Source organism: Streptococcus sanguinis (assembly GCF_003943655.1).
GTDB lineage: Bacteria > Bacillota > Bacilli > Lactobacillales > Streptococcaceae > Streptococcus > Streptococcus sanguinis_F.
Genome location: NZ_RJMM01000003.1, coordinates 1 through 115,343, shown reverse-complemented (window position 1 = coordinate 115,343; position 115,343 = coordinate 1). Strand labels below are relative to the sequence as shown.

General features: G+C 43.4%; 110 protein-coding genes and 5 pseudogenes (1 of these 115 running past the window's edge). 93 read left to right on the top strand and 22 right to left on the bottom strand.

From position 1 onward, the window contains the following. The 3 genes from typA to D8886_RS02770 all read left to right on the top strand — a co-directional run. A protein-coding gene (typA, locus tag D8886_RS02780) for a translational GTPase TypA (protein WP_125434168.1) crosses the window boundary here: on the top strand, positions 1–456 show its 3' end. It extends 1,392 nt beyond the left edge of the window; 456 of the gene's 1,848 nt are visible here — the last part of the coding sequence; the start codon falls outside the window, past its left edge; it ends in the stop codon at positions 454–456. A 23-nt stretch (positions 457–479) separates the two neighbouring features. Next, positions 480–749, top strand: a complete 270-nt coding sequence (locus D8886_RS02775; protein WP_221762834.1) for a DUF3165 family protein — start codon at positions 480–482, stop codon at positions 747–749. A gap of 75 nt (positions 750–824) precedes the next feature. Continuing rightward, positions 825–1,085 (top strand): DUF3165 family protein, encoded by a 261-nt coding sequence (locus D8886_RS02770; RefSeq protein ID WP_002929676.1) that lies wholly within the window; start codon positions 825–827, stop codon positions 1,083–1,085. 27 nt (positions 1,086–1,112) lie between these two features. Here D8886_RS02770 and D8886_RS02765 read toward each other — a convergent pair whose 3' ends face one another. The 6 genes and pseudogenes from D8886_RS02765 to D8886_RS11770 form a co-directional block, all read right to left on the bottom strand. Further along, complete coding sequence (locus D8886_RS02765) at positions 1,113–1,994, bottom strand: alpha/beta fold hydrolase (RefSeq protein WP_185761233.1); 882 nt, start codon at positions 1,992–1,994, stop codon at positions 1,113–1,115. Then, on the bottom strand, positions 1,979–3,775 hold the full coding sequence (locus D8886_RS02760; RefSeq protein WP_125434166.1) for a serine hydrolase domain-containing protein: 1,797 nt from the start codon (positions 3,773–3,775) through the stop codon (positions 1,979–1,981). Before D8886_RS02760 ends, D8886_RS02765 begins: the two co-directional genes overlap by 16 nt. A 201-nt stretch (positions 3,776–3,976) precedes the next feature. After that, positions 3,977–4,278 (bottom strand): annotated as a pseudogene (locus D8886_RS02755) (serine hydrolase); the annotation flags it as partial. A gap of 252 nt (positions 4,279–4,530) precedes the next feature. Further along, entirely contained in the window at positions 4,531–5,430 is a 900-nt protein-coding gene (locus D8886_RS02750; protein WP_002929682.1) for a CPBP family intramembrane glutamic endopeptidase, read from the bottom strand. Between the two features lie 76 nt (positions 5,431–5,506). Next, a pseudogene (locus D8886_RS02745) lies at positions 5,507–5,740 on the bottom strand (transposase); the annotation flags it as partial. Further along, entirely contained in the window at positions 5,733–6,278 is a 546-nt protein-coding gene (locus tag D8886_RS11770; protein WP_419153040.1) for a TetR/AcrR family transcriptional regulator, read from the bottom strand. The gene D8886_RS11770 and the pseudogene D8886_RS02745, both read right to left, overlap by 8 nt. 283 nt (positions 6,279–6,561) lie before the next feature. Between D8886_RS11770 and murD the strand changes: the two genes are divergently transcribed. The 11 genes from murD to ileS all read left to right on the top strand — a co-directional run bounded on the left by murD (position 6,562) and on the right by ileS (position 19,188). After that, a complete protein-coding gene (murD, locus tag D8886_RS02735; RefSeq protein ID WP_125434164.1) occupies positions 6,562–7,914 on the top strand; it encodes a UDP-N-acetylmuramoyl-L-alanine--D-glutamate ligase in 1,353 nt (450 codons plus the stop codon). 1 nt (position 7,915) lies between these two features. Next, on the top strand, positions 7,916–8,986 hold the full coding sequence (locus D8886_RS02730) for a UDP-N-acetylglucosamine--N-acetylmuramyl-(pentapeptide) pyrophosphoryl-undecaprenol N-acetylglucosamine transferase (protein WP_125434163.1): 1,071 nt from the start codon (positions 7,916–7,918) through the stop codon (positions 8,984–8,986). Beyond that, positions 8,983–10,194 carry a cell division protein FtsQ/DivIB gene (locus D8886_RS02725; RefSeq protein ID WP_125434162.1) on the top strand — a complete coding sequence of 404 codons (1,212 nt, stop codon included), beginning with the start codon at positions 8,983–8,985 and terminating at the stop codon, positions 10,192–10,194. The genes D8886_RS02730 and D8886_RS02725 overlap by 4 nt, the downstream gene beginning before the upstream one ends. Before the next feature lie 121 nt (positions 10,195–10,315). Continuing rightward, entirely contained in the window at positions 10,316–11,674 is a 1,359-nt protein-coding gene (ftsA, locus tag D8886_RS02720) for a cell division protein FtsA (RefSeq protein ID WP_125434161.1), read from the top strand. Positions 11,675–11,690: 16 nt separating this feature from the next. Further along, a complete protein-coding gene (gene ftsZ, locus D8886_RS02715; RefSeq protein WP_125434160.1) occupies positions 11,691–12,968 on the top strand; it encodes a cell division protein FtsZ in 1,278 nt (425 codons plus the stop codon). Between the two features lie 8 nt (positions 12,969–12,976). Continuing rightward, positions 12,977–13,648: a YggS family pyridoxal phosphate-dependent enzyme gene (locus D8886_RS02710; RefSeq protein ID WP_125434159.1), complete on the top strand. Its 672-nt coding sequence runs from the start codon at positions 12,977–12,979 to the stop codon at positions 13,646–13,648. 9 nt (positions 13,649–13,657) lie between these two features. Continuing rightward, positions 13,658–14,245 carry a cell division protein SepF gene (locus D8886_RS02705; protein WP_002904047.1) on the top strand — a complete coding sequence of 196 codons (588 nt, stop codon included), beginning with the start codon at positions 13,658–13,660 and terminating at the stop codon, positions 14,243–14,245. Between the two features lie 5 nt (positions 14,246–14,250). After that, the gene (locus D8886_RS02700; RefSeq protein ID WP_125434158.1) at positions 14,251–14,526 is read left to right on the top strand and encodes a YggT family protein; all 276 of its coding nucleotides are present in this window, start codon (positions 14,251–14,253) and stop codon (positions 14,524–14,526) included. Continuing rightward, positions 14,523–15,308: a YlmH family RNA-binding protein gene (locus tag D8886_RS02695; RefSeq protein ID WP_125434157.1), complete on the top strand. Its 786-nt coding sequence runs from the start codon at positions 14,523–14,525 to the stop codon at positions 15,306–15,308. Before D8886_RS02700 ends, D8886_RS02695 begins: the two co-directional genes overlap by 4 nt. Positions 15,309–15,317: 9 nt before the next feature. After that, on the top strand, positions 15,318–16,112 hold the full coding sequence (locus tag D8886_RS02690) for a DivIVA domain-containing protein (RefSeq protein ID WP_002907042.1): 795 nt from the start codon (positions 15,318–15,320) through the stop codon (positions 16,110–16,112). 283 nt (positions 16,113–16,395) lie between these two features. After that, entirely contained in the window at positions 16,396–19,188 is a 2,793-nt protein-coding gene (gene ileS, locus D8886_RS02685; RefSeq protein WP_125434156.1) for an isoleucine--tRNA ligase, read from the top strand. A 132-nt stretch (positions 19,189–19,320) separates the two neighbouring features. On the opposite strand, the pseudogene D8886_RS02680 reads toward ileS, so the two are convergent. Next, positions 19,321–19,776: pseudogene (locus tag D8886_RS02680) on the bottom strand (MarR family winged helix-turn-helix transcriptional regulator). 22 nt (positions 19,777–19,798) lie between these two features. On the opposite strand from D8886_RS02680, the gene D8886_RS02675 reads away from it, so the two are divergent. Then, positions 19,799–20,233 carry a GNAT family N-acetyltransferase gene (locus D8886_RS02675; RefSeq protein WP_125434155.1) on the top strand — a complete coding sequence of 145 codons (435 nt, stop codon included), beginning with the start codon at positions 19,799–19,801 and terminating at the stop codon, positions 20,231–20,233. A 24-nt stretch (positions 20,234–20,257) separates the two neighbouring features. Here the strand turns inward: D8886_RS02675 and D8886_RS02670 are convergent, their stop codons facing one another. Continuing rightward, the gene (locus D8886_RS02670; RefSeq protein ID WP_002919443.1) at positions 20,258–20,560 is read right to left on the bottom strand and encodes a DUF1827 family protein; all 303 of its coding nucleotides are present in this window, start codon (positions 20,558–20,560) and stop codon (positions 20,258–20,260) included. A 67-nt stretch (positions 20,561–20,627) separates the two neighbouring features. Further along, the gene (locus tag D8886_RS02665; RefSeq protein ID WP_125434154.1) at positions 20,628–21,077 is read right to left on the bottom strand and encodes an NUDIX hydrolase; all 450 of its coding nucleotides are present in this window, start codon (positions 21,075–21,077) and stop codon (positions 20,628–20,630) included. A gap of 225 nt (positions 21,078–21,302) precedes the next feature. Between D8886_RS02665 and D8886_RS02655 the strand changes: the two genes are divergently transcribed. Both D8886_RS02655 and D8886_RS02650 read left to right on the top strand, forming a co-directional pair. After that, the gene (locus D8886_RS02655) at positions 21,303–22,202 is read left to right on the top strand and encodes a helix-turn-helix transcriptional regulator (RefSeq protein WP_125434153.1); all 900 of its coding nucleotides are present in this window, start codon (positions 21,303–21,305) and stop codon (positions 22,200–22,202) included. A gap of 59 nt (positions 22,203–22,261) precedes the next feature. After that, positions 22,262–22,876 (top strand): GyrI-like domain-containing protein, encoded by a 615-nt coding sequence (locus D8886_RS02650; RefSeq protein WP_125434152.1) that lies wholly within the window; start codon positions 22,262–22,264, stop codon positions 22,874–22,876. A gap of 48 nt (positions 22,877–22,924) precedes the next feature. On the opposite strand, the gene D8886_RS02645 is transcribed toward D8886_RS02650, so the two are convergent. Then, on the bottom strand, positions 22,925–25,195 hold the full coding sequence (locus D8886_RS02645) for an ATP-dependent Clp protease ATP-binding subunit (RefSeq protein ID WP_125434151.1): 2,271 nt from the start codon (positions 25,193–25,195) through the stop codon (positions 22,925–22,927). 249 nt (positions 25,196–25,444) lie between these two features. Here D8886_RS02645 and D8886_RS02640 point away from each other — a divergent pair, with 249 nt between their 5' ends. From D8886_RS02640 to icd, 30 genes are all read left to right on the top strand, one after another. Continuing rightward, on the top strand, positions 25,445–25,675 hold the full coding sequence (locus D8886_RS02640; protein WP_002896146.1) for a DUF1797 family protein: 231 nt from the start codon (positions 25,445–25,447) through the stop codon (positions 25,673–25,675). Positions 25,676–25,872: 197 nt separating this feature from the next. Next, positions 25,873–26,727: a bifunctional methylenetetrahydrofolate dehydrogenase/methenyltetrahydrofolate cyclohydrolase gene (locus D8886_RS02635; protein ID WP_125434150.1), complete on the top strand. Its 855-nt coding sequence runs from the start codon at positions 25,873–25,875 to the stop codon at positions 26,725–26,727. After that, complete coding sequence (locus D8886_RS02630) at positions 26,724–27,494, top strand: HAD hydrolase family protein (protein ID WP_125434149.1); 771 nt, start codon at positions 26,724–26,726, stop codon at positions 27,492–27,494. Before D8886_RS02635 ends, D8886_RS02630 begins: the two co-directional genes overlap by 4 nt. 110 nt (positions 27,495–27,604) lie before the next feature. After that, complete coding sequence (locus D8886_RS02625) at positions 27,605–28,447, top strand: NAD(P)H-hydrate dehydratase (protein WP_125434148.1); 843 nt, start codon at positions 27,605–27,607, stop codon at positions 28,445–28,447. Further along, on the top strand, positions 28,423–28,659 hold the full coding sequence (locus D8886_RS11890; RefSeq protein ID WP_125434147.1) for an initiator RepB protein: 237 nt from the start codon (positions 28,423–28,425) through the stop codon (positions 28,657–28,659). Before D8886_RS02625 ends, D8886_RS11890 begins: the two co-directional genes overlap by 25 nt. Then, complete coding sequence (gene xseA / locus D8886_RS02615; protein ID WP_125434146.1) at positions 28,604–29,944, top strand: exodeoxyribonuclease VII large subunit; 1,341 nt, start codon at positions 28,604–28,606, stop codon at positions 29,942–29,944. The genes D8886_RS11890 and xseA overlap by 56 nt, the downstream gene beginning before the upstream one ends. After that, positions 29,922–30,134 (top strand): exodeoxyribonuclease VII small subunit, encoded by a 213-nt coding sequence (locus tag D8886_RS02610; RefSeq protein ID WP_002896137.1) that lies wholly within the window; start codon positions 29,922–29,924, stop codon positions 30,132–30,134. The genes xseA and D8886_RS02610 overlap by 23 nt, the downstream gene beginning before the upstream one ends. Then, a complete protein-coding gene (locus tag D8886_RS02605) occupies positions 30,131–31,006 on the top strand; it encodes a polyprenyl synthetase family protein (RefSeq protein WP_125434145.1) in 876 nt (291 codons plus the stop codon). The genes D8886_RS02610 and D8886_RS02605 overlap by 4 nt, the downstream gene beginning before the upstream one ends. After that, positions 30,999–31,814, top strand: coding sequence for a TlyA family RNA methyltransferase (locus D8886_RS02600; RefSeq protein ID WP_125434144.1), 816 nt, complete (start codon positions 30,999–31,001; stop codon positions 31,812–31,814). The genes D8886_RS02605 and D8886_RS02600 overlap by 8 nt, the downstream gene beginning before the upstream one ends. Beyond that, positions 31,807–32,238, top strand: a complete 432-nt coding sequence (locus tag D8886_RS02595) for an arginine repressor (RefSeq protein ID WP_002911979.1) — start codon at positions 31,807–31,809, stop codon at positions 32,236–32,238. The genes D8886_RS02600 and D8886_RS02595 overlap by 8 nt, the downstream gene beginning before the upstream one ends. Before the next feature lie 8 nt (positions 32,239–32,246). Further along, positions 32,247–33,905: a DNA repair protein RecN gene (gene recN, locus D8886_RS02590; protein ID WP_125434143.1), complete on the top strand. Its 1,659-nt coding sequence runs from the start codon at positions 32,247–32,249 to the stop codon at positions 33,903–33,905. 52 nt (positions 33,906–33,957) lie between these two features. Then, positions 33,958–34,686: a metallophosphoesterase gene (locus tag D8886_RS02585; RefSeq protein WP_125434142.1), complete on the top strand. Its 729-nt coding sequence runs from the start codon at positions 33,958–33,960 to the stop codon at positions 34,684–34,686. A 440-nt stretch (positions 34,687–35,126) separates the two neighbouring features. Beyond that, on the top strand, positions 35,127–35,960 hold the full coding sequence (fakB, locus tag D8886_RS02570; protein ID WP_125434141.1) for a fatty acid kinase binding subunit FakB: 834 nt from the start codon (positions 35,127–35,129) through the stop codon (positions 35,958–35,960). 112 nt (positions 35,961–36,072) lie between these two features. Beyond that, positions 36,073–36,348: a non-specific DNA-binding protein Hbs gene (gene hbs / locus D8886_RS02565; RefSeq protein WP_002896125.1), complete on the top strand. Its 276-nt coding sequence runs from the start codon at positions 36,073–36,075 to the stop codon at positions 36,346–36,348. Between the two features lie 233 nt (positions 36,349–36,581). Continuing rightward, entirely contained in the window at positions 36,582–36,731 is a 150-nt protein-coding gene (locus tag D8886_RS11665; RefSeq protein ID WP_185761232.1) for a hypothetical protein, read from the top strand. A 238-nt stretch (positions 36,732–36,969) separates the two neighbouring features. Beyond that, the gene (locus D8886_RS02560; RefSeq protein WP_002896121.1) at positions 36,970–37,290 is read left to right on the top strand and encodes a hypothetical protein; all 321 of its coding nucleotides are present in this window, start codon (positions 36,970–36,972) and stop codon (positions 37,288–37,290) included. Positions 37,291–37,494: 204 nt separating this feature from the next. Next, complete coding sequence (locus tag D8886_RS02555; RefSeq protein ID WP_002896119.1) at positions 37,495–37,938, top strand: Fur family transcriptional regulator; 444 nt, start codon at positions 37,495–37,497, stop codon at positions 37,936–37,938. A 467-nt stretch (positions 37,939–38,405) separates the two neighbouring features. After that, positions 38,406–39,149 carry a hypothetical protein gene (locus D8886_RS02550; protein ID WP_125434140.1) on the top strand — a complete coding sequence of 248 codons (744 nt, stop codon included), beginning with the start codon at positions 38,406–38,408 and terminating at the stop codon, positions 39,147–39,149. A 149-nt stretch (positions 39,150–39,298) separates the two neighbouring features. Beyond that, positions 39,299–39,991 (top strand): phosphoglycerate mutase, encoded by a 693-nt coding sequence (locus D8886_RS02545; protein ID WP_002896114.1) that lies wholly within the window; start codon positions 39,299–39,301, stop codon positions 39,989–39,991. A gap of 209 nt (positions 39,992–40,200) precedes the next feature. Beyond that, complete coding sequence (pbp2b, locus tag D8886_RS02540) at positions 40,201–42,267, top strand: penicillin-binding protein PBP2B (RefSeq protein ID WP_002910291.1); 2,067 nt, start codon at positions 40,201–40,203, stop codon at positions 42,265–42,267. A 103-nt stretch (positions 42,268–42,370) separates the two neighbouring features. Next, positions 42,371–42,967, top strand: coding sequence for a recombination mediator RecR (gene recR / locus D8886_RS02535; protein ID WP_002910290.1), 597 nt, complete (start codon positions 42,371–42,373; stop codon positions 42,965–42,967). Between the two features lie 218 nt (positions 42,968–43,185). Beyond that, complete coding sequence (locus tag D8886_RS02530; protein ID WP_185761231.1) at positions 43,186–44,232, top strand: D-alanine--D-alanine ligase; 1,047 nt, start codon at positions 43,186–43,188, stop codon at positions 44,230–44,232. A gap of 75 nt (positions 44,233–44,307) precedes the next feature. Continuing rightward, a complete protein-coding gene (locus D8886_RS02525; protein WP_125434138.1) occupies positions 44,308–45,678 on the top strand; it encodes a UDP-N-acetylmuramoyl-tripeptide--D-alanyl-D-alanine ligase in 1,371 nt (456 codons plus the stop codon). 60 nt (positions 45,679–45,738) lie between these two features. Continuing rightward, positions 45,739–46,425: a YwaF family protein gene (locus D8886_RS02520; protein ID WP_125434137.1), complete on the top strand. Its 687-nt coding sequence runs from the start codon at positions 45,739–45,741 to the stop codon at positions 46,423–46,425. Between the two features lie 18 nt (positions 46,426–46,443). Continuing rightward, a complete protein-coding gene (locus D8886_RS02515) occupies positions 46,444–47,130 on the top strand; it encodes a YwaF family protein (protein WP_125434136.1) in 687 nt (228 codons plus the stop codon). Positions 47,131–47,657: 527 nt separating this feature from the next. Then, positions 47,658–49,202, top strand: a complete 1,545-nt coding sequence (locus D8886_RS02510; protein ID WP_125434135.1) for a peptide chain release factor 3 — start codon at positions 47,658–47,660, stop codon at positions 49,200–49,202. A 338-nt stretch (positions 49,203–49,540) separates the two neighbouring features. Beyond that, a complete protein-coding gene (locus D8886_RS02505) occupies positions 49,541–50,449 on the top strand; it encodes a magnesium transporter CorA family protein (protein WP_125434134.1) in 909 nt (302 codons plus the stop codon). A 211-nt stretch (positions 50,450–50,660) separates the two neighbouring features. Further along, entirely contained in the window at positions 50,661–53,324 is a 2,664-nt protein-coding gene (acnA, locus tag D8886_RS02500) for an aconitate hydratase AcnA (protein WP_125434133.1), read from the top strand. Between the two features lie 2 nt (positions 53,325–53,326). After that, positions 53,327–54,445: a citrate synthase gene (locus tag D8886_RS02495; protein ID WP_125434132.1), complete on the top strand. Its 1,119-nt coding sequence runs from the start codon at positions 53,327–53,329 to the stop codon at positions 54,443–54,445. Next, on the top strand, positions 54,432–55,643 hold the full coding sequence (icd, locus tag D8886_RS02490) for an NADP-dependent isocitrate dehydrogenase (protein WP_185761230.1): 1,212 nt from the start codon (positions 54,432–54,434) through the stop codon (positions 55,641–55,643). The genes D8886_RS02495 and icd overlap by 14 nt, the downstream gene beginning before the upstream one ends. A 31-nt stretch (positions 55,644–55,674) precedes the next feature. Here icd and D8886_RS02485 read toward each other — a convergent pair whose 3' ends face one another. Continuing rightward, complete coding sequence (locus D8886_RS02485; protein ID WP_125434130.1) at positions 55,675–56,073, bottom strand: hypothetical protein; 399 nt, start codon at positions 56,071–56,073, stop codon at positions 55,675–55,677. 358 nt (positions 56,074–56,431) lie between these two features. Between D8886_RS02485 and cshA the strand changes: the two genes are divergently transcribed. The 3 genes from cshA (at position 56,432) to D8886_RS02465 (ending at position 59,854) form a co-directional block, all read left to right on the top strand. Then, a complete protein-coding gene (gene cshA / locus D8886_RS02475; protein WP_125434129.1) occupies positions 56,432–58,003 on the top strand; it encodes a degradosome RNA helicase CshA in 1,572 nt (523 codons plus the stop codon). A 387-nt stretch (positions 58,004–58,390) separates the two neighbouring features. Continuing rightward, positions 58,391–59,137 carry a DeoR/GlpR family DNA-binding transcription regulator gene (locus D8886_RS02470; RefSeq protein WP_125434128.1) on the top strand — a complete coding sequence of 249 codons (747 nt, stop codon included), beginning with the start codon at positions 58,391–58,393 and terminating at the stop codon, positions 59,135–59,137. Positions 59,138–59,320: 183 nt separating this feature from the next. Further along, a complete protein-coding gene (locus D8886_RS02465; RefSeq protein WP_002897982.1) occupies positions 59,321–59,854 on the top strand; it encodes an isoprenylcysteine carboxyl methyltransferase family protein in 534 nt (177 codons plus the stop codon). A 45-nt stretch (positions 59,855–59,899) separates the two neighbouring features. Here D8886_RS02465 and D8886_RS02460 read toward each other — a convergent pair whose 3' ends face one another. The 4 genes from D8886_RS02460 to D8886_RS02445 all read right to left on the bottom strand — a co-directional run bounded on the left by D8886_RS02460 (position 59,900) and on the right by D8886_RS02445 (position 64,227). Further along, on the bottom strand, positions 59,900–60,766 hold the full coding sequence (locus D8886_RS02460; RefSeq protein WP_125434127.1) for a DapH/DapD/GlmU-related protein: 867 nt from the start codon (positions 60,764–60,766) through the stop codon (positions 59,900–59,902). Further along, complete coding sequence (locus D8886_RS02455) at positions 60,759–61,022, bottom strand: GIY-YIG nuclease family protein (RefSeq protein WP_002910268.1); 264 nt, start codon at positions 61,020–61,022, stop codon at positions 60,759–60,761. Before D8886_RS02455 ends, D8886_RS02460 begins: the two co-directional genes overlap by 8 nt. Continuing rightward, positions 61,012–61,758 (bottom strand): tRNA1(Val) (adenine(37)-N6)-methyltransferase, encoded by a 747-nt coding sequence (locus D8886_RS02450; protein WP_061602929.1) that lies wholly within the window; start codon positions 61,756–61,758, stop codon positions 61,012–61,014. The genes D8886_RS02455 and D8886_RS02450 overlap by 11 nt, the downstream gene beginning before the upstream one ends. A gap of 129 nt (positions 61,759–61,887) precedes the next feature. Then, positions 61,888–64,227 carry a cation-translocating P-type ATPase gene (locus tag D8886_RS02445; protein ID WP_125434126.1) on the bottom strand — a complete coding sequence of 780 codons (2,340 nt, stop codon included), beginning with the start codon at positions 64,225–64,227 and terminating at the stop codon, positions 61,888–61,890. Between the two features lie 157 nt (positions 64,228–64,384). Between D8886_RS02445 and D8886_RS02440 the strand changes: the two genes are divergently transcribed. The 17 genes and pseudogenes from D8886_RS02440 to D8886_RS02360 all read left to right on the top strand — a co-directional run bounded on the left by D8886_RS02440 (position 64,385) and on the right by D8886_RS02360 (position 82,248). Beyond that, positions 64,385–65,125, top strand: coding sequence for a lysophospholipid acyltransferase family protein (locus D8886_RS02440; RefSeq protein ID WP_125434125.1), 741 nt, complete (start codon positions 64,385–64,387; stop codon positions 65,123–65,125). Between the two features lie 72 nt (positions 65,126–65,197). Beyond that, on the top strand, positions 65,198–65,746 hold the full coding sequence (locus D8886_RS02435) for an HXXEE domain-containing protein (RefSeq protein WP_185761238.1): 549 nt from the start codon (positions 65,198–65,200) through the stop codon (positions 65,744–65,746). 147 nt (positions 65,747–65,893) lie between these two features. After that, entirely contained in the window at positions 65,894–66,574 is a 681-nt protein-coding gene (locus tag D8886_RS02430; protein ID WP_049542657.1) for a helix-hairpin-helix domain-containing protein, read from the top strand. Beyond that, positions 66,558–68,798 (top strand): DNA internalization-related competence protein ComEC/Rec2, encoded by a 2,241-nt coding sequence (locus tag D8886_RS02425; RefSeq protein WP_125434123.1) that lies wholly within the window; start codon positions 66,558–66,560, stop codon positions 68,796–68,798. Before D8886_RS02430 ends, D8886_RS02425 begins: the two co-directional genes overlap by 17 nt. 124 nt (positions 68,799–68,922) lie before the next feature. Then, positions 68,923–70,014, top strand: coding sequence for a DUF805 domain-containing protein (locus D8886_RS02420; protein ID WP_125434122.1), 1,092 nt, complete (start codon positions 68,923–68,925; stop codon positions 70,012–70,014). A gap of 249 nt (positions 70,015–70,263) precedes the next feature. Next, positions 70,264–71,310, top strand: coding sequence for a DNA polymerase III subunit delta (holA, locus tag D8886_RS02415; protein WP_125434121.1), 1,047 nt, complete (start codon positions 70,264–70,266; stop codon positions 71,308–71,310). 62 nt (positions 71,311–71,372) lie between these two features. Beyond that, positions 71,373–71,978 (top strand): superoxide dismutase SodA, encoded by a 606-nt coding sequence (sodA, locus tag D8886_RS02410; protein ID WP_002906995.1) that lies wholly within the window; start codon positions 71,373–71,375, stop codon positions 71,976–71,978. 135 nt (positions 71,979–72,113) lie between these two features. Beyond that, on the top strand, positions 72,114–73,193 hold the full coding sequence (locus D8886_RS02405; RefSeq protein WP_312023303.1) for a serine hydrolase: 1,080 nt from the start codon (positions 72,114–72,116) through the stop codon (positions 73,191–73,193). Between the two features lie 192 nt (positions 73,194–73,385). Further along, positions 73,386–74,174, top strand: coding sequence for a YhfC family intramembrane metalloprotease (locus tag D8886_RS02400; protein ID WP_125434119.1), 789 nt, complete (start codon positions 73,386–73,388; stop codon positions 74,172–74,174). Next, entirely contained in the window at positions 74,152–74,433 is a 282-nt protein-coding gene (locus D8886_RS02395) for an autorepressor SdpR family transcription factor (protein WP_002896078.1), read from the top strand. The genes D8886_RS02400 and D8886_RS02395 overlap by 23 nt, the downstream gene beginning before the upstream one ends. Further along, the gene (locus tag D8886_RS02390; protein WP_125434118.1) at positions 74,420–74,917 is read left to right on the top strand and encodes a DUF1648 domain-containing protein; all 498 of its coding nucleotides are present in this window, start codon (positions 74,420–74,422) and stop codon (positions 74,915–74,917) included. The genes D8886_RS02395 and D8886_RS02390 overlap by 14 nt, the downstream gene beginning before the upstream one ends. 47 nt (positions 74,918–74,964) lie before the next feature. Further along, positions 74,965–75,516: pseudogene (locus D8886_RS02385) on the top strand (Crp/Fnr family transcriptional regulator); the annotation flags it as partial. Between the two features lie 252 nt (positions 75,517–75,768). Further along, positions 75,769–76,998, top strand: coding sequence for an arginine deiminase (gene arcA, locus D8886_RS02380; protein ID WP_049544037.1), 1,230 nt, complete (start codon positions 75,769–75,771; stop codon positions 76,996–76,998). Between the two features lie 50 nt (positions 76,999–77,048). Then, positions 77,049–78,065 (top strand): ornithine carbamoyltransferase, encoded by a 1,017-nt coding sequence (gene argF, locus D8886_RS02375; protein WP_049544034.1) that lies wholly within the window; start codon positions 77,049–77,051, stop codon positions 78,063–78,065. Positions 78,066–78,231: 166 nt separating this feature from the next. Further along, a complete protein-coding gene (gene arcC / locus D8886_RS02370; RefSeq protein ID WP_049544032.1) occupies positions 78,232–79,179 on the top strand; it encodes a carbamate kinase in 948 nt (315 codons plus the stop codon). Between the two features lie 198 nt (positions 79,180–79,377). Next, positions 79,378–80,889 carry a YfcC family protein gene (locus D8886_RS02365; protein WP_049544031.1) on the top strand — a complete coding sequence of 504 codons (1,512 nt, stop codon included), beginning with the start codon at positions 79,378–79,380 and terminating at the stop codon, positions 80,887–80,889. A 21-nt stretch (positions 80,890–80,910) separates the two neighbouring features. Then, positions 80,911–82,248: a dipeptidase gene (locus tag D8886_RS02360; protein ID WP_125434117.1), complete on the top strand. Its 1,338-nt coding sequence runs from the start codon at positions 80,911–80,913 to the stop codon at positions 82,246–82,248. Positions 82,249–82,374: 126 nt separating this feature from the next. On the opposite strand, the gene D8886_RS02355 is transcribed toward D8886_RS02360, so the two are convergent. From D8886_RS02355 to D8886_RS11765, 3 genes are read right to left on the bottom strand one after another with little or no spacing between them, the layout of a single operon-like run. Then, positions 82,375–82,845, bottom strand: coding sequence for an arginine repressor (locus tag D8886_RS02355; protein ID WP_049544027.1), 471 nt, complete (start codon positions 82,843–82,845; stop codon positions 82,375–82,377). A 16-nt stretch (positions 82,846–82,861) separates the two neighbouring features. Then, entirely contained in the window at positions 82,862–83,890 is a 1,029-nt protein-coding gene (queA, locus tag D8886_RS02350) for a tRNA preQ1(34) S-adenosylmethionine ribosyltransferase-isomerase QueA (protein WP_002929805.1), read from the bottom strand. Between the two features lie 9 nt (positions 83,891–83,899). Continuing rightward, the gene (locus tag D8886_RS11765; protein WP_002929807.1) at positions 83,900–84,079 is read right to left on the bottom strand and encodes a hypothetical protein; all 180 of its coding nucleotides are present in this window, start codon (positions 84,077–84,079) and stop codon (positions 83,900–83,902) included. A gap of 134 nt (positions 84,080–84,213) precedes the next feature. Here D8886_RS11765 and D8886_RS02340 point away from each other — a divergent pair, with 134 nt between their 5' ends. From D8886_RS02340 to D8886_RS02210, 26 genes are all read left to right on the top strand, one after another. Beyond that, positions 84,214–84,921, top strand: coding sequence for a glucosamine-6-phosphate deaminase (locus D8886_RS02340; RefSeq protein WP_032906445.1), 708 nt, complete (start codon positions 84,214–84,216; stop codon positions 84,919–84,921). A gap of 151 nt (positions 84,922–85,072) precedes the next feature. After that, a complete protein-coding gene (locus tag D8886_RS02335) occupies positions 85,073–86,428 on the top strand; it encodes a DUF1958 domain-containing protein (RefSeq protein WP_125434116.1) in 1,356 nt (451 codons plus the stop codon). A 94-nt stretch (positions 86,429–86,522) separates the two neighbouring features. Beyond that, on the top strand, positions 86,523–87,692 hold the full coding sequence (locus tag D8886_RS02330; RefSeq protein WP_125434115.1) for an MFS transporter: 1,170 nt from the start codon (positions 86,523–86,525) through the stop codon (positions 87,690–87,692). Positions 87,693–87,809: 117 nt separating this feature from the next. Continuing rightward, the gene (locus tag D8886_RS02325) at positions 87,810–88,760 is read left to right on the top strand and encodes a competence protein CoiA (protein WP_049544019.1); all 951 of its coding nucleotides are present in this window, start codon (positions 87,810–87,812) and stop codon (positions 88,758–88,760) included. Between the two features lie 170 nt (positions 88,761–88,930). Further along, the gene (locus D8886_RS02320) at positions 88,931–89,338 is read left to right on the top strand and encodes a DUF1310 family protein (protein ID WP_125434114.1); all 408 of its coding nucleotides are present in this window, start codon (positions 88,931–88,933) and stop codon (positions 89,336–89,338) included. 152 nt (positions 89,339–89,490) lie between these two features. Beyond that, the gene (locus D8886_RS02315; RefSeq protein WP_125434113.1) at positions 89,491–89,874 is read left to right on the top strand and encodes a DUF1310 family protein; all 384 of its coding nucleotides are present in this window, start codon (positions 89,491–89,493) and stop codon (positions 89,872–89,874) included. Positions 89,875–90,183: 309 nt separating this feature from the next. Continuing rightward, positions 90,184–90,570, top strand: coding sequence for a DUF1310 family protein (locus D8886_RS02310; RefSeq protein ID WP_125434112.1), 387 nt, complete (start codon positions 90,184–90,186; stop codon positions 90,568–90,570). Between the two features lie 191 nt (positions 90,571–90,761). Then, positions 90,762–92,564, top strand: coding sequence for an oligoendopeptidase F (gene pepF, locus D8886_RS02305; protein ID WP_125434111.1), 1,803 nt, complete (start codon positions 90,762–90,764; stop codon positions 92,562–92,564). 1 nt (position 92,565) lies between these two features. Further along, the gene (locus D8886_RS02300; RefSeq protein ID WP_125434110.1) at positions 92,566–93,249 is read left to right on the top strand and encodes an O-methyltransferase; all 684 of its coding nucleotides are present in this window, start codon (positions 92,566–92,568) and stop codon (positions 93,247–93,249) included. 113 nt (positions 93,250–93,362) lie between these two features. Next, positions 93,363–94,370, top strand: a complete 1,008-nt coding sequence (gene prsA, locus D8886_RS02295) for a peptidylprolyl isomerase PrsA (RefSeq protein ID WP_125434109.1) — start codon at positions 93,363–93,365, stop codon at positions 94,368–94,370. A 140-nt stretch (positions 94,371–94,510) separates the two neighbouring features. After that, complete coding sequence (locus tag D8886_RS02290) at positions 94,511–95,092, top strand: LURP-one-related/scramblase family protein (RefSeq protein WP_185761229.1); 582 nt, start codon at positions 94,511–94,513, stop codon at positions 95,090–95,092. 39 nt (positions 95,093–95,131) lie between these two features. After that, positions 95,132–97,750 (top strand): alanine--tRNA ligase, encoded by a 2,619-nt coding sequence (alaS, locus tag D8886_RS02285; protein WP_125434107.1) that lies wholly within the window; start codon positions 95,132–95,134, stop codon positions 97,748–97,750. A 242-nt stretch (positions 97,751–97,992) separates the two neighbouring features. Beyond that, positions 97,993–99,015 carry an N-acetyl-gamma-glutamyl-phosphate reductase gene (argC, locus tag D8886_RS02280; RefSeq protein WP_125434106.1) on the top strand — a complete coding sequence of 341 codons (1,023 nt, stop codon included), beginning with the start codon at positions 97,993–97,995 and terminating at the stop codon, positions 99,013–99,015. A 17-nt stretch (positions 99,016–99,032) separates the two neighbouring features. Further along, positions 99,033–100,226, top strand: a complete 1,194-nt coding sequence (argJ, locus tag D8886_RS02275) for a bifunctional glutamate N-acetyltransferase/amino-acid acetyltransferase ArgJ (RefSeq protein WP_125434105.1) — start codon at positions 99,033–99,035, stop codon at positions 100,224–100,226. Between the two features lie 11 nt (positions 100,227–100,237). Next, complete coding sequence (argB, locus tag D8886_RS02270; protein ID WP_125434104.1) at positions 100,238–100,975, top strand: acetylglutamate kinase; 738 nt, start codon at positions 100,238–100,240, stop codon at positions 100,973–100,975. Positions 100,976–100,977: 2 nt separating this feature from the next. Further along, positions 100,978–102,120: an acetylornithine transaminase gene (locus D8886_RS02265; protein ID WP_125434103.1), complete on the top strand. Its 1,143-nt coding sequence runs from the start codon at positions 100,978–100,980 to the stop codon at positions 102,118–102,120. Positions 102,121–102,266: 146 nt separating this feature from the next. Further along, positions 102,267–102,599 (top strand): hypothetical protein, encoded by a 333-nt coding sequence (locus tag D8886_RS11885; RefSeq protein WP_002921810.1) that lies wholly within the window; start codon positions 102,267–102,269, stop codon positions 102,597–102,599. A gap of 18 nt (positions 102,600–102,617) precedes the next feature. Then, on the top strand, positions 102,618–102,827 hold the full coding sequence (locus D8886_RS02255) for a helix-turn-helix transcriptional regulator (RefSeq protein WP_125434102.1): 210 nt from the start codon (positions 102,618–102,620) through the stop codon (positions 102,825–102,827). A gap of 97 nt (positions 102,828–102,924) precedes the next feature. After that, complete coding sequence (locus D8886_RS02250; protein ID WP_125434101.1) at positions 102,925–103,689, top strand: DUF3169 family protein; 765 nt, start codon at positions 102,925–102,927, stop codon at positions 103,687–103,689. A gap of 28 nt (positions 103,690–103,717) precedes the next feature. Further along, a complete protein-coding gene (locus tag D8886_RS02245; protein ID WP_125434100.1) occupies positions 103,718–104,260 on the top strand; it encodes a DUF3267 domain-containing protein in 543 nt (180 codons plus the stop codon). Then, on the top strand, positions 104,257–104,958 hold the full coding sequence (locus D8886_RS02240; RefSeq protein ID WP_125434099.1) for a CPBP family intramembrane glutamic endopeptidase: 702 nt from the start codon (positions 104,257–104,259) through the stop codon (positions 104,956–104,958). Before D8886_RS02245 ends, D8886_RS02240 begins: the two co-directional genes overlap by 4 nt. Before the next feature lie 21 nt (positions 104,959–104,979). Then, positions 104,980–105,633, top strand: a complete 654-nt coding sequence (locus D8886_RS02235; RefSeq protein WP_004191838.1) for a CPBP family intramembrane glutamic endopeptidase — start codon at positions 104,980–104,982, stop codon at positions 105,631–105,633. A 161-nt stretch (positions 105,634–105,794) separates the two neighbouring features. Continuing rightward, positions 105,795–106,712, top strand: coding sequence for a diacylglycerol/lipid kinase family protein (locus tag D8886_RS02225; RefSeq protein ID WP_004191834.1), 918 nt, complete (start codon positions 105,795–105,797; stop codon positions 106,710–106,712). Between the two features lie 353 nt (positions 106,713–107,065). Next, entirely contained in the window at positions 107,066–108,001 is a 936-nt protein-coding gene (locus D8886_RS02220) for a helix-turn-helix domain-containing protein (protein WP_125434098.1), read from the top strand. A gap of 71 nt (positions 108,002–108,072) precedes the next feature. Continuing rightward, positions 108,073–108,687, top strand: a complete 615-nt coding sequence (locus D8886_RS02215; protein ID WP_004191829.1) for a DUF6287 domain-containing protein — start codon at positions 108,073–108,075, stop codon at positions 108,685–108,687. A 76-nt stretch (positions 108,688–108,763) separates the two neighbouring features. Next, positions 108,764–109,069 (top strand): hypothetical protein, encoded by a 306-nt coding sequence (locus D8886_RS02210; RefSeq protein WP_002912062.1) that lies wholly within the window; start codon positions 108,764–108,766, stop codon positions 109,067–109,069. A 56-nt stretch (positions 109,070–109,125) separates the two neighbouring features. On the opposite strand, the gene nrdF is transcribed toward D8886_RS02210, so the two are convergent. The 4 genes and pseudogenes from nrdF to D8886_RS02185 form a co-directional block, all read right to left on the bottom strand. Further along, positions 109,126–110,085 carry a class 1b ribonucleoside-diphosphate reductase subunit beta gene (nrdF, locus tag D8886_RS02205; RefSeq protein ID WP_002910202.1) on the bottom strand — a complete coding sequence of 320 codons (960 nt, stop codon included), beginning with the start codon at positions 110,083–110,085 and terminating at the stop codon, positions 109,126–109,128. A 156-nt stretch (positions 110,086–110,241) separates the two neighbouring features. After that, a complete protein-coding gene (gene nrdE, locus D8886_RS02195; protein ID WP_002929875.1) occupies positions 110,242–112,401 on the bottom strand; it encodes a class 1b ribonucleoside-diphosphate reductase subunit alpha in 2,160 nt (719 codons plus the stop codon). Positions 112,402–112,561: 160 nt separating this feature from the next. After that, positions 112,562–112,780: a glutaredoxin-like protein NrdH gene (gene nrdH, locus D8886_RS02190; protein WP_002897920.1), complete on the bottom strand. Its 219-nt coding sequence runs from the start codon at positions 112,778–112,780 to the stop codon at positions 112,562–112,564. A 418-nt stretch (positions 112,781–113,198) separates the two neighbouring features. Then, positions 113,199–114,976, bottom strand: a pseudogene (locus D8886_RS02185) (serine hydrolase domain-containing protein). Between the last annotated feature and the right edge of the window lie 367 nt (positions 114,977–115,343).

Here is a 115,343-nt window from a genome sequence, read left to right as displayed (position 1 = left end):
CGTGGTTACGGTATCATGAACCATACCTTTGACCAATACTTGCCATTGATTCCAGGTGAAATCGGTGGACGTCATCGCGGTGCCTTGGTATCTATCGATGCTGGTAAGGCAACGACCTACTCAATCATGTCTATCGAAGAGCGTGGGACTATCTTTGTCAACCCAGGTACTGAGGTTTACGAAGGAATGATCATCGGTGAAAACTCTCGTGAAAACGACTTGACAGTTAACATCACTAAGGCGAAACAAATGACCAACGTTCGTTCAGCGACCAAGGACCAGACAGCTGTTATCAAGACACCGCGCATTTTGACTTTGGAAGAATCTTTGGAATTCTTGAATGACGATGAGTACATGGAAGTAACGCCAGAATCTATTCGTCTGCGTAAGCAAATTTTGAACAAACAAGAACGCGAAAAAGCCAATAAAAAGAAAAAATCAGCTGCAGCTGAATAAGCAAAAAGGAAAGGAGCAGCAAGNTGGTTTACCTTATCATTGGAATTTTAATCCTCTTTTTCTACATTTTTGCTGTTCNAACCAGTATTAAAGGCACTGTTAATGCTGTGACCATGGTTTTACTGATTGTGGCCTTGATTATCTTATTTGGCCTAGGCATTTTTCAGATTTTCCAATTGCCAGCTGAATATTTTGTAGGATTTGGCCTATCCGTAGTGACCGTCTTGGCTTTGCGGGATATTAATCGTCTCAATCCGCCTAAGAAATCAAAAAAGAATTTTGATGAAGAATAATAAATGAGCAAGAACTTAGGAAGTCGGATAGACGTTTTGAGTTTTTGCTCTTTTTTTTACAAAAACAATAGGTTTATGTTTTATTTGATTGTGGGAATTCTCATTCTCTTATTTTACATTTTTGCTGCTCCGCCTAGCATTCGCGGAACACTCAATGTAGTGACGCTGGTGCTTATCTTAGTTGTCTTGCTCATCCTCTTAACTCTAGCAGCTTTCCGAATTTTCCAGCTGCCTAGCGAAATCTTCGTCAGCATTGGCGTGACCTTTCTTGCTTATTTTGCCTTGCGGGATTTAGCGAGAATGCCCGTCAAGAAAAAAGAAAAGAAAAACCTATAAAAGCGGTCTTGCTTTTATAGGTTCTTTTTATGCTCCAAAATGCTGGTGCAAGATAGCAAAGTAGTCTTCTGGATTGTGGAGAAATGGGAAGTGGCCGCTGTTTTTAATGGTGAACACCTGAGCGCTGGGATAGCGGCTGATGACAAAGTGCATGCTAGCACCAAAAATATCATTGTCACCGAAAGTCACGGTAATAGGAAAAGCAGGATCTTCTAGTCGGGGCAAGAGAGGATAGGCCATAATTTCCTTTCTTGTCTGATTGCCTGCTTGGACTGAAACATTGCTCATGTCTAGTTTCACATCATGAAAGGCTGGATAGTCGGCATTGTAATTACGGATAACTTGGCGAAAGAGAGCTTGCGAAGCCTTGGAACTACCAAGATTGCCGAGCAGAGAATAGATTCCCATTTTTAGCCATTCGATAGTCGTGCAGTGATTTTTATTGTAATTCATCATCTCTTTTTCCATTTGCTGCCACTGCTTGCTCGTGCCTGTTCCCGGAGAGGAAAGAAAGAGACTAAGAACCCGCTCAGGGATTTTGCTGGCGTAGATTTGCGCGTACAATCCGCCCCAGGAATGTCCCAAAAGGTGAAATTTATCTACATTGAAGTGATCGGCAATCGTGTTGATGTCCGCAATGTAGGCTTCCATGCTGTAGTCGCCACTCAGGCAGGGCGATTTTCTCGTTCCCCGCTGGTGAAAGACAATCAGTTGATAATCTTTTTCGAGCTTAGGGATAAAGAGCTTGAAGTCATCAGGCGTTCCCGGTCCACCGTGCAGCAGGATAATCGTTTCCTTGTCAGGATTGGGATAGCAAACGGTGTAGAGTTGGTCGGATCCGTTTTGAATCATTGTTTCGATTTTTTGAGAATGGGTCATAGCTTTCCTTTCTATTAAAGTGCCCACCATTGGTAGAGGCTCCAGTAGAGGATATTGAGAACGACGATAAGTGAAGCGCTGCTGGTCAAGTAGGTCAAGATTTTTCGACCCTTGCTCACTTGGAAGGTTGAGCGCAGGAAGATGGGCAGCGCAGCATTGACCAGAAAAATCAGTGCTAAGAAGGCAAAGAGAATGGCTTGCCAGCGATAATCGGGCATGTACTTGCCCGAAACGGCAACGATGACGAGACCTGCTAGATTGACTAGGCTAACCAAAATCAGTCCGCAAGTGCCATAATGCCAAATTTTCCAACTTCTTGGAGTCGCTCTTTTACTTTCTTTCCCAAAAAGCAAGCGATACACCTTACCCAAAGCAGCTAACAAAAGAACAAGCACAGCATAAACAACTGCGAGACCCAGCAGAGCGACAGAACCATAATCCTTTACCACCTCCCAAAGCGAGAGCTTTTCTAAATGATTATAGGTTGTTTCAACTTCTGTTCGTCCTTGGCGATGTTGCCAAAGCCAGTAGTTGCTGAGTAGCAGATGACCGTCTTTGATCACATCTTTCACATAAAAAGTATAAACAGGAGTAAGGCGCGAAATAGAGGTCGGGCCTTGCTGAATGGAGCGGGAAGTCCGATACATGCCCTCCTGAAAGTCTTTTTGAGACTGGTTAGGGGCTTGCTTTTTCTTGCCAAAGACTAAATCGGGCAGACCGAAAGAAAAGGTGGCTTCTTCTCTCTGATTTACCATGGTAACCATGCCGATACCCGACTTGAAATCCAGCGAAATCATGGTTGAAAAACCGGCAAAAGAATGACCGCCGTGCCCTAAAATAGAGCCTATCTCATACTCTGTCACCCAAAAGCCGTGGGCATTCTTAGCGACTGCTTTATCTGAGAATGTAGAAGTTGTCTGATACAGTTCATTCCAGGTTTCTGGGCGCTTAAAGAGCTTTTCCTTTCTCAAAAGAGCTTGCGCGAACCGCTTGAAATCGGCAAAAGTCCCTGTCGCCTGCCCCGCTGGATAAATATCCGCGGGAAGCAATTTATCTAGATATAAACTTCCGTTTGTATCATAGGTTTTCTCACCCTGCCGCTTGTCTCGGACATAGGTATTGTCCGACAAATCAGGTAAGAGAGCGGTATGGTTCATGCCCAAAGGCTGGAAAATATGCTCGTGGACATAATCCGCAAAGTCCTGTCCGCTGATGCGCTCCACGATATAGCCTGCTAGAGCTGTACTGTAATTGGAATAGGATGTCACCGTCCCTGGCTCATAAGTTTGAGCGGGCTGGCTTTTTAGTAATTCTTCCAAGCTCTTGCCTGTTCCTGTGTTCAGCGGCGTTTCATCAAAACCCGCTTGGTGGTTCATCAGATCCATCATGGTAATGGACTTGTCGTATTTGAGGTGTTTCAGGAAATCCTTGGGCAAATACTCTTTTATATCTGTTTTTAGGTCAATTTTTCCTTCTTCCCAGAGCTGCATGACGCTGAGCCAGACGGTCAATTTGGTGGCAGAGCCCCACTCAAAAACCGAGTTGTCGTCCACAGCCAGCTTTTTTTCCTTGTCCATATAGCCAAAGTTCTTTTGGTAAATGGTTTGGCCGTCCTTATCAAAGACTGCTGCCGCCAGTCCCGCGCTGGTTTTTTCGTGTTCCTTGTGGAAATTTTCAATTTTCTGACCGATTTGGTCATAAGGCGTGCCCGACGGCAATTTTTGCTGGTCAGCTCGAACTTGCGCTGCTCCAAAAGCCACCAAGCCACATGTTACCAGCGCCACAGCGCTTTTCAAAAATGATGTTTTCATGATTGCCTCCTTAGAATTTAAACTGCCTTCCCCTTTGCCCCCTTATCCTAACAAAAGGGCAGCGCCAAATCTACCCTTTTTCGGTAAGTGGTAAGTTTCTGCAGGTAAGTGGTAGAAAAAGTGGGGGGGAAGTGCTAAACAAAACCAGCATTGCTATCATAGCAATGCTGGTTTATATCTGTTTGATGACTATTTAAACCAAATCCGCCATCTTGCCCAGAGCTGCATGACACTGACCCAGACGGTGATTTTGGTCGTTGACCCTCCCACTCGAAGACCGGGTTGTCATCCACCGCTTGCTTATTTTCCTTGTCCATATAGCCAAAGTTGTTTTGGTAAATGGTCTGTCCGTCCTTGTCAATGACGGTCGTCGCCATACCAGCACTGTTTTTTTCGTGCTCCTTGTAGTAGTCCTCAATCTTCTGACCGATTTGGTCGTAGGATGTGCCCGACGGCAATTTCTGCTGGTCAGCTTGAACATGACCCGCTCCTAGAGCGAGCAAGCCACAAGTTACTAGCGCTACAGCGCTTTTCAAAAATGATTTTTTTCATCATTGTCCTCCTTTTAATTTGGTTACACTTCCAGTTTAAAGGACAAACTTCAAATATTTATAAAGTATTTCTAAAATATTTCTAAAGTTTTTTGAAAATGAAGATGAAAACGAGTAGGTAGAACGGTCATTTTTCAGTTAAGGGTTACTCCCTTCTTTTATTTATTCGTCAAATTTATCGGATTTACAGTCATTCTAACGTTTTTACAAGGCCTTGGCGTCTGCTTTTTTCTTGACCAGATAAGCGATGAAAAGGCAAATCAAGGTCATCGTGATTGGCTCCAGGATCCCTCCTACGACAGGAATGGCAGCCGTTCCAACTAAAAGTGGATTGCTGTCGCTACTTAAGGTCGTCCGCAGGAAAGTCGGACCGCTCTCAACAAGGCCAAAGATATTTGTAAGGGTCAGATTGTAAAGAGCATGGGTCGCCGCCACCAGCCAGAGATTATCGGTCAGGGCAAAAAGGAGGGAAAAGAGAACGCCCGACAAGGTCACGCTCAGGATGTAAGAGAAAGGAGCGCCACCCTTGAATGTGTGCATGAGACCAAAGAAGAGATTGCCTAGGGCAATAGCTGGGACAAGCCCCATTTTGGTGCGGAGCTTGTTCAGGACAAAGCCGCGGTAAATGACTTCTTCGGCTAAGGCCTCCAAGAAAATCATAAGGAGCAAATAGGGCCAGAGTGCGAGATTAAATTGATTTCCTAGTCGAAAATGGAGCTGACCAGCTAGCGCATTAACGCCAATAATTGCCGTTGTCGTCAAGAATCCTATAACTGCTCCAAACAGGAGATTTTTGCCCAGCTTTTCCCACCAGAGACCAAAGCTCGCAAGACTGCGGTGCTCCCAAAACTTAGCCACAAGGAGAAGGGGAAGAGCACTGATACCATGAAATAGAAGGGTGCTCACTTCTTCTAATACGAGTTGATTAGAAACATTGATAAAGGGTTGTATCAGCCATTGAGACAAGAGCCCGCTGAGCAACATGCCCAGACCGAGCGCCAGAAAAGCTAGAGGCATGCTCAGCCACCAGTTTTTCGCCCCTGCTTCTTCTTGCAAAGTTTCTAGACTAGAGGAATGATGTGTCGCTTGATAAATATGTGCCATATGTTTTCCTTTCTAAATAAGAATTTTCGATACTGTCAATAATTTTGTGTAAACACTCTAGTAGAGTTATGTAGTTTTAATCAAATAAGCTTTCAAGTGTGTCAGAACATTGGCCAAACCCTTTATGGATTCGTTGACTTTGCTTGAAATTATAATCTTCAAACAAAGTAACTAAGTAACGTTTCAGAGCCTCCTCGTTAGGAAAAAGAACCTTCTTTTTCGTTTGACGTTTGATTTCTTTGTTAAGAGACTCAATGAGGTTTGTCGAATAAATGCTGTGCCAAATCTGGTAGGGAAACCTCCTATTGATAAAAAGCGAGTGTCGTTTGGATGAGTGATGTCAGCTCTTTCTTGTCTGCTGGATAAATTTTCTGCCGGACTAAAAGACTGATGCCGAAGACAAAACTCCCCAAGTGCATGAAAACCTGATTGAAGTCGTAGTCGCCGTCAAGTGACTGGATAAATTCCTCTATTTTCTCCTTATTATAGTCAAAAGAGGCGACTCTTTTTTCCAGCTCCATTTGCCCTGTATCATCATTTTGCGTAGCTAGGCTGTATTTGCTGAGAAATAGAAAATCGAAAAAATTTGCATGGACTTGAGAGTAGTTGATAAACTGTAGAGCCAGCTGTAGAATTTTCTCTCGGGGCGCTTGGTCTTCTTTTTCCGACTCTTTTAGAAAATCAGCAAAATGTTTGGAAATGATTGGAACCAAAGCGAACATCAAATCGTCCTTGTTTTTGAAATGGCGGTAGCTAGCCACATGGCTGACCTTGCAGCTACTTGCTAACTTCCGAAGCGACAGGTCTTGCCAGCCATGAGCAGCAATGCTATCAAAGCCAGCCTGCAATAATAGTTCTTTTAAAGGCGGCTTTTTTTCTGCCAATTTTCCTCCTCCTTTCGAGATGTTTTTGCTAGTTACCGCTGGTAACTTCTTTCTATGATTAGTATAACACTTTCAAAAACAAAAATGCAAAAAAAAAAGACAAAATTTTTCTTCTATTACCATATATTTCAAAAGATTGCAGGAAGATGAAAACTTATCATTTTTCTCAAATCTTCTGCCCTTGCCCCTTTTTTATTTCCACAAAAAAAGGTAAAATAGAATGAAGTATGAATGGAAGAGGTTGCTTATGAAAAATATAGCAAATTTTGCCAATAAGAAGGTCTTGGTCCTAGGATTGGCCAAGTCGGGTGAGTCAGCTGCTCGCCTTTTAGATAAATTAGGAGCTATCGTGACAGTTAACGATGGGAAGACTTTCGAGGAAAATCCTGCTGCCCAATCCTTGCTAGAAGAGGGCATTAAAGTGGTGACAGGAGGCCATCCCTTGGAGTTGCTGGACGAAGACTTTGAACTGATGGTGAAAAATCCAGGTATTCCATATGACAATGCCATGGTCGTCCGAGCTCTGGAGAAGAAGATTCCAGTCATTACTGAAGTCGAGTTGGCTTATCTAATTTCTGAAGCGCCGATTATTGGTATTACGGGTTCAAATGGTAAGACGACGACCACAACCATGATTGCGCAAGTCTTGACAGCTGGCGGTCAAAATGGTCTCTTGTCTGGTAATATCGGCTTTCCTGCCAGTCAAGTAGCTCAAACAGCCAGCAGCAAGGATACACTGGTCATGGAACTGTCTTCCTTCCAGTTGATGGGAATTGAAGCTTTTCATCTGCAAATCGCTGTTATTACTAATCTCATGCCGACTCATTTGGATTATCACGGCTCTGTTGAGGAATATGCAGCTGCCAAGTGGAATATCCAGAAAAACATGACAGCTGATGATTATCTGGTTTTGAATTTCAATCAAGACTGGGCCAAGGAAATGGCTAGCCAGGCTCAGGCTACTGTTGTGCCTTTTTCAACGACTGAAAAGGTGGATGGTGCCTATCTAGAGGGTGATGTCTTGACCTTCCGCGGAGAGGCGATTATGCAGGCGGCTGAAATCGGCGTTCCTGGCAGTCACAATATTGAAAACGCTCTGGCTACGATTGCAGTAGCCAAGCTGCGTGGCATTGACAATCAGACGATTAAAGAAGTCTTGTCAGCTTTTGGGGGTGTTAAGCACCGCCTCCAGTATGTGGGGCAGGTAAATGAGGTTGCCTTTTACAATGACAGTAAGTCTACCAATATCTTGGCAACCCAGAAAGCCTTATCTGGTTTTGACAATAGCAAGGTGATTCTGATTGCGGGCGGCTTGGACCGTGGCAATGAATTTGACGAGTTAGTGCCTGACCTCAAAGGACTCAAGAAAATGGTTATCTTAGGACAATCAGCTGCGCGTGTAAAGAGAGCGGCTGATCAGGCTGGCGTTTCTTATCTAGATGCGACTGATGTCCGAGATGCAGCTCATAAGGCCTTTGATCAAGCGAAGCCAGGAGACGTTGTCTTGCTTAGTCCTGCTAATGCCAGCTGGGATATGTATAGTAATTTTGAAGTCCGTGGCGATGAGTTTCTCGCTGCATTTGAAGAATTAAAAGGTTAAGATGAAAAAGATTGTATTTACAGGCGGAGGAACAGTCGGGCATGTGACCCTCAACCTTCTCCTGATTCCGAAATTTATCAAAGAAGGCTGGCAGGTCCACTATATTGGCGATAAGCATGGTATTGAGTATCAGGAAATCCAAAAGTCAAGATTGGACGTGACCTTCCATTCGGTAGCTACGGGCAAGCTTCGTCGCTACTTTTCATGGCAGAATCTGCTGGATAGTTTTAAGGTCGTCTGGGGCATTTTTCAGTCGCTGGGCATTATGCTCAAGGTACGGCCGCAGGCTCTCTTTTCTAAGGGAGGCTTTGTATCCGTTCCGCCCGTGATTGCAGCCCGACTGTCCGGAGTGCCCGTCTACGTTCATGAATCAGATCTATCCATTGGCTTGGCCAATAAAATCGCTTATAAGTGTGCGACCAAGATGTATGCGACCTTTGAGCAAAGTTCCAGTCTGACCAAGATTGAGCATATCGGAGCTGTGACCAAGGTCGGCAACCAAGAGTCAGTCGCACCGCAGGAACTGGAAGAAATTCGTCAGTATTTTGATAAAGGGCTGCCCACTCTGCTTTTTGTCGGAGGTTCTGCTGGTGCTAAGGTCTTTAATGACTTTGTCAGCAAAAATCAAGCTGCGCTGACCGAGCGTTATAACATCATCAATCTGACAGGCGATGCAAGTTTAGATGTTTTGTCTGAACGTCTCTTTCGCAGAGCCTATGTAACTGACCTCTACCAGCCTTTGATGGATTTGGCAGATGTAGTGGTGACCCGAGGCGGTTCCAATACAATCTTTGAGCTTTTGGCCATGGCCAAGCTGCATATTATCGTTCCTCTGGGACGCGAAGCCAGCCGCGGCGATCAGATTGAAAATGCCGATTATTTTGTGAAAAAGGGATATGCCAAGCAATTGGCAGAGGAACAGCTGGATATGAGCAATTTACAGACAGCCCTTGATGACCTTTTGGCTAATCAAGCTTCTTATCATCAAGCTATGCAAAACTCTCAGGAAATCAAGTCTGTAGATGAATTTTATGCTTTATTGAAAGCGGATATTGACAAAGGAAAGAAATGAGCAAGAAAAACCACGACGAGCCAAAGGAAGAGGTAAGTGAGCCCCTCTCTGAATGGCAGAAACGAAACAAAGAATATCTTGAAAAGAAGGCTCAGGAAGAGGCCAGCAAACAAAAGGAGCTGGAAGAAGAGGAAGCAAAAGAAGCTGAAGCTGAGGACTCAATCGAAGGCGGAGAAATAGCTGAAGAGACGGAAGAAGATGACTCATCTTATGAAGAGGAAGAAACAGAATATTTGGAAGATGACTCATCTGAAGCTGAGCTAGAGAGCGAATTGAGCGATAAAGAGCGCAAAAAACTGGAGAAACTTCAGAAAAAGGCAGAAAAAGAAGCTGCTAAGATTCGTATCTCGAGGATTCATATTTATCGAGCACTGCCGGTTTTGCTGGGCAGTGGCTTGATTTTTCTCCTGTCAGTTTATTTTTTGACGCCACTGGCGACCATGAAGACAATCAAATTTTCAGGGAACCAAATGGTCAGTCAGGAAGACCTGCTCAAAAGCAGTAAGATTGATGAGAAGGACTATACTTTAACAACCTTTATCAATGGCGGCAATCATATCCGCAATATGAAAGCGTCTAGTCCTTGGATTAACAATTTGGAGATGGCTTATCAGTTTCCGATTACTTTTCAGGTAAAGGTCAAGGAGTACGGAGTTCTGGCCTATCTGCATGAGGGTGGTCAATACTATCCTATTCTGACAAATGGGCAGGTTATTTCGGACCCGACTGCTGCAGATTCTTTGCCAGAAACCCATATTTCGATAGAGTTTTCAGATAAAAAATTGATTAAGGAATTTGCCCTTCAAATTGAAAAGGTACCGGCTTCGGTCAAGAAAAATATTAAGACAGTTCAGTTGACTCCAAGCAAGGTGACACCGGACTTGGTTACGCTGACCATGCATGATGGCAACAAAGTCTTGGTACCAATTTCGCATATTGCCAAAAAACTGCCATATTACAAGGGAATACAATCGCAATTGGAAGAGGGTGTACCTAGTGTTGTAGATATGGAAGCAGGGATTTTTAGTTATGTTGAAGGAGCTCAAAACGAGTCGTCTTCTTCTGACGAAGAAAAGCAGAAAGCAGAAGAGGAATCGACGGGACAGCCAACAGAACAAGCGGCTGAGCAGGTGACAGAAAGTCAAGAACAAGAATCTGCAGAGCNACAAAATTCAACAGAAAACCCGGGAAATACCGAAAATCGCTAAATTATATGTAGAAAAACTGCGCATTTTCATTTTCTTTATGTTATAATAAAGCTTGGGTAACTCTAATTTTTAGCGTTATTAGTATAGACCGGAAACATGGAAGATAGAGAGGACTGGTGTAATGGCTAGAGACGGCTTTTTTACTGGATTAGATATAGGAACTAGCTCAATTAAAGTGTTGGTGGCAGAGCACATCAACGATGAAATGAATGTTATTGGTGTCAGCAACGCAAAAAGTGCTGGCGTTAAAGATGGAATTATTGTTGATATTGAGGCTGCTGCTGCTGCCATTAAGACAGCTATTTCTCAAGCAGAAGAAAAAGCAGGCATTTCAATTGGTTTAGTTAATGTCGGACTTCCGGCTAATCTCTTACAGATTGAGCCTACTCAGGGTATGATTCCTGTGACTAGTGATTCTAAGGAAATCACAGATACAGATGTAGAGAATGTTGTTAGATCTGCTCTGACGAAGAGTATGACTCCTGACCGCGAAGTGATTACTTTCATCCCAGAAGAGTTTGTAGTGGATGGTTTCCAAGGTATTCGTGACCCACGCGGTATGATGGGGATTCGCTTAGAGATGCGTGGTCTCCTCTACACTGGACCACGTACTATTCTCCACAACCTCCGCAAAACAGTGGAGCGTGCGGGAGTTCAGCTTGAGAACGTTATTATCTCCCCATTAGCTATGACTAAGTCAATCTTGAACGAAGGGGAACGTGAGTTTGGGGCAACTGTCATTGATATGGGCGGCGGCCAAACCACAGTGGCTTCTGTTAGAGGTCAAGAACTTCAATATACGAATATATACCAAGAAGGCGGCGACTACGTAACCAAGGATATCTCCAAGGTTTTGAAGACTTCGCAAAAGTTAGCTGAAAGTCTCAAGTTTAACTATGGGTCTGCTTATGTTCCAGAAGCTGGTACAGAGTCCTTCCAAGTGGAAGTGATTGGTGAGATTGAGCCGGTTGAAGTAACTGAAAAGTATCTGGCTGAAATTATTTCTGCTCGTATCCAACACATTTTTGAGCAAATCAAACGTGATTTGGATAGAAGGCATCTTCTCGAGTTGCCAGGTGGTATTGTGATTATTGGTGGAGCAGCAATTCTTCCAGGAGTGGTTGAACTGGCTCAGGAAGTATTTGGCGTGAATGTCAAGCTTTATGTGCCAAATCAAATCGGCATTCGCAATCCAGCCTTTGCACATGTTATCAGCCTGTCAGAGTATGCCGGAAACTTAACAGATGTGGATATGCTGGCTCAGGTTGCTGTTCATGGTGATGAGCAACTGCGCCATCGACCTGTATCCTTTGACCGTCCTGCTCAGTCAGTACCACGCTTTGAACCTCAACCAGCTGATGAGATTCCTGAGGAGCCGGTCCAAGAAGTTCCAGTTGCCAGTGCTGATATGCCAAACCAAGAACCAAAAACCGGTATTACAGATCGGATGCGTAACCTAATTGGCAAAATGTTTGATTAAGGAGAATACAGAAAATATGACATTTTCATTTGACGCTGCTGCCGCACAAGGTGCAGTAATTAAAGTTATTGGTGTCGGTGGAGGTGGCGGCAATGCCATCAACCGAATGATTGATGAAGGTGTTGCTGGTGTTGAATTCATCGCAGCAAATACAGATGTTCAAGCTCTTAGCAGTGCCAAAGCTGAAACAGTGATTCAGCTCGGTCCTAAACTGACTCGCGGACTTGGTGCCGGAGGTCAGCCTGAAGTAGGCCGTAAGGCAGCTGAAGAAAGTGAAGAAGTCCTGACCGAAGCTCTGCAAGGAGCAGATATGGTCTTCATCACTGCTGGTATGGGTGGTGGATCTGGGACAGGTGCTGCTCCAGTGATTGCTCGTATCGCAAAAAATGTTGGTGCTCTGACTGTCGCTGTAGTTACACGTCCTTTCGGTTTTGAAGGAAGCAAGCGTGGAACATTTGCAGTAGAAGGAATCAACGAACTTCGCGAGCATGTAGACACACTCTTGATTATCTCAAATAACAACTTGCTTGAAATTGTAGATAAGAAGACTCCACTCCTTGAAGCACTCAGTGAAGCAGATAATGTTCTTCGCCAAGGTGTCCAAGGGATTACCGACTTGATTACCAGCCCAGGACTGATTAACCTTGACTTTGCTGACGTGAAAACAGTTATGGCAGACAAGGGTAATGCTTTGATGGGAATTGGTGTTGGTAGCGGTGAAGAACGCGTCATCGAAGCTGCTCGCAAAGCTATTTACTCACCTCTTTTGGAAACAACCATTGATGGTGCAGAGGACGTAATTGTCAACGTTACTGGTGGCCTAGATATGACCTTGATTGAAGCTGAAGAAGCTTCAGAAATTGTCAACCAAGCAGCAGGTCATGGGGTGAACATCTGGCTCGGTACTGCTATTGATGAGTCTATGAAGGATGAAATCCGCGTGACTGTTGTGGCTACTGGTGTCCGTCAGGACAAGGTTGAAAAGGTCAGCGGTATTCGTCAGACACAGCAGCCTACTGGCCCAAGCCGTCCGCAGCAAGTTGAGCCAAATCGCGAAGTTCGCTCAGGACAGTTTGAACGAAACTTTGATATGACCGAAACAGTTGATATTCCTGCTCCAAGCCGTCAAAGAACGGATACACCTAAAGGTTCAGCCTTTGGTGATTGGGATCTTCGCCGTGAAGCAATTGTTCGTCAGGCAGAGCCAAGTTCCTCAGTCCGCGTAGAGCGCTATGCAGAAACTAATGAAGATGATGATGAGTTGGAAACACCTCCATTCTTCAGAAATCGTTAATCTAAATCATGAATTTGCAGAATAATAAAGAGTTGGTCTTTCAGTCCGTCGCTCAGGCGGCGGAGCAAGCCCAGCGTTTGAATGATTCGGTAAATATCATTGCAGTTACCAAATATGTTGACTGCGAAACAACTCAGGAGCTTGTTCGTACAGGTATTCAGCATATCGGAGAGAATCGAGTAGATAAATTTCTAGAAAAATACCATGCTCTGAAAGATGAGAATCTGACCTGGCACCTGATCGGCAGTTTGCAGAGGAGAAAAGTCAAGGATGTGATTAACTATGTTGATTACTTTCATGCTTTAGATTCTGTAAAATTGGCCAAGGAGATTGACAAACGGGCTGAACATGTGATTAAATGTTTCCTGCAGGTGAATATTTCTAAAGAAGAGAGCAAGCATGGCTTTTTGATTGAAGAACTTGAAGTTGTCCTGCCTGAACTTGAAAAATTAGAGAATGTTCAAATTGTGGGATTGATGACAATGGCTCCGTTTGAAGCTAGTCATGAGGAGCTGAACCAAATTTTTGAAAAGGCTCATCAACTACAAAAAGAATTAAAAAAGAAACAGTTAAATAATATGCCCTTTTCTGAATTAAGCATGGGAATGAGCCGTGATTATCCAGAAGCAATTGCCCATGGCTCGACCTATGTCAGAATTGGTACAGCATTTTTTAAATAGGAAAGAAATATGTCATTAAAAGATAGATTTGATAAATTTATAGATTATTTTACAGAAGATGGAGATGAGACTGAGGTTCAGGAACAGACTGTCAGCAGACCTGCGGCGCCTGTTAAGCAGAAGCCTGAATTGGTTCAGCCTAAGCCAGTCAGAGAGAGCAAGCCAGCTCCTCGTCCGGCTGCTGCGGCCAAGCCACAGCCTAAACCTCAGCCACAACAGAAATCTTCTACAGAGAATATTACCAGACTGCATGCACGTCAGCAGGAATTGGCTCAGCACCGTGCAAATGCGGATGAGAAGATTACGATTGATGTTCGTTATCCGAGGAGATATGAGGAAGCGACTGAAATTGTTGACCTACTTTTGGCCAATGAAAGCATCCTGATTGACTTCCAGTATATGACTGAGGTACAGGCTCGACGTTGTTTAGACTACCTAGACGGTGCTCGTTATGTCTTGGCTGGGAACTTGAAAAAAGTTGCAAGCACTATGTATTTGCTGACTCCGATTAATGTAGTGGTAAATGTGGAAGATATCCGCCTGCCAAACGATGTTGAAATCAGCGAATTCGACTTTGATATGAAGCGCAGTAGATAAGAGATATGTTATATTTTGTAATTCGTGCCATCTATAATCTTTTCGATCTTTATAGCATTGCCTTGATTGTCTATGCACTTCTGTCTTGGTTTCCAGGGGCCTATCAAACCAAATTCGGAGAGTTTCTAACACGAATTGTAGAACCGTATTTAAAACTTTTCCGCCGTCTTCCCTTGCAGTTTGCAGGGCTGGATTTTACCGTTTGGGTTGCAATTCTGGCTTTAAACCTTTTAAATCGTGTAGTCTTTTATTTAATAAGTATCTTACTAATGTTATTATGATGAAAGATTTATATCAGCACTTTTCGCACGAGGATCGAGAGTTTATTGATAGGAGTTTGGAGCTGCTTCAGCGGGTTCAAGATACCTATGCCTTTGAAACAACGTCTTTTCTGAATCCCCATCAGGTTTCGATTCTGAAGAATATTGGCAAGCAATATGATGTGCAAGTCTTTGCTAGTTCGGATTATTTTCCCAGTGAACTGGCAAGAGTTCTTGTGGCGCCTTCTTATTACCAACTGAATATGGATGATTTTGAATTGAGCTTGCTGGAAATTTCCTATGCAAGCAAATTTTATAAAATCAGTCATTCGCAGATTATGGGGACTCTTCTCAATCAATTAGGGATTAAAAGACGGACCTTTGGCGATATTCTTGTGGTTGGAGACCGTGCTCAGCTCTTTGTAGATAAAAGACTGGCCCAGTATTTTATAGATCATGTCACTAAAATAGCAAAGATGCCTGTTAGACTAAAGGAAGTTTCCTTTGCAGAGCAGTTGAAAGAGCAGAGGCAAGCTGTTACCAGAGATATTTTGGCCTCTAGTCTTCGCTTGGATAAGTTGGTAGCCAGCACCTTTAAGTTATCAAGGAGCCAGGCTGTTCAGCTGATTTCTGGCAAGCATGTGAAAATGAACTACGCTGTTAATGACAATCCCAGCCAGCAAGTTGGGCTTGAAGACTTGATAAGCGTTAGACGATTTGGAAGATTTAAGGTTTTAAGAGAAAATGGCCTTTCCAAGAATGGAAAACATAAGTTAACCGTTGAATTATTAGCTAGTAAATGAGGAGGAACTATGACACTTACAGCATTAGAAATTAAAGATAAATCCTTTGGAACCAAGTTTAGAGGCTATGATGTTGAAGAGGTAGATGAATTCCTTGACATCGTAGTCCGCGATTATGAGGACTTGGTTCGTGAAAACCACGAAAAAGAAGCAAAAATTCGCAATCTGGAAGAACGTCTGACATATTTTGATGAGATGAAAGACTCTCTCAGCCAGTCTGTTTTGATTGCTCAGGATACGGCTGAGCGTGTTAAGGTTGCTGCCAACGAACGTTCTACGAATATTGTCCGTCAGGCAGAGCAGGATGCGCAGCACTTGTTGGATGGAGCTAAGTACAAGGCTGATGAGATTTTACGTCAGGCAGCTGATAATGCTAAGAAAGTAGCCATTGAAACAGAAGAACTGAAAAACAAAACACGTGTCTTCCATCAACGTTTGAAATCAACCATTGAGAGCCAGCTCAGCATTGTGGATTCTTCTGAGTGGGAAGAAATCCTGCGTCCGACAGCTACTTATCTGCAGACCAGCGATGAAGCTTTCAAGGAAGTTGTATCTGAGGTTCTTGGCGAAGAAGCAGTTGTTCGTGAGGAAGAAGTGGATGTGACTCGTCAATTTTCTCCAGAAGAAATGGCTGAGTTGCAAGAGCGCATTGAAGCTGCTAACCGTGAATTAGCTGCGACCCAAGCTTTTTCTCCGCTTAGCGATGAAGATATAGAAGCTCATGCAGCTGAGGAAAACTCAGAAGCTGACCATCACGATGATGATACAAATGGGGAACAAAAAGTTCCAGTAAATATTTTATAATTTTTAAAGAAACTAAGATTGTAAAAACACAGACCAAGCAAAATACTTTCAGCGAGCAGATGATGGTGAGAGATCTGCAGTCCATCTTGCTTGGGCTATCATTTTACAGAACTTTCGTCTGAAATCAGTAGGATGAGACGGCAGTCCACGTTACGGACAAAGAGGGGCAAGAGGAGCATTATGCTATTGTCTTGCCTAAACAAAGGTGGTACCGCGAATTTTCGTCCTTTTTGGAGAAGTTTGCGGTTTTTAATTTGTAATTTTAAAAATAAAGAGGAATAGAATGAAACTGAAAGAAACACTTAACCTTGGAAAAACTGCTTTTCCTATGCGGGCCGGTCTTCCAAATAAGGAGCCAATCTGGCAGAAGGAATGGGATGAAGCTAAGCTTTATCAACGCCGTCAGGAATTGAATGAAGGCAAGCCACATTTTGTCCTACATGATGGCCCGCCATACGCTAACGGGAATATTCACGTTGGCCATGCTATGAATAAGATTTCCAAAGATATCATTGTTCGCTCAAAGTCTATGGCTGGCTACTATGCGCCTTACATTCCAGGATGGGATACGCATGGTCTTCCGATTGAGCAGGTATTGGCAAAACAAGGCGTTAAGCGCAAAGAGTTGGACTTGGTAGAATACCTCAACATGTGTCGGGACTATGCGCTTAGCCAAGTCGAAAAGCAAAAAGAGGACTTCAAGCGTTTGGGTGTTTCTGGTGACTGGGATAATCCTTATGTTACTTTGACTTCTGATTATGAAGCGGCTCAGATTCGTGTCTTTGGCGAAATGGCTAAGAAAGGCTACATCTACCGTGGCGCTAAGCCAGTTTACTGGTCTTGGTCTTCTGAGTCAGCTCTTGCTGAAGCAGAAATTGAATACCATGATTTGGTTTCCACCTCTCTCTACTATGCTAACCGCGTCAAAGATGGTAAAGGAGTATTGGACACAGATACTTACATCGTCGTATGGACAACAACTCCGTTTACTATTACAGCTTCTCGTGGTTTGACTGTTGGAGCAGATATTGATTACGTAGTCGTTCAACCAGCTGGTGAATCTCGTAAGTTTATTGTAGCGTCTGAATTATTGAACAGCTTGTCTGAGAAATTTGGCTGGGCCGATGTTCAAGTTTTAGCTACCTACCGTGGTCAAGAATTGAACCAGATCGTGACGACCCACCCATGGGATACTGCTGTAGATGAGTTGGTCATTTTGGGTGACCATGTTACGACAGACTCTGGTACTGGTATTGTCCATACTGCGCCTGGTTTTGGTGAGGATGACTACCATGTCGGTGTAGCCAATGGACTGGAAGTTGCTGTGACAGTCAATGAGCGCGGTATCATGATGGAAAATGCTGGTCCTGACTTTGAAGGCCAGTTCTATGATAAGGTTGTGCCGACGGTTATTGAAAAGCTTGGTGACTTGCTCCTTGCTCAAGAAGAAATTTCTCACTCATACCCATTTGACTGGCGTACTAAGAAGCCAATCATCTGGCGGGCAGTACCACAGTGGTTTGCATCTGTTTCTAAATTCCGTCAAGAAATTTTAGATGAAATTGACAAGGTTAAATTCCATTCTGAATGGGGGAAAGTACGCCTCTACAATATGATTCGTGACCGTGGCGACTGGGTTATCTCTCGTCAGCGGGCTTGGGGAGTTCCACTTCCAATCTTCTATGCCGAAGACGGAACACCAATCATGACAGCAGAAACCATCGAACACGTGGCTCAGCTCTTTGAGGAGCACGGCTCTATCGTCTGGTGGAAGCGTGAAGCAAAAGACCTCTTACCAGAAGGATTTACTCATCCAGGTTCTCCAAATGGTGAATTTACCAAGGAAACGGACATCATGGACGTTTGGTTTGACTCAGGTTCATCATGGAATGGTGTAGTGGTCAACCGTCCTGAGTTAACTTACCCGGCTGATCTTTATCTAGAAGGTTCAGACCAATACCGTGGTTGGTTCAATTCATCCCTTATCACATCAGTTGCTAACCATGGCGTGGCTCCTTACAAACAAATCTTGTCACAAGGATTTGCTCTAGATGGCAAGGGTGAAAAGATGTCTAAATCCCTTGGAAATACCATTGCTCCAAGTGACGTGGAAAAACAATTTGGTGCGGAAATCTTGCGTCTCTGGGTAACCAGTGTCGACTCCAGCAATGACGTACGCATTTCTATGGATATCTTGGGTCAAGTTTCTGAAACCTACCGTAAGATTCGGAATACCTTGCGTTTCTTGATTGCCAATACCTCTGACTTTAATCCAGCTGAGGATGCCGTAGCTTACGAAGAACTTCGTTCCGTTGATAAATACATGACTATCCGCTTCAATCAATTAGTAGAGACTATTCGTAAGGCTTATGCGGACTTTGAGTTTCTAACTATTTATAAAGCGATTGTCAACTTTTTGACCGTTGACTTGTCCGCTTTCTATCTGGACTTTGCCAAAGATGTCGTCTATATCGAAGCAGCTAAATCATTGGAACGTCGTCAGATGCAGACTGTTTTCTATGACATTTTAGTCAAGATTACCAAGCTGTTGACACCGATTCTGCCACACACAGCAGAAGAAATTTGGTCTTACCTGGAGCATGAAAGTGAAGAATTTGTTCAGTTATCTGAATTGCCTGAAGCTCAGACTTTCCCAAGTCAAGAAGAAATTTTGGACACTTGGTCTGCCTTTATGGATTTCCGCAGTCAGGCTCAGAAAGCCTTGGAAGAAGCCCGCAATGAGAAGGTTATCGGGAAATCATTGGAAGCACACCTGACTGTCTATCCGAATGAAGTCATCAAGACCTTGCTGAAGGCAGTCAATAGCGATGTGGCTCAGCTTCTTATCGTTTCACAATTAACGATTGCTGAAGGATCTGCTCCAGAAGGCGCTCTAGTTTTTGAAGATGTAGCTTTTGTCGTAGAGCATGCGCAGGGGCAAGTCTGTGATCGCTGCCGCCGCATTGACACAACAGTTAAAGAGCGCAGTTATCAAGCTCTTGTCTGTGACCACTGTGCAGAAATTTTAGAAGAAAATTTTGCTCAAGCTGTCTCAGAAGGCTTTGAGAGCAAGTAAGTTTCCAAAATAAAAAATGGCTTTGCCCTTTAGTGGTAAGCCATTTTTTAGATAGATTGATTTGAAAATTTGTTAAATTAAAACTAAGAAAACACAAACAGTTGCGTTTGCAACTGTTTTCTGTTATACTACTTATATCTTAGGGATGTCTATTTTAGCTAGAATGTTTTGGAGCTGAAAGAGCTCAGAGGAAGTCAGTTGCTGCAGAGCCTGACTGGCGTAGGTATTTTCAAAGCCAATTAGCTGGTCGTAGAGTTTGAGAGCCTGACTGCTAGGATAGAGCTCTTTGAACTTCTTATTTTGAGCTTTGGTCTTTTTGATAATCAAGCCCCTATCTTACAGCTTTCCTAGGGATCGGCTGAGGGTAGTCTTGTCAATCTGCACCAGCTCTGCCAGTTGTGATTGGCTGAGACCTTCATTTTCAACGATGCGAATGAGCAGTAGAAACAAATTATTGTCTAGGCTATAGTTACTGGCTTTCTGATTCATTTTCATCATGGCTTGTCTAGAAATAAAGCCCATTTGTCGGAAAAGTTGACGGTAATCCATAGGAACTCCTTTATAGTTGCATTTGCATTTATTATACATTAAAAAGTTAGAGGAAACAAGTATGTGGTCTAGGAAAAAATTAACAGAGTTGAACCCGATAGAATTTTATCAAATCTTAAAATTGCGCATTGACACCTTTGTGGTGGAGCAGGAGCGCATTTATCATGAACTGGATGAGAAGGACTTAGAAGCAGTGCACGTTTACCATGCTAATGAAAAAGGGGAAATTGATGCTTATGCTCGGGTCTTTGAAGAGGGAGAGCATTTAGTCTTTGGTCGAGTAGTCACAGCTCGGTCTGTACGAGGACAGGGCTTAGGAGGACAGCTTATCAGAGAGATCTTACAATTATGTGCTGAAAAATGGCCAGGAAAGGAAATTGAAATAGAGGCTCAGGAGCAGGTGGCTGCTCTCTATGAAAAGTATGGCTTCAAATCGGTTGGCCAACCCTTTATTTTTGAATCGACACCTCACATTACCATGATCTATAAACAATAAAAAACTAAGGCCAGGCCTTAGTTTTTACTGTTTGACAGGAATGGAAATTTCGATTAGATTATTAGCGTAAATTGTTCGGATAGCAGCTTTATCAATAGCATTTGCATCAATTTTTCTCTTCAAGAAAAATTCTCTAATTTTTTCGATTTCCTGTTCGCGTACAGCACGGTGCATGTTTGAAATCAAAATTTCATAGTGAAGAGGAGCTTGTGTAAAAACAACATCGCTGTTCCCAGCAGAATAAACTTCGACTAATATCGCATCGGTGCTTTCCAATTGGCTTTTGACAAGGTCAGCATGACTGTTTGTTGTATTAATAAGCTTCATACGATTTCCTCCTGCTTTATACCTGCTATTATTATAACATATTTGCTATAAATTGTGAATGATTTCTTTAAGCTTTAAGCGCATTTTTCCAAGCTTGGATACCCCATTTATGGCTGCCGCGTTTGAGTGTTTCGATAGCTTCATCGACTGGGAACCAGGCAAGCTGATTGAAATCTTCCAACGGTTTTTGGACTTCTTGGAAAGAGGTGACCTCATACAGGTAGGCTGGGTTGTAAAAATAGGTGTCGCGATGGCGGGAGTAAAAATATTCATCAGCTTGTCCAAGATAGGGTCCAAGCTGGGCTGTGAACCCAAGTTCTTCCATCAGCTCGCGTTCAAGGGCAGTTTGATGGTTTTCCCCCTCTTCAATCTCTCCACCGGGCAGAAACCAAGCCCCGTTAGGCGCCTGAACCAAAATAATCTTTTCTTTCTTTTCGTCTGGGATAACGGCATAGACTCCGTAGCGGGTCACATATTCTACATTTGCTTCCTTTTCACCAAAGGTTGGATTTGTCATTCTAATATCCTCAATCTCTAGTCAGTTTACTATCTATCATAATGGACTAAGGCCCACCTGTCAAGAATTTACTCGGTTTATTGGACAGAAAAAGAATGATAGTCTTTGAAAGAAATCTCTTTCAAATAATAAATTCCTTCCTCCGACCGTTTAAAAAAACTCTTCTTTATAGGAATGGTAAAACATTTATAGGAGAAATTGTTATAATAGTAGCGAGGTGGTTTTATGACAGAAAGCAGACTTTTTAAAATCTTATATCTTCTTTTAGAGCAAGGCCGCACAACAGCTCCCGAATTGGCCTCACTATTTGAAGTATCTATTCGGACCATCTATCGAGATGTGGACAAGCTGAGTTTAGCAGGAATCCCCATCTATTGCAGCCCAGGCAAGGGCGGGGGTATTTTTCTGATGAAGGATTTTGTCTTAGACAAGGCCTTGTTTTCAGAGTCTGAGAGGGATGAGCTATTAGCTGCTCTTCAAGGCTTCCAGATTTTAACAGATAGCGAGCAAGTAGAGACCCTGTCTAAGCTACAGTCCTTGTTTCAAGTTCAGGCAACTTCATGGCTGGAGGTGGATTTCACTGACTGGCGCAAAAAAGCAGATCAGAAAGAACTGTTTGATACTATTAAGCAGGCAATCTTGCAAAGAAGAGTCTTGTCTTTTTCTTATTTGAATGGGCGTGGAGAAAGAGAGCAGCGCAAGATAGAGGCGCTGAAGTTAGTATTTAAAAGCCAAAACTGGTATGTTACTGGTTTTTGTCGTTTAAGACAAGCTCCGCGCTTTTTTAAACTCAACAGAATGAGAGACTGTCAGATGTTAGAGGAAAGATTTAAGCAGAGAGTCTTGGATGAGAAATTTAGTCCTGAAGAGCGGCTAGGAGATACTGTAAAAGTCTTCTTGAAATTTGACGGGAAGCATGCCTTTCGGGTGTACGAGGAGTTTTCAGAAGCAGAGATAGAGGAGAGTGATGGGAGCCTTTATGTAGAAACGCATTTGCCGAGTCACGATAGTCTTTATGCCTATTTGCTATCCTTTTTGGATGGAGTTGAAATCATGGAGCCGCCTCGGTTACGGGAAGAATTCAAAGAAAAGTTAAAAGCTATTACCGATATTTATAAAAGCTGACAGAGGTTGTCAGCTTTTCTTTGCTATACTGTTTGTAGTAAAGAAAGGAGGGCTCTCTCATGAAATATGAATGGAGAAAAGCCAATCGAGAAATATATCAAATCAAGTCTGACCCCTGTCTCATAGATGTTCCTGCCCAGTCTTTTATCATGATTGACGGCAAGGGCGATCCTAATGCTGCTGACTTTTCGGAACGAGTTGGTGCTCTGTACAGCTTAGCATATGCTATCAAGATGAATTACAAAAAGACAGCGGCCGAGCAAGAATTTACTGATTTTACAGTCTATCCCTTAGAAGGGCTTTGGCAGCAAGAGCGAGCAGGAGAACTCATTAAAGAAGAATTGATCTATACTATTATGATTGGGCAGCCGGACTTTATCACTGGAGAGATGGTGAAAAAGGCTCTGGAACAAGTCCGTGTCAAAAAGCCTAATCCTCTCTATGATGAGATTCGCTTTGAAGAAATGACGGAAGGATCGTGTGTTGCTATGCTACATCTTGGTCCTTTTGACCAAGAACCTCAATCCTTTGCTAAAATGGATGCCTTTTGCCAGAATCACCAGCTGACACGGATTTCAAACACTCATAGGGAAATCTATCTCAATAATCTGAATCGTACAGACCCTAGCAAGCTGAAAACAATTCTGCGCTACAAGGTTCAGAAAGCTCAATAAAGAAATAGAGCAGAAAACAGTTAGTTTTCTGCTCTATTTTGTCGACATTTATTTTTCTTCTTGTGATGAATTAACCGACTCTGTGCTTTCGATTTTCTTGGCTGACTTGATGAGAATCTTACCATTGCTGGTCATGATAGCTTTGAGTTCTTTTTCGTTTGGATTTTCCAGATAAAAGTCAGTAATAGCATCTTCGATATGGTCCTGAATGGTACGGCGCAGTGGGCGAGCCCCCATTTTCGGATCGTAGCCCAGATCAACCAATTTTTCCTTGACCTTCTCCGTAACATCCAGATGAATATCGTTGGTTGCCAAGCGTTGATTGACATCGTCCAGCATAAGGTTGACGATTTGAAGCAGGTTGTCCTTGCTGAGCGCCTGGAATTCGATAATGCCGTCAAAGCGGTTCATAAACTCAGGACTGAAGAAGTTGCCCAATTCACCCAAGACGGAGTTGGTGCGGCCTTCACGCGCTGCTCCAAAGCCAACGCTGGCTTCAGCTTTGCCAGTTCCAGCATTAGATGTCATGATGATAATGGTGTCCTTGAAGCTGACAGTTCGTCCTTGGCCATCGGTCAGGCGGCCATCATCTAGAACCTGCAGGAACATGTGCATAACATCGGGATGGGCTTTTTCCACCTCATCCAGCAGAATGAGTGAGTATGGATTGCGGCGGACGCGCTCAGTCAATTGACCAGCTTCATCATAACCAACATAGCCCGGAGGGGCACCGACCAGCTTGGCCACGCTGTGTTTCTCCATGTATTCACTCATATCAAAGCGAATCATGCTGTCAGCTGAGCCAAACAGCTCAATGGCTAGTTGCTTAGACAACTCAGTCTTACCAACACCAGTAGGTCCGACAAAGAGGAAGCTGCCGATTGGGCGATTAGGACTTCCTAATCCGACCCTGTTGCGGCGGATGGCCTTGGCAATCTTATCTACAGCATCGTCTTGACCGATGACATGAGCCTTTAAGTCGCTGGCAAGATTGACTAGTTGAGACTGTTCCTTTTCTTTGAGGTCACCAACTGGGATATTGGTCTTTTGCTCTACAATGTGCTCAATCGTTTTCTCGCTGATAATTGGAGTATCCTTGTCTAGCACACTTGTCTGCTGGAGTTCCTTGTACTTGGCTATCTGGTCACGGAAGTAAGCCGCCTTCTCGAAATCTTCGTCACGGGTTGCCTGAGCCTTGAGGTTTTCGGCCTCAATCAGACGTTGGTCAATGACCTTGGGATCAACAAAGTTGAGGGTTAGATTCATCTTGGAACCAGCCTCATCCAAGAGGTCAATAGCCTTGTCTGGCAGGAAGCGGTCTTGGATATAGCGGTTAGAGAGAAGGGCAGCAGCTTCAATAGCCGCATCTGTGTACTTGACGTGATGGTAGTCTTCGTATTTTTTCTGAATCCCTTTGAGGATGGTAATCGTTTCCTCTACCGTCGGTTCGTCCACCTTTACGGGCTGCATACGGCGCTCCAGTGCTGCATCCTTCTCAATGATACGGTATTCATTGAGGGTGGTTGCTCCAACCATTTGGAGTTCTCCTCGAGCCAGAGCTGGTTTGAGGATGTTCCCAGCGTCCATATTGCCATCGCCAGCAGAGCCTGCTCCGACAATTTCATGAATTTCATCAATAAAGAGAATGACATCCTGACGAGAACGAATCTCATCTATAAGCTTCTGCATTCTCTCCTCGAATTGGCCACGGATACCAGTTCCCTGTACTAAACTGACAACGTCTAGGCGGATAACTTCCTTGCCTTGGAGTTTATGAGGCACATCACCATCAACAATTTTCTGGGCCAGACCTTCCACCACGGCTGTTTTTCCGACTCCTGGCTCTCCTATGAGAACAGGATTGTTTTTGGTGCGGCGGTTGAGGATTTCAATGACACGGACGATTTCTTCATCACGGCCAATAACAGGATCAATCTCGCCTCGGCGAGCCAGTTCAGTCACATTGATACCAAACTCTTCCAGCAGGCCTTTTGGCTTTTGCGAACTTGGCTGAGGCTGACCACCCTTGCTAGGATTGGAACCGTAGCCGCCACCGCCTCCATAGGATCCGCCANATTGGGTAGGAGGAGTAGTTGGTTCCTGAGGCTGTTGGAAATTGCTGAGGCTGTTGAAGAAGTCATCGATAGGATCTGTTCCGTGATTGTTGGCATTAGCAATTCCGCCGAACAAGGAATGTTCAGGGTCTGTTTTCATGATTTGGTAGCAGTTTTGGCACAAATCCACCTGCTGTTTATGGCCATTTACGTTGGTATAAATGTGAATTGTGGATTCATTGATTTTACAATTTTGACAAAGCATGCAGATACCTCTTTTCTTTTAGTGTGCAAGCTATTTATAGAAATAATTAAAGGTCAAAAATAGTCAAAGTTTTATAGTTTCATTATATCAGTATTCTCGAACTTTGCAAGAATTTACTACAAAATCCTCCCTTAGACCGAGCAGAATGAAAACAAATTCTTGAAAAATTACAAAAAATGGGCTTTTAGTGGTATTTCAGTCGCTATTTATGGTAAAATAAGAGGGAACTAAGTAAATAGGAGAAACAAAATGGAATCACATTTAGTTAGAATTATTAACCGCTTAGAAGCTATGGCTAAGGATGGCGGAAATTTAAAACGTAATTTTGAGCGTGAAGGAGTGGTTGTAGCAGAAGTAGCTTACAGTTACGACGAAGAAAACGGCTCTGTCTTCACCTTGCGTGACGTTGCAGCGCGTGAGACCTATACTTTCGACAGCATCGATTTGATTGCAATGGAAATTTATGAATTACTCTACTAAAAAGCACTTTGCTGCTTTTTATTTTTACCCTTTTTATCTTATTTTGAAAAAGATAGAAAAGATTTAGTAGGGCTGAAATCTTATCACTAGGTGCCAATGAAACCTCGTCTTATAACCTTGTATAAGAAAAAGTTATAGGCTGGGCACAGATTTTTTTGGTATAATGAAAAAGATAATGAAAAAGAAATGAGAATGACATGGCGCAGATTATTGATGGTAGAGGTTTGGCAGAGAAGCTTCAGAAAAAATTAGCCGAAAAAACGGCTCGCCTCAAAGAAAAGACAGGTCAGGTACCGGGCTTGGTAGTGATTGTGGTAGGAAATAATCCAGCCAGTCAAATCTACGTGCGTAATAAAGAGCGCTCGGCCTTGGCCGCTGGCTTTCGGAGTAAGATAGAGCGTCTGCCAGAAGAAACCAGCCAAGAAGAGCTCTTGAGCTTGATTGAAACTTATAATCAAAATCCTGATTGGCATGGGATTTTGGTCCAGCTGCCCTTGCCTGAGCATATTGATGATGAAGCTGTGCTGCTGGCCATTGATCCAGACAAGGATGTTGATGGCTTTCATCCGCTTAATATGGGTAAACTATGGAGCGGCCACCCTGTTATGATTCCAGCTACTCCTGCAGGCATTATGGCCATGTTCCATGAATATGGTGTTGAACTGGAAGGCAAGCGAGCGGTCGTTATCGGTCGGAGTAATATTGTCGGTAAGCCCATGGCTCAGCTGCTTTTGGCTAAGAATGCAACAGTGACTCTGACGCATTCACGGACCCACAATCTAGCTAAGACTGCCAAGCGGGCAGATATTTTGGTGGTGGCCATCGGTCGTGGACATTTTGTGACCAAGGACTTTGTCAAGGAAGGGGCTGTTGTCATTGATGTCGGTATGAACCGAGATGAAAATGGCAAGCTGATTGGCGACGTTAAATTTGATGAAGTGTCTGAAATTGCCAGTCTGATTACCCCTGTACCTGGAGGTGTTGGTCCTATGACCATTACCATGCTGATGGAGCAGACCTACCAAGCCTTTAAACGGAGTCTTGAATCATGAAATTTGTTTTTGATTTGGATGGGACCTTGTCCTTTGATTATATGACGATTGATGAGGAGATTAAGCAGGTCCTGCTAACGGCTCCTCAGTTTGGGCATGAAGTGCTGTTTGCTTCGGCGCGTTCCTATCGGGATTGTCTGGGACTATTGGGTCCGGAATTGAGCCAGCGGATAGTGATTGGCCTGAATGGCGGAGTAGCTTATCAGAATGGACAGCTGATGTTTGAGCGTCAGCTGCATCAGTCAAGTTATCAAGCCATTCTAGACACTTGTTTGACCTATAATTTGCCTTTTTTCGTTGATAATACTTTTGACTACAGCGGCCAGATTTTAGAAAAAATCCCTTTTATTGCCAGTGTAGATCCTCTCAAGCGGGCAAGACAGCTGGAACTGACTGAACTCCAGCATCCTATTAAGCTTGTTATTTACATGGGGAATCATGAGCAACTCTTAGAGGATTTACAGGCTCGCTTTACAAACTTGCCTAGTCTAAGTCTAGACTATCATGAACATGAGAAATGTTTTTATATCAATCCGGCTGAAACCAATAAGGCTTCAACTGTAAAGGAACTCTGCGGTTCGGACTATGTGGCTTTTGGTAATGATCAAAATGATATCCAGCTCTTTAAGAATTCTCTCTACGCTGTGCAGGTTGGGGATTTCTCAGGATTGAGCGATTATGCTGATGAGCAGGTCGCCTTTCAGGAAAATTTACCCAAGGCAGTCGCAGCAAGAATCTTACAAAAATTTGCAGATTTCCGAAAATAATAACTTTCTTGCGATACGGGGCACCTGTTTAGGTGCCTTTTAGTGTATAATGAAGATAGGTTTGGTCATGTTGAGACAAGTGCAGGATGAAGTTGGTCTAGGAGAATATCATGGTAAAAAATGCTGAAAATATTTTAAAAAGAGTCATTAGGGAGCGTCCCTTGGATAGTCACAAGGGCGACTACGGCCGTCTCTTACTGATTGGGGGGACCTATCCTTATGGGGGCGCTATCATTATGGCTGCTTTGGCTGCGGTCAATAGCGGAGCGGGTCTGGTGACTGTTGCTACAGATAGAGACAATATCGCACCTCTGCACAGTCATTTGCCGGAGGCCATGGCCTTTGACTTAGAGGAGCAAGACCGATTGACAGAGCAGCTGGCTAAATCAGATCTAGTCTTGATTGGTCCTGGTTTGGCGGAGAATCAACTAGGACTAAATGTCTTAAAAAAGGTTATCCGTACTGTGACCGAGCAGCAGATACTCATCATGGATGGTGGTGCCATTTCACTCTTTAGCAAAACAGCTTTGCCATTTCCAAAAGCCCAAACAGTTTTTACTCCCCACCAGAAGGAGTGGGAAGGCTTATCGGGTTTGATCTTGTCAGATCAGACGGCAGCAGCCAATCAGGCGGCGGTCAATCAGCTGCCTCTGGGCAGTATTGTCGTGCAGAAAAAGCATGGAACGACCATCTATCAAAGTGGACAAGAGCAGGTCTTTGAGCTGACAGTAGGCGGACCTTATCAAGCAACTGGCGGAATGGGGGATACGCTGGCTGGTATGATTGCCGCTTTTGCAGGACAGTTTAAGTCAAGCAACCTCTTTGAGCGAGTGGTGGCTGCAACCCTTCTTCATTCATTTATCGCTGACGAACTAAGTCAGGAAGCTTATGTCGTCCTGCCAACGGCAATCAGCAGAGCCATTCCAAGGTGGATGAAGGAGATGAGTCAGTAGACATTTTCTTGGGTTTTAAGTCAGCTGGGTTTCTTTTGTGGAAGCCCAGTTTTTTTCTTGTTTTTCAGGGAATTTTTAGACTTTGTAATCGGTTTTTTATGCAGTTTTTTGTTATAATAAAAGTTACGGAAAAACTAGAAAAGAAAGGAAAAGGGCATGCCAGAGTATTTGTCGGTTTCGACCTTGACCAAGTATTTGAAGATGAAGTTTGAGCGGGATCCTTATTTGGAGCGGGTCTATTTGACTGGCCAAGTGTCCAATTTTCGCCGACGTCCTAATCATCAATATTTTTCATTAAAGGATGAGAAGGCCGTCATTCAGGTTACGATTTGGTCTGGTGTCTATCAGAAGTTGGGCTTTGAGCTGGAAGAAGGCATGAAAATCAATGTCATTGGCCGGGTGCAGCTCTATGAGCCGAGCGGTTCCTATTCTATCATCATTGAAAAGGCAGAGCCGGATGGTATCGGAGCTTTGGCTATCCAGTTTGAACAGCTCAAGAAAAAACTGGGAGAAGAAGGGCTTTTTCAAGAGAAATTCAAGCAAGCCTTGCCCCAATTTCCTAAGAAAATCGGCGTTGTAACCAGTCTTAGCGGAGCGGTCATCCGAGACATTATCACGACGGTCAGCCGTCGCTTTCCGGGAGTGGAGATTGTCCTTTATCCGACCAAGGTACAGGGAGATGGGGCTGCAGCTCAGGTTGCTGACCACATCAGACTGGCCAATGAGCGGTCGGATTTGGATGTACTGATTATTGGTCGAGGTGGCGGTTCTATCGAAGATCTCTGGGCTTTCAACGAAGAGGAAACAGTTCGGGCTATTTTTGAGTCTAGGATTCCTGTTATTTCTAGTGTCGGCCATGAGACAGATACGACTTTGGCGGATTTTGTGGCAGATCGCAGGGCTGCGACTCCGACGGCTGCGGCTGAGCTAGCAACACCGGTCACCAAGCTGGATCTGCTGGGGCATTTGCAGCAGCAGGAAAACCGCATGTCACGAGCGATTTACAATCGCCTGAGCTATTATCGAGAGCGACTGAATAAACTGACTCAGTCGGTTATCTTCCGACAGCCAGAGAGGCTTTACGATGGTCATCTGCAGAAATTAGACCAGCTCAACCTGCGACTCAAGCAAAAAATTCGCGAATATTATAGTGAAGAGCAACAGCGGGTCAAAATCTTGCAACATCGTTTGGAAGCATTGAATCCGCTCAGTCGCGTTCAGCGTTTTCAAGAGCAGACTGCCCAGCTGGAGCGTTTGCTGCGCAGCAACATGGCGGTCATTTATGATAACAAGGTGGCTCAAGTCAGGAGATTGTCCGAGGCCTTGCTTATGCTGGATACCAGTCGAATCGTGGCGCGTGGCTATGCTATTGTCCAAAAGAATAAAAAGGTTGTCGAGTCAAGTGCTGGCATTGAAGAAAAAGATGTGCTGACCCTGCTCATGCGGGATGGGCAGCTGGAAGTAGAGGTAAAACATGTCCAAAGAAAAGAAATTTGAAGAAAACTTAGCAGACTTGGAAGTCATTGTCCAAAAGCTAGAAAACGGTGATGTAGCGCTGGAAGAGGCAATTGCGGAATTTCAAAAGGGGATGAAGCTTTCAAAGGAACTACAGGCTAGTCTGGACAAGGCAGAAAAGACCTTAGTTAAGGTCATGCAGGCAGACGGCACAGAAACGGAAATGGAATGACAAGAAACGAGAAACTGGAAAAGATTGGTCTGACGATTGAGGATTTTTATAAATCTCAGCAAGTTTCGTCAGATTTATCAGAAGTTATTTTGTACTCGGTGCAGGCTGGAGGCAAGCGAATTCGTCCCTTACTGCTATTGGAGTTGATTCAAGCCTTTGGCCTAGAGCTGGCTGAGGCCCACTATCAGGTCGCGGCGGCTCTTGAGATGATTCACACTGGCAGCCTTATCCATGATGATTTGCCAGCTATGGATGATGACGACTATCGTCGCGGCCGCCTGACTAGCCATAAGAAGTTTGGAGAGGATATGGCTATTTTGGCAGGTGATTCTCTCTTTTTGGACCCCTATGGACTATTGGCAAGGGCCGAGCTGCCTAGTCAGGTCAAGGTGGACTTGATTTCTGAGTTGTCTCTGGCAGCAGGGAGCTTTGGTATGGTCGCAGGACAAGTTCTGGACATGCAAGGCGAAGGCCAAGCAATTAGTTTAGAAGACTTAAAAACCATCCATGCCAATAAGACTGGTAAGCTACTGACCTATCCTTTTGTCGCAGCTGGTTTGATTGTTCAGGCTCAGCAGTCTGTTCAAGACAAGCTTCGTAGGATTGGAGGGCTCTTGGGCTTGGCCTTTCAAGTGCGGGATGATATTTTGGATGTGACGGCCAGCTTTGAAGAGCTGGGCAAAACCCCGCAGAAAGATTTAGCTGCGGACAAGTCGACTTATCCAGCCTTTCTGGGACTGGATGGAGCTAAGAACTTTTTCAATCAGACCCTTGATGAAGCTGTGGATATTCTGAAAGACTTGGAAGAAAAGACAGAGTTTTCAAGCGAAGAAATTCAAAAGATAATAGAAAGTTTGAGATTGAATGGCTAAGGAAAGAGTAGATGTGCTGGCCTACAGACAAGGGCTCTTTGAGACCAGAGAGCAGGCTAAGCGTGGTGTAATGGCTGGACTGGTTATTGCTGCAGCCAATGGCCAGCGCTTTGACAAGCCTGGTGAAAAGATTGACGCAGTCACAGAGCTGCGCTTAAAAGGCGAGAAACTCAGATATGTCAGCCGAGGCGGCCTCAAGCTAGAAAAGGCTTTGCAAGTGTTTGATATTTCGGTCACTGACCGAGTGACCTTGGATATCGGAGCTTCGACTGGCGGTTTTACAGATGTCATGCTGCAGCACGGAGCTAAGCTGGTCTATGCAGTAGATGTCGGTACTAATCAGCTGGCTTGGAAGCTCAGACAGGATGAGCGGGTTGTCAGCATGGAGCAGTATAATTTTCGCTATGCCCAAAGGACTGACTTTGAACAGGTGCCTAGCTTTGCCAGTATTGACGTCAGCTTTATATCGCTGAGTTTGGTTTTGCCAGCTCTGCATGAGATTTTGGCTCAGGATGGCCAAGTGGTCGCCTTAATCAAGCCTCAGTTTGAAGCAGGCCGCGAGCAGATTGGGAAAAAAGGGATTGTCAAGGATAAAAAGGTCCATCTGACAGTTCTGGAAAAGGTCATAGCATTTATGATGGAGGCTGGCTTTTCTGTCAGGGGACTGGATTTTTCGCCTATTCAGGGCGGTCAGGGCAATGTAGAATTTCTGGCCTATTTAGAAAAGAGCATAGAGCCACAGCCACTTGATTCAGCAATGATGACAGCTGTCGTAGAGGCAGCACATAAGGAATTTAAAGATGAATAAGAAGGATAGATTAGAAAAGATTAGACGCTTTGTCAGTGACTATGACATTGGCACACAGGAGGAAATTGTAGAACATCTCAGGGAGTCTGGGATTACAGCGACCCAGGCTACGGTCTCTAGGGATATCAAGGAGCTGGGGATTGTCAAGATACCGCTCAAGGACAACACCTATATCTACGAGCTGCCTAAGACCATGACTAGCAGTCTGGGCTTGGCTGAAAATAATATCCTGTCCTGTCAGGTTTTGGGAAATATGATCAATCTCAGTCTGGTACCGGGGAGCACAGCACTGGTCAAGCGTCATCTTAGAAATGAATTTGCTGAGGATATTTTCAGTATCTTGGCAGACAACGACAGTATTTTGATGGTTATGATGACAGAGGAAGCAGCCGCAAGGGTTGCAACCATCATTCACCATTGGTAGGAAAGCCTATGTTATTAGAAATTTCGATTAAAAATTTTGCCATTATTGAGGAGATATCCCTTAATTTTGAGCAAGGTATGACGGTTTTGACTGGGGAAACTGGAGCCGGCAAGTCTATTATTATTGACGCCATGAATATGATGCTGGGCAGCCGTGCTACGACGGATGTTATTCGTCATGGAGCGCCCAAAGCTGAGATAGAGGGACTTTTTTCGCTGGAAAATAGCAGAGCTTTGCGAGAGATTTTTGAGAAGCAGGGCTGGGAGTTGACCGACGAGCTGATTATCCGTCGGGAAATTCTGCAAAATGGCCGCAGTGTCAGCCGTATCAATGGTCAGATGGTTAATTTGTCTGTTCTAAAGGCTGTTGGCCAGCACTTGGTAGATATCCATGGTCAGCATGATCAGGAAGAACTGATGAGACCCCAGCTTCATATCGCCATGCTAGATGAGTTTGGAACAGCAGACTTTTTGCATCTCAAAGGCCGCTATCAGGAAACCTTTGACCGCTATCGAAGTCTGCGCAAGCAAGTCCTGACTTTGCAGAAAAATCAGCAGGAGCATAAAGCCAGAATTGAGATGCTGGAGTTTCAGATGGCGGAGATTGAGAGCGCAGCTCTCAAAAGTGGTGAAGATACTGCTCTGCATCAGGAGCGGGACCGCTTGCTCAACCACAAACTCATTGCCGATACGCTGACGAACGCCTATACCATGCTGGATAATGAAGAATTTTCCAGTCTGGCCAATGTCCGCTCAGCTATGAATGACTTTGAATCTATCGAGGATTACGATCCAGCCTACAAGGAGCTTTCAGGCAGCTTGTCAGAGACTTATTATGTCTTGGAAGATGTCAGCAAGCGCCTAGAGGACATTTTAGATGGACTGGATTTTGACGGAGATCGGCTGCTGCAGGTGGAGAGTCGCTTAGACTTGATTAATAGCATCACGCGTAAATACGGCGGCCAAGTAGATGATGTGCTGGATTACTTTGCTCAGATTTCCAAAGAATACAGCCTTTTAACTGGAAGCAACTTGTCCTCAGAGGATATGGATCGAGAGCTGAAATCCTTGGAGAGAGAGCTGGTAGAGCTGGCCCAGGAGCTGAGTCATGCCCGCCACGGCATAGCAGCCCAGCTGGAAGCGGAAATCAAGCAAGAGCTGCAGGACCTCTACATGGAAAAGGCGCGCTTTAAAGTGCAGTTCAGTAAGGGCAAGTTCAACCGTGAAGGCAATGAACAAGTAGAGTTTTACATCTCAGCCAATCCGGGCGAGGATTTCAAACCTTTGGTCAAGGTTGCGTCTGGCGGGGAACTCTCCCGTCTCATGTTGGCTATCAAGTCTGCCTTTTCTCGTAAGGAAGGCAAGACCAGCATTGTCTTTGACGAAGTGGATACGGGCGTTTCTGGCCGAGTGGCCCAGGCTATTGCCCAGAAGATCCACAAGATTGGCTCCAATGGCCAAGTCTTGGCCATTTCCCATCTGCCGCAGGTCATTGCGATTGCCGATTATCAGTTCTTTATTGAGAAGATTTCGGATGAGAATTCAACCGTCTCAACAGTACGGTTGTTGACCGCTGACGAGCGCGTTCAGGAAGTTGCTAAGATGCTGGCTGGCGAAGATGTGACGGAGGCTGCTTTGACTCAAGCCAGAGAATTATTAAAAAAATAAACAAGCGAGGCTGAGACACTAGTGTTTCGGTCTCCTTTAGGAGGTGGCGCGTATGACAGAATATTTTGCAATCGGTGATGTCCATGGCAAGGCTGGTATGCTAGATGAACTGCTCCAGCACTGGGATGATCGCAGCCAACTAGTCTTTCTAGGGGACTTGATAGATCGTGGCGAGGACAGCCGAGCAGTTTTGGAGAGGGTCAAGGACCTAGTGGACCAAGAAGGAGCTGTTTGTCTGTCTGGTAATCATGAGTATATGTTTCTAACCTGGCTAGACAATCCTGAAAAGTCTTATGACCACTACCGACGTAATGGCGGAGATACGACGATTAATTCGCTTTTAGGCCAACCTCTCAATGCTCCTGTAGATGGAGTGGCAGACGCGGAACGTGTAAAGACGGAGGCGGCCAATTTAGTAGATTTTATTCGTCAGATGCCCTTCCTATTGGAGACAGAGCGGTACATTTTTGTCCATGCTGGCCTAGATTTGGAACTGAGAGACTGGCGAGAGACCAGTGATTATCAAAAAGTTTGGATTCGCGCGCCTTTTCACGAAGGCAGCAATCAGACTGGCAAAACGATTGTCTTTGGCCATACACCAACATTTTACCTCTTGCATAAAGCACCGGGAACTAATCAGCTATGGATGACTGAGGATGGCAAGATTGGCATGGATGGTGGAGCTGTTTATGGTGGAGTCCTCCACGGAGTTCTCTTTGGTCATAATGGCATCATAAAGCGGTATGTCATAAAAAATGCTGGTTTGGTAGCTGAAGACTGAAAAAAGAGGCTGGGACAAAAGTCCTAGCCTCTCAATTGTCTTTGGATTGTCGAGTAAGACGCAGTGGTTGAGTGGGCTCTACTACGCTGATTTCATCAGCTTTTACAGCCCTACTCAACTGTGCGGAGGTGGGACGACGAAATCGAACTCTAACGAATTACCGATTTCTGTCCCACTCTCTTTTTTTGCTGAGATTCTCTTTGAAAACCAGGCTTTTATACAAAATTTCCCCAATAAAGCTAAAAAAACCGCATGTAAACACTTTTTCATCTAATTTTAAAGAAGCGCAAAAAGATTAAAAAACTAAAACAAGCAGATTAAATTTAGGAAACGCTTGGTCTGAGCTGTGATTTTAGCGAATATTCCCCCACAAAACCATAAAAATTTGGTATAATGTAGTGTAATAACAAGTTAAAATTTAGATACAGAGTAGGAAATCTATGACAAAAATAAAAATCGTAACAGACTCATCTGTAACCATTGAACCAGAGGTTGCTAAGGAATTAGACATTACTATTGTGCCTCTCTCTGTTATGGTGGACGGGGTGGTCTATTCGGATGCAGATCTAGAGGAAGGTGAGTTTCTTCGTCTCATGCAGTCTAGTCGCAATCTACCTAAAACCAGCCAGCCGCCTGTCGGAGTCTTTGCTGATGTTTTTGAGCAATTGGCAGAGGATGGAGCGCAGATTATCTCCATTCATATGTCTCACGCCTTATCAGGAACTGTCGAAGCCGCCCGTCAGGGAGCGACTTTGGCTCATGCTGATGTGACGGTTGTTGACAGCTCTTTTACTGATCAGGCTATGAAATTCCAAGTCACAGAAGCAGCTAAACTGGCCAAAGAAGGAGCTAGCCTGGAGGAAATTCTAGCCAAAATCGAGGAAGTCAAGGAAAAGACAGAGCTCTACATCGGTCTCTCTACCTTAGAAAATCTGGTTAAAGGAGGCCGTATTGGCCGAGTTTCCGGTCTGATTAGCTCCTTGCTTAATATCCGGGTTATCATGCAAATGAAGGACCATCAGCTGGAGCCCATTGTCAAGGGTAGGGGTGCTAAGACCTTTAAAAANTGGCTGGATGATTTGACAGCAAGTTTGCAAAACAAGCAAGTGGCTGAGATTGGAATTTCCTATGCTGGCGGTTCAGAATTGGCCCAGGAAATGAAGGAAAGTTTACAGCCGTATGTCAAGAAACCTATTTCAGTGCTGGAAACAGGGTCCATTATTCAGACACATACAGGGGAAAATGCTTGGGCTGTGCTGATTCGTTACGAATAAAACCATAATAATTTAGAAAATAGCGGCTTAGTACTTGACCTGAAAGCTATTTTTAGATATGATAATATTTGTTAGGGTTATCAACCCAGAAAAAATTTGGAGGATTTGTTAAATGGCTAACAAACAAGATTTGATCGCAAAAGTAGCAGAAGCTACAGAATTGACTAAAAAAGATTCAGCAGCAGCAGTTGACGCTGTATTCGCAGCTGTAACTGAGTACCTTTCAAAAGGTGAAAAAGTTCAACTTATCGGTTTTGGTAACTTTGAAGTTCGTGAGCGTGCAGCACGTAAAGGCCGCAACCCACAAACTGGTAAAGAAATCAAAATCGCAGCTTCTAAAGTACCAGCTTTCAAAGCAGGTAAAGCTCTTAAAGACGCTGTAAAATAATTTTGGTTAATAAAGCCTGACACACTTGCATTTGGCGAGTATGTCAGGTTTTTCTTTTTGCTCTCAGTTCTTGAACTTAATAAAAGATTTAGTGGCTTCGAGAAAGTTGATTGATGAACTTGCTTGGAGTTTTTATTTTGCAAAGAAGTGAAGGAAATTGTCTCTAATCAAAAGAGAATGATAAAGGACAAACATATTTAAAGACGTGAAATAAAAAGTTTAGGAGGTAAGAAATGAAATGGAAACCACTTCAGGGCTCACTGCTTCCTGTTAATCCTTTTGGCAGCAAATTTCGCTTGCTGATGGGATTGTTTGTCGTGCTTTTTTCAATCTTTCTACTCCTCATGCAGACATTGGCTGCTTTGGAGGAGCAGTTGGCTTGACCAAACGTCAGCGTGACTAAGATTAAGCTTCAGTAAAAAAGCTTTGAAAATCTAGAATATATGAAAAGTCTGTTGTCTCAACTTTTGTTGGAATAGCAGGCTTTTTATTTTTCAAGGAAAGATAAGCATTAAAAGCAGTCAAATGCTTGAATTTTTCATAAAATTAAAAATGAGCTTGTATTTTTCTAGCAAATATGGTAAACTATTTTAGTAAAAAATTATACAAAGGAGACTGTTGATGAAGACAAAAACATTAGCACTCGTAAATGGGCTTGTTGGACTTATTGGTGGTATTATTCTACTTTTGTGGCCTTTCTTCATTTGGGTTATTTATTTTATGCTAGGTGTATTTGACATCCTGAAAATTGCAATCCTAGCTTTGGGGATTGCTGGTATTGTCTACTATAAGGATGACAATCGTGTGGGACCAGCAGGCTCTATCTTGATGATTGTAGGTGGAATTTTTACCTTTAATGACTTCTTGGGCTGGATTGGTGCTATTCTTTCTATCATAGGCGGTTCCCTTTATTTAGCAAGCTTGAAGAGATTCCAAGCATAGAGCGAGGATTGAAAAAAATACTAGTTTAAAGCTTGCATTGCCTTAAATGGATAAGCAATCATGCAGAAGCAGGATGATGAACTTTGGTTAGTTCTGTCCTGCTTTTTTCTTTTTAGCTTATTTACAATCATTCTTAATAGCCAAGTAAGCCTAGTCATGGTATAATGGTAATGACTTAGATGAGAGGCTATAACGGAGTAAATAATGAAACAAGAACATCAGCATGACTTTGACCAAGTAATTGGCCATTTGCGCGCCAAGGGCGTGCGTATTACAGAAACGCGGAAGGCGGTAATTGACTATATTATCCAAAGTCACGACCATCCTAGCGCTGAAATGATATATCAGGACTTGAAGCCCAATTTTCCTAATATGAGTCTGGCAACAGTTTATAATAATCTCAAGGTTCTGATTGATGAGGGCTTTGTCGCTGAGCTCAAGGTTCGCAATGATACGACGACCTACTTTGACTTTATGGGCCATCAGCATCTCAATGTCATCTGTGAAAAATGCGGTCGTATCGCTGATATGGAGCTGGAACTTCCTGATGTGAAGCATGAGGCTGAAGTGCAGACTGGCTACCACATCACCCAAAGTCAAACGACTGTCTATGGCCTATGCCCCCAATGTCAGCAAGAGGCGGTGTGACAGCGAGGATGATTAGGAGATTTTTGGAGCCTCAAAGGCGAACAAAGTTGTGACTCGCTTCGCAAATTCAATCAGCAACTTCAAAGCAGTATTTTGAGCAATCAGCTATTGAGTCAAGATTCTATTCCTAATAAAAGGTAAGGCTAGAACTTATGTCTCTTAGCCTTTTTCTATGTGTTTTAGCAAGGCATGTTCGCAGGATATCATCTGAGCTAGAGATGTTGATACCTAGTCAAGTACAGCACATAGCAAGATCAGATATTTTAAGTACAACCCCTTATATACTTATGCTATTATTTTACAGGTGAATTCTCTTTTGATATAATGAAAGCAGAATAAAGCTTTTTACAAAGAGATTCAAAAAGTTCTGTAGGATTTAAAATATAGGTAAATTCGTCATAAGTCTGTAGTATTGAAATCTTTAAAGGGTATTACTTTGTGGGTAGGTTAGGTTTTTAGGAGGTCTTATGTTTTGGAGAAAGAAATGGTTGGATGAATTGCCAGACGGCGAAGAATCTCCTTTTTTTGAATGCCGACACCTTCTCTTTAAAGAGGAAGCTGGCTATCCTATCTGTCCTTCTTGTGGCGGACTCATAAAAGAGAATTTTCCTAAGAAAAATACGGATAAAGCCCGACTGCATTTAATATGGAAAAAGGTTCAGCAACTGTGGAGTGTCAAGTTTGGAGAAGGCTATTCCTTATGGTTAGTTCTATTTCCAGCTATCTTTGTTCCAGAATATCTAGGCTATTGGCTTTTAAGTACTGGAGATTATGGTTTTACTAGCTTCTTTCTTCCAAGTCGGCATCGACCTACAATGATTAGTTATGCTATTGACGGCTACTTTGTTTTGTTTTTCTTTTTTCTAGGTCAGGAGCGCACTAAACGGTTTGCAACTTTTTCTTTAGGCTTTGAGCGTTTCCATAGAATTCTTTATTCTTGGCCTGTGCGTGTCGTTCTTTTTGCTGTTATCATCTTTTTACTTAATCTTTATATGCCTAAGATTTACGAGCCATACGCACTGTACTATATATCTAAGCATGATTATCTGACTCCCGCTCAGCATACCAAAGGAGTGGAGCTTTTTATCCAGACTAACATGATTTCAATTTGGATGACAGCTGGTCTGTTGGCAATTCATGAGTTAATAGATAGACGTAGAACCAAGTGGCTCAAGGAAGCCAACGAAGCTTATCTGTCTGGCGGGTGCTAAGGCAAAGGTTTCTGATCGGAAATACAAAAGCGCTTTCTTGCTGAAAAAGGTCTGATTTGACGAAATAGGCTAGCTTTTTAGGCGAAAATTTTGTAAAATAGAATAGATAAACGGGGACTGCCTCGGAAAATAAAAGGAGAATCCATCTAATGGTAAAATTAGTTTTTGCTCGCCACGGTGAGTCTGAATGGAACAAAGCGAACCTTTTCACTGGTTGGGCTGATGTTGACTTGTCTGAAAAAGGTACACAGCAAGCAATCGACGCTGGTAAACTGATTAAAGAAGCTGGTATCGAGTTTGACCAAGCTTACACTTCAGTATTGAAGCGTGCGATTAAGACAACTAACCTTGCTTTGGAAGCAGCTGATCAGCTTTGGGTACCAGTTGAAAAATCATGGCGTTTGAACGAGCGTCACTATGGTGGCCTGACTGGTAAAAACAAGGCAGAAGCAGCTGAGCAATTTGGTGATGAGCAAGTGCATATCTGGCGTCGTTCATACGATGTATTGCCTCCAGCAATGCCACGTGATGATGAGTACTCAGCACACACTGACCGTCGTTATGCTTCACTTGACGACTCAGTTATTCCAGATGCTGAAAACTTGAAAGTGACTTTGGAACGTGCTCTTCCATTCTGGGAAGACAAGATTGCTCCAGCTTTGAAAGATGGCAAAAATGTCTTTGTAGGTGCACACGGTAACTCAATCCGTGCCCTTGTGAAGCACATCAAACAATTGTCTGACGATGAAATCATGGATGTGGAAATTCCAAACTTCCCACCATTGGTATTCGAATTTGACGAAAAATTGAACGTAGTAAAAGAATACTACCTTGGAAAATAAGCTTAAAAGAATCTGAGAATAATCTCAGATTCTTTGCTTTTCCGGAGAGGAAGGACAAGGATTACTAGAAGCCTAGCTAGCAAGTCTTTTAGGTTCCGAGGTTTAGCGGATTTCTTCTTAGCTCGTCCATATTTTCAGATTTTCTATCAGTTTTGAAACATTCATCGAGCTGGATTTATGGTAAAATAAAGGTCAGAACTTTTACTAGAATGAGAGAGAAAATGGCAAGGAAGAAGAGAAAATTTGACAGTCATTCCATCACCAGAAGGCTTTATCTGCTGTTTGGAATCGTGATGTTTTTGTTTTTAGCCTTGATTGCTCGTCTGGGCTATATGCAGGTGGTCAATCAGGACTTTTACACGGATAAGTTAGCTAAGGCCAGCAAGACCAAGATTACCACTAGCTCAGTACGTGGGCAGATTTATGATGCTACTGGCAAGCCCTTGGTGGAAAATACGACCAAGCAGGTGGTGACCTATACGCGAGATAACCGGCTGACGGCTGGAGAGATTCGAGCGACAGCTCAAAAGCTCCTGACCTATGTCAGTATCAGCGATACAGAGGTGACAGACCGCCAAGAGGTGGATTATTATTTGGCGGACAGCGCAGTCTATCAGGAAGTGGTGGAAAAGCTACCCAAGGACAAGAAATTTGATACAGATGGCAACCGCCTGCCTGAGTCCAAAATCTATAAGGCGGCAGCTGAGAGCATTGACCCTAAGCAGCTGGGCTATACGGATGAGGAAAAGAAGGCCATCGTTCTCTTTAGTCAGATGAATGCGATTTCCAACTTTGCGACGGGGACCATCCAGACAGATGCGCTAACAACAGAGCAGGTAGCTGTACTGGCTTCCAGCAGCAAAGAGCTGCCAGGTATCAGTGTCTCAACGGGCTGGGACCGCAAGGTCTTGGATACCTCGCTGGCTTCTATCGTGGGTAATATCTCGACAGAAAAGACTGGACTTCCGGCTGAGGAAGTGGATGATTATCTGAAAAAAGGCTACTCTCTCAATGACCGGGTGGGGACCTCCTATCTGGAAAAGCAGTATGAGTCAGTTCTGCAAGGCAAGCGAGCTGAGAAGGAGATTCATCTAGATAAAAATGGTAATATGGAGAGTGTGGAAAATATCTCTGACGGTAGTAAGGGTGACAATCTCAAGCTGACGGTGGACTTAAGCTTCCAGCAGGGAGTGGAGGACATTCTAAAAAATGCCTTTAATGCGGAGTTGGCGAGTGGCAATGCGACCTACTCTGAGGGTGTCTATGCTGTAGCTATGGATCCAAATACCGGCGCCGTCTTGGCCATGGCAGGCGTCCGGCACGACCTGGAAACGGGAGAAAATTCGGTCGATGCTTTGGGAACCATGACTAATGTCTTCGTTCCGGGATCTGTGGTCAAGGCTGCAACTCTGACCTCAGGCTGGGAGAATAACGCCATTAGCGGAAACCAAGTCCTGACAGACCAGCCGATTAGCTTTGGCGGTACGGACAGTATCACTTCTTGGTTCACCCAGTATGGTTCACGTGCCATCACAGCCCAAGAGGCCTTGGAATACTCTTCCAATACCTATATGGTGCAGGTAGCGCTGAAGATGATGGGGACGCCTTACTCAGCTGATATGAAGCTAGATTTTGATGAGCTGGATCCGTCCATGAAAAAGTTGAGGTCGACTTTTGCAGAATATGGTCTAGGCACTTCGACAGGGATTGACCTGCCAAATGAGTCCACAGGCTATCTTCCAGACAAGTTTACGTTTGCCAACTATCTGACCAATTCGTTCGGCCAGTTTGACAACTATACAACGCTTCAGCTGGCCCAGTATGCCTCAACAGTAGCTAATAATGGCAAGCGTGTGGCTCCGCATATCGTTGAAGGCATTTACGGCAACAGCGACCAAGGAGGACTGGGTGATTTGGTGCAGAAAATTGACACCAAAGAGCTGAACCAGGTCAATATCTCTGACGAGGATATGAGCATTATCAAGCAAGGCTTCTATCAAGTGGTTCATGGCAGCAGCGGCTTTACGACTGGTCGGACCATTTCTCAGGGAGAGAGTGTGCCAATCAGTGCCAAGACTGGTACGGCTGAGACCTTTGTGGACAAGGGTAAGAAAGAAGCCATCAATACCAATGTTGTGTCTTATGCACCGAGTGAGAAGCCGCAGATTGCGGTGGCGGTGGTGTTCCCTCACAATACGAACCTATCTTCTACTGTCAGCCACAGTATCACTCGCGATATTATCAATCTTTACAACCAACAACACCCTATGAATTAGTGCTCAATGAAAATCATCAGCAAACGGAGAAAGCTTAAGTTGTCAGTGCTCAAGTAGAGCAATCTGGTTTGAGGAGATTTTTTGAGAATAGAGAAAGGATTTTATGCTTTACCCAACCCCTATTGCCAAGCTGATTGACAGTTTCTCTAAGCTGCCCGGCATTGGCATCAAAACAGCCACTCGACTGGCTTTTTACACTATTGGCATGAGCGATGACGATGTCAATGAATTTGCCAAGAATCTGCTGGCTGCTAAGCGTGAGCTGAGCTACTGCTCTGTCTGCGGCAACCTGACGGACGAAGACCCTTGTGCAATCTGCCAAGACCAGTCGCGCGATCAATCAACTATTTTGATCGTTGAGGACAGCCGAGATGTGTCAGCCATGGAAAATATCCAGGAATACCACGGACTCTATCATGTCCTGCACGGTTTGATTTCACCTATGAATGGCATTGGACCGGACGACATCAATCTCAAGAGTCTGATTACTCGTTTGATGGATAGTGAAGTGACGGAGGTTATCGTCGCAACCAATGCGACTGCGGATGGCGAAGCGACCTCCATGTACATCTCCCGGGTCTTGAAACCGGCTGGGATTAAGGTGACTCGCCTAGCGCGTGGTTTGGCGGTTGGCTCTGACATTGAATATGCGGATGAGGTTACGCTGATTCGCGCTATCGAAAATCGGACGGAATTGTAAACGTCAAGGATTTTTCTGGCTTTAGCTGGCTGGAAGAGTCCTTTTTTCTGTTCAAAAATGCTGGGAATTGTGATATACTAAAACGGACTGATACAGAAGCTCCTGCTTAGAAGAATCGACTGGCTAGGTAAGTGTAAAACCAAGCTTTTTAGGTTGTTTTATTTCGAGCTGGCAGCTTTTGTAAATCGTACTATTTTTAGAAAATGATAGGAAAAATCATGGCAAAACAAAGATTGATTTTATTGTATGGCGGACGCAGTGCAGAGCGGGAAGTTTCGGTTTTATCAGCTGAGAGCGTCATGCGGGCTGTCAATTATGATAGATTCTCAGTGAAGACTTACTTCATCACCAAGGATGGAGATTTTATCCAAACTCAGGAATTTGAAGCAACGCCAGCGGCTGATGAGAAGCTGATGACCAATGCCACAGTGGACATGTCTCGGAAGATCAAGCCCAGCGATATTTACGAAGATGGAGCAGTAGTCTTTCCAGTTCTGCATGGTCCCATGGGCGAAGATGGCTCTATCCAAGGCTTCCTAGAAGTACTCAAAATGCCTTATGTCGGCTGTAATATTTTATCTTCTAGCCTAGCCATGGATAAAATTACGACCAAGCGAGTGCTGGAATCAGCAGGAATAGCCCAAGTGCCTTATGTGGCGCTGGTCGATGGCGAGGATGTGGAGCAAAAAATCCAAGAAATCGAAGAGAAATTGACCTATCCAGTCTTCACCAAGCCCTCTAATATGGGCTCCAGTGTCGGCATTTCTAAATCGGAGAACCAAGCAGAACTGCGTGCTTCTCTGGACCTGGCCTTCAAATACGACAGCCGGGTACTGGTTGAGCAAGGAGTGACGGCTCGCGAGATTGAGGTTGGGCTTCTGGGCAATGTTGATGTCAAGAGTACCCTGCCTGGAGAAGTGGTCAAGGATGTGGCCTTTTATGACTACGAAGCCAAATACATTGATAATAAAATTACCATGGATATTCCGGCCAAGATTCCAGATGAAGTGGTGAGCCTGATGCGTCAAAATGCTGAGGCCGCTTTCCGAGCTCTGGGTGGTCTGGGACTGTCCCGCTGTGATTTCTTCTATGCAGAAGATGGTCAGGTCTTCCTTAATGAGCTCAATACCATGCCAGGTTTTACCCAGTGGTCCATGTATCCACTACTCTGGGAAAATATGGGACTGGCCTATCCTGACTTGATTGAGAAATTAGTTGGTCTAGCTGAAGAGGCATTTGCCAAGAGAGAGGCGCATCTTCTCTAAAATATGATATAATAGAGGGGCTGAAAATTTTCGGTCCTTTCTTTTTGCGAGCAAACCGAAAAACGAGGAAGAAGTATGAAACTAGATTTATATGAAATTGCAGAAGTCCTGTCTGCGAAAAATGATGTGACTCAGTTTGAAAATGTTGCGCTTAGAAATGCTGAGTTTGACAGCCGCTTGATTGAGTCAGGTGACCTTTTTGTGCCACTCAAGGGAGCGCGTGATGGTCATGACTTTATCGCGACAGCCTTTGCTCAGGGAGCTGCTGCTACCCTATCTGAGCGTCCAGTGGCAGAAGGGCCGTATATCTTGGTCGACGATGTCCTGACGGCCTTCCAGCGCTTGGCCCAGTACTATCTGGAAAAGATGCAGGTGGATGTGCTGGCGGTGACAGGTTCCAACGGCAAAACAACAACCAAGGATATGCTGGCTCAGCTACTAGCAACCAGCTACAAAACCTATAAGACACAAGGTAATTACAACAACGAAATCGGTCTGCCCTACACAGTACTGCACATGCCTGAGGACACAGAGAAACTTGTCTTAGAAATGGGGCAGGACCACTTGGGCGATATCCATCTCCTGTCGGAACTTGCCAAACCTAAGACAGGCATTGTAACTCTGGTCGGAGAAGCCCATCTGGAATTTTTCGGCAGCCGAGCTGAGATTGCTCAAGGCAAGATGCAGATTGCGGACGACTTGAGAAAAGATGGTCTCTTGATCGTGCCAGCAGATAAGATTGTCAATGAATTTCTGCCATCAGACTGCAAACTTGTTCGCTTTGGTCCTGATGCGGATATCTTCCTGACGCGTCTGGAAGAGCGCAAGGACAGCTTGAGCTTTGAATGTAACTTTTTAGAGCAAAGGATCGACCTGCCTGTGACTGGTAAGTATAATGCAACCAATGCCATGATTGCAGCCTATGCAGCTCTGCAGGAAGGTGTATCTGAGGTGGATATTGCTCAAGCCTTTTCTGAGCTGGAGCTGACCCGCAATCGAACGGAGTGGAAGAAAGCTGCCAATGGTGCAGATATTCTTTCTGATGTCTACAATGCTAATCCAACAGCCATGCGCTTGATTCTGGAGACTTTCTCGACCATTCCGGCCAATCCAGGCGGACGAAAATTAGCGGTGTTGGCGGATATGAAAGAGCTAGGAGCGGACTCTAAGTTCATGCACGGCTCGATGATTACCAGCCTCAATCCAGAAATTGTGACCGACCTTTTCCTCTATGGACAGGACATGGAAGCCCTCTATGACTATGCTAAGGAAATCTATCCGCCAGGCAAGGTCCATTACTTTATCAAAAATGACGAGAAAGATCAGTTTGAACAACTGATTAAAGCTGTCAAAGAGAAGCTGACTCCTACTGACCAAATTCTTCTCAAAGGCAGCAATTCCATGAATCTGGCTAAGCTGGTAGAGGATTTGGAGGGGAAATTATAAGCAACAACGGGCAACCCCAGCCTTGGCTAAACTTTATCTACAAGAATGGAGATGTAGGAGATGGGAATAAGAGATATGTTTACAACCTATAAAACCGAACCGCCTCAACTGGGACTTTGGTATTTTGTTCTTTTGGGGCTGGTCTTTGCGATTATCTGGCTTTCCTATCGCTACTACAATCGGAAGCCTTACCAGCGGTTATTTGTTGGGATGCAAGCTTGTCAGCTGATAGGCCTCTACTCTTGGTATATGCTGACTGCTGCCCCTTTGTCTGAGAGTCTGCCTTTTTATCATTGCAGAATGGCTATGTTTGCCTTGATGTTTCTGCCTAATCGCTCAGTGTATAAATTTTATTTTGCACTTTTGGGGACTTTTGGCTCAATTGTAGCCTTTATTTATCCGATTTTTGATCCTTACCCTTTTCCCCATATCACTATTTTGTCCTTTATCATCGGCCATCTAGCGCTTTTGGGAAATTGTTTGATTTATCTTTTCAGATATTATCATACTTTCTCTATGAGCTGGCAGCGAGTGGTGTGGACGACCTTTCTGATGAATGCTTTTTTGCTTGTTATCAATATGTTGACAAAGGGTTCTTATGGATTTCTCACTGATCCGCCGCTTGTCGGCAATCACGGACTCCTGCTCAATTATCTGCTTGTCTCAATCGTCTTAAGTGCAGCAGTCTGCTTGGTTTCTGACATTTTTAAGCGAGTGGAGCAGACCAAGACAGTCACCCTAACTTAATTATCTCATGGAGGATTTATGAAAGATTTTTTAACAACGACAAAAACGGTGGCACCGCCTATCTCGATTTTATGGTATGCTGTGATGATTGCTCTGGTCTTGCTGTCTATTTGGAGCTCGCTCAAATACCATGATAATCCGCGTTTTGTCAAGGCTTTTAAGTGGATTCAGATTGCCCAGCTGCTGATGCTTTATAGCTGGTATTTTGGTTTTCGGATTCCCTTTTCCAATAGTCTGCCCTTCTATCATTGCCGCTTGGCTATGTTTGCGGTGGTTTTTTTGCCGGACAAATGGCGCAGTAAGCAGTATTTTGCTCTTTTAGGAGCCAGCGGAGCGGTCTTTGCCTTGGGCTACCCAGTCTTTGACCCCTATGATTTCCCGCACATTACCAGCATTTCTTTCCTGATTGGCCACTATGCCCTTTTGGTTAATTCCTTGATTTATCTGATGAATCACTACGACAAGATCTTGCTCAAGAAATACATGATTGTAGCCTACACCTTTGGGCTCAATCTTTTCCTAGTCGGCGTTAACCAAGTGACAGGAGGTAATTACGGTCTGCTAAAAAGTCCGCCTTTCATCCCCCATGCCCCTCTATGGATAAAGTACCTTCTTGTGTCAGTCATCCTTTCTCTGGCTCTGGTTCTCTTTGATATCTTGTTTAAGAAACGGTGGAAAAAGCAGTTAAGTCTGATCCGCAGTTAATTCATCTCAAGTTTACAAGTCCTGTCAAGTTAATGTGGCAGGATTTTTTTATTAATTATGACTTGCTTTGCTTCTAGTAACAAATGGGCTGTTTGTCTATCAACTCTTTAAGCTGGTCGAGCTAGACACTTCTGTTCGCGGAATGAAACACCCTAAATTTGGAGATTTCTTAAGGCTGGCGGACAAAGGGGAGGAGGCTTTGAGCCTCTATCTTTTGAAACGGAATAAGGCCATTTTTCAATGACAGCTGAAGAGAAAGAAGAGCTGGAAACCAGAAAAAGCGCCTGCTCCATTTACTGGGTTTGAACTTAATCGTTGCAATTTGTGCCATTGTCAGATTTTAAAGGAAATTTCATTGACATAGGAGAAGAGAATCGCTCGAAAGGGCGATTTTTATCTTCTTTAGATAATTGAAAAAAAGCGCTAAATCCGCTATAATAGGTAGGTTGAAAGGATTGAAATACTCCGATGTAAAATAAAAAAATACTAAGATTCACCATTATCCTAAATAAAAGAAAGAGAAGAAGATGACTTTACAAGAAGAAATTAAGAAACGCCGGACCTTTGCCATTATTTCCCACCCGGACGCGGGGAAAACGACCATCACGGAGCAGTTGCTCTATTTTGGTGGTGAAATTCGTGAGGCTGGAACGGTCAAGGGGAAGAAGACTGGTAACTTTGCCAAGTCTGACTGGATGGATATTGAGAAGCAGCGGGGGATTTCAGTGACTTCCTCTGTCATGCAGTTTGACTACGATGGCAAGCGAGTCAATATTCTAGATACGCCAGGGCACGAGGACTTCTCAGAAGATACTTATCGGACCTTGATGGCAGTGGATGCTGCGGTCATGGTTATTGACTCGGCCAAGGGTATTGAGGCCCAGACCAAGAAGCTCTTTGAGGTTGTCAAGCATCGGAATATTCCAGTCTTCACTTTTATGAACAAGCTGGATCGTGACGGTCGCGAACCCTTGGACTTGTTGGAAGAACTGGAAGAGATTTTGGGTATTGCTAGCTATCCGATGAATTGGCCGATTGGCATGGGGAAGAGCTTTGAGGGCCTTTATGACCTCTACAATGAGCGGCTGGAACTTTATAAGGGTGAGGAGCGCTTTGCAACTCTGGCAGAAGGCGACCAACTGTTTGCTTCCAATCCTTTCTATGAGCAGGTTAAGGAAGACATTGAGCTCTTGAGCGAAGCTGGAAATGAATTCTCAGAAGAAGCGATTTTGGCCGGTAAGCTGACACCTGTTTTCTTTGGCTCAGCCCTGACCAACTTTGGCGTCCAGACTTTCCTGGAGACCTTCCTTAAGTTTGCTCCTGAACCGCATGGCCACAAGAAAACAGATGGTGAAGAAGTTGAGCCACTCAGCCCAGAATTTTCAGGTTTTGTCTTTAAAATTCAGGCCAATATGGACCCGCGCCACCGCGACCGTATCGCCTTTGTCCGTATCGTTTCTGGCGAGTTCGAGCGCGGTATGAGTGTCAATTTGCCTCGCACTGGCAAGTCTGCCAAGCTATCCAATGTCACTCAGTTTATGGCCGAAAGTCGGGAAAATGTGACCAATGCTGTAGCTGGTGATATTATAGGGGTTTATGATACGGGGACTTATCAGGTCGGTGACACCCTGACTGTAGGCAAGAATAAGTTTGAATTTGAACCTCTGCCAACCTTTACTCCAGAGATCTTTATGAAGGTTTCGGCTAAGAATGTCATGAAGCAAAAATCCTTTCATAAGGGGATTGAGCAGCTGGTGCAAGAGGGAGCCATCCAGCTTTATACCAACTACCAGACGGGCGAGTACATGCTGGGCGCTGTCGGTCAGCTCCAGTTTGAGGTCTTCAAGCACCGCATGGAAAATGAATACAATGCTGAAGTGGTCATGAATCCTATGGGCAAGAAGACTGTCCGTTGGATTTCACCAGATGACTTAGACGAGCGTATGTCTTCTAGCCGTAATATCCTAGCAAAAGACCGCTTTGATCAGCCAGTCTTTCTCTTTGAAAACGACTTTGCCCTGCGCTGGTTCGCGGACAAGTATCCAGATGTTAAACTGGAAGAGAAGATGTAACTCAGTACCAACAATTGGAACTAAAGTTCCTACTTGTTGGACGCTAGCCGCTGTTGCACGGACTAGCTAGCTGCCTTACTAACTCATCGGCGAAAAAATAATCGTTTTCGCTTCTTTTATGTCCTAGTGAATGGGATTGTTATGATTGTATAACAAACTAAAGTTACTAAGGCCGAGTTCTGTTGGACCCTTGCTAACCACTTGACTAATTTCATCAGGCGAGGTAGTTAATTTGATTAGTTTTATGCTTTGACATTGCATATTTACTTGCAGGAAGAGTTTATGAAGTTGGGTGCTAGTTTATTAGAGAATCATTCTACCTCATAGAAAGGAGTTCCATGTTTCTGGAAAGAAAATTAAAAGATCAATCTGTCTGGATCAACATTGACTCAGATAGTTTCAAAAAGAATGCCCGGATTTATCAGGATTATGAAATTGATAAAGAGACCATTGAGTATGCACTCGATAAGAACGAACGGGCTCACATGGACTACAATCGTGAGAATGGAACGGTTGTCTTTATCTACAATGTCCTTAATCTAGCGACAGATAAGGAACACTATGAGACGATTCCTATGACCTTTGTGGTGCAGCAGAGACGGCTCATTACGATCAGCAACCAGGATAATGCCTATGTTGTCAATATGATGAAGGCTTATACTGAGCGCCATGAGCCAGTATCGGTCTATAAATTTCTCTTTGCTAGTCTAGAGTTGATTTCCAATTCTTACTATCCGGTTGTTGAGCGGATGGACAAGCGCAAGGATGAGATTAATGCTCTCCTGCGTCAGACAACTACCAAAAAGCATCTTTTTGCTCTGTCCGACTTGGAAACATCTATGGTCTATCTGCTTGCTGCAGCCAAGCAGAATCACATGCTCCTAGAGCATATCAAAAGCCATGGCATTTACCGCCGTTTTGATGAGTTAGAAACCGAGCAGTTTGAGGATGCCATGATTGAAGCTCGTCAGCTTGTCTCCATGACCGATCTGATTGCTCAAGTTCTCAGCCAGCTCTCTGGCTCCTATAATAACATTCTAAACAACAATCTGAATGACAATTTGACAGTCTTGACTATTATTTCGGTCCTTCTGGCAGTGCTTGCAGTTATCACTGGTTTCTTTGGTATGAATGTTCCTCTGCCTTTGTCTAATGATAAAAATGCCTGGATCTATATTGTTGTTATTAGTCTAATCATTTGGGGACTTCTGACCAAGCTTCTTAAATGGTTAGCCAATAAGAAGTGAACATTTGAAATTATTTTACCTATAACAAGCACCGAGAATGGTGCTTGTTTTTTCGTGCTTGGGAAAAATAATTATTAGTACAGTTTGACTGTATTTAAAAAACTGTTATTTTATGTCATAAAATATAACATAAAAATTATAATTTTCATTGCATAAAATTTCATAATAAAGTATAATATAAAACAATTTAAAATAAGTGAGGGGTAGAGATATGGCAGAATACCTAAACGATTTAAATTATAAAGGCAAAATATACCAATACACAGACCTTGGGAAAGCCTCAGCTCNACTAGGAGGGGATATAGAAGGGCTTCCTTATTCTATTCGCATATTATTAGAAAGTGTTCTTCGTAAGGAAGATGGCATTGACGTAACAAAATATAACATTAAATCTTTAATACATTATCAAGCTAAATCACCAAGCGGAGAAGTTCCTTTTAAACCAAGCCGAGTTATTCTCCAGGATTTTACGGGTGTTCCTGTCGTGGTGGATTTGGCTAGTATGCGAGATGCTATTGTCGGGCAGGGAGGTCGGGCGGATCAGATTAATCCAGAGATTCCGGTTGATTTAGTTATTGACCACAGTGTTCAGGTGGACTTTTATGGCTGTGACACTGCTCTGGAGGCCAATATGACCCAGGAATTTGTCCGCAACAATGAGCGCTACGAATTTCTCAAGTGGGCTGAGAAATCCTTTGATAATTATCGAGCAGTTCCTCCTGCTACAGGAATTATCCATCAGGTCAATATCGAATTTCTCAGTGATGTCATCATTCAAAAGGATGGCCAACTCTATCCGGACAGCATGTTTGGAACGGACAGTCATACGACCATGATTAATGGTATCGGTGTTCTGGGCTGGGGAGTCGGTGGGATTGAGGCTGAGGCTGCCATGCTAGGTGAGGCTTCTTATTTCCCGGTTCCTGAGGTGATTGGTGTTCGTCTCCTGGGCAAGCTACCTAAGATTGCGACAGCGACAGATTTGGCTTTAAAGGTCACGCAAATCTTGCGGCAGGAAAATGTTGTTGGTAAATTTGTCGAGTTCTTTGGACCTGGATTGTCTAATCTAAGTCTGGCTGACCGGGCTACAGTGGCCAATATGGCGCCAGAATACGGAGCTACCTGTGGTTATTTTCCGATAGATGAGGAAACGCTCAATTACATGCGTCTGACCAATCGGTCAGAAGATCATATCGAGCTGACCCGTCTCTATGCTCAAAAAAATCACCTCTTCTATGATGAAATGGTTGAGCCGAACTATACCAAGGTAGTCGAAATTGATTTGTCCAGCATTGTGCCGAGTATCTCAGGTCCCAAGCGTCCCCAAGATTTGATTGAATTAACAGCTGCTAAAGAAGAGTTTCAAGCTAGTCTAGTCAGAGAAGCGGGGGTCCGAGGCTTTGGATTAGATGAGAGCGAGCTGGAAAAGTCTGCAGTGGTTCAGTTTTCTGACCATGAGGAGACGATTAAGACCGGTCATGTGGCTATCGCTGCCATTACTAGCTGTACCAATACATCCAATCCCTATGTCCTGATGGCGGCGGGGCTTTTGGCCAAGAAAGCAGTAGAAAAAGGCTTACGGGTTTCAAAGACTGTTAAGACTTCATTAGCTCCGGGCAGCAAGGTGGTCACAGGCTATCTCAAGAAGAGCGGTCTTCAGTCCTATCTGGATCAGCTTGGTTTCAATCTTGTCGGCTATGGCTGCACCACTTGTATTGGAAATTCAGGCGATCTCCGACCGGAAGTGGCTCAGGCGATTACGGATACAGACTTGCTGGCTAGTGCTGTTCTTTCAGGAAATCGCAATTTTGAAGGACGGATCAATCCACTGGTCAAGGCCAATTTCCTAGCTAGTCCTCCCTTGGTAGTTGCCTATGCTCTGGCTGGAAATACCAATATCGATCTGACCAGTGAACCACTAGGTTATGATCAAAAGGGGCAGCCTGTTTATTTGATGGATTTGATGCCGGAGCACGACTTGGTTGCAGATTATGTTCAAAAATATGTGACGCGCCAGCTTTTTGAAAAAGAATATGCCCATGTGTTTGACGATAATGAAAAATGGAACCAGATTCCGACAGCCTCTTCTCAAAATTATCAGTGGAATCAGGCTTCGACCTATATTCAAAATCCACCTTACTTTGATGGCTTGGCTGATGATTTAGCCATTCAGCCACTGAAAAATCTTGCGGTGCTGGCGAAATTTGGGGATACGGTGACGACAGACCATATCTCCCCAGCAGGAAATATTGCCAGAAACAGCCCGGCAGCTTCCTATTTGCTAGAGCACGGAGTGGATTACCAAGAGTTTAATTCCTATGGCAGCCGTCGGGGGAATCATGAGGTCATGATGCGGGGGACTTTTGCCAATATTCGGATTAAAAATGAACTGGCAGATGGAAAGATTGGTGGTTACACAGATTATAGAGGAGAGTTGCTATCCATTTATGAGGCAGCCATGCGCTACAAGGAGGAGCAAATTGACACCATTGTCCTAGCTGGCAAAGACTACGGTATGGGGTCCAGTCGTGATTGGGCAGCCAAGGGGGCTAATCTTTTGGGTGTCAAGGTGGTTCTGGCAGAGAGTTTTGAGCGTATCCACCGGTCCAACCTGGTCATGATGGGGGTTCTTCCGCTGCAGTATCTAGAGGGTGAAAATGCGGATAGTCTGGGCTTAACAGGCAAGGAGACTTTCGACATCAATCTGCCACAGAACCCTCAAGTTGGCCAGCTAGTTGACGTAGTGGCTAGGAAGGGTGCTGAAGAAATAGCTTTTCAAGCTCGGCTACGTTTTGATGCAGAGGCGGATATTCGTTACTATGAAAATGGGGGGATTTTACCCATGGTCGTTAGAAAGAAATTAGAGGAGGTGTGAGCATGAGTCAGACGGACGGTTTGAAAGATACCATTGCCTGTGATACTCGGATTAGCCAGATTGTGGATGATTCCTTGTCTTATGCAGGCTACAATATTTCTGAATTGGTAGAGCACCACGCAAGTTTTGAAGAGGTGATTTATCTGTTGTGGCATTTGCATTTGCCGACTCAAATTGAGCTCAAGCATTTTGAGGAAGAACTGCGAGCTAATTATGCCATTAGCGATGCGGTGGAGCAGTGTATCCTTATCCAGTCCCGCAAGCACCTTCATCCCATGAGTGTCTTGCGCTCAACGGTCAGTCTTTTGGGCGTTTATAATGTCCATGCTGAGGAAGCATCTCTTGAAGCGACCTATGAGCAGAGCATCCAGCTTATGGCAAAGATGCCGACCATTATTGCGGCTTTTGCCAGACTGAGGTCGGGTCAGACTCCGATAGAGCCGCGGGAGGATTTAGGTTTTGCGGCTAATTTCCTTTATATGCTCAAAGGAGAAGAGGCGAGTGAGCTTGAAGTCAAAGCCTTTAACTGTGCCTTGGTGCTCCATGCCGACCATGAGCTCAATGCTTCAACTTTTGCAGCTCGAGTCTGCGCCTCAACCTTGACCGATATTTATTCCTGCGTGACAGCAGCTGTAGGAGCGCTCAAGGGCTCTCTTCATGGCGGCGCTAATGAATGTGTCTTTGACATGCTGAAAGAGATTAGAGCAGAAGGAAATTGTCAGGCCTATCTAGACCGCAAGCTAGCTTCTCATGAGAAGATTATGGGCTTTGGTCATCGGGTTTACAAGACCCAAGATCCGCGTGAAAAATACCTGCGTCAAATGGCCAAGGACTTGACACAGGGAACCAAGGACGAGGTCTGGTATCAGCTTTCAGAGGAAATTGAAGCTTATATGAAGCATACCAAGCATCTGATACCAAATGTCGATTTTTATTCGGCTACGGTTTACCATGTGTTGGGCATTGACAGCAGTATCTACACCTTGATTTTTGCTATGAGTCGGGTGGCTGGCTGGATTGCCCATATTCAGGAACAGCGCAAGAATAATAAGCTGATTCGGCCACGTTCTAACTATATTGGTGCTCAAGGTTTGGAGTATCTTCCCATTGGAAGGAGATAAAATGGCAGATAAGATTTTATTTGAGAAAGGGCGGTTGCAGGTGCCGGATGCTCCCATTATTCCTTACATTCAAGGTGATGGGATTGGGGTTGATATCTGGGAAAATGCCCAGCTGGTCTTTGATAAGGCAGTAGAAGAGGCTTATGGTGGCCAGAGAAAGGTTGTTTGGAAGGAAGTTTTGGCTGGGAAAAAAGCAGCAGACCAGACAGATGACTGGCTACCGGATGAAACGCTGACAACGATTAAGAGCCATCTAGTGGCTATTAAGGGCCCGCTAGAAACCCCAGTCGGAGAAGGGATTCGTTCCTTGAATGTTGCCCTGAGACAGGAATTGGACCTTTATGCCTGCCTGCGCCCGGTTCGTTATTTCAAGGGAGTTCCAAGCCCGCTCAAGCACCCAGAGAAGACAGATATCACGATTTTTCGGGAAAATACAGAAGACATCTATGCAGGGATTGAGTGGGAGAGTGGAACGGCTGCAGTCAAAAAAGTTATCGATTTCCTGCAGAAGGATATGCAGGTTGACAAGATTCGCTTTCCAGAAAGCTCTGCCATTGGGATCAAGCCTATCTCTAATCAGGGCAGTGAGCGACTGATACGGGCGGCTATTAACTATGCACTAGCCAAAGGACTGAGCCGGGTAACTCTGGTCCACAAGGGCAATATCCAGAAATTTACAGAGGGCGGTTTTCGGAAATGGGGCTATGAACTAGCTCAAAGAGAGTATGCGGATGAGTTAGCTTCTGGAAAACTAATCATCCAGGATGTGATTGCAGATAATTTTCTGCAGCAGATTTTGCTTTTTCCAGAGAAATTTGATGTTGTCGCCTTGACCAATCTAAATGGTGACTATGCCAGTGATGCTCTGGCTGCTCAGGTGGGAGGGATTGGTATTGCGCCAGGAGCCAATATCAATTACGAGACTGGTCATGCTATTTTTGAAGCAACTCATGGAACGGCGCCAGACATAGCGGGTCAAAATAGGGCTAATCCTTGTTCTCTTCTCTTATCAGGAGCCATGCTCTTTGATTACATTGGTTGGACGGAGGTCTCTCATCTCCTGACTAAGGCTGTTGAGAGGGCTCTCTTTGAGCAAAAAGTGACAGGGGATTTTGCAAGTCAGCTGGAAGGAGTAGCAGCTTTGACCACTAGTCAATTTGCTGAGGAGCTACTAGCCAATATAGAAAAGTGCTCATAGTAAAGAAAAAAGCGATGAGGAAACTGTTCATCTAGACAGTCTCTTCATCACTTTTTTGTCTTTTTCGATATTCCAGTCCCCAGCCGATCATCCAACAAAAAACTAGCAGATAATTTTCAATCCAGCCCAGAATGTTTGCTTGATTGGCCTTTTCCAGATAGCCTAGCAGATGGTTGGTGCCAAAGCCCAGTCCGCCCAGAATCAGTGCTAGCAAGGTCATACGCAGATAGAACCAATCATACTTTATGTTGGTAGCAATGACTAAAGGCAGAATAGCCAGATTCCAGAAACCAATTTCCCGCTGCCAGTAGGGAGCTAGACCATAGATGGACTCATTGCCCAAGAGCTGGGGCTGGAATATCTGGATCATAGCCGCGCCCAGCATAGCTAAGATTAGTAAAATGAAAGCCACTCGTAAAAATTTATTCATACTTGTCTCCTTTCTTCTTTGTAGATTATAATGTTTTTGAAAGTGATTTTCAAGTTTTCATTTTTTACAAAAAGAAAGCTCTAATAAAATATTTTACAGGCAAGTCCTATCTTTTTAGGTACTTTTGTGGTATACTAGATTAGTTGCAGAAATACAGTTTTTCTATTCAGTGGGAACTAGCGACCGAGTCGGCGCTTTTTTAGTGCCTAGACTTGAGAGACCATATTTATGAAGAGAAGAGCGAATACTCTCAGAAAATCGAGATTTAGCAAGAGAAAAGCACTTGGTATGTTTCGATAGTTGAGTATCAAAAGCCTTATAAGGTGGCTTCGCACCGCCTTTAGAAAGAAGAAGAACATTGAAATTTAATGAATTACATTTATCTGCTGAATTACTAGCAGAGATTGAAAAAGCTGGCTTTGTAGAAGCAAGCCCTATTCAAGAGCAGACAATTCCACTTGCTATGGCAGGTAAGGATGTCATTGGTCAGGCCCAGACAGGGACAGGAAAGACAGCAGCCTTTGGCTTCCCAACTTTGGAGAAGATTGACACAGATAATCCTGCTGTGCAGGCTTTGATTATCGCTCCGACCCGTGAATTGGCTGTACAGAGTCAGGAAGAGCTTTTTCGTTTTGGCCGCAGCAAGGGTGTCAAGGTGCGTTCTGTCTACGGTGGCTCCAGCATCGAAAAGCAAATCAAGGCCCTCAAATCAGGTGCTCATATCGTCGTAGGAACACCTGGCCGTCTCTTAGATTTGATCAAACGCAAGGCGCTTAAACTGAATCAGATTGAAACTTTGATTTTGGACGAAGCGGATGAAATGCTTAACATGGGCTTTTTGGAAGACATTGAGTCGATCATTTCCCGTGTGCCAGAAGAGCGTCAGACCTTACTCTTTTCAGCGACCATGCCGGATGCTATCAAGCGCATCGGTGTCAAGTTCATGAAGGAGCCTGAGCATGTCAAGATTGCAGCTAAGGAGCTGACGACAGAGTTGGTCGATCAGTATTATATCCGCGTCAAGGAAAATGAAAAATTTGATACCATGACCCGCCTGATGGACGTGGAGCAGCCTGAGCTGTCAATCGTCTTTGGTCGGACCAAGCGCCGGGTGGATGAGCTGACTCGTGGCCTGAAAATCCGTGGTTTCCGAGCAGAGGGTATCCATGGTGATTTGGACCAAGGCAAGCGCCTCCGCGTTCTGCGCGACTTTAAAAACGGCAATTTGGATGTCTTGGTGGCGACAGATGTAGCCGCGCGTGGATTGGACATTTCTGGTGTGACCCATGTCTACAACTATGATATTCCGCAGGATCCAGAAAGCTATGTTCACCGGATTGGTCGGACCGGTCGTGCTGGTAAGTCAGGTCAGTCTATCACTTTCGTAGCGCCAAATGAAATGGGCTATCTGCAGATCATCGAAAATCTTACCAAGAAGCGTATGAAAGGCCTCAAGCCAGCTACTGCAGAAGAAGCTTTCCAAGCTAAGAAAAAAGTTGCCCTTAAGAAGATTGAACGCGATTTTGCTGACGAAAGCATCCGCTCTAACTTTGAGAAATTTGGTAAGGATGCCCGTAAGCTGGCAGCAGAATTCAGCCCAGAAGAGCTGGCTATGTATATCCTCAGCTTGACGGTGCAGGATCCAGATGCCCTTCTTGAAGTAGAAATTGCCCGTGAAAAACCATTGCCATTTAAACCGTCTGGCGGTGGCTTTGGCGGAAAAGGCAAGGGCGGTCGTGGCGGAAATAGCAACCGTCGCAACAATGACAATCGCCGTGACCGAGGTGGCCGTCGCGACCAATTTAAGAAAGGTCGTAAAGAAGAGCGGTTTGATAAAGAAAATCGCTACCGCAAGGACCACAAGAAGCCACGCAATACTTCTAGCGAAAAGAAAACCGGCTTTGTTATCCGTAATAAGGGTGATAAATAAGGCGATTTGTTAACTAGAGTTGGCGACAATTTTAGCGTTGAGAGAGAATACAAGTTCTCTCTTTTTTTATTTGTTTGATGGCTCCCCTTGTCGTCAGTCCTGCAGAACTATAAGTCTGAGTCAATGTAGTTTCCTTAATCATGCTGATTGAACTTGCCCTGTTTTTCAAAGTAAATTATAGCCCCCTTATTTCTNCTGTGATCAGTTCTTAATCTTCTTGCTATAGAACAGGATTCGAAGTATTTCAACTAATTTCGACATCAAAATTCAACATATCAGCTATTTAAAATAAAAAAATTCACAAATCTTTGTTTATATGCTGGAACTGTTGTATAATAAGGTGAAGGTGAGTCTGTAAGAAATTCAGGAGCAAAAGGAGAATGTAAAATGAAAGAAAGTAGACATAGAATCATTCTGCAAGAACTGGATCAAACAGGTGTGGTTGCTGTTAAAAACCTCAAAGAAATGCTGGGCGTTACGGATATGACCATCCGTCGGGATTTGATTGATTTGGAGAAGCAGGGCATGCTGACCCGCGTTCATGGCGGAGCCCATAAGAAGGTCAAGAATGCTCTCAACGAGATTTCCCACTCAGAAAAGCAAATGCTGAATGTTGAGGAGAAAAAGCAGATTGCCCGTAAATGTGCAGATTTGATTGCTGACGGGGATACGGTCTTTATTGGGTCAGGCACCACAACGGATTTTATAGGAGACTATTTGGATGGCAAAAATATCAGCATCGTCACCAATTCGCTACCAATTTTTGAAAAGTTAAAAGAAAGAGCCAATTTAGATTTAATTCTGATTGGCGGACGCTATCGGGCTAAGACTCAAACCTTTGTCGGTCAGTTTGCCAATAATCTTTTGAAAGAAATCAAGGTTTCTAAGGCTTTTATTGGNGCGAATGGTATTGACGGTCATAATGTTACGACCAGCAATGAAGAGGAAGGCAACGGCGACGCGATTATCCTTAACAATGCCATCAGCAAATACATTGTAGCCGATAACAGCAAGTTTGACAGCTATTCTTTCTATTCTTTTTACCGGCTGGACAACCTCAGTGCAGTTGTGACGGACGACAATATCGCTCCGAAAGTCAAGGAAAAATACAGCACCTATATTGAAATTTTGTGATGTCTGACCGATGAGAGAAACCTAGCTCAAATGAATAATTTATAGATGCTGTGACTGGGATTTTGTCTAGAAATTCTAGTCGCAGCTTTTTTATATCTTGGTCGATTTTTGTAAACAACAGTCTTGACTTTGCTGCGGAATTCCTTATATAATAAAATATATTATTAAATTTTAGGAGGTCTTATGACAATCAATATAGTGATTTTTGCGGCTGTGTCGCTTTTTCGTTTGGTGTTTTTGAGGAAATCCTCTCAGAATGAGCAGGATATTCTGGCCAAGGGAGGCATGGAGTACGGGGTGAAAAACTCAAATATCATGAAGTACCTGCACATGCTTTTTTATGCGGTTTGCTTTCTGGAATTGCTGCTGAAGAAGCCAGCTTTTGACTTTGTGAGCCTACTGGGAGCTGTCTTGTTACTCTTTTCTATGTTTATGCTCTACCTTGTTGCCAAGCTCTTGGGACCAGTTTGGACCATCAAGCTTATGCTGGTTAAGGATCATAAGTTTGTTGACCACTGGCTCTTTCGCAATGTCAAACACCCTAATTATTTCCTGAATGTTGTACCAGAATTGGTGGGCTTGGCCCTGCTCAGTCATGCCTACTTTGCTCTTTTCATCCTCTTCCCGCTCTACTGTATCACCCTCTATGTCCGTATCAAAGAAGAAGAGCAGTTACTCAAGGAAGTTATCATTCCAAATGGAATTGCTGGTGAATAAAGTTAATAAAATACATATCGACTGCAAAAGAAAAGTCTAGGATCTTTATGTCCTAGACTTTTCTTTCAATAATTTTCGTATTTCATTAGCCATTTGTTGGGGTTGGTCCGATTCGAAAAGTAAAGTATTTTCTTCAGGCTGGTGGGCAGTTTGACGGAAAGCTAAAACTGGCTTCCCCTTGCTGATAGCCCTTTGGACAATCTGGTCTACCTCTCCCCAGTGATTGATATCCAAGTAAATATCCGCCCTATCGAGCAAGTCTTCAATAAAGTCATCCTGGTGGATATTGGTGTAGAGGTTGATATTGGGATAGTCATTAAAGTTGGCTAAGTAAGGAGAAATATTGGTCTTAGCAGCTATGTGAAATTCTAATTCTGGCAGATTTTCTGCTAAATAAGCCAATTGTTCCAAGGTATCAGAAGCTGTCAGCGTGAAGGCATGGAAATTGCCCTGTGGACGCTCCTTAATGATAAGCTCTTCCTTGCTCATGGCGATAGAGTTGCTGGGAATATCCTGGAAAATCAAGCTGTTGGCTCCAATGATGACATTATCGCCAATGGTCACACCTTTGAGAATCACAGTATTGGCCCCAATCCAGCAGTTAGCTCCAATCTTGACTGGCGCAACACTATAATCAATCTTCTCGATATGGTAATTAGAATACTGATGATTGTGGTCAAAAATACGGACGCCATCACCAAACATGGTGTCCTTGCCGATTTCGATAGAGTGCTGACAGCGGACAGTGCAGTGATCGTTAAAGAAAACCCGGGTTCCTAGCTTGAGTTGTGCGCCGCTGGCTACATTGAGGCTGGTAAAAGATTGGAAGATGACATCTTGACCGATATCAAGATGACTATCTGGGGAAATTTCGATATGATGAAAGTCGCCTTTAAACTGGATTTCAGGCATGTTGAGTCCTTTCTTTGATGTAAGCCAGTTTGGCTTGTCTAGTTTTCTTTTTAAAAAGTGCTTCAGCCGACATGGCAGCCGGCTTGCTAGGGTGTTCTTCTTGGTAAAGTAAGGTAACTGGCAGCCGAGCGCGGGTGTACTTGGCGCCTTTGCCAGCTTGATGTTTTTTGAGTCGGGCTTGGACATTCGTTGTGTAGCCAGTATAGAGGGAGCCGTCCCCGCATTCAAGCACGTACATATATGCTTTATTTTCCATAGTAAATCTCGTGAATCTCCGGAGTGTAGCTGCCGTCCTGATTGTGAATAAAGAGAGGAGGCAGGATTTTTAGACCGTCGCGGGAACCATCTTTAATAGCTTCGATAAGTAGCATATTGGCCTCTTTACCCAACTTTGGATAGACAAACTGGATGCGCTTGGGAGCCAGTTTGTGGGCTTGCATGGTATCTAAAATATCTAAAAAGCGTTCTGGTCGATGAACCATAGCCAACCGACCATTAGATTTGAGGACTCGCTGGGCAATTTTGCAAATCTCTTCCAGATTTGTTGAGATTTCATGGCGGGCTAAAAGGTAGTGCTGGCTTTCGTTTAGATTGGATTGCTTATCAACCTTGAAATATGGAGGATTGCAGAGAATCATGTCAACCTTGCTGCCGGTGATATATTGGCCTAGGTTTTTCAGATCGTCCTGAATAACCTGCATTTGCTGAGTCAAATCATTGAGCTCAATGGAGCGCTCGGCCATGTCTGCCAGACGTTCCTGGATCTCGACTGCCAGGATCTGGGCCTTGGTGCGAGTGCTGGCAAAAAGTCCAACAGCGCCATTTCCAGCACAGAGATCGACAATCAACCCCCGCTGGGGCAGCTTAGGAAAGCGGGAAAGCAGTACGCTGTCTACCGAATAGCTGAAGACCTCACTGTTTTGAATAATCTTGACATCCGTTGAAAAGAGCTGGTTGACTCGTTCTCCGTCTTTTAGTTTTGCTTCGTTCATAAGTCAATTATAGCATGATTTAGCAAGGATTCCAAAGGGATATGGGAAGTTTTTGCACAATCAAAAAAACATGCGAGGGCTCTCGCATGTTTCCATGAGCTTAAATGACAATTCTTTTTTAGCTAGCCCTTAATCAAATCTGTATTTCTGCTTGATGGTGCAGGCAACAAAGACAAGTCCGAAAACAACCATGAGAATCAGGTAGACTGGCAAAGTTGCGGCTGTCAGCGTTGCAATTTCCAAAAGGTGCTGCAGGACAAAGGCTGATAGATAGAAGCCAAAGACAGAGAAGATAATGAGCAGGCTGCGCCAGAGGTTGAGTGGCAGGCAGGCTCTAATGACTGACAGGAAGCTGATGCTGCCTAGCAAGTAATAGGTCAGGGTTGCCATTTCTATGTCGCTCCAGCCATGGCTGCTGCCCCAGATACGGACAAATAGCACGCTAAAGACAATCATGAGGGAGCTTGGCAGAGCCAGCTGCAGGGAGCGTTTGAGGAAGTGCTTTTCAACCGGCTTAATATTGCGCTCAAAGGTGAGGACAAAGGGTGGAAAGCCTTCGACAAACTGGTCAATCAAGGTGATTTGAATCGGAATGAATGGGAAAATCAAGAGATATTCAGATTTTCCTAGCAGGATACTAGCGATACAGATGATAGCCAGGATAAAGGAGTATATGGTCTTGATGAAGAAAATTGGAGCAATCCGGCCGATGTTGTTAACAACTCGGCGACCTTCAAAAAGAATCTCAGGGACATCGTTAAAGTCGGAGTTAAGAAGGACCAAGTTGGCAATTTGCCGAGTTGCGGGGTCTCCCTCGGCCATGACGATGGAGCAGTCTGCTTCACGTAAGGCCAAGATATCATTAACCCCATCTCCGGTCATGGCTGTTGTCCGACCAGCGGCCTTAAGAGTCTGGATGAGCAGCTTCTTCTGATGAGGAGAAACACGGCCGAAGATGGCCGTTTCTTCAGCTTGCTCAACCAGTTCTTGATCGTTGATTTTAGAACAGTCGATGTAGCTGTCGTAGTTGGCAAATCCAGCTTGGCTCGCAATATGTGAAACGGTCACAGGATTGTCACCAGAGATGATTTTCAAATCAACATCCTGAGAGCGTAGATAATCCAAGGTCTCGGCCGCTCCCTCACGAATAGGATCAGTGATTTCCAGAACAGCTAAAGCGGTCATATCTTCAGGCAGTTGGATGCTGTGTTTGTCTAGCACTTGGTCGCTGTGAGCCAGCACCAAAACCCGCGATCCGCGTTTTTGAGCCTCTCCAACCGCTGCAGGATTGCTGTCCAGCAGCATTTCGGGTGCTCCCAGAAAAATGGTTCCAACACTTGATAAATGCATTGCGCCCCATTTTCGGTCACTAGAAAATGGGATGACATTGTCGCTAGTATAGGTGTGCTCCAGGTGGCCGTATCCCTTGCGGATAGCCTGGGCTGTTGGGTTATTATCCTCACTGGTTTGGATGTAGGCTGCTAAGATTTGACCGACTGTCTCATCAGAAAACTTATCTGACAGGCTATGCAAGGCTTCAACGGTCATCTTACCTTGGGTAATTGTCCCAGTCTTGTCCAGACAGAGAGTATCCACACGAGCCAAGGTCTCAACAGAATACATTTCCTGAACAAGAACCTTGCGCATCCCTAGCTTGATGACAGCTGTCAGGAGTGACGTGACTGTCAGCAGGGCGATTCCCTTAGGTAGCATACCCAAAAGAGCTGTCGAGCTGGTAATGACAGAGTTTTTGACAGGCAATCCCTTTATCATCAGGGCTTCAAAGAAGAGAGCCATTCCGAAAGGAATGATAATTTTTCCGGTAAAGCGGGAAATTTTCCCAAGATTGTAAAGAATGCGCGAGTTGATAGGCTTGAGTGTTTTGGCCTCAGTCATGAGCTTGTTGGCATAGTTATCTGCGCCGACATGGTGTACCTCAGCATAAATCTGCCCACTAGCCAGAAAGCTACCAGACAGCAGCTCAGCGCCTTCTTCCTTGAGCACTAGGTCACTCTCACCTGTCAGCATGGCTTCATTGGCCTCGGCAACACCCTCTACTACACGGGCATCACTGGGAATTTGCTCGCCGGCTGACAGCTTGATCAGATCGCCCAGTACAATTTCTTCTGGCTGAATTTTGACTTCCTGGCCGTCGCGGATGACTGTGACCAGCTCTCGGCTGACCAGATTGAGCTTGTCAATCATGTGCTTGGCACGCAGTTCCGTAATAATACCAGTGACGGCGTTAAAGCTGATTACTGCGAAGAAGACCAGATTGCTCCAGGCTTGGACAGAGACCAAGGCTACAGCAATAACAAAGTTAAGGGCATTAAAAAGGGTGAAAACATTCCGCTTAACGATTTGCCAGTTACTAGTACTGGTGTCACTTGTAAAATCGTTGGTCAAGCCCTGCGAAATCTTTTCATCTACTTGGGTTTGGTTTAAACCGATTAATTCTTTCTTGTTCATGAGATTAATGATACCATTTTTTTATGGAAATGGCTATCAGAATCAGCTGTTACAGCCAAAGTTTGGAAAAATATTGCAGACTATAATGGGATAGGGTATAATGAGAAAGGATGTAATAAATTTCAAGTATAATTTTGGTTTGAAATAAGGAGAGTTTATGTTTTATACCTATTTGCGAGGTTTAGTGATTTTTATCCTGTGGACCTTGAACGGCAATGCGCATTACCACAATAAAGAAAAGATTCCTTCAAAAGATGAAAATTATATCTTGGTGGCCCCTCACCGGACATGGTGGGATCCAGTTTACATGGCTTTTGCGACCAAGCCCAAGCAGTTCATTTTCATGGCCAAGAAACAGCTCTTTGAAAATCGGGTGTTCGGCTGGTGGATTCGCATGTGTGGTGCCTTTCCGATTGACCGAGAAAATCCCGGTCCGTCAGCTATCAAGTACCCTGTCAATATGCTGAAAAAGAGCAATCGCTCCTTGATTATGTTCCCAAGCGGCAGCCGCCATTCTACGGATGTCAAGGGAGGAGTGGCATTGATTGCTAAGATGGCTAAGGTCCGTATCATNCCAGTAGTCTACGCTGGTCCCATGAGCCTCAAAGGATTGGCAGCTGGAGAGCGCGTGGATATGAATTTTGGTAATCCGATTGATATTTCAGACATTAAGAAGATGAATGATGAGGGAGTTGAGGAAGTGGCCCGCCGTGTTCATGCTGAGTTTGACCGTTTGGATGCTGAAGTGGCCCCTTACCAGACACAAAAGAAAGGCAATATCTTCTTACGGATTTTACGTGCCTTTGTCTTTATTCCTGCTATTTTGATTGGAATTTTGACCATCATTTTCAGCTTTTTTGCTAGCTTTGTCTGGGATCCAGATAAGCATAGAAAATAAGCTACTAATCAGCTTGCTGAGCAATCTTGCTTGGGAGCTGATTTTTGTATGCAAGTGAGCTATAATATTGGTATGTTTTATAAGGAGGATACCATGTCTCTTGCTTTTTTATCTTTTGTAACCTTATCACTATTTATGCTGCACGAGTTTGATGAGATTATCCTGATTCGGCCTTGGATTTCTCAGAATCAAGACCATCAAGGCTATCAAAAGGAGATGTTCATTGCTAGGAGAGGAAGTTATCTTTCTGCTGAAAGTATTGCTCTAATGATTGCGGAGGAATTTTTGCTAGCTTTTATTCTCTTGCTGCTTGCAATTCTATTTCGCATTCCCGAGCTAGCTCTGGCTACTGGCTTCTGTCATACCCTCCATCTGCTGGGCCATATCATGCAAGTGTTTCGCTTTCGTCGCTGGGTACCGGGCGGCTTCACAGCTTTGACGACTTTTCCTATACTCATCTTAGTCTTCATCCTTTATCTATATCAGCAGTCAGTTTCTTGGCCGCTGCTTCTAATTCTAAGCGTGCTTGTGATGGCTTTTCTTTTGGCAAATCTGGCTTTTTTACATAGCAAAGCTCATAAGTTAGAAGCTTGGATATACAGGATAAGCAAAGCAAATTGATATTACAGCTCCTATTTTCATCAATAGACTTTCTGTCTAGATAAATACTTGCAAAATAAAGATTTTAAATATGACAAGCTGAAAATTCTCTCGGCTTGTCTTATTTTTTTGAAATGTTTTACGAATAAAAAGACAAAGGAGAAAAATATGCTTGAAGAAATCATTGAGAAGATTAAAGAATACAAGCTCTTTGTCGGTCTAGCAGTAGTTGGCGCTGTGCTAGGTGGCTTTTTCCTCATCAAAGGAAATCACCAACCGCAAAATCAGATAGCCGCTTTGAGCCAAGAAATAACTTCCTCATCCAGCTCAGCTGATGAAGAAAGCGAAAAGATTGTCTCTAAGGCTAAGGCGGACGAAGAGGAGAGTGGGCAAGTCACTGTGGATATAAAGGGAGCGGTCAAGAATCCTGGTGTCTATGAGCTGAGAGCAGGAGCGAGAGTCCATGAAGCCATCCAAAAAGCTGGCGGATTGACAGCAGACGCCGAGGCTAAGTCCATCAATCAGGCACAAAAATTAACAGATGAAGCAGTAATCTATGTGGCAAAGATTGGTGAAGAAGGAGCCGATGTCACACAGACTGGCCAGCATCAAGCAGGAGCTTCTGATTCTGCTGGTTCCAGTGGTGGAAAGTCAGACAAGGTCAATCTAAATACGGCGACAGAGGCTGAACTGCAGACTATTTCAGGCATCGGACAGAAGCGGGCTTCTGACATCATCGCCTACCGCGAAAGTGCTGGCCGTTTCAAGTCAGTAGATGAACTGAAAAAGGTGTCAGGGATTGGAGATAAGACCTTAGAAAAGCTGAAAGAATATGTCACAGTGGATTAAAAAGTTACCCCTCACCCCTATCTATCTAGCTTTCATCCTTGTATGGGCCTATTTTGCAGTCTATTCTGGCAGTTCCTTGGCTTATTTTGGGCTAGGTGTCCTTCTGCTTCGTCTCTTTTTCAGCTATCCCCTCAAAAAAAGTCTAGCTGCTTTGGCATTCCTGTTCTTTTTTGTCCTCTTTTTCTTGCTTCGTCGGGAAATGGCAGAGCAGGTCTTTAGGCAGGAACCTCCTTCAGCTAGCTCAGTTCAAGTTTTGCCAGATACTATCAAGGTCAATGGAGACTACCTATCCTTTCGAGGGCGAACGGACGGTCGGCTTTATCAGGTCTTCTACAAGATCAAATCAGCCAGTGAAAAGAAAGATTTTCAGCAACTGACAGATTTGGTCGTTCTTGATATGGAAGGAGAGTTTGAACAGGCCCAGCAACAACGAAATTTTTCGGGCTTTGACTATCAGGCTTATTTAAAGAGTCAGGGGATTTACCGTACCTTAAAAATCAATAAGCTTCAGTCACTAAGACCAATTTCCAGCCTTAATCCACTCGATTGGCTGTCTGTCTGGCGCAGAAAAGCGCTGGTCTATATTCGAAATAATTTTCCTAGTCCAATGAGCCATTACATGACTGGACTCTTATTTGGTGACTTGGATACAGAGTTTGCGGAAATGAGTGACCTCTATTCTAGCTTGGGTATCATCCATTTGTTTGCCTTGTCTGGTATGCAGGTAGGTTTCTTTTTGGATGGTTTTCGCAGAATTCTTCTAAGGTTGGGGATGAAGAGGGAGACAGTAAACGCCTTGCAGCTGCCTTTTTCATTTATCTATGCTGGGCTGACAGGCTTTTCTGTTTCTGTCGTCAGAAGCTTAGTTCAGAAGTTGTTGGCCCAGCAAGGACTGACCAGATTAGATAATTTTGCTCTGACACTGATGGTTCTTTTTATCCTCATGCCCAATTTTCTTCTGACAGCAGGCGGTGTCTTGTCCTGCGCTTATGCCTTTTTGATCTCTATGATGGATTTTGAAAAGTTGCCGCTGATTCGGAAGCTTTTAGCGGAAAGTCTGACTATTTCATTGGGCATTTTGCCTATACTAATCTACTATTTTGCAGAATTTCAGCCTTGGTCTGTACTTCTGACTTTTCTATTTTCACTACTCTTTGACTTGCTGATGCTGCCAGGGTTAACCCTCATTTTTATTTTGTCACCACTTTTAAAAATCACTCAAGTCAATTTTTTCTTTGAGTTACTCGAAGGTGTGATTCGCTGGGTAGCTGATTTTGCTCCGCGTCCTTTGATTTTTGGGAAGCCCAACCTCTGGCTACTTGTTGCCCTCCTTTTAGTTTTAGCTTTAATCTATGACTTTCGGAGAAAGAAAAGCTGGCTTTTGTCTTTTAGTTTCCTAGCTCTTCTCTTATTTTTCTTAACAAAGCATCCGCTGCAAAATGAGATTACAGTGGTAGATATTGGTCAAGGTGATAGCATTTTTCTCAGGGACTGGCAGGGCAGGACGATTTTGATTGACGTAGGAGGACGAGTCGAGATAGGAAAGAAGGAGGCTTGGCAGGAGCGACAGACTTCATCCAATGCAGAAAAGACTTTGATTCCCTATCTCAAAAGTCGTGGTGTTGGTAGTCTGGATGTATTGGTCCTGACTCATACCGATACCGACCATATGGGCGATATGCTGGAGGTAGCCCAACATTTTTCCATCAAGGAAATCTATGTTTCTAAAGGAAGTCTGACTCAGCCTGATTTTGTTCAAAAGCTGGAGCAGATAGAAACTTCTGTCCATGTCGTAGAAGTAGGAGATGAGATTCCGGTATTTGACTCAGCTTTGCAGGTTCTCTATCCTAGTGGAACAGGCGACGGTGGAAATGATGATTCGATTGTACTCTACGGGGAGTTCTTTCAGACAAAATTTTTGTTTACAGGTGATTTGGAAAAGCAAGGAGAAACTGAACTGCTGCAGCGCTTTCCTCAGCTGAAAGCAGATGTCTTAAAAGCAGGACACCATGGCTCCAAAGGCTCTTCCAGTCCAGAGTTTTTAGAGCAAATTCAGCCGAAACTAGCCTTGATATCAGCTGGCCAGAATAATCGTTATCGTCATCCCCATCAGGAAACCTTGGAAAGATTTGAGAAGCTTAATACAGCCATCTATCGAACTGACCAGCAGGGAGCCATTCGTTTGATTGGTTGGAATTCCTGGAGGATTGAAACAGTTCATTGATAGCTGCGCTAAAGATGCCAGCTCATACTTTGTAGACTGCTTAGCTTCAGTCAGGAAGTCATATTGATTTATTTATGCATTTGTGATAAGATAATGGGTATAAAAAATTATAGAGGAGAATTCTATGTTTGCTGCATATAAAAAATTCTGGACACACTATGCCGATTTTTCAGGCCGTTCCAGTCGTTCAGACTACTGGTGGGTAGTATTGTGTCATGTTATTGTTACTGCACCGCTAGTTATCATTTTTTGGGTATCTGCTGTGGGAAGTATTCTTTCAGCAGCTCAAGACACAACTTATGGGTATGAACCAGATCCATCAGCAATCTTTGCTGGAGCAGGATTCGCTGTAATCTTTATTTTCATCTTAATTCTCTATGCTCTGGCGACTTTTGTGCCTAATTTGGCTATCATTGTCCGTCGTTTACGTGATGCTGGTTATCATTGGGCTTTTCTTTTCCTGTATGTTGGTCCTTTTTTACTATCATTTATTCCGGTTCTGAATATTATTGCAGGATTAGTATCTCTTCCATGTAGTATTGCTTTGATTGTTTTACTTTGTCAAGGATCTAAGCCTGAAATGGTTGGGAATTCATACGGTCAGCAATTTGGTCAGCAAAACTTCCAAGGTCAGCAGTTTGGCCAACAGCCTTACAATCAAGGTTTGAACTATGAAAAGCAACCACAACAAGGCGGTTTCCAAGGACAACAGTTTGGTCAATCACAACAACCAGTTCAAAATCAACAGTTTGGCCAACAACCGCAACAAGGTGGTTTCCAAGGTCAGCAATTTGGTCAACAACCACAGCAACCTGTCCAAAACCAGTCATTTGGTCAACAACCACAACAACCAGTTCAAAATCAACCATTTGGCCAACAGCCACAGCAAGGTGGTTTCCAAGGTCAACAGTTTGGTCAGTCACAACAACCTGTCCAAAACCAACCATTTGACCAACAGCCACAGCAAGGTGGCTTCCAAGAACAGCAGTTTGGTCAACAGCCACAACAACCTGTTTCTGATCAAAGTCAAGCGGTGGAGCAAACAGAACCAGTCCAAAATCCATTTACTGCTGAAACACCTGAGCAGTCAACACCTCAAGATTTTGGAACTCAAGCACCTGTTGAGGGTAATACTTTTGTTTCACCAATTCAAGAGGAGCAACCTGCTGCACCAGTTGAAAACAGTGTAGAGGATGCAACTGAAAACCAAGAATAAATAAAGAAAGAGTTGGAATTTTTCCAGCTCTTTTTCTTTATCGCTTATAGAAAATCTTAAACAGAACAAGGTACTGATTTTTTTGACCACAAAGAAAATTCCCAGCGACAGCAAGATATTCTTATATAGCAGATATACTCAAAAATTAGATTTTGTTTGCAAAGAAAATAGCAGACTTTCCGACTCTTTTTTGTTACAATCAATACATGAAAAAAATTGACAAGAAATATAAAGCAAGGGAGACTTTCGGTGTTAGCTATTGAGGAAATTAAAAAAATCACGCCAAGCAATCTTCCTGCTTTGACCATTTTGACTGGGGATGACTTGGGGCAGTTTGAGTTGTTGAAGGAGCAGTTTCTCCGCCAGATTCAGTTTCAACCGGGCGATTTGAACACTGCTATTTTCGATATGAAAGAAGCAAACTATCAGGATGTGGAGTTGGACTTGGTCAGTCTGCCTTTTTTTACGGATGAAAAAATCGTGATTTTGGATCATTTTGCTGATTTGACAACAGCCAAGAAGCGCTATCTGACTGATGAAGAACTCAAATCTTTCGAAAGTTATCTGGAAAATCCAGCGGATACGACTCGTCTGGTTATCTTTGCAGAAGGCAAATTGGATAGCAAGCGCCGTCTGGTCAAACTGCTGAAACGGGATGGGAGAATTTTTGAGGCTGAAGAACTCAAGGAAGCAGATCTACGGGCTTATTTCAGCAAGGAAGCGCAGGCAGAAGGATTACAATTTGCTCCGGCAGCTTTCGATCAGTTGCTGCTGAAATCAGGTTTTCAGTTCAGTGAAGTTAGTAAAAATTTAGACTTTCTGAAAGGTTATAAAGAGTCTGGTCAGATTGGTTTAGAAGACATTGCCGAGGCCATTCCCAAGACTCTTCAGGATAATATTTTCGACTTGACCCAGCTGATTTTGCAGCAGAAGATTGATGAGGCCAGAAGCTTGGTACGAGATTTGACTCTTCAAGGTGAGGATGAAATCAAGCTTATTGCCATTATGCTGGGGCAATTTCGTATCTTTACGCAGGTTAAGGTTTTAGCGGAAAATGGCAGAGCTGAGAGTCAGATTGTGTCTGATTTATCCGACTATCTAGGCCGCAAGGTCAATCCTTATCAAGTCAAGTTTGCCTTAAAGGATGCTCGCTCACTGAGTTTAGCCTTTCTTAAAAAGACTATGGCCTGTCTGATTGAAACAGATTACCAAATTAAATCAGGGCTGTATGATAAAGATTACCTGTTTGATTTGGCTCTGCTCAAGATTGCGACGGGTGAGCTACAAGCAAAATAGTTGAAAAATTCTAATGATTGCGTTATCATTTTTATAATCATATAGAAAAAGAGGTCTATCAAATGGCAATTATCTTACCTGATCTTCCTTACGCTTACGATGCTTTGGAGCCTTACATTGATGAAGAAACAATGCACTTGCATCATGACAAGCACCACAATACCTATGTAACGAATGTTAATGCTGCGCTTGAAAAGCATCCTGAAATCGGTGAAGACTTGGAAAAATTATTGGCTGATGTGGAGTCTATTCCAGCTGATATCCGCCAGGCAGTCATCAACAACGGTGGTGGTCATCTTAACCACGCTCTTTTCTGGGAATTGATGACACCAGCAGAAACATCACCATCTGCAGAATTGGCAGCAGATATTGAAGCTACTTTTGGATCATTTGAAGACTTTAAAGCGGCTTTCACTGCAGCGGCTACAACTCGTTTTGGTTCTGGCTGGGCTTGGTTGGTTGTCAATAAAGAAGGCAAGTTGGAAGTGACCTCAACAGCAAATCAGGATACTCCTATTTCAGAAGGTAAAACTCCAATCTTAGGACTGGATGTTTGGGAACATGCTTACTATGTGAAATACCGCAATCTTCGTCCGAATTACATTCAAGCTTTCTTCTCAGTTATTAACTGGAAAAAGGTTGACCAACTTTACGCAGCTGCGAAATAAACAGGCAGTTTCAATATATAAAAAGGTGAATCGTTTAAAGATTTGCCTTTTTTAATGCTTAAAATACCTTTTTTCTGGATTTCACTTGTTATTTTCCTCATAATTTTTTATAATACAAATGCTAGGAGAAATGTTTTGAGTAAAAAAATTGTAACGATTATCGTAGCTGTAGTTTCTTGTCTTTGTCTGCTGGGCTTCATCGTCCTTTTTATAACCGAACGAAATAAGGCCATTGAAAAGAAAGCACAAGAGGCTGCCCAACTTGCAACATCTAGCGAGCAAGAACAGGAAGAAGAGAAAGTCAAGCCTGATTCCAAACCAGTTGAAGAAAAGCCCAAGCCTGTTGAAAAAAGTCCAGAGGAGAAGCAGAAGGTCATGGAGGCGGATGGGCCGACTATGGATGCCTTGGGGCTGCGATTTGACTATGCAAATTTGGATTTGACTCAGGTCATTCAGGCTTATATGACCGAAATGGGAATTGAACCCTCCCAGGTTGCATTTTCCTATAAGGATTTGACGACTGGTAAGACCTTTGCCATAAATGATACCCAGCCTATGACTGCGGGATCGACCTACAAGCTCCCTCTCAATATGCTGGTAGTAGATGAGGTTGCTGCTGGCAAACTTTCTATGGACGAGCGGTTTGATATTACCAATACAAACTATGAATATAGGGGCGAGCATGATAACTATGTCGGTGCTTTCAACGGTGCTATGAGAATATCAGACATGCAGGAATACTCCTTGGTGTATTCTGAAAATACGCCAGCCTACGCTTTAGCAGAGCGTCTGGGCGGGATGGAAAAAGCCTATGATATGTTTAGCCGTTATGGCCAGTCCAAAGCTGACATTAAGACGATCAGCCGGAAGAATAATAAGACCACGACGGATTACTATATTCAGGTCCTTGAGTATTTGTCTAAAAATCAGGATAAGTACAAGGATATCCTTTATTATATTGGCGAATCGTTCCCAGGTGAGTATTATAAGCGCTACCTGCGCGACATTACCATCTATCAAAAGCCTGGATATGTTCGTGAGGCGCTCAATGTGGATGCTCTAGTCATGGAAGAGAAACCTTATATTATAGCTCTCTATACAGCTTATTTAGGCGGAAGTACAGAGGCCAGTGATGAGATTAGTGGTGTCGGAATTGAGCAAGTTGGTCAGTTAGCCTATGTCATCAATGAATGGCACCGGGTTAATATGAACTAATCTAATAGAAATCACAAATCAATACGCTTTAGATGAAAATCTGGGCGTATTTTTGTTTTTTTATTGAAGTAAAGCTTGATGACTTTTAGATTGAAAGTTATTTAGAAAAAAATCGAAATAGATTTGACAGAAATGGGTAGAAGGTGTATAATCTATTTAGAAAAAAATCAAAACAGTTCAGGAGAAAAAACGATGATTTCTATTCATATCTTGATTGCCATGCTGCTTATTTTAGGAGCAGTCCTTGTTCCTTTGGTTTATTTTAAAAAGACCAGGCACATTTCTCTGCTAGTTTTCCTTTTAGGGGGAGTTGGCTTTTATCTGTCTAGTCAGGTTCTGGAAAATATTTTGCACCGTATCGTTTTACAGCCTCAGGCTGATGGGACTATTGCTTTGCAGACGGAAAATCCTTGGCTATACGTTCTTTACGGTATTGCTGCGGCAGCTATTTTTGAAGAAACAGCCCGCTGGGTCATCTTTTACTGGCTGCAGAAGAAGCGTCCACTGACCTTTAGGGATGGTGTGGCCTATGGCTTGGGTCATGGTGGTATTGAGGCTTTGTTTGTTGGTATTGTCAGTCTCTTAAACTTTTGGGTTATAGCTCAGGTAGTGACTCAGGGGAATGCCCAGACACTGGCTCAAATTCCTCAAGCAGTTATTGACAATGTCCGTTCCATGAGTGCTGGCAGCATCTATCTTTTGGTTCTTGAGCGGATCTTGGCTATTCTTATCCAAATCTTGCTGACCTTCTGGGTTTGGAAGGCGGTTAAAGAGAAGGCGCCAGTGTATTTTTTAGCCGCTCTGGGACTTCACGCCCTGATTGACTTAGCTCCTGCTCTGGCTCAGGTAGGCTTTCTTCCGCCACTGGCTGTTGAGGCACTGCTCTTGGTAGAAGTAGTGGCACTAGTCTTTCTGACCAAGAAAATTTTGAAAGTTTACCTGAAAGAAAGGTCTAATCATGGGGATCAGTCAAACGCTTAAAGCTCTAGCTGACCCAGTTCGAAGGGGGATTCTGGAAATGCTCAAGCATGGTCCGAAGTCTGCAGGGGAAATTGCCCAAGCTTTTGAGCTGACGCCTGCGACGGTATCCTACCACCTCTCTCAGCTAAAGAAAGCCGGTCTGCTCATAGAAGAAAAGCAGAAGAACTTTATATATTACAGCTTAGATGTCACTGTTTTTGAAGAAATTCTTGTCTGGTTTCAATCTCTTGGGGGAGGAAATGAAAATGAAAAAAAATAGTTTACAAGAATTAGGTTGGGCGCTTGGACTCATGCTCCTGCCAGTTTTCTATGCCATCTGGAACTATCAAGAATTACCAGATAGCCTAGCGATTCACTTTGACTTATCTGGGGAAGGCGATTCCTTTTTACCTAAGTTTTTAGTAGTTTCGGCTTTTCCAATTGTCATGATGCTGCTAGAAGTTATGATTTATTGGTCTACTGTTGCTAAAGATATCTTAAATCCCACTTTTAAACACCTTATTCGCTGGGTCTTCCCCTTTAGCTTTGTCTTACTCTATATGGCGACTATCTATGGGGGCTTAGACGAGGACTTTGATATCCGTAAAATAGCAACTGTGATCGTTGGTGTGGTTTTTATAATTATGGGAAATTATCTGCCGAAAAAAGTCCAGGCGGATAGAAAACCCATGAATAGAAAGTGGGCACATCTCTTTGTTTTGTTAGGATTTCTTACTTTTATAGTCAGCATTTTCTATTTGTAAGCGGATTTATGCTATAATGGTATCAAGTATCAAATAAAAGGGTTATCATGATTACCAAGGAGCATTATCAATTTATCCGGCAGCACCCTGCCTTTGTCAATCTGCCAGTGGAGCTTTTCGATAAATTAGCAGTGGAGATTCAGTATCGTAAGATTCCTAAAGGACAAATTATCTTTTTTGCGGGGGATCGTCGTGAGCGTCTTTTCCTCTTGTCTCAAGGCTATGTGCGGATTGAGCAGTATGATTCGACAGACACATTTTCTTATATGGATTATGTCAAGAAAAACAGTGTTTTCCCCTATGGAGGTATGTTTTTTGATGAGTGCTATCATTACACAGCCAGCGCTGTCACCAATGTCGAATATTTCTCCATTCCTATTGATTTGTTTGAAGACTATTCAAAGAAGAGTGTGGATCAACTGTTGTTCATTACCAAGCGGCTATCGCAAATCTTGGAATTTCAGGAATTGAGATTGCGCAATGTCGTGGCCGCCAGTGCCAGTGAGCGTGTTATCCAGTCTCTATCACTGCTCTGTATGGATTTGTGCAAGGAGGGAGACAGCCTGCCATTTCCTATCAGTATGAAAGAGTTGGCAAAGCAAATATTCTGATATTAACCATGTACTGATTTTATTTTAAAAAATAAATATTCACAAAAATAATATAATGCATAAAATATTCAAAGAAAACGCTTTAAAGAAGAATATTATAAAAATAGAAATAGAAAAAAGCAAAGGATTTGACATTTGCAATGTAGGCTTTTTCTTGAAAGCGGTAGCATTAAATGCTAGAATAGTACATGTAAACGGGCTTAGGAAAACCTAAACCGCAAAGAAAAAGGAGGATAGTAGATGTCTACACATCCAATTCATGTTTTCTCAGAAATTGGAAAACTGAAAAAAGTTATGTTGCACCGTCCTGGCAAGGAGTTGGAAAACTTGCAGCCGGACTATTTGGAACGTCTTCTTTTTGACGATATTCCTTTCTTGGAAGATGCACAAAAAGAACATGACAACTTTGCTCAAGCGCTTCGCAATGAAGGAGTTGAGGTGCTCTATCTTGAGCAGCTGGCTGCTGAGTCACTGACTTCTCCAGAAATCCGCGAGCAATTCATCGAAGAATATCTGGAAGAGGCCAATATTCGTGGCCGTGAAACCAAGAAGGCTATTCGCGAACTGCTCCATGGTATCAAAGACAACCAAGAGTTGGTTGAAAAAACAATGGCAGGGGTTCAAAAAGTTGAATTACCAGAAATTCCTGAAGAAGCAAAAGGCTTGACTGACTTGGTAGAATCTGATTATCCATTCGCTATTGATCCGATGCCAAACCTTTACTTCACACGTGACCCGTTTGCTACGATTGGTAATGCAGTATCGCTTAACCACATGTATGCGGATACTCGTAATCGTGAAACTCTCTACGGTAAATACATCTTCAAATACCACCCAGTATATGGTGGAAAAGTAGATTTGGTATACAATCGTGAAGAAGATACACGTATCGAAGGTGGGGACGAACTGGTTCTTTCAAAAGATGTGCTGGCGGTTGGTATTTCACAACGTACAGACGCAGCTTCTATCGAAAAACTCTTGGTCAATATCTTCAAGAAAAATGTTGGCTTCAAGAAAGTTTTGGCCTTTGAATTTGCCAACAACCGTAAGTTCATGCACTTAGACACTGTCTTCACTATGGTTGACTACGACAAATTTACGATTCACCCAGAAATCGAAGGCGATCTTCACGTTTACTCTGTAACTTATGTTGATGACAAACTTAAGATTGTTGAAGAAAAAGGTGATTTGGCAGAAATCTTGGCAGAAAACCTTGGTGTAGAAAAAGTTCACCTGATTCGCTGTGGCGGTGGCAATATCGTAGCTGCTGCGCGTGAGCAGTGGAATGACGGTTCTAACACTTTGACCATCGCACCTGGTGTGGTAGTGGTGTATGACCGTAATACAGTTACTAACAAGATTTTGGAAGAATACGGCTTGCGTTTGATCAAGATCCGCGGAAGTGAATTGGTTCGCGGTCGTGGTGGACCACGCTGTATGTCTATGCCATTTGAACGTGAAGAAATTTAGGAATCCAGTATTTTACTAATACTCAAAGAATAGAAAGAGGAAATAATAGAATGACACATTCAGTATTCCAAGGACGTAGCTTCTTAGCAGAAAAAGACTTTAGCCGTGCTGAGTTAGAATACCTTATCGGTCTTTCAGCTCACTTGAAAGATTTGAAAAAACGCAACATTCAACACCACTATCTTGCTGGCAAGAATATCGCTCTCTTGTTTGAAAAAACATCTACTCGTACTCGTGCAGCTTTTACAACAGCGGCTATTGACCTAGGAGCACATCCAGAATACCTTGGTGCTAACGATATCCAGCTTGGCAAGAAAGAATCTACAGAAGATACTGCTAAAGTTTTGGGCCGTATGTTTGACGGGATTGAATTCCGCGGCTTCAGCCAACGCATGGTAGAAGAATTGGCAGAATTCTCAGGTGTTCCAGTATGGAATGGTCTGACTGACGAATGGCACCCAACTCAAATGTTGGCTGACTACTTGACTGTTCAAGAAAACTTTGGCCGTCTGGAAGGCTTGACATTGGTATACTGTGGTGATGGACGTAACAACGTTGCCAACAGTTTGCTGGTAACAGGAGCTATCCTTGGCGTCAACGTTCACATCTTCTCACCAAAAGAACTCTTCCCAGAAAAAGAAATCGTTGAATTGGCAGAAGGCTTTGCTAAAGAAAGCGGCGCTCGTGTGCTGATTACCGAAGATGCTGACGAAGCAGTTAAAGGCGCTGATGTTCTTTACACAGACGTTTGGGTATCAATGGGTGAAGAAGACAAGTTTGCAGAACGCGTTGCCCTCCTCAAACCTTACCAAGTTAACATGGAACTGGTTAAGAAAGCTGACAATGAAGACCTTATCTTCCTGCACTGCTTACCTGCTTTCCACGATACAAATACTATTTACGGTAAAGATGTCGCCGAAAAATTCGGCGTAGAAGAAATGGAAGTAACAGACGAAGTATTCCGTAGCAAATACGCTCGTCATTTCGACCAAGCAGAAAACCGTATGCACACTATCAAAGCGGTTATGGCTGCAACTCTTGGGAACCTCTACATTCCAAAAGTATAATCTTACATAAGAAACAGTCTACCAACAGCTATGAGGGCTGCGACTAATAGCTTTAGTCCGGCCCTCTTTTATATGATAAGGAATGCTTATTTNCTTATTGAAAATTTGAAAATCTACTAAAATAAATTGGAAGCGCATTCTTTGGAGTGCATTAAAGGAGAATTAAATGGCAAATCGTAAAATCGTTGTAGCCTTGGGAGGAAACGCCATCCTTTCATCTGACCCATCAGCGAAAGCACAGCAGGAAGCCTTGGTGGAAACAGCTAAACACTTGGTGAAATTGATTAAAAACGGAGATGATCTTATAATTACCCACGGAAATGGTCCGCAAGTAGGAAACTTGCTGCTGCAACACTTGGCAGCTGACTCTGAAAAGAATCCTGCCTTCCCGCTAGACTCTCTTGTGGCTATGACAGAAGGCAGCATTGGCTTCTGGCTGCAAAATGCTCTGCAAAATGCTCTCTTGGATGAAGGTATCGAAAAGAATGTCGCTTCTGTTGTGACGCAAGTAGTAGTTGATAAGAACGATCCAGCTTTTGTCAACCTCAGCAAGCCAATTGGTCCTTTCTACTCAGAAGAAGAAGCAAAAGCAGAAGCTGAAAAGAGCGGAGCGACTTTCAAAGAGGATGCTGGCCGCGGTTGGCGTAAGGTTGTTGCTTCACCAAAACCAGTGGATATCAAGGAAATTGAAACGATCCGTACGCTTTTGAATCAAGGTCAAGTAGTAGTAGCTGCGGGTGGCGGCGGAATTCCTGTCGTCAAAGAAGAGAATGGCCATCTTACTGGTGTTGAAGCCGTTATTGACAAGGACTTTGCTTCTCAGCGCTTAGCAGAGTTGGTTGATGCAGACCTCTTCATCGTCTTGACTGGTGTGGACTATGTCTTTGTTAACTACAACAAACCAGATCAAGCAAAACTGGAACATGTGAATGTTGCTCAGTTGGAAGAATACATCAAGCAAGAACAATTTGCACCAGGCAGCATGCTTCCAAAAGTAGAAGCAGCTATCGCCTTTGTCAATGGCCGTCCAGAAGGTAAAGCAGTTATCACATCTCTGGAAAATCTGGGTGCTCTGATTGAGTCTGAGAGCGGTACGATTATTGAAAAAGGCTAGGCATAGAGCTGATTGAAAAGCGATAGTAAGTAATCTCTATTGCTGATGGAAGTATTTTCCTGAAAATCTTTGATTATTTTCAAAAATACTGGCTTTTTCAATATTAATATGGTAAAATAAAGTAAGCGTTTTCTTGTTTACTCATGCAGGGAAATGCAGGTTCGTAACCTCGTAAAAAACGTTTAGGAGGAAAAACAAATGAGTGAAAAAACAAAAAAAGGGTTTAAGATGCCTTCATCTTACACCGTATTGTTGATAATCATTGCCATTATGGCAGTGCTGACTTGGATTATCCCAGCCGGGGCTTTTGTAAAAGGTGTTTATCAGCCTCAGCCCCAAAATCCACAAGGAATTTGGGATGTCCTGATGGCACCAATTCGTGCTATGCTGGGCACGCATCCTGAGGAAGGATCCTTGATTAAGGAAACTACAGCTGCGATTGATGTTGCCTTCTTCATCCTAATGGTCGGTGGTTTCCTTGGCGTCGTCAATGAAACTGGCGCTTTGGATGTGGGAATTGCCTCTATTGTTAAGAAATACAAGGGTCGCGAAAAGATGCTGATTGTTGTCTTGATGCCTCTCTTTGCTCTTGGTGGTACAACCTATGGTATGGGTGAGGAAACCATGGCCTTCTATCCGCTTTTGGTACCAGTGATGATGGCGGTTGGTTTTGACAGTCTGACTGGGGTGGCTATTATCTTGCTTGGTTCGCAAATCGGATGTTTGGCTTCTACACTAAATCCATTTGCAACGGGTATCGCTTCAGCGACTGCTGGTGTCGGAACTGGTGAAGGGATTGTCCTTCGTCTCATCTTCTTGGTTGTTCTGACTGCTCTCAGTACTTGGTTTGTGTACCGCTATGCGGATAAGATTCAAAAAGATCCGACCAAGTCATTGGTTTACAGCACTCGAGAAGAAGATTTGAAACACTTTAACGTTGAAACTTCTTCATCTGTTGAGTCAACTCTGAGCAAGAAACAAAGAATTGTTCTATTCCTGTTCATCATGACATTTGTCCTTATGGTATTGAGTTTCATTCCTTGGACAGATCTCGGTATTACTATCTTTAAGGACTTCAATGCTTGGCTGACTGGACTTCCAGTTCTTGGTCAGATTATTGGTTCATCTACTTCCGCACTGGGTACTTGGTACTTCCCAGAAGGAGCTATGCTCTTTGCTTTCATGGGAATCCTGATTGGTGCTGTGTACGGTCTCAAGGAAGACAAGATTATCTCTGCCTTTATGAACGGTGCAGCTGATCTGCTTAGTGTAGCCCTAATCGTAGCAATCGCCCGTGGTATCCAAGTTATCATGAACGACGGTATGATTACAGACACTATCCTCAATTGGGGTAAACAAGGACTCAGCGGTCTTTCATCACAAGTATTTATCGTCTTGACCTACATTTTCTACCTGCCAATGTCCTTCCTTATCCCATCATCATCTGGTCTAGCTAGTGCAACTATGGGAATCATGGCTCCGATGGGAGAATTTGTCAATGTCAAGGCTAGCTTGATCATCACAGCTTATCAGTCTGCTTCAGGTGTGCTGAACCTGGTTGCTCCAACTTCTGGTATCGTTATGGGAGCCTTGGCACTCGGACGTATCAATATCGGAACTTGGTGGAAATTTATCGGCAAGCTGATTGTAGCTATCATTGCTATCAGTATTGCTCTCTTACTCCTAGGAACATTCTTACCGTTCCTATAAGCTAGAAGCTGAGGTGATTCCATGAAAAATTTTATAACGGAAGAAGTTAAAGAAGATTTTCTTGAATCTTTGAAAACAATCGTTTCTTATCCTTCAGTACTAAATGAAGGTCAAAATGGAACACCTTTTGGACAAGCTATCCAGGATGTCCTAGAAAAAACTTTAGAAATCTGTCGAGAGTTAGGTTTTACAACCTACCTCGACCCTAAAGGTTATTACGGATATGCAGAAATCGGTCATGGAGCTCAGCTCCTGGCCGTTCTCTGTCATTTGGATGTTGTTCCATCAGGTGATGAGTCGGACTGGCAGACGCCTCCCTTTGAAGCCACTGTCAAAGATGGCTGGATTTTTGGTCGTGGGGTGCAGGACGACAAGGGACCTTCCATGGCCGCTCTTTATGCTGTAAAAGCATTGCTAGACAGCGGAGTAGAATTTAAAAAGCGGGTTCGCTTTATCTTTGGTACAGATGAGGAGACGCTTTGGCGCTGTATGGGAAGATACAACCAGCTAGAAGAGCAGGCGACAATTGGTTTTGCACCAGACTCTTCTTTCCCTTTGACTTATGGTGAGAAGGGGCTTCTTCAGCTTAAGCTGAAAGGGCCTGGCTCTGACACTATAGAGCTCGAAGCTGGTCAAGCTTTTAATGTTGTTCCTGCCAAGGCTTCCTATTCGGGCAGCCTACTAGAGTCAGTCGTTGCAGGATTGGAAGATTTAGGTTATGAATATGAGCGAACGGCAGAAGAAGTAACGGTTATCGGCTTGCCCAAGCACGCCAAGGATGCCGCCCAAGGAATCAATGCCATTATTCGCCTAGCTAAGGTCTTGCAGTCCTTGGATTCGCATCCGGCTCTTGCATTTCTGGCTCAGGCGGTCGGTGAAGATGCAACAGGCAGCCATCTCTTTGGTCCTGTGTCTGATGAACCGACGGGCTTTCTTTCCTTTAATGTTGCTGGTCTGACTTTAAGCTCTGACCGCTCTGAGATTCGGATTGACATGCGGATTCCGGTCTTGGCAGACAAGGATAAGTTGGTTGAAAAGCTGGCAGAGATAGCCAGTCAATACGAGCTGACCTATCAGGAGTTTGATTATTTGGCTCCGCTTTACGTACCTTTGGACAGCGAGTTGGTCAGCACCCTGATGGCAATTTATCAGGAGAAAACAGGAGACAACAGTCCAGCCATGTCTTCGGGTGGAGCAACCTTTGCTCGTACTATGCCTAACTGTGTTGCCTTCGGCGCTCTCTTTCCGGGAGCTGATCAGACAGAGCATCAGGTCAATGAACGATTGCTCTTAGATGATCTGTATCGGGCCATGGATATTTACGCGGAAGCCATTTATCGTTTGGCTACGACACCTTAAATGAACCATCTTCAAATCATATTTGTAGTGCATTGCTATGGTCAAGTATGGCTTGCTGATTTACTAATGGGTTTCATTGAGCAAAAATCGTAAATAGAAAAAGCTGAGGCAATTTTGTCTCAGCTTTTATTTACTAAAGAAAAATGGTGGGGTGAATTCTTTGAGTTTCTCAAAGCAGTCAAGGGCACCTTGGTTATCCTCGCAGATAATCAGACAGACGTCATCACCACAGACAGTAGCAACAATCTGCGGCAGCTCTAGAGCGTCTAAGATTGCACCGAAAGACTGGGCCAGACCAGGCAGGGTTTTCATGACGACTTGGTTTTGAACTGGCCGCAGCATGACCAAAGCATCCTCCATATAGAAACGGAGACGTTTTTCCCAACGGGATGGTGCGATGCTATTGATGATATAGTAGGAAGTATCGTTCTCACTGACCTTGACCAGATTGAGTGCTTTCATATCTCGTGAAAGGGTAGACTGAGTCACGACGACGCCGTTGGCTTCCAAATGCTCCTGAAGTTCTTGCTGGGTATGTATTTTTTTCTCCATGATTAAGGAGCGGATGAGACGGTGTCTGCTTTCAATTTTATTCATAAATTTTCACCTATAGTTATTTGATAAACATAGCATCACCAAAGCTGAAGAAGCGATAGCGCTCAGCAATAGCGTGCTCATAAGCTTTAAGCGTTAAGGAACGTCCGGCAAAGGCAGAGACTAACATGACCAGAGTTGACTTGGGCAGGTGGAAGTTGGTTGAAAAAGCATCAACGACCTTCCAATCGTATCCAGGCTTGATAAAAATATTGGTCCAGCCAGAGTCAGCCTGAATCTGCCCCTGGAATTTACTACCAATTGTCTCCAAGGTGCGGATAGATGTCGTGCCGACTGCAATGACACGGCCTCCCTTAGCCTTGACCTGACGGAGTATCTGGGCAGCTTCTTCGGACAGACTGTAAAATTCGGAGTGCATCTCGTGATCATCTAAGCTGTCCACAGAAACCGGTCGGAAAGTTCCCAGTCCGACATGAAGGGTCAGATAGACCAGTTTGACTCCCTTGGCAGCAATCTGCTCTAGCAGCTCTTCTGTGAAATGAAGTCCAGCAGTTGGCGCAGCAGCAGAGCCGTTTTCCTTGGCATAGACAGTCTGGTAGCGTTCGCGGTCTGACAGTTTTTCGTGGATATAAGGCGGAAGCGGCATTTCTCCCAAACTTTCCAAGACCTCTAGGAAAATCCCTTCGTAGCCAAAGCACACAATTCGTCCGCCATGCTCAAGCTCATCTACCACAGTAGCAGTTAAGCGGCCATCGCCAAAGGAAATCTGAGCACCTACTCTGAGGCGCTTGGCTGGCTTGGCTAGCACTTCCCAGTCATCTCCCTGAGTATTTTTCAGCAGTAGCAGCTCGACATGGCCTCCTGTCTCAGGTTTGATACCATAAAGGCGGGCAGGCAGGACACGCGTATTATTCATAACTAGGGCATCGCCGGGCTGGAGCTGATCAATAATCTGGTCAAAGTGCTGGTCGGAGAAGGTCCCCGTTTCTTTATCAACCACTAGCAAGCGGGAAGCATCCCTTTTCTCTAAAGGCGTCTGAGCAATCAGTTCTTCGGGCAAGTCAAAATCAAAATCAGCGGTATTCATCGTATCTCCTTATATTGTTTTCATCAGCCAGAGTAGGTAGGCGGCTAGTAGGAAGGGACTAGCTGTAAGCAAGCCACCCAAAATCAAACTTAGCATCTGCAAGCCTGGCTGTTTTTTTATGAGGAAACTCAAGCTGCAGAGTAAGACTCCGACAAAAAATAAAATCAATAAAACAATCAGTAAAAACATGTCTCTATTATAACACGATTTGCCGCAAAAGGAAGCAAGCACGACTAGAAAGTATGTCTATTTTGCAGACTTTTTCTTGACAAAAATTGGTCTATACCATATAATAGAATTAAGAAAAGATGTGGAGGTGGAAAATGAAAATTATTCAAGTGGAAAACCAAGTAGAAGGTGGCAAAGTAGCTCTTGAACTGCTTAAAGAAAAGCTAGCTCAAGGAGCAAAAACTTTGGGGTTGGCCACAGGAAGCAGCCCAGAAGAATTTTACAAGCAGATTGTTGAGAGCGACCTTGATTTTTCAGAGATGACCAGTGTCAATCTGGATGAATATGTCGGTTTGCAGGTGGAGGATCCTCAGTCTTATCGTTATTTCATGAATCAGCACCTCTTTAACCAAAAGCCTTTTAAAGCAAGCTTCCTGCCTAATGGAGCAGCGAAAGATTTAGAAGCAGAAGTGGCGAGGTACAATCAGCTTCTTACAGAGCATCCAGCTGATTTGCAGATTTTGGGAATTGGTACGAATGGTCATATCGGTTTCAATGAGCCGGGGACCAGTTTTGACAGCCAGACTCACTTAGTGGATCTGACACCGTCCACCATTCAGTCCAATGCTCGATTCTTCAACAAGATGGAAGATGTTCCGACTCAGGCTATTTCCATGGGGATTGGCAACATTCTCAATGCTAAGTCCATCATCCTCTTTGCTTACGGTTCAGCTAAGGCCAAGGCTATAGCAGGGACTGTTGAGGGGGAAGTGACAGAGGAGCTGCCAGGCAGTGCTCTCCAGAAGCATCCGGATGTTGTAATTATCGCTGATAAGGAAGCACTTAGCTTGTTAAAACACTAAGATTTTAATGTTGTTGCTATAAAACTAGTTTTGCCAGATAAAAGTCTCTTAATTTCCTATCTATTTTTTTAGGTAGGATTTTTAGATTTATGGTTGACTTTGCGTAAAATATGATATACTAGATAGGTATAATTGTTCTTTGGAGGATCCTGTGAAGAAAAAGCTTTTGTTATTGGGAATTGTGTTCCTGACCTCGTTAGCACCACTAGCTGCTAGGGCTGATGAATTGGTGGATATGGCTAAAAAAATGTATCCGCATGATAATGTTCAGGCGATTAATCGTCCCAAGTCTTCTCTCGTTATTGACGGCAGTACAGGTGATGTTGTCTGGGAGGATAATGTTGATGAGGTGCGTGACCCAGCTAGTATGAGTAAGCTCATGACGCTTTACTTGGTCTTTGAAGCGATTAAGGAAGGAAAAATCAGCGAAAAGACGGTCATTACAGCTACACCTCAGGATCAGGCTACCGCTAATATTTATGAAATTTCTAATAATAAAATTGTCGCTGGTGTGGACTATACCGTATCTGAGCTGATTACCATGACAATCGTGCCGTCATCCAATGCGACAACCGTTATGCTGGCCAATTATCTATCGGACAATGATCCAGATGCTTTCTTGGATCGGATGAATGCCAAGGCTCAAGAGCTGGGTATGACGAATACCAAGTGGTTCAATGCCAGCGGTGCAGCAGCGATTTCTTTCAAGGGATATTACAATCCTCAGAATTACGATAATACTCTCAGCAATCAGACAACAGCCCGTGATTTGGCGATTCTGGCCTACAACTTTGTCAACCACCATCCTGAGATTCTAAACTATACTAATAAAGCAAAGGTTACGGTTAAAGCTGGAACTCCTTACGAGGAAACCTTTGAAACCTATAATTACTCCCTGCCGGGTGCTAAATACGCACTCAAGGGCGTAGATGGCATGAAGACAGGCTCTAGTCCTAACGGTGCTTTCAACTATATCGCGACCATTAAGCGTGGAGATCAGCGCATGATTGCTGTGATTATGGGAGTCGGTGACTGGTCTGACCAAGACGGTGAGTATTACCGCCATCCTTTTGGTAATGCTTTGATTGAGAAGGCTTATGCGGACTATGAGTACAAAAAACTCTTATCCAAGGGTGAGCAGGAGATTGATGGACAGAAATATAAGCTGCCTGAGGATTTCTACGCTACTGTTAAAAAGGGAACCGAGCCTAAAGTCAAGGTTGAAAACAATGTTCTCAAGGCTGAAAATGGCTTGAAGACCTTGTCGAGCAAGATCTCTGATGAAATGAAAGTCGATAAAGTTGAGAATCCAGTTGCTCAGGCCATTGAAAACGTGACTGGCAGCAAATCAGAAAGCAAGCCTTGGTATGGTGTGTTCTTCAGCGATAAGATGTTGATTCTGCTGCCTGTTGGTATCCTGCTAATCATTCTGTACTTTGAATACCGCAGTCGCCAAAAACGCAAGGCTGCAAAGCAGGAACGTCGTAGAAATACAGATGTTGAATAAAGGGAATGTCCTCTGCCACATACGAACGGAATGACTTTCCAAGCTAAAACTCAGTTCTTTTGCTGAGTTTTCTTTCTGTTTTAAGGAGATTTTCATGAGAAAAAAGTTTCACAACAGCTATCTAGCTCATTTTTTACTCTTTAATTTTTTCTTCTTAGCCTACTCTCTTTTTTCGACCCTGATATCAGTCTATATGCAGGACTTAGGCTATTCTAATGCTCAAGTATCGCTAGTAGTGTCGTCTTCGTTCTTTGCCTCCATGTTGGCTCAGCCAATTTTTGGAGTTCTCAGCGATGCTTTGGGAATTAAAAAGATCTTCCTTTTTAGCTTTCTAGTTATGATGGTTGGGGCTGTATTTTTCATGAAAGCGACTCAGCTTTGGCAGTTACTGGTCTGGTATAGCCTAGTTCTCATGTTGGTTAACGGGGTCAATCCAGTCATGGATGTTCTTGCGGCCCAAAGTCCTTATACTTATGGCAAGATTCGGATTTGGGGAACCATTGGCTATGCCTTAGGCTCTCAGCTAGCAGGATTGATTTATCAAAGAGTCGCACCGCAGGCTATTTTCCCAGTCTTTATTGGCATGACGCTTATCAGCAGCATAGGACTTTTGGGAATCCAGCCCAAGCACGACCGAGCAGCCCTAGAAAGCAGAAATACCCACAAGCAGACAGGTCTGGGGAAGTTCTTGACCAACAAAACCTACCTCTTTTACCTACTTTTGGTCGCCCTTTACTCTGGAGTGGGGAATACTGGTCATACCTATATCCCTGCCATGCTACAGCATAGTGGCTTAGAGGTGGATATGGCTTCGACTGTCGTTGCCTTATCAGTTCTGGTTGAAGCGCCTTTTATTTTTTATTCCTATCTCTTTATGGACAAGATTTCGATGAAAAAGCTTCTTTATATCTGTCTGGGAATCATCTTTCTCCAGTACAGCGTTTATGCCTTGGACCTAGGTTTGATTTCGAAAATCGGGATGACTCTCCTTTCCAAGCACGTGACCGGCATGGTTTTGATTATGGTGACTTTAAAAATCGTAGCCAGCTTGGTCGATGAAAAATATCTGGTAACTGCCATTGCTCTGGTCCAGACAGCCCGCAGTCTAGGAACCATTCTCATTCAAAATCTGGCCGGCCATTTTCTGGACAGTTGGGGTTACGAAGGAATGAACCTTTTTCTAGCAGCTATTATCTGTCTAGTCTGCCTGCTGACCCTCTTTCTGAAATTACCAGAACGAAAAGGAAATCAATTATTTGGATAATGAAAAACGAGTCGGAGAGATGTTCTCTTGACTCGTTTTTTTGACAGTGTAGATCTTTTCTCTTTTCTTTTGCGAATATTTTAGTAAATGAGAGAATTTTTTAGAGGGGGCTGGGATATGTTTGTGGCGCGAAATCATAAGGGACTTTTGTGTAATGCTCTGGAGGAGAAGATTGAGAAGGGGGCTGATTTCGTCTGCCCGGCTTGTTCAGGGGCAGTCCGTTTTAAAAAAGGGAAAGTTATGCAGCCGCATTTTGCGCATGTTTCGTTAGAGCAGTGCCACTTTTACAGGGAAAATGAGAGCGCTGAGCACCTGAACCTTAAGGCGGAGCTTTTTCGCTGGGCTGTCCAGACAGAAGAAGTTGAGGTGGAGGCTTTTTTGCCTGCTCTGCAGCAGATTGCTGATCTACTGGTTGATGAAAAACTGGCGCTTGAAGTCCAATGCAGTCCCCTAAGTATAGAACGGCTGCAGGAACGGACGCTTTCTTACCGCCAGCATGGCTATCAGGTTCTCTGGCTTTTGGGGCGAAAACTTTGGCTCAAGGATTCCCTAACTCGCCTGCAGAAGGATTTTCTCTATTTTAGTAAAAATATGGGCTTTCATCTTTGGGAGCTGGATCAAGAAAAGCAAGTTCTGCGTCTTAAATACCTGATTCACGAAGATCTGCATGGAAAAGTCCAACACAAGACTAAGAACTTTCCCTTTGGTCACGGTCAGCTTTTGGATATTTTGCGTTTGCCCTTTCAAAAGCAGGAGATGAACAGCTTTCTGGCCCAGCAAGATCCGCACATCTGCAATTATATCCGTCGTCAGCTTTATTACCAACAGCCTCGATGGATGCGGCTGCAGGCCCAGCTCTACCAGAATGGGGATAATCTCTTGACTAAGACTGCAGAGGATTTCTATCCACAGGTTCGACCAATACAGGCGGGCTCCTTCTGTCAGATAACTACTGACCTGACTGGCTATTATCAGCAGTTTGATAATTATTACGCCAATCTCCAGCAAAAAAATCTGCAAATTGTTTATTCACCGGCTTTTTATGAGATGACAAGAGAAAATTGCTAAGTATCGTTAGTTTCCCATTGATGAAGCCATAAACTTTTAGTTATCCTTTCAGTTTTAGAATATTTGAGAATCCTGTATAATATAATAAAGTAATAAGTTAGATAGTTAAAAATTCTAAATCGTGCTAATTCAGCTAGCTTTAGCAAAGATGAGAAATGAAAGGAGCCACTATGAAAAAAATTTTTGTAATCTTTCTGAGTATCATCACGCTCAGTTCAGCTATGCTTTTAGGAGGTTGCAGTATGCTAAACAGTCGGTCAGAAAAAGAAGAAATGATTCAAATTGCAGAGAGTAAAAAGATGAAGGGTGTCATTGAGGAAGGGCTGAAAAAGATTGACCCTCAAGCATTAACTCCTGAAGGGAAAATTAAAAGTTATGAAATTGATAAGAAGTCACTGACTCAGAACCCAATGGGAGGATTAATGTTTGATTTAATTATTAATGGTGATAAAGAACTAACATTAGGCTATGTTATTACAGAGGACGAAAATGGCAAATTTCACAAAAATGGGACTGTTTGNTCACCGAAGCTTACAGAACTATTGGATGAAGAAAATGTAAATAGCAATGAAGAATAAGACTTTTTCTTCATAACTTCCTAGCAATGATTGCGCTATTATGTTCTTTGGAAAAATAGTATAATAATTAATATAAAACGTTAATCTAAATCTATTTTCACATTTCGTTAAGGCATCAACTTTAGTAAAGATAACAAGTTAAAGGAGCCACCATGAAGAAAGTTTTTGTAATATTTCTGACTATCATTATGATTAGTTCAGCCACGTTTCTAGGAGGTTGCAGTATGCCAAGCAGTCGGTCAGAAAAAGAAGAAATGATTCAGATTTCAGAAAGTAAAAAGATGAAGAAAGCCTTGGAAAATTTTCTCAAAGGTTTAGATTCTAAAGCTTTGACACCAGAAGGAAAGATTCAATCCTATGAAATTCAAAAGGAAAAGTTAGATTATAATCCCATGGGTGGACTAAATGTTTATATAATTATTAATAGGGAAGAAAAACTATATATAAATATGACTGTTCAGGAAGAAGAAGCAGGTAATTATGAAGTAGTCAGTTATGGCGTTTCCCAGGAATTAAGTCTGTTAACTGGAGAATGATATGGCTAATAATAAAAACTACACAGATTAACAAATATAGAGGCAGCTCTGGTGGAATATAGACCTTTGAAAGTGGGAGAAAACAACTCAATTAAAGGTGAAAATGGTTATATCGGCACTATCTCCCAAATTTACGAAACGTACAAGTCAATGAAGAATAAGTTTTTTCTACATAACTTCCTAGCAATGATTGTGTTATCATGTTCTTTTTAAAAAACAATGATAATATAAAACATGAATCTAAATCCAGTTTCCCATTTTTGTTAAGGCATCTCGCTTTAGCAAAGATGAGAAGTGAAAGGAGCTATCATGAAGAAAGTTTTTGTCATTTTTCTGAGTATCATCACGCTCAGTTCAGCTATGTTTTTAGGAGGTTGCAGTATGCTAAACAGTCGATCAGAAAAAGAAGAAATGATTCAGATTGCGGAGGGGAAGAAATCGCGGAGAGCAATAGAAGAATTACTGAGACAGGAAGATTCTAAAGCATTGACTGAGGAGGGGATTATAAAAGAATATTCAATAAATAAAGATAAATTAGAGTATAATCCGATGGGTGGCTTAATCGTTGAACTTATAATTAATGATGATCTAGAATTAACAATTACCACAACATTGATGGAAGAGTCTGATGGGAAGCTAGAACATACAGGGTACGTAATTTCTGGTGAGCTGGCAAAGAAGTTGAGGGGAGAATGACATATGATAAAGCATTTAGCGATAAGAAAAAATGAACTCTTTGGAATCTAATTTTTGTTTGGTCAGGAATTAGGTTCAAAGAGTTTTTTTATAAACTAAGTCAGTCTGCATAGCTACTAAGAGATTTTGGTACTTGAGTTTTATAAAAAGTGGAATTTTGTGATAGAATAGGGGAGTCGGAGGGTTTTTTTATGGCAAAACAAAGAAATGAAATTGAAGAAAAATATACTTGGGATTTGAGTACCATTTTCCCAACAGACGAAGCCTTTGAAGCCGAGTTGGCGCAGGTTTCAGAAGAAGTGAAGAAAGCAGCTGGTCTGGCTGGGCATTTGCTGGATTCAGCGGACAGTCTCTTAACAACGACTGAAGTGCAGCTGGACTTGATGCGTCGTATTGAAAAGCTTTATTCTTATGCTCACATGAAGAATGACCAGGATACACGTGTGGCTAAGTACCAAGAGTATCAGGCTAAAGGCATGACTCTTTACAGCGATTTTGGTCAAAGCTTTGCCTTCTACGAGCCCGAATTTATGGCGATTACAGAAGAGCAGTACCAAGCTTTCCTGGCTGAGCAGCCAGGTTTACAACTGTATCAGCATTATTTCGATAAGCTTTTGAAAAAGAAAGCCCACATCTTAACACAGCGTGAAGAGGAGCTACTGGCTGGTGCTGGTGAAATCTTTGGGGCAGCTGGCGAAACCTTTGCTATCTTGGATAATGCAGATATCGTCTTTCCAATGGTGCATGACGAAGATGGAAATGAAGTTCAGCTTAGCCACGGTAACTATATCACCTTGGTCGAGTCTAAGAACCGAGAAGTCCGTAAGGAAGCTTACGAGGCACTTTACAGCGTCTACGAGCAGTATCAGCATACCTATGCCAAAACTCTGCAGACCAATGTCAAGGTTCACAACTACAATGCGAAAGTCCGCAAGTTTTCATCTGCACGTGAAGCGGCCTTGTCATCTGACTTTATTCCAGAAAGTGTTTATGACAGCTTAGTTTCAGCTGTCAATAAGCATTTGCCTCTTTTGCAGCGTTATATTGCTTTGCGAGCGAAGATTTTAGGCATTTCTGACTTGAAGATGTATGATATGTACACACCTTTGTCAGAGACAGACTACAAGTTCACTTATGAGGAAGCCTTGGCTAAGTCTGAGGAAGTTCTGGCTATTCTGGGTGAGGATTATTTGAGCCGAGTCAAGACAGCTTTTTCAGAGCGCTGGATTGATGTTTATGAAAATCAAGGCAAGCGCTCAGGAGCATATTCAGGCGGTTCTTATGATACCAATGCCTTTATGTTGCTCAACTGGCAGGACACGCTGGATAATCTCTTTACCTTGGTGCACGAGACAGGCCACAGTATGCACTCCAGCTACACCCGTGAGACCCAGCCTTATGTCTATGGAGACTATTCTATCTTCCTAGCTGAGATTGCTTCGACGACCAATGAAAATATCTTGACAGAGAAGCTCTTGGAAGAAGTAGAAGACGATGCTACCCGCTTTGCTATCCTCAATCACTTCTTGGATGGTTTCCGAGGCACGGTCTTCCGTCAAACCCAGTTTGCTGAGTTTGAGCATGCAATTCATAAGGCTGACCAAGAAGGACAAGTTTTGACCAGCGAGTTTCTCAATGCACTCTATGCAGACTTAAACGAGAAATACTATGGCTTGAAAAAGGAAGACAATCCGCAGATTCAGTATGAATGGGCACGGATTCCGCATTTCTATTATGATTACTATGTTTTCCAATATTCGACAGGATTTTCAGCGGCTTCTGCCTTGGCTGAAAAGATTGTCCATGGCAGTCAGGAAGACAAGGACAAGTATCTAGACTATCTCAAAGCTGGGAACTCTGACTATCCACTCAATGTCATCAAAAAAGCAGGTGTGGATATGGAGAAAGAAGACTACCTAAATGCTGCTTTTGCTGTCTTTGAGCGTCGTCTGGACGAATTCGAAGCCTTGGTCGAGAAGTTGGGACTGGTATAAGATGGTCGAGACTTATAATCAAAACTCCAATCCCAATATGCGTCGGCCGGTGGTCAAAGAAGAAGTCGTAGACTTTATGAGACAGCGTCTCCAGCCGGTCACTGGTGGACTCAAGGAGCTGGAGAATTTTGCTAGAGCTGAAAATGTGCCCGTGATTCCTCATGAGACAGTGGCTTACTTCCGCCTGCTAGTCGAAAGTCTCCAGCCAGAGAAGATTTTAGAAATTGGGACGGCTATTGGATTTTCGGCCCTTTTGATGGCAGAACATGCTCCTCAGGCCCAGATTACGACTATTGATCGCAATCCAGAGATGATTGAGCTGGCCAAGGCTAATTTTGCCAAGTATGACAGCCGTCAGCAGATCACCCTGCTGGAAGGTGATGCAATGGATTTGCTTGAGACACTGGAGGATTCTTACGACCTTGTCTTTATGGACTCTGCCAAGTCCAAGTATGTAGTCTTTCTGCCCCAAGTCCTCAAGCGCCTTAATCCTGGTGGCCTAGTCCTCATTGATGATGTCTTCCAAGGCGGCGATGTTGCCAAGTCTTTTGAGGACATTAAGCGTGGTCAACGAGCTATTTACCGTGGCTTGCACAGCCTGTTTGATGCAACTTTGGACAGTCCAGATTTAACTTCCAGTCTGCTTCCCTTAGGAGATGGCCTGCTTATGATTAGACAAAAATGACATCTATGATTTTTTCCTAATTTCCAAAAATTTTTAGTAAAATTTAAGATATCAATTCAAATTTGTGCTACAATAGAAAACGTGAACTTTTAAGAATAAGGAGTTAATATAAAATGAAGAAAAAAATATTTGCAGGAGCTGTGACACTCTTGTCAGTCGCTGTACTAGCAGCATGTTCCAACTCAGAAGGCAAGGACATCGTGACCATGAAAGGAAACACGATTACTGTCAATGAATTCTACGATCAAGTGAAAAACAATGGTGCAGCTCAGCAGGTCTTGCTGCAGATGGCTATCAAAGACATCTTTGAAGAAAAATACGGCAAAGACGTCAAAGACAAGGATGTTAAGGATGCTTTCGAAAAGTCTAAAACGGCTTACGGTACAGCTTTTGCCCAAGTCTTGGCTCAAAACGGATTGACCGAAGATGCCTACAAGGAGCAAATCCGCACCAATATGCTGGTAGAGTATGCCGTTAAGAAGGCTGCTGAAAAAGAGCTGACTGACGAAAACTACAAGGCTGCCTTTGAAAACTATACGCCAGAAGTAACAGCTCAAATCATCAAGGTTGCCAGCGAAGACAAAGGTAAGGAAGTTCTTGAAAAAGCTAAAGCAGAAGGAGCAGACTTCAGTCAAATCGCTAAGGAAAACTCTACCGATGCTGCCACTAAGGAAAAAGGCGGAGAAATCAAGTTTGACTCTGGTTCTGCCGATGTTCCAGATGCTGTCAAAAAAGCTGCTTTTGCCTTGGAAGAAAATGGCGTTTCAGACCTTGTGACTGTGCCAGATTCACAGTATTCAGCAAGCTACTATATTGTTAAGCTGGTCAAGAAGTCAGAGAAATCTTCTAACTGGAAAGACTACAAAGATAAACTGAAAAAGATTATCATTTCNCAAAAAGAAAAAGATACTAGCTTCATCCAAAGCGTTGTGGCGAAAGAGCTGAAAGATGCCAACATCAAGGTTAAGGACAGTGCTTTCCAATCTGTCTTTGCTCAGTATATCGAAACGACAGGCTCTTCAACTTCTTCATCAAGTGCTGCCAGCAGCTCAAAGACTTCTGAATCCAGCTCAGCAGCTGAAAGCAGTTCAGAAGAAGCTTCTTCATCAGCTGCAGAATAAGGTTGACGAAAAGACAATAAGCAAGTATAATAAGACTGGTGAGAATTGATTTTTCAAGTTCTTAGTTCAGAGAATTGGCGGTGCTGCGAGCCATCTGAGACGGAGAATCATGCTACTCATCTAGCAAAATAGAATACGAAATGAGAATGACAAGTTCATTGAATGAAGGTGGTACCGCGGTTTTTCGCCCTTCGGACAAGGAACTTGTCTTTTATGTTGACTCTGGAGGTAACATAATGAAAACCTATCTTGTCAAACAGAAATTTCGCTTAGGCGGCGAACGCTTTGATATCAAGGACGATCGAGGAAATGTGGATTACCAAGTGGAAGGCTCTTTCTTCCAGATTCCTAAGACCTTTACTATCTATGATAGTCAGGGTCAAATCGTCAGTCAGATTACCAAAACCCTTCTAACCCTCCTGCCTCAGTTTGAAATTAAACTCAGCAGCGGGCATAGCTTTTATATCCGTCAGAAATTCACTATTTTGCGTGATAAGTATAAATTTGATAATTTGGGGCTACGAGTTGAAGGAAACATCTGGGATTTAAACTTTCGTCTGCTGGATGACAGCAATCAAGTCGTTGCAGAGATTACCAAGGAGCTCTTCCATCTAACCTCTACTTATCAGGTGAATGTCTATGAGGAGACTTATTCAGATTTGGTGATTTCCCTCTGTGTCGCTATTGATTATGTCGAAATGCTGGAAAGTTCGTCGTCATAATGCAATTATTTTTAGAAAAAATGTAAGGAGAAAAAATAAATGAAACAAATGTCAAGTGCTCAGGTTCGTCAAATGTGGCTGGATTTTTGGGCAACTAAAGGTCATGCAGTAGAACCATCTGTCAGTTTGGTGCCGGTCAACGATCCAACCTTGCTCTGGATTAACTCTGGTGTTGCGACCCTCAAGAAATATTTCGACGGAACCATCATTCCGGAAAATCCTCGGATTACCAATGCTCAAAAGGCCATTCGGACCAACGATATTGAAAATGTCGGAAAGACTGCCCGCCACCATACCATGTTTGAAATGCTGGGCAATTTCTCTATCGGCGATTATTTCCGTGATGAAGCGATTGAGTGGGCTTACGAGCTTTTGACTAGCCCTGAGTGGTTTGATTTTCCCAAAGACAAGCTTTACATGACCTACTATCCAGCTGACAAGGACTCTTACAACCGCTGGATTGCTATGGGCGTTGAGCCTAGTCATTTGATTCCGATTGAGGATAATTTCTGGGAAATTGGTGCGGGACCTTCTGGACCAGATACAGAGATTTTCTTTGACCGAGGTGAGGCTTTTGATCCAGAAAATATCGGATTGCGCCTCTTAGAAGAAGATATTGAAAATGACCGTTATATCGAAATCTGGAATATTGTCTTGTCACAATTCAATGCTGACCCTGCTGTACCGCGTAGCGAGTACAAGGAATTGCCACATAAGAACATTGATACGGGCGCAGGTTTGGAGCGTTTGGTCGCTGTTATCCAAGGGGCTAAGACTAACTTCGAGACCGACCTCTTTATGCCAATCATTCGTGAAGTAGAGAAACTGTCCGGCAAGGTCTATGACCAAGATGGCGACAATATGAGTTTCAAGGTTATCGCAGACCATATCCGCTCGCTCTCTTTTGCCATTGGTGATGGGGCTCTTCCTGGAAATGAAGGCCGTGGCTATGTCCTTCGCCGTCTTCTCCGCCGTGCTTCTATGCATGGCCAAAAGCTGGGCATCGAAGGGACTTTCCTGTACAAACTGGTTCCAACTGTGGGCAAGATTATGGAAAGCTACTATCCAGAAGTCCTTGAAAAGAAAGACTTTATCGAAAAGATTATCAAGAGCGAGGAAGAATCTTTTGCTCGTACTCTGCACTCTGGTCAACACTTTGCCCAAGAAATCGTAGCAGACCTGAAAGAAAAAGGTCAAACAGTCATCTCTGGTCAAGACGCCTTCAAACTCTACGATACTTACGGCTTCCCACTGGAGTTGACTGAGGAAATCGCTGAAGAAGCAGGCTTGACTGTAGACCGTGCTGGCTTTGAAGCGGCTATGAAAGAGCAGCAGGATCGGGCGCGTGCTTCTGTCGTCAAGGGAGGCTCAATGGGCATGCAAAATGAAACCCTGCAGGCCATCACAGTAGAGAGTGTCTTTAACTACGAAAAAGAAGAGCTGACAGCTGAACTCCTTGCTATCGTGTCGGATGATGCAGCAGTCGAGTCAGTTGAGACAGGTAAAGCTGCTCTTATCTTTGCGGAAACGCCATTCTACGCAGAAATGGGTGGTCAGGTAGCCGACCACGGTCAAATCTTTGATGGAGCAGGCAATCTAGTAGCGCAAGTAAGGGACGTACAAAAAGCACCAAATGGTCAGCCGCTACATACTGTAGAAGTCTTGGCTCCTATAGCTCTGGGTCAAAGCTACAAACTGGAAATTGACCACAGCCGTCGCCTCCGTGTGATGAAAAACCACACGGCAACTCACCTCTTACATGCAGCCCTGCATAATGTTCTTGGTAACCATGCAACACAGGCTGGCTCTCTGAACGAAGTAGAATTTCTGCGCTTTGACTTTACGCATTTCCAAGCAGTGACAGCAGAAGAGCTGCGCGCTATCGAGCAAGAAGTCAATGAGAAAATCTGGGAAGCCCTTGCCATTGAGACAGTAGAGACGGATATTGACACGGCTAAGGAAATGGGTGCCATGGCGCTCTTTGGTGAAAAATATGGTAAAGAAGTTCGTGTCGTAACCATCGGCGACTACTCTGTCGAGCTTTGCGGAGGAACCCACGTAGGCAACACTTCTGAAATCGGTATTTTCAAGATTGTCAAAGAAGAGGGTATCGGATCTGGAACTCGCCGTATCTTGGCAGTCACCAGCAAGGAAGCTTTTGAAGCCTACCGTGAGGAAGAAGAGACGCTTAAGGCTATTGCAGCGACCCTCAAGGCACCGCAAATCAAGGAAGTGCCTCACAAGGTAGAAGCGTTGCAAGAGCAGCTGCGTCAACTTCAAAAAGAGAATGCAGAGCTCAAGGAAAAGGCAGCAGCAGCGGCCTCTGGTGAAGTCTTCAAGAATGTTCAAGAGGCAAATGGACATAGCTTTATCGCTAGTCAGGTCTCTGTTTCTGATGCAGGTGCCCTGCGTACCTTTGCGGACACTTGGAAGCAGAAGGACTATTCAGATGTTCTTGTACTGGTCGCAGCTATTGAAGACAAGGTCAATGTCCTTGCAGCCAGCAAGACCAAGGAGGTCCATGCTGGTAATCTGATTAAGGAATTGGCACCGATTGTAGATGGTCGAGGGGGCGGTAAGCCAGACATGGCTATGGCCGGCGGCAGCAAGCAATCCGCTATTCCAGACCTGCTAGCAGCAGTTGCTGAGAAGTTGTAATATTAGATAACAGATAGATGAAAAGGTCTGCTCTTTGGGCAGATCTTTTTCTGTGCTCTTAGGTCGCTTACTTATCTATATGAGAAGCAAATAAGACGCTTTAAGGCGAGAAATTATGGATGTTCTTTCACATAATTAATGATATTTCCAAAAATATTGCATAAAAATACAGAAAATGCTTGACAAAAGGAAAATATGCGAGTAAAATAAAACGCATATTTATACGGAGGTGTTTTAAAAATATGCGTATTTCGATTGTAGGAATTACTGGTTACTCAGGAATGGAACTCCTCCATATTTTACTGCAGCATCCGCAGGCGGAAGTCGTTTCCCTTCATGCCAGTCAAGATATGGAGGCTACTGTGTCAGAGCTTTATCCTCATTTGAAGGGGATTTGCAACTTGAAAATAGAAGCTTTTGACAGTCAGGAAATTATGCGACGAGCAGAACTTGTTTTCTTTGCAACGTCAAGCGGAGTGGCTAAAGATTTGTCAAAAGATTTTGTGGAAGCAGGATTTCCGGTTATTGACCTTTCTGGTGATCATCGTTTACCAGGGAATATTTATAAAAAATGGTATCAGAAAGAGCCAGCAGAAGACTATGTTCAAAAAGCGTTTATTTATGGGCTTTCTGAGTTTACAGATGTCAGAGGGAAGCGATTTATTGCCAATCCTGGTTGTTATGCGACGGCTACAGAGTTGGCCTTGATTCCCTTGCTGCAGGCTCAGGCTATTGAGCTGGATTCCATTATTGTTGATGCCAAGAGTGGCTTGACAGGGGCAGGGAAAAATCCAGCTGCATCCAGCCATTTTGTTCACGTGCACGACAACTATGTGACTTACAAGCTGAATCAGCATCAGCATATTCCTGAGATTGTGCAGCAGTTGCAGCGTTTTGATGAGGAATTGCAGCAGATTCAGTTTTCAACATCCCTCATTCCGCTCAATCGAGGTATCGTAGCGACGGTTTATAGCAAGTTGAAAGAACCTTTGACTCGGGAAGAACTGGCTGCTATTTACCAGGAATGCTATCAGGACAAGCCTTTTGTCCGTATCCAAGTAGCTCTGCCGAATTTGCATCAGGTTGTCGGTACTAATTATACAGATATTGGTTTTGACTATAATCCTGTGACAAACATTTTAACTGTAGTGGCTGTGCTGGATAACCTGATCAAAGGGGCTGCTGGTCAGGCAATTCAAAATATGAATTTGATGCTGGGTTTTCCTGAAACAGATGGCCTGCTCAGTCAACCGTCCTATGTCTAGATGAGAAAGGGTTAGATATGAAGATTATTGATGGAACGATTGCCAGTCCGCTAGGCTTTTCGGCTGACGGTTTACACGCTGGCTTTAAGAAAAAGAAGTTGGATTTTGGCTGGATTGTATCAGAAGTGCCGGCCAGTGTGGCAGGAGTCTATACAACTAATAAGGTCATTGCTGCTCCGCTTCTAGTGACTAAAGCATCAATCCAAAAGAGCCAGAAATTGCAGGCAATAGTTGTAAATTCTGGTGTTGCCAATTCCTGTACAGGCCAGCAGGGACTGGACGCCGCCTGTGAGATGCAGCGATTGACTGCTCAAAAGCTGAAGATTGAGCCCGACTTGGTAGGTCTGGCTTCTACAGGAGTCATCGGCGAGCAGCTTCCAATGGATGCTCTGAAAAATGGTCTGTCACAGATTCTGGTGAGTGGCAAGTCAGAAGATTTTGCTGAGGCTATCTTGACGACGGATACTTGCACCAAGACCTGTGTAGTCACAGAAGAGTTTGGAACAGACCTGGTGACTATGGCAGGGGTGGCTAAGGGATCGGGCATGATTCATCCGAATATGGCGACGATGCTGGCCTTTATCACTTGTGATGCCAATATTTCCAGCGCTACCTTGCAAGCGGCTCTCAGTCAGCATGTGGAGACGACTTTCAACCAAATCACGGTGGATGGGGATACATCGACCAATGACATGGTGCTAGTCATGGCTAACGGCTGCCGGCAAAATGAAGAAATTCTGCCAGATACGGAGGAATTTGAAAAGTTTTCTAAGATGCTCCACTATCTTATGGCTGACTTGGCTAAGAAAATTGCCAAGGATGGGGAGGGAGCGACCAAGCTGATTGAAGTTAATGTGCGGCATGCCAAGGATGAACAGAGCGGCCGTATGATTGCTAAGAGTGTCGTTGGATCTAGCCTGGTCAAAACGGCTATTTTTGGTCAAGATCCCAATTGGGGCCGAATCTTAGCAGCTATCGGCTATGCGGGAGCAGATGTCTCGGTTGATGACATTGATATTTGGATTGAGGGGATTCCAGTTATGCAGGCTTCTAGCCCTGTGGCTTTTGACCCCGAGGAGACAAGTGATGCTATGGCTGGGGAGCTGCTGACCTTGACCATAGACCTGCACGATGGGGACGCTGAAGCTCAGGCCTGGGGCTGCGATCTATCCTATGATTATGTGAAAATCAATGCCCTCTATAGAACCTAAGGAGAAATGCGATGAAAGATGTGATTGTTATAAAAATTGGTGGTGTTGCTGCGCAAAAGCTGTCTACCAAGTTTATCAAGCAAATGCAAGCGTGGATAGCAGCTGGTAAGAAAATCGTGGTCGTTCACGGGGGCGGTCTGGTCATTAACCAACTTATGAAAGAGCGCCAGATGCCTACTCACAAGGTTAAGGGGGTGCGGGTGACAGCCAAGTCTGACTTACCTATCATTGAGCAGGCCTTGGTAGGTCAAGTCGGCCGGACGCTGACACAAGAACTGAATGATTCAGATATTGAAAGCCTTCAGCTGGTTTCACATTTGGGAAAGACAGTTTCGGCAGATTTTATTGATAAAGACCTCTATGGCTATGTCGGTCAGGTGAAGGCGATTCAAACTGCTTATCTAGAGCAGCTGCTGGCTGCGGGCATAGTCCCAGTGCTGGCTTCGCTAGGGGAAAATGATGCTGGTGAGCTCTTAAATATCAATGCAGACTATCTAGCTGCGGCAGTTGCTAGCAGCTTGCAGGCAGAGAAGCTGATCCTGATGACAGATATAGAAGGAGTTTTAGAGGATAAAAAAGTCCTGCCCCAGCTTCTGACCAGTCAGGTTTCCAAGAAGATTCAGACAGGTGTCATCAAGGGTGGGATGATTCCTAAGATCGAGAGTGCTGTTCAGACTGTGCTTTCCGGTGTCGGGCAGGTTCTGATTGGTGACAATCTTTTGACAGGCACCTTGATAGCAGAGGGATAACGATGACTTATTTATTTGAAAACTATAAGCGGGCACCCATTGAGTTTGTTAAAGCAGAGGGCTCCTATCTGATTGACAGTAAGGGAAAGGCTTATTTGGACTTTTCATCGGGTATTAGTGTAACCAATCTTGGCTTTCACCCACAGGTCCAGCAGGCTTTGATCCAGCAAGCAGGGCGCATCTGGCACAGTCCCAATCTCTATCTTAGCTCTCTGCAAGAGCAGGTGGCTCAGGAACTGGCTGGTTCTTATGATTATTTGGCTTTTTTCTGCAATAGTGGAACAGAAGCCAATGAAGCAGCTATTAAGCTAGCTCGCAAAGCTACTGGCAAGCAAGGCATTATAACTTTTCAGCAATCCTTTCATGGTCGGACCTTTGGCGCTATGGCCGCAACAGGACAGGATAAGATCAAGGAAGGATTTGGTGATGGGGTTCCTCATTTCAGCTATGCGGTTTACAATGATCTGGCCAGCGTAGAAGACTTGGTCAATCAGGATACGGCAGCTGTCATGCTGGAATTGGTCCAAGGAGAATCAGGGGTTCGTCCAGCAGAAGCAGCTTTTGTCAAAAACTTGGCTAATTTTTGCCAACAAGAGGGGATTTTGCTGATTGTTGATGAGGTACAGACAGGTATGGGGCGCACTGGTCAGCTTTATTCCTTTGAGCATTATGGGATTATACCGGATATTGTGACACTGGCTAAGGGTCTGGCTAATGGCCTGCCTGCTGGTGCTCTATTGGGAAAATCCAGCTTGGCTTCCGCTCTTGGACCTGGCAGTCATGGCTCTACCTTTGGTGGCAATAAATTAGCCATGGCAGCTGCCTTGGAGACCTTGCATATCATGAAAGAAGCGGGCTTTCTAGAAGAAGTCAGGTCTAAGAGTGCCATCTTACTGGAGCAGTTGCAGTTTGCTTTTCAGGACCATCCAAAGATTTCTGCTGTTCGAGGCCTGGGCATGATGATTGGGATTGAAACAAGTGCCAGTCTGTCAAAGATTGTTGAGGCCGCTCGTCAGAAGGGCTTGATTATCCTGACAGCCGGAGAAAATGTTATCCGTCTCCTGCCGCCTTTGACTATCGGCAGGGAGGAAATCCAGCAGGGGATTGCTGTTTTAAAAGAAGTATTTTCAGAAATTGATGAATAAAGGAAAAGGATTCAGTTTGAGCTGGATTCTTTTTTGTCTATGATAATAGCACTTTTGACAATGATTATTATTTTTTTGACAAAAATACTTGTCAAAAAGAAAAGAATCTGTTACAATACTTTTGAACAGGAAATGGAGGGACGATTATGAATGCATTCTTATGGTTCTTGCTTCCGATGACTTTTATGGTTTTTATCTTTGGGATTGATTCTTCCAATAAGCTAAAGCGGATGCAGGGACGGATAAAGTCTTTAGAAAGAAAAAGAAAGGGGAACAAAACAATGTCACAATTTTTAAAAGAAATGATTGGAAAGAAGCCGACAATTATGAGCGAGTCAATTGGAACCAATAACTGGCTGGTAAACTGGCTGGTAGTGGATGTGGATGAAGAATGGGTCAAGCTGAGCATGACAGATAAAAAAGGTCAGACCAAGACCAAGCTGATTCGTATTGAAGACATTCGGTCTATCGAGCTTTAGGAGAAGTGGGGGATTTTAATGAAATTAAGAAATCGACTCAAGGAGTTGAGGGCGCGTGACGGTCTCAACCAGACAGAACTGGCTAGGCTGGCCGGTGTTTCCAGGCAGACAATCAGCCTTATAGAGAGAGGCGAATATACCCCATCGATTGTGATTGCCCTTAAGATTGCCCATATTTTCAACGAAAATGTTGAGAATGTCTTTCGGCTGGTGGAGGAAGCAGAATGAAGAAGCAATTAGAATTCATTTCAACAGGAGCTAAAACAGTCCTTCAGCCTCAGCATTCTTGTATCATCTATTGTAAAAAAATAAAGGAGAAGAAGTCGTGAAAGAGCAAAAACGTATATCTACACAGAAAAGAGTTTTATATAATGTCCTTATATTTCTAGCTGGAGCTTTAATAGGTGGTCTGTCTATTTTATTTTCTGAAACTGGTCTGCTAAAAAACATCAGTTGGTCGACTATTTTTTCTGTTCAACTGCTGCGACAGTTAGGTCGGGCTAGTCTAATTATTCTTTATCCTTTAACCTTTTTCTTGATTTATCGGACTCGTAAATACAATGAAGCCTATGAAAAAGAAGCAGATGAGAATAAGAATTATGAATGGTACTGTTTAACATTTAAAAATTTGGAATACTCGACTATTGTCTTTAATATCAGCAGTGCTATCGTTCTTTTTACGATTTTAGTTGGAGTTGTTTTTATTGGAAATATCGCTAATCATAAGAGCCCTCTTCGGTGGAGTCTTATAGATTATGCGATTGCCATTCTTTATATTATTTTGCAAGTTGTCTTTTTAAAGACAGTTCAGAAGGTGCGGCACTATAAGTTATCAGCCTTCCCGACTACTAAGGAAATAAAAGAATTTGTGCTCTCTTATGATGAATCAGAGCTGCAAGCCAATTATGAACAGTGCTATCTTATTCTCTTTAATGTAAATCAGAGACTTCTGCCAGCCCTCTATGTTATTTTAGGGATAGTGGGAACTTTCACACCCCTCAATGTCGTTTCTGGTTTTGTCGTCCTAGTGGTGATCCATATCTATATCAATCTTATGTATTATCCAATGGTAAGAAAATACTTCAAATAAGCTTATTTCCCGATGAAAGGCGGAAATTATGAAACTACTGAAAGAACTTGATTTTATCCATAATAAAAAGGTCAATCTGGCTCTGAATATAATGGCTGTATTGCTGATCTTCCCTTTTCTAGCCCTCTTTACCTGGATTGCTATTCTGATGTATGGCAAGGGTAGCGAAGTTTTTCATTTCTTTGACTTATTCTACCTCCTTGTTCTAATGGTCATTCATGAGCTGATCCACGGCTTTTTCTTCAAGGTCTTGGGGGATGAAAATACCAAGGTCAAGTTTGGTTTTAAGAGCGGCATGGCCTATGCGACTAGCCCAGGCAGTCGTTACAGTCGGAAAAGGATGCTCGTCATTATCCTGGCACCTTTCTTTCTGATTAGCCTAGCCCTGACCCTGATTTATGCCTTGCATATTCTGACTGCGACTTCTTATATCGTCCTTGCTAGCTTCCATGCAGCCGGCTGTGCAGGAGATTTTTTCCTTGCTGCCGCTATTCTTCGGCAGAAGGGTGATATCGCTGTTGAGGATACGGAAGTCGGTATTAATATTTATCAAAAGGAGAATACAAAATGAACAACTTCAAATCAATTGCTTTAGGACTTGTAAAATGGATAGGCTTAATTGCTCTTAGCCTCCTTATAAATGTTGCTCCGATGCTATTCTTGAGGCTCGGGAAGAGTTTACCTATATATGCAGAAATCTTATTGGTAGCCTTGTATCTGATTTTAGTTTTCTTGATTTTTCGTAGCTTATGGCAACGATATCAGAAGCATGTGCCTGAAGAAAAGAAGAAATTCAAACTGTCTGGTAAGGACATCGGTTTTGCTTTTCTATTCTTTTTCCTTGCGAGGGTAGCTGCTATTGTTGGTGTTTATCTCAATCTCATCCTGAGCGGCAATTCCCAGACCAGTAATGACAGCGCCATACAAGGGCTAGGGGGAATGATGTCTTCGCAGCATATTTTCTTTGCCTTGCTCTTTGTTGCAACGATTGCTTTTATTGCTCCTATCATGGAAGAATTAATTTTCCGTGGTTTTGGTACTGCCTTCTTTTTCAAAAATAATCAAAAGGTTTTGCCTGCTATTGTGACTTCTGTGGTCTTCACTCTGCCTCATATCACCCAATTGACAGAGTTCCCAATTTATTTTGCACTTGGACTGGTTTTATATTTATCCTATGCTCGTCGGGGGAATATAAAAGATTCCATGTTGGTTCATATCCTGAACAATCTCCCCATGGCTATATTACTGCTGCTAGCTATGTTTAAGTAAATCAATCTATAAGGAATCACTATGAAATTAAAAACCTTCTTTACTAATTTTGGCCTTTATATACTTGTTCTCTTGGCCTATTTCTATATATTTTCGGCTATAGTTCTCTTCACCATAGGTTCTCTGACAGGAGGAACTTCTCAACTATTGATTTTGCCGATTTTTGTCATACTTGCCAGTCTCTATTCTTTTGCCATGTGGAAATGGTACCAGAAAGATTTGAAACTGGAGATCAAAAATACCAAGCTGACCAGTTCTATCTGGCTTCCCAGCGCCCTCTTGCTTGCTTTTATCATCTTCCAGCAGCTCGTTCCTATTGAATCTTCTGCCAATCAGAACACTGCTGTAGAGTTGATTCAGCAGCAGCCAGCCTTTGCCTTCCTATACATGGTAATCTTTGCTCCTATTCTCGAAGAGTTGCTGACGCGAGGATTTTTGGCTAAGTTTCTCTTTCCTGACCAAAATAGCTTGGCGAAAATTCTGCTCTATTTAACTGTATCTGCCAGCTTTTTCTCTCTTCTGCACATGCCGGGCAATCTAGTCCAGTTTCTAGTTTACTTCATCTTGGGGGCAATTTTCGGCTTAGGATATCTAGCTAAGAAGGATCTTCGCTATTCAATTGGCCTACATCTGGCTAATAATCTAATTGCTTTTGTTCTGGTTTTCTTCTTTTAATAGAAAAACTACATATAAGACAGCACTTCTAAAGTTAGGCAGAAAAGTCTAACGGCAGAAGTGTTTTTCTGTGGAATGGAGTTTAAATACCAAACTGCTTTTCTGGTCTTTCGAAAGCCAGCAGTTTCAAATTCTTGTGAAAGTGTTTTCCAGATGGTATAATGAGCTATCAAATGAAAAGAGGTTTCCTTATGTCTAAAGTCCTATTAATTGTCAACCCTAGCTCGGGAGGCGAAAAAGCCAAGTCCTATGAAGACTTGGCAAGAGAAAAGCTGGCAGGCTGCTTCGATGAGGCAGTGGTCAAGCATACTGAAAAAGGCGGAGACGCAGCAGCTTTTGCTAGGCAAGCGGCAGAAGACCATTATGATAGCGTCTTTGTCATGGGTGGCGATGGAACTGTCAATGAAGGAATCAGCGGTCTGGCTGAACTAGACTATCGTCCGACCTTTGGTTTCTTTCCACTTGGTACGGTCAATGACTTGGCGCGTGCTCTCGGCATTCCTCTAGATGCTGAAGAAGCCATCCAGAATCTGGATATCAATAAAGTCAAGCCGCTTGATATCGGTAAGATTAATGACCAGTACTTTATGAATGTGGTTGCCATTGGAACTATTCCAGAGTCAATCAACAATGTAGATTCTGAAGACAAGACCAAGTGGGGTAAGTTTGCCTACTTTATCTCTGGTTTCAAGCAGTTGATGGATACTAGTTTTTACGAATTTCACTTGAAGATTGATGGAGAAGAGCGCACGATAAAGAGCAGTACACTCTTGATTGGCTCTACCAACTCAATCGGAGGTTTCGAGAGTATTCTCCCTGAAGCCACTGTCAATGACGGCTTGCTTCATCTCTTGTATCTTAAGGATAAAAATCTCTTGGATACCTTGGTTTCTGTGCCGGATTTGATTTCGGGCAATGGCGAAGAAAGTAATAATATCGAGTATCTGACCTTTAAGGAAATCACAGTTGAGTTGGCTGACAATAACGCAGAGCTCAGCGTCAACGTTGACGGAGATGAGGGCGACCAACTGCCAGTAACGATTCGTGTCTTGCCATCTCACTTGAATGTTTATTGCTAGTTTTTTTGTGTTTAGACTCAAAAAAGAATATGGTAGAAGGACTCCAAACTTTTAAGTTTGGGGTCCTTTAATATTTGTAATATGCTAATTTTTAGATTTACATACTTTTCTCAAGTGATGGCGGACGTCAGCGACCTCCTGCAGAGTTCCATGACTAGCTATTGAGCCTAAGGTCTCAATAGCTCCGCTCTACCTAACTGTTGCAACAGTTAGGTAGATTTCATCACTGAGAAAAGGAAGTAATCTTTTTAGAATTTTATTAGTAAAATCTTTCCAGTTATGCTATAATAAATCTAGAATAACATGATAACATAAGCAAAGGTTTCCTAATTTATTTGGGAGGGGAATTGACGATGCAAGGAAAAGAATTTGGACAGCATTTGAAACAGCTTCGATTAAATAGGGGCTGGACCAAGGAGCAATTGTGTGGTGATGAGTCAAAGCTTTCTATACGGCAGTTAACCCGTTTGGAGTCAGGCATTTCCCAGCCGACTCTCTCTACTTTAGAATATCTGGCTTTCTGTCTAGAGGTCGATTTGACAACTTTGACAGGAAGTAAAAAAGAAGATGCAGCTCTACCTGCTGATTACCAGCGCTTGAAGTATAAGCTGATTCGGACGACCACTTATGGCAATCCCGAAGTCTTATCTGAATTGGAGCATATCATAGATGAGATCTTTGAAGTTTATTATGATGATTTGCCAGAAGCTGAGCAGAATATAATGGTTATTTTGCAGTCAAAGATTTATACCTATACTTCTGAGAATTTCCAGAAATATGGAATGACTCTCTTTGCCCAACATTTGGATGATTTACAGAGTAAAAAGCATTATGATGTAAATGATTTGCTCTATATTCAGCTCTATCAGATCTATGTGGGAGATGAAGAGGAGATTAGGTCAGCTAAGTTTGATAAGGAATTATATGCAAGAATCGCTCAGCGATTACTGCAGTCAGTTGACTATATTCCAAATGAATATCTCTTTCTCATGCGGGATGCTTTACTGACAATCCCAGGTATTGAGTGCGAGCGAAAAGAGTTCATTTATACAAAAGATACACTCAACAAACTTAATGTAATTATGGAATTGACAGAGGACTATCAAAAGAAACCGCTGATAAGAATGTTAGAGGGAGAATATGAGCTTTTTGTACACAAGGACGAGAAAAAGGCACAACAATACTATGAAGAGGGACTGACGCTGGCAAAATTGTTAGGTCATACTTTTCTATCTAAAAAAATGTCTGAGGAGTGGAATAAAGAACTTCAGATCTATCATCAAGGCTAACAGGACATCTATGTCCTGTTTTGGCAAAATCTTTCGTGTTATAATTAGGCAAACCTAAAGGAGGTCCTTTTATGAAAAATGCAAAATTAATGTTTCTTGCGACTGCGCTCGCTTCTTCTATTATCTTGCTTGGTGCTTGCAGTAAACAGCAGGAGAAGCAAACATCTCAAAATAGCAGCTCTAGTCAAACAGTTCAAACTTCTAAATCAGATGTCAAATCTGAAGCGAAAGTTGTTCAATCAGCTAGCCAAGATGAAACTGATGTAGCGTCGGCATCTTCTGAAGCTGAGCCTAAAAATGAAACAAAGTCTGACACGAAAGACCCAGCCACTCCAGCAGCGGGTATTGATGTCAATGCTTTGGCAGCAGGAGATTTTTCGAGTGTAGCCGGTACTTGGCAAAATGATTTGGGGGATGCGATAGTATTGAATAATCAAGGGGTTGTTTCTCATACTCTGAATGGAAAAGAATCCAGCGATTATACTTTACTAAAAGGTCAAGTAAGCGATGGTAGTTATGTATCTACTCTTGCTTATACTGCTGGTAGCAGTAGCGCAACCTTTTTAGTAATTCCAGAAGGAGCTGTTTTGCCTGATACGGGAAACGAGAATCCTAAAGCACAGATTCGAGTTGGACAAGATGCTATCACTGCTTCACAGCATCCGTATTATCGCGTATCTAATTAGTTACTGTATAGGTGGGGTTAGGGATGATGTTCCCAGCTCCACCTTTATTTGGATAAAGACATGAAGGGAGTAAAAAATGGCCACCTTAATGATGAAAAAAATAGCTGAGGACTTAAATAAGATTAGAGTATTGGATGAAAATGGAGCTTTGGTGGCTTACTATGCCCTTCTGCCGGCTGACTTTTCTGGTGGTGACAGCAAGCTTTATCTGGAAAATCCAACGAGTCAAAGGCGGATGTATAGAATTTATCAAAATATGAAGCCCTTTTTATTTCCTATTGTCCCAGCTCATGACTGTACCGTGATTTATCTAACATCTGAGGCTGGAGTTGAGATTACAGTCGCAGAACATCTGGAAGAATATATCTACGATAATCAATAGATTAATAGTCAATCAAAAACCCCTCTTTCCGGATTTTGGAAAGAGGGGTTCTTTGTCTATAAACCGTAATTATAGTCGTCATCCTGCATGGCTTCAACTTCGCCTAGCAGGTAGCCGTTACCCACTTGGGAGAAGAAGTCATGGTTGGAGGTACCGGTTGAGATACCGTTCATGACGATAGGATTGACATCGTCCGCTGAGTCTGGGAAGAGGGGATCCTGTCCCAGATTCATCAGAGCCTTGTTGGCATTGTAGCGCAGGAAGGTCTTGACCTCTTCGGTCCAGCCGACTGTGTCATAGAGGCTTTCAGTGTAGCCTTCTTCATTTTCATAGAGGGTGTAGAGCAGGTCATACATCCATTCTTTGAGTTTTTCTTGCTCGTCTTCTGGCAGCTCGTTAAAAGCTAGCTGGAACTTATAGCCGATATAGGTTCCATGGACAGACTCGTCACGGATAATCAGCTTGATAATCTCAGCAACGTTGGCCAGCTTGTTATTACCCAGATAGTAGAGTGGAGTGAAGAAACCAGAGTAGAAGAGGAAGGTTTCCAAGAAAACACTGGCTATTTTCTTTTCCAGAGCTGTACCGTTCAGGTAAATTTCGTTGATAATCTCAGCTTTCTTTTGCAGGTATGGATTGGTGTTGGTCCAATCAAAGATTTCATCGATTTCTGACTTGGTGTTGAGCGTAGAAAAGATAGAAGAGTAGGACTTGGCATGAACGGACTCCATAAATTGGATGTTGTTGAAGACAGCTTCTTCGTGGGCTGTGCGTACATCCTTGCGCAGGGCATCCACACCAGACTCAGACTGTAGGGTATCCAGCAGGGTCAGGCCACCGAAGACCTTGCCGACCAAGTCTTTTTCCTTGTGAGACAGCTTTCTCCAGTCATCCAGGTCATTGGATAGGGGAATCCGCGTATCCAGCCAGAATTGCTCAGTCAGTTTTTCCCAGGTGGACTTATCGATGACATCTTCGATAGCGTTCCAGTTAATGGCTTTGTAGTAAGTTTGCATTCTTTCTCCTTTAGTAGATGGTACGACCTGATGGGGTATCAGCTATCACTTCTTGGATACTACCCCAATACTCCACGATTTTACCTTCCTGTCCATAATGAGGAAAGTAAAATTATTACATGGTCGAATTTCCTTTTCTTTTTCTAAAATCTCTTGTTAGATCACACAGCTTTCACAATGGTTGGCACCTACTTCGCCGCCATCATCGGTGAAGGTGCGGACGTAGTAGATGGACTTGATACCTTTGTTGAAAGCGTAGTTACGCAAGATAGAAAGGTCGCGGGTTGTTTGCTTGCTTTCTTTTTTCCACTCGTAGAGGCCTTTAGGGATATCGCTGCGCATAAAGAGAGTCAGGGAAAGACCTTGGTCCACATGTTCAGTTGCGGCTGCATAGACATCGATAACCTTGCGCATGTCCATGTCATAGGCACTGGTGTAGTAAGGAATAGTCTCAGTTGACAGACCAGCAGCAGGATAGTAGATCTTACCGATTTTCTTTTCTTGACGTTCTTCGATTCGTTGAGTAATTGGGTGAATTGAAGCAGAAACATCATTGATGTAGCTGATAGAACCATTTGGTGCAACGGCTAGGCGGTTTTGATGGTAGAGACCATCAGCCTTGACCTTGTCACGCAACTCTGCCCAATCCTCTGCAGATGGGATAAAGATACCTGCGAAGAGTTCTTTGACACGGTCAGATTTAGGTACAAATTCACCCGTCAGGTATTTGTCAAAGTAAGTTCCGTTAGCATAGTCAGATTTTTCAAAGTTATGGAAGGTCACGCCACGCTCGCGAGCGATATTGTTAGACTCGACCAAGGTCCAGTAGTTCATGAGCATGAAGTAGATGCTGGTGAACTCTACAGCTTCCGCTGATCCATAATCGATTAACTGCTGAGCCAAATAGCTGTGCAGTCCCATAGCTCCCAGACCAAAGGTATGTGCCAGACTGTTACCATTATCGATAGATGGTACAGCTGTGATGTGCGAGCTGTCTGTGACAAAGGTCAGGGCGCGTGTCATAGTCCGGATGGATTTTCCGAAGTCAGGTGAAGTCATCATGTTGACAACGTTAGTAGAGCCTAAGTTACATGATACATCTGTTCCCAAGTGGAGATACTCTTGCGCATCATTCAAAAGGCTAGGCTCTTGCACCTGCAGGATTTCAGAGCAAAGGTTACTCATGACGATTTTACCGTCGATTGGGTTTGAACGGTTGGCCGTATCAATGTTTACGACATAAGGATAGCCAGATTCTTGTTGGAGTTTGGAAATTTCTGTTTCCAAATCACGGGCCTTGATCTTGGTCTTAGTGATATTTGGATTAGCAACCAACTCATCGTATTTTTCAGTGATGTCAAGATAGGCAAATGGAACGCCGTACTCACGTTCAACAGAATATGGGCTGAAGAGGTACATTTCTTCATTTTTGCGCGCTAATTCGTAGAACTTATCCGGAATGACGACACCAAGTGAGAGGGTTTTAACGCGAACTTTTTCGTCAGCATTTTCTTTCTTAGTAGAAAGGAAGGCGATGATATCTGGGTGGAAGACATTGAGGTAAACAACCCCAGCTCCCTGACGTTGGCCCAGCTGGTTAGAATAGGAGAAACTGTCCTCAAAGAGTTTCATAACAGGCACAACGCCAGAGGCAGCTCCTTCATAACCCTTGATAGGTGCTCCAGCTTCCCGCAGATTGCTGAGGGAAATACCGACCCCGCCTCCGATACGAGACAATTGCAGGGCAGAGTTGATGGAGCGGCCGATTGAGTTCATATCATCTGTTACTTGGATGAGGAAGCAGGAAACCAATTCACCGCGACGAGCCCGACCAGCGTTGAGGAAGCTTGGTGTCGCCGGTTGGTAGCGCTGGTGAATAATTTCATTGGCAATATCCTTGGCAATGGCTTCATCTCCGTTGGCAAAGTAGAGGGCATTGAAGAGTACCCGATCTTCCATGCTTTCCAGATAGTATTCACCATCATTTGTCTTCAGTGCATACTGGTTGTAGAACTTATAAGCAGCCATGAAAGATTTAAACTTGAAATCTTGAGCATGGATAAAAGCAGTCAGCTCCTCGATGTATTCAGGAGAGTAGAGCTGGATAAATTCCTTTTCCAAATAGTTTTCTTCTATTAAATATTCAATCTTTTCTGTAATAGAAGAAAATTGCTTGGTGTTCGGCTCAACGTTTTCCTTAAAGAAAGCCTCCAGGGCTTCTTTGTCCTTGTGGAGCATAATCTGTCCGTTGATTGGACGGTTGATTTCGTTGTTGAGTCGGAAGTATGTCACATCCTCTAAATGTTTGAGTCCCATGTTTTCCCTTTTCTATATAAATAAGATAATTAGCTAGCGGAAAAAGTTCCGCCTTACAAAAGAAACGGCTCCTATGAGCATAGGAGCTGCAGTTTGCCCTGATAATCTGTCTTTTAGTTTATCTCCCGATCAAGGCGCGCTGCCCTCAAAATAAACTACATTAAGACAGTTTTTTCAATTTACCAGGTTGGAAACCAGAAAATGCCTCAGTTGCTGTCTGAATCACAGGAGCAGCATTGAAACCAAGATCTTTGACATGGTCAATAAATTCTGGCTGTTCGTCCAAGTTGATTTCGCGGTATTCTACATGATTAGTATCTAAGAAGCGCTTGGTCATTTTGCACTGAACGCAGTTGTTTTTTGAGTAAATAGTTACCATTAAAGATTCCTCTAAACTTTCGTTTTTTCTTTTAAATAATACGAAACTAGTATATCTAAAAGAAAATAGAATGTCAATAGTTTTGAACTAAATATTGTGTGATATTTTGTTATAGGATAGATTACAATACAATATATAGTGTTTACATAAACAATGAAAAGAAGTGAAAAATTGCAGAAAAGGAACAAAATGCTGATGCGGCAATGCTTAAACAAGTCTTAAAACTTTAGACAAATGACTGGTGGCTTTTCCTCCCAAAAACCAAAATCCAATATCTTGTGTTACAGAATTTAGGGAATCACTAGCAGGAGTGGAGGGAGGAGTTTTTGGATCTAAATTCGAGCTAGATATTTTTTATTGGAATATAAAAACTCCCTGCAAATGTCGCTGCAGGGAGCTAGGGATAACATGTTATTTTTTAGTAGGCAGCCCACCATTGATAAAGAGACCAGTAGAGAATATTAGCGACCATGATTAGAGAGGATAGGCTGGCAATACTAGTGATAAATAATTTACTCTTACTCCATTTTTCCTTGTTTTTAAGATAGAAAGGATAAAGAGAGCCGACTGCAAGAAGCAGAGCTAGAATGGCTAATGTTATAAAGTTCCAGTTATAGTCAGCATCTGCAGCATTCATAAGTTTAGTAAAGATATTGAATAGGTTGAAGGGAATGCTTAAAATAGCTGCATTAGTCAGGTATATCCATATTTTCCATGCTAATGAAGTCTTCTTTTGGGATTTTTTAGGATAAGGCGATAAAGATCGATACCTGCATTGGTAAGGAGACTAATCTCACTAAACAAAATGGCCAATCCAGCAAGAAGGAGCATCCCGTAGTCTTTGATAAGATCCCAATTAGATTGCCGAAGCGCGTCGCCATAGGCTCGCGTGATTTTTTCTTGTCCTTGTGATTCACTAGCGACCCAGAAATCTCCGTTGAGCTGAGCAGCATCTGCTTTCTCATTGATATAGTAGGTATATCCCGGAACTGTTCTTAAGAAAGAGAAGGGACCACTATTGAAAGTACGGGCGCTGCGATAGTAACCAGGATGGAATTTTGCATAAGATTGTTTATTTGGAGATTTTTTAGGACCAAATACTAGCTCGGGCATCTTGTAATTATAGATTTTTTCTTGAAATTGGTTCGTCATAATGACTTGGCCAATACCAGACTCTAAGTCAAGTAAAATGTAAGAAGAAAATCCTCCAGAATTGCCGCCGTGTCCAATAACTCTGACCCCATATTCTTGATACCAAAATCCGTGTGCATTCAGAGGGATATCTGTACCTGGGTAGGTAGAGCTTGCAGTATATAGAGTTTTCCAAGTGTCAGGATGTTTGAAAAGTTCTTTCTTTTTTAGAAGGGCTTGGGCAAATTTCTGCAAGTCATCTAAGGTTCCTGTGGCACGGCCGACAGGATAGAGACTCAGTTCAAAGTCTGAATCTTTCTTATAATTTCCATTAGCATCATAGCTTTTGACTTCTTTATGTTTTTCATAGACATATGCATTATCGGACAAGTCAGGCAAAATAGCCGTTTTTTCCATCTCTAAAGGTTTAAAGATGTGCTCATGGGCATAGTCGGAAAATGATTGTCCACTAATTCGCTCAACAATATAAGCGGCTAGTCCGGTACCAAAGTTAGAATAGGCAGTAGTCGTACCTGGTTCAAATACTTGATTAGGTTGTCTGGTCTTCATCAGTTCTTCAATACTTTTATCCCCTTTTAGATAAGTATTTTGCTCGTCAAATCCGGCTTGATGATTCATCAAATCTAGCATAGTAATAGGTTTATCGAAATTTAAATGTTTGAGAAAGTCCTTGGGCAGGTAGTTTTTTATATCAGTCTCAAGATCAATTTTTCCTTCTTCCCAGAGCTGCATGACAGATATCCAGACAGTCAGCTTAGTGATAGAACCCCATTCAAAAATGGTGCTATCATCAGCTTTGGTCTGTTTTTCCTTATCAATATAGCCGAAATTTCCTCGATAAATGGTTCCATTTGTATCAAAAACAGCTGTTTCCATCGCAGCGGATGTCTTTTCATTTTTTTTATAAAAATCTTCTATCTTTTGACCAATCTGTTCATAGCTATCCCCTGTAGGTAAAGTCTTACTATCCGCCAATACAGGGCTTGGAATGATAATGCTAAGTACAGGGAGTAGTGAGCAGATGAATAATAGTAATTTCTTCATAGCGTCTTCCTTTCGTAAAAATAGAGACTGGACCGTCTATAACCTCTATTTCTTTTCTATTAAATATAGCGCGCCTTCAATAGACAGAAGAAATAGAGAAATCAGTTCTTTTCTATAAAAAAGATTGCAATTGTAGCTAAAGTAAGATGTAGCTAAAGTAAGATATATTTACAATTATACCATATGACTGAAATTGTGTAAATAGTCATATATGATTTTTGAAAAGAAAGGAAAACTATGCCAAAAGGGTTTACAATAGAAGAAAAGAGAATATTAATTGAAAAATTTAAGGATGCTTGCAGTCAAAGCTGGATGAATTTTGGTTATAAGAAAACGAGTGTTGATATTCTCGAGTGTTGATATTCTC

Excerpts from the sequence above, each read along its gene's own strand:
- D8886_RS02770 (WP_002929676.1), top strand. The coding sequence starts at position 825 with ATGTTTTATTTGATTGTGGGAATTCTCATTCTCTTATTTTACATTTTT.
- D8886_RS02765 (WP_185761233.1), bottom strand. The coding sequence starts at position 1,994 with ATGGTGGGCACTTTAATAGAAAGGAAAGCTATGACCCATTCTCAAAAA.
- D8886_RS02760 (WP_125434166.1), bottom strand. The coding sequence starts at position 3,775 with ATGAAAACATCATTTTTGAAAAGCGCTGTGGCGCTGGTAACATGTGGC.
- D8886_RS02750 (WP_002929682.1), bottom strand. The coding sequence starts at position 5,430 with ATGGCACATATTTATCAAGCGACACATCATTCCTCTAGTCTAGAAACT.
- murD (WP_125434164.1), top strand. The coding sequence starts at position 6,562 with ATGAAAAATATAGCAAATTTTGCCAATAAGAAGGTCTTGGTCCTAGGA.
- D8886_RS02730 (WP_125434163.1), top strand. The coding sequence starts at position 7,916 with ATGAAAAAGATTGTATTTACAGGCGGAGGAACAGTCGGGCATGTGACC.
- ftsA (WP_125434161.1), top strand. The coding sequence starts at position 10,316 with ATGGCTAGAGACGGCTTTTTTACTGGATTAGATATAGGAACTAGCTCA.
- ftsZ (WP_125434160.1), top strand. The coding sequence starts at position 11,691 with ATGACATTTTCATTTGACGCTGCTGCCGCACAAGGTGCAGTAATTAAA.
- D8886_RS02710 (WP_125434159.1), top strand. The coding sequence starts at position 12,977 with ATGAATTTGCAGAATAATAAAGAGTTGGTCTTTCAGTCCGTCGCTCAG.
- D8886_RS02705 (WP_002904047.1), top strand. The coding sequence starts at position 13,658 with ATGTCATTAAAAGATAGATTTGATAAATTTATAGATTATTTTACAGAA.
- D8886_RS02700 (WP_125434158.1), top strand. The coding sequence starts at position 14,251 with ATGTTATATTTTGTAATTCGTGCCATCTATAATCTTTTCGATCTTTAT.
- D8886_RS02695 (WP_125434157.1), top strand. The coding sequence starts at position 14,523 with ATGATGAAAGATTTATATCAGCACTTTTCGCACGAGGATCGAGAGTTT.
- D8886_RS02690 (WP_002907042.1), top strand. The coding sequence starts at position 15,318 with ATGACACTTACAGCATTAGAAATTAAAGATAAATCCTTTGGAACCAAG.
- ileS (WP_125434156.1), top strand. The coding sequence starts at position 16,396 with ATGAAACTGAAAGAAACACTTAACCTTGGAAAAACTGCTTTTCCTATG.
- D8886_RS02675 (WP_125434155.1), top strand. The coding sequence starts at position 19,799 with ATGTGGTCTAGGAAAAAATTAACAGAGTTGAACCCGATAGAATTTTAT.
- D8886_RS02670 (WP_002919443.1), bottom strand. The coding sequence starts at position 20,560 with ATGAAGCTTATTAATACAACAAACAGTCATGCTGACCTTGTCAAAAGC.
- D8886_RS02665 (WP_125434154.1), bottom strand. The coding sequence starts at position 21,077 with ATGACAAATCCAACCTTTGGTGAAAAGGAAGCAAATGTAGAATATGTG.
- D8886_RS02655 (WP_125434153.1), top strand. The coding sequence starts at position 21,303 with ATGACAGAAAGCAGACTTTTTAAAATCTTATATCTTCTTTTAGAGCAA.
- D8886_RS02650 (WP_125434152.1), top strand. The coding sequence starts at position 22,262 with ATGAAATATGAATGGAGAAAAGCCAATCGAGAAATATATCAAATCAAG.
- D8886_RS02640 (WP_002896146.1), top strand. The coding sequence starts at position 25,445 with ATGGAATCACATTTAGTTAGAATTATTAACCGCTTAGAAGCTATGGCT.
- D8886_RS02635 (WP_125434150.1), top strand. The coding sequence starts at position 25,873 with ATGGCGCAGATTATTGATGGTAGAGGTTTGGCAGAGAAGCTTCAGAAA.
- D8886_RS02630 (WP_125434149.1), top strand. The coding sequence starts at position 26,724 with ATGAAATTTGTTTTTGATTTGGATGGGACCTTGTCCTTTGATTATATG.
- D8886_RS02625 (WP_125434148.1), top strand. The coding sequence starts at position 27,605 with ATGGTAAAAAATGCTGAAAATATTTTAAAAAGAGTCATTAGGGAGCGT.
- xseA (WP_125434146.1), top strand. The coding sequence starts at position 28,604 with ATGCCAGAGTATTTGTCGGTTTCGACCTTGACCAAGTATTTGAAGATG.
- D8886_RS02610 (WP_002896137.1), top strand. The coding sequence starts at position 29,922 with ATGTCCAAAGAAAAGAAATTTGAAGAAAACTTAGCAGACTTGGAAGTC.
- D8886_RS02605 (WP_125434145.1), top strand. The coding sequence starts at position 30,131 with ATGACAAGAAACGAGAAACTGGAAAAGATTGGTCTGACGATTGAGGAT.
- D8886_RS02600 (WP_125434144.1), top strand. The coding sequence starts at position 30,999 with ATGGCTAAGGAAAGAGTAGATGTGCTGGCCTACAGACAAGGGCTCTTT.
- D8886_RS02595 (WP_002911979.1), top strand. The coding sequence starts at position 31,807 with ATGAATAAGAAGGATAGATTAGAAAAGATTAGACGCTTTGTCAGTGAC.
- recN (WP_125434143.1), top strand. The coding sequence starts at position 32,247 with ATGTTATTAGAAATTTCGATTAAAAATTTTGCCATTATTGAGGAGATA.
- D8886_RS02585 (WP_125434142.1), top strand. The coding sequence starts at position 33,958 with ATGACAGAATATTTTGCAATCGGTGATGTCCATGGCAAGGCTGGTATG.
- hbs (WP_002896125.1), top strand. The coding sequence starts at position 36,073 with ATGGCTAACAAACAAGATTTGATCGCAAAAGTAGCAGAAGCTACAGAA.
- D8886_RS11665 (WP_185761232.1), top strand. The coding sequence starts at position 36,582 with ATGAAATGGAAACCACTTCAGGGCTCACTGCTTCCTGTTAATCCTTTT.
- D8886_RS02560 (WP_002896121.1), top strand. The coding sequence starts at position 36,970 with ATGAAGACAAAAACATTAGCACTCGTAAATGGGCTTGTTGGACTTATT.
- D8886_RS02555 (WP_002896119.1), top strand. The coding sequence starts at position 37,495 with ATGAAACAAGAACATCAGCATGACTTTGACCAAGTAATTGGCCATTTG.
- D8886_RS02550 (WP_125434140.1), top strand. The coding sequence starts at position 38,406 with ATGTTTTGGAGAAAGAAATGGTTGGATGAATTGCCAGACGGCGAAGAA.
- D8886_RS02545 (WP_002896114.1), top strand. The coding sequence starts at position 39,299 with ATGGTAAAATTAGTTTTTGCTCGCCACGGTGAGTCTGAATGGAACAAA.
- pbp2b (WP_002910291.1), top strand. The coding sequence starts at position 40,201 with ATGAGAGAGAAAATGGCAAGGAAGAAGAGAAAATTTGACAGTCATTCC.
- recR (WP_002910290.1), top strand. The coding sequence starts at position 42,371 with ATGCTTTACCCAACCCCTATTGCCAAGCTGATTGACAGTTTCTCTAAG.
- D8886_RS02530 (WP_185761231.1), top strand. The coding sequence starts at position 43,186 with ATGGCAAAACAAAGATTGATTTTATTGTATGGCGGACGCAGTGCAGAG.
- D8886_RS02525 (WP_125434138.1), top strand. The coding sequence starts at position 44,308 with ATGAAACTAGATTTATATGAAATTGCAGAAGTCCTGTCTGCGAAAAAT.
- D8886_RS02520 (WP_125434137.1), top strand. The coding sequence starts at position 45,739 with ATGGGAATAAGAGATATGTTTACAACCTATAAAACCGAACCGCCTCAA.
- D8886_RS02515 (WP_125434136.1), top strand. The coding sequence starts at position 46,444 with ATGAAAGATTTTTTAACAACGACAAAAACGGTGGCACCGCCTATCTCG.
- D8886_RS02510 (WP_125434135.1), top strand. The coding sequence starts at position 47,658 with ATGACTTTACAAGAAGAAATTAAGAAACGCCGGACCTTTGCCATTATT.
- D8886_RS02505 (WP_125434134.1), top strand. The coding sequence starts at position 49,541 with ATGTTTCTGGAAAGAAAATTAAAAGATCAATCTGTCTGGATCAACATT.
- D8886_RS02495 (WP_125434132.1), top strand. The coding sequence starts at position 53,327 with ATGAGTCAGACGGACGGTTTGAAAGATACCATTGCCTGTGATACTCGG.
- D8886_RS02485 (WP_125434130.1), bottom strand. The coding sequence starts at position 56,073 with ATGAATAAATTTTTACGAGTGGCTTTCATTTTACTAATCTTAGCTATG.
- D8886_RS02465 (WP_002897982.1), top strand. The coding sequence starts at position 59,321 with ATGACAATCAATATAGTGATTTTTGCGGCTGTGTCGCTTTTTCGTTTG.
- D8886_RS02460 (WP_125434127.1), bottom strand. The coding sequence starts at position 60,766 with ATGCCTGAAATCCAGTTTAAAGGCGACTTTCATCATATCGAAATTTCC.
- D8886_RS02455 (WP_002910268.1), bottom strand. The coding sequence starts at position 61,022 with ATGGAAAATAAAGCATATATGTACGTGCTTGAATGCGGGGACGGCTCC.
- D8886_RS02450 (WP_061602929.1), bottom strand. The coding sequence starts at position 61,758 with ATGAACGAAGCAAAACTAAAAGACGGAGAACGAGTCAACCAGCTCTTT.
- D8886_RS02445 (WP_125434126.1), bottom strand. The coding sequence starts at position 64,227 with ATGAACAAGAAAGAATTAATCGGTTTAAACCAAACCCAAGTAGATGAA.
- D8886_RS02435 (WP_185761238.1), top strand. The coding sequence starts at position 65,198 with ATGTTTTATAAGGAGGATACCATGTCTCTTGCTTTTTTATCTTTTGTA.
- D8886_RS02430 (WP_049542657.1), top strand. The coding sequence starts at position 65,894 with ATGCTTGAAGAAATCATTGAGAAGATTAAAGAATACAAGCTCTTTGTC.
- D8886_RS02425 (WP_125434123.1), top strand. The coding sequence starts at position 66,558 with ATGTCACAGTGGATTAAAAAGTTACCCCTCACCCCTATCTATCTAGCT.
- D8886_RS02420 (WP_125434122.1), top strand. The coding sequence starts at position 68,923 with ATGTTTGCTGCATATAAAAAATTCTGGACACACTATGCCGATTTTTCA.
- sodA (WP_002906995.1), top strand. The coding sequence starts at position 71,373 with ATGGCAATTATCTTACCTGATCTTCCTTACGCTTACGATGCTTTGGAG.
- D8886_RS02400 (WP_125434119.1), top strand. The coding sequence starts at position 73,386 with ATGATTTCTATTCATATCTTGATTGCCATGCTGCTTATTTTAGGAGCA.
- D8886_RS02395 (WP_002896078.1), top strand. The coding sequence starts at position 74,152 with ATGGGGATCAGTCAAACGCTTAAAGCTCTAGCTGACCCAGTTCGAAGG.
- D8886_RS02390 (WP_125434118.1), top strand. The coding sequence starts at position 74,420 with ATGAAAAAAAATAGTTTACAAGAATTAGGTTGGGCGCTTGGACTCATG.
- arcA (WP_049544037.1), top strand. The coding sequence starts at position 75,769 with ATGTCTACACATCCAATTCATGTTTTCTCAGAAATTGGAAAACTGAAA.
- argF (WP_049544034.1), top strand. The coding sequence starts at position 77,049 with ATGACACATTCAGTATTCCAAGGACGTAGCTTCTTAGCAGAAAAAGAC.
- arcC (WP_049544032.1), top strand. The coding sequence starts at position 78,232 with ATGGCAAATCGTAAAATCGTTGTAGCCTTGGGAGGAAACGCCATCCTT.
- D8886_RS02365 (WP_049544031.1), top strand. The coding sequence starts at position 79,378 with ATGAGTGAAAAAACAAAAAAAGGGTTTAAGATGCCTTCATCTTACACC.
- D8886_RS02360 (WP_125434117.1), top strand. The coding sequence starts at position 80,911 with ATGAAAAATTTTATAACGGAAGAAGTTAAAGAAGATTTTCTTGAATCT.
- D8886_RS02355 (WP_049544027.1), bottom strand. The coding sequence starts at position 82,845 with ATGAATAAAATTGAAAGCAGACACCGTCTCATCCGCTCCTTAATCATG.
- queA (WP_002929805.1), bottom strand. The coding sequence starts at position 83,890 with ATGAATACCGCTGATTTTGATTTTGACTTGCCCGAAGAACTGATTGCT.
- D8886_RS11765 (WP_002929807.1), bottom strand. The coding sequence starts at position 84,079 with ATGTTTTTACTGATTGTTTTATTGATTTTATTTTTTGTCGGAGTCTTA.
- D8886_RS02340 (WP_032906445.1), top strand. The coding sequence starts at position 84,214 with ATGAAAATTATTCAAGTGGAAAACCAAGTAGAAGGTGGCAAAGTAGCT.
- D8886_RS02330 (WP_125434115.1), top strand. The coding sequence starts at position 86,523 with ATGAGAAAAAAGTTTCACAACAGCTATCTAGCTCATTTTTTACTCTTT.
- D8886_RS02325 (WP_049544019.1), top strand. The coding sequence starts at position 87,810 with ATGTTTGTGGCGCGAAATCATAAGGGACTTTTGTGTAATGCTCTGGAG.
- D8886_RS02315 (WP_125434113.1), top strand. The coding sequence starts at position 89,491 with ATGAAGAAAGTTTTTGTAATATTTCTGACTATCATTATGATTAGTTCA.
- D8886_RS02310 (WP_125434112.1), top strand. The coding sequence starts at position 90,184 with ATGAAGAAAGTTTTTGTCATTTTTCTGAGTATCATCACGCTCAGTTCA.
- pepF (WP_125434111.1), top strand. The coding sequence starts at position 90,762 with ATGGCAAAACAAAGAAATGAAATTGAAGAAAAATATACTTGGGATTTG.
- D8886_RS02300 (WP_125434110.1), top strand. The coding sequence starts at position 92,566 with ATGGTCGAGACTTATAATCAAAACTCCAATCCCAATATGCGTCGGCCG.
- D8886_RS02290 (WP_185761229.1), top strand. The coding sequence starts at position 94,511 with ATGAGAATGACAAGTTCATTGAATGAAGGTGGTACCGCGGTTTTTCGC.
- alaS (WP_125434107.1), top strand. The coding sequence starts at position 95,132 with ATGAAACAAATGTCAAGTGCTCAGGTTCGTCAAATGTGGCTGGATTTT.
- argC (WP_125434106.1), top strand. The coding sequence starts at position 97,993 with ATGCGTATTTCGATTGTAGGAATTACTGGTTACTCAGGAATGGAACTC.
- argJ (WP_125434105.1), top strand. The coding sequence starts at position 99,033 with ATGAAGATTATTGATGGAACGATTGCCAGTCCGCTAGGCTTTTCGGCT.
- argB (WP_125434104.1), top strand. The coding sequence starts at position 100,238 with ATGAAAGATGTGATTGTTATAAAAATTGGTGGTGTTGCTGCGCAAAAG.
- D8886_RS02265 (WP_125434103.1), top strand. The coding sequence starts at position 100,978 with ATGACTTATTTATTTGAAAACTATAAGCGGGCACCCATTGAGTTTGTT.
- D8886_RS11885 (WP_002921810.1), top strand. The coding sequence starts at position 102,267 with ATGAATGCATTCTTATGGTTCTTGCTTCCGATGACTTTTATGGTTTTT.
- D8886_RS02255 (WP_125434102.1), top strand. The coding sequence starts at position 102,618 with ATGAAATTAAGAAATCGACTCAAGGAGTTGAGGGCGCGTGACGGTCTC.
- D8886_RS02245 (WP_125434100.1), top strand. The coding sequence starts at position 103,718 with ATGAAACTACTGAAAGAACTTGATTTTATCCATAATAAAAAGGTCAAT.
- D8886_RS02240 (WP_125434099.1), top strand. The coding sequence starts at position 104,257 with ATGAACAACTTCAAATCAATTGCTTTAGGACTTGTAAAATGGATAGGC.
- D8886_RS02235 (WP_004191838.1), top strand. The coding sequence starts at position 104,980 with ATGAAATTAAAAACCTTCTTTACTAATTTTGGCCTTTATATACTTGTT.
- D8886_RS02225 (WP_004191834.1), top strand. The coding sequence starts at position 105,795 with ATGAGCTATCAAATGAAAAGAGGTTTCCTTATGTCTAAAGTCCTATTA.
- D8886_RS02220 (WP_125434098.1), top strand. The coding sequence starts at position 107,066 with ATGCAAGGAAAAGAATTTGGACAGCATTTGAAACAGCTTCGATTAAAT.
- D8886_RS02215 (WP_004191829.1), top strand. The coding sequence starts at position 108,073 with ATGAAAAATGCAAAATTAATGTTTCTTGCGACTGCGCTCGCTTCTTCT.
- D8886_RS02210 (WP_002912062.1), top strand. The coding sequence starts at position 108,764 with ATGGCCACCTTAATGATGAAAAAAATAGCTGAGGACTTAAATAAGATT.
- nrdF (WP_002910202.1), bottom strand. The coding sequence starts at position 110,085 with ATGCAAACTTACTACAAAGCCATTAACTGGAACGCTATCGAAGATGTC.
- nrdE (WP_002929875.1), bottom strand. The coding sequence starts at position 112,401 with ATGGGACTCAAACATTTAGAGGATGTGACATACTTCCGACTCAACAAC.
- nrdH (WP_002897920.1), bottom strand. The coding sequence starts at position 112,780 with ATGGTAACTATTTACTCAAAAAACAACTGCGTTCAGTGCAAAATGACC.